Raw genomic sequence first — 115,343 nt, forward strand, 5'->3', positions numbered from 1 at the left:
TGCCGACCCTGCACTGCGACGACCCGCACCCGGCGCTCCGCGTCACCCGCTTCGCTCCGGCCCAGCAGGCCCGGACCTGGGACGGGGACGTCCGACGTGCCGCGGTCAGCGCCTTCGGCTTCGGCGGGATCAACGCCCACGTCGTCCTGGAGTCGGTACCGGAGCCCGTGCCTGCCCCCGCATGGGCGCCTGCCCCGGCGTCGGCTCCCGCACCGGCATCGGCCCCGGCCGTCGCGCCTGCGGCCCCGGCACCCGGCGGCCCGGGCGCGGGGCCTGCGGCCTGCGCGGACCGTGCCGAAGTGGCCGAGCCGCCCCGGCTGTTGCGGCTCGCCGCCGCGACCCCACAGGACCTCGCCGAACTGCTCGACGCCGACGACACCGAGCTGCGCGCGGCCGCCGCGGAGGGCGGAGCGAGGGGAGCCGGGGGCGCCCGTGTCGCCGTCCTGGACCCCACCGACCGCCGCCTCGCCCTGGCCCGCAAGGCAGTCGCCCGCGCCCGGGCATGGGGCGGCCGGAGCGACGTCTGGTGCGTGCCGCGGCCGGTGCTCGGCACGGGCGGCGGGAAGATCGCCTTCCTCTGCCCAGGGCTGGAGGCCGAGTTCGAGCCGCGGGCCGAGGACGTCGCCCGCCACTTCGGCCTGCCGGCGCCGCACTGGCCGGACGCCCGCGTGGGCGACGTCGCCCGGCACGGTGCGGCCGTCGTCGGCCTCGGCCGGCTGCTCGCCGGAGCGCTCGCCCGGATCGGCGTCCGGCCGGACGCGCTGGCCGGGCACAGCGTGGGGGAATGGACGGCGATGGCGGTCGGCGGGATGTACGCGGACGCCGAGGTCGACGCCTTCCTGCGGGACTTCGACCCGGCCACGCTGCGCGTCCCAGGGCTCGCCTTCGCCGCGTTCGGCACCGGTGCGGACCAGGTGGACGCCGAGCTCGCGGCGTACCCGGACGTCGTCGTCTCGCACGACAACGCGCCCCACCAGACCGTCGTCTGCGGGCCTCACGACCAGGTCGAGGCGCTCACCGGGCGGCTGCGCGGCGCGGGAGTGCTCGGTCGGCTGCTGCCCTTCGAGTCCGGCTTCCACACGCCGATGCTCGCCCCGTACCTCACCTCCATCGAGAAGGCCGCGCGCGGCTTCACGCTGCACCCGCCCCGGGTGCCCGTCTGGTCCGCCACGACCGCCGCGCCCTTCCCGGCCGACGAGGCCGCGGCGCGCGCGCTCTTCCTGCGCCACCTGCTCGAACCGGTCCGCTTCCGGCAGCTCACCACGGCCCTGTACGACGCCGGGTTCCGGGCCTTCGTCCAGCTGGGCCAGGGCCAGCTGCCGGCTCTCGTGGACGACACCCTCACCAGCCGCGCGTGCCTGACGCTCAGCGCCAACACGCCCCGGCACAGCGGACTTTCGCAGCTGTACCGGGTGGCGGCCGGACTCTGGTCGCACGGTGCCGAGCCGGACTTCGCGGCGCTGCGGGCGGGGGCCACGCCTCGGTCGACGGCGGCGCCCGCCCGTACGGCGGAGACCGACCCTACGGCGCAGACCGTCCGTACGGCCGCGGAGAGCCCGCGAGCCGTCCCCGCCCCCGCCCCCGCCCCCGTCACCGTCCCCCTCACCCTCGGCTCCGGGCTCGTCTCGCTCGACGCCGCCACCCGGGACCGGCTCCGCAGCACCCTGCGCGCGGCACCCGCACCCGGGATGGACCGGCTCGCCGCCGTGGCCGCGCGGAGCCCCGTGGCGGCCGAACTGCGCTCGCTGCTCGGCGAGACGGCGGACACGGCAGCGGAACTGGCGGAACTGTTCTCCGCGGCAGCGGCCCCGCGCCGCACCGCGCCCGCGGCGCCGCCCCCCGAGCCCTCGGCGACCGGGGAGGTGCCGCCGCCTGCCGCCACCCCCCGCGCCATCACCCTGCGCATCGCACTCGACACCATGCCGTACCTCGCCGACCACTGCTTCTTCCGACAGCCCGCGCACTGGCCCGAGATCGCCGACCGCTGGCCCGTGGTGCCCGCCACCACCCTGGTGCAGCACATGATCGACGCCGTGCCCGGCCCGGGGAGGGCCGTGGCCGTGCACGACGCCCGGTTCCTGCAGTGGACCGTCGCCGCCCCGCCCACCGAGGCCACGGTCACGGCCCGGCCCGAGGGAGAGGGTCGGTTCGCCGTGGAGTTCGGGCGCTTCGCCCGCGCCACGGTCGAGACCGCCCACGGGCACGGCACCGCGCCCCGCCCACGGCCGTGGCGGACGGACGCCCCGGAGAGCCGTCCGGCTGTGTCCGCGCGGCAGATGTACGACGACCGCTGGATGTTCCACGGGCCGCGGTTTCGCGGCGTCACCGAGATCTGCGCGCTCGGCGAGCGGCACGTCCGCGGGGTCCTGACCGCCCCGTCCGCGCCCGGCGCGCTCCTCGACAACGTCGGTCAGCTGCTCGGCTACTGGCTGATGGCCACGCATCCCGACCGCACCATCGTCTTCCCGACGGGCGTCGACGAGATCCGTTTCCACAGCCCGCCCCCGCAACAGGGCACCGCACTCGACTGCCACATCAGGGTCACCACCGTGACGGACACCGCCGTGGTGGCTGACGCGCAGCTCGCCCGCGACGGCGAGGTCTGGGCCGAGATCCGCGGCTGGCGGGACCGGCGCTTCGACTCGCCGCCCGAGGTCGATCCGGTCAAACGATGGCCCGAGCACAACACTCTGTCGGAAACCCAGGAGGGCGGCTGGCAGCTGGTCTTCGAACGCTGGCCCGACCCCGCATCCCGCGAGATCTACATGCGCAGCCAGCTCGCGGGCCCTGAGCGCGAGCAGTACGCCGGGCACCCCCCGCGCGGCCGACGCCCGTGGCTGCTCGGCCGTATCGCCGCCAAGGACGCCGTACGCCGCCACCTGTGGGCGCACGGCGCGGGCCCCGTCTTCCCCGCCGAGATACGGGTCGCCAACGACCCTGGCGGCAGACCGCGCCCCGAGGGCGTACACGGCAGAGAACTCCCGCCTCTGGAACTGTCGCTGGCGCACTGCCGGGAGGCCGCCGTCGCACTCGTCCGCCCCGCCGCCGACAGCCCTGGCACCGGCACCGGCATCGACATCGAGGAGATCGTCGAGCGCCCCGAAACGGCCTACGACGCCATCCTGGCCCCGGACGAGCGGACGCTCTTCACCGGGCTCGGCGGCGGCCCCGGCCCGCTGACCCGCTTCTGGGCCGCCAAGGAGGCCGCGGCCAAGGCCGAGGGCACCGGACTGGGCGGCCGGCCGCGGGACTTCACGGCGGTCGAGGCCGAAGTCGGCGCCCGTGCCCTCACGGTCCGGGCGCCCTCCGGCCGACTGCGGCGCATCCGGCTCGCCGATGTGACCAACCCGCCGGGGCTGCCCACCCGTACCTACGCCGTCGCCTGGACCGAGGAGAGCCCGTCATGACCAGCCCCGCCACCACCGGCCCCGCGTACGCCGCCGTCCTCGCCGAGATCACCGACGCGCTGCACACGGTCCTCGACGACCTCGAACTGGACGACACCCCGATCACCTCCGACACCCGCTTCGTGGAGGACCTCGACCTGGAGTCCATCGACCTGGTCACGCTCACCGCCGAGCTGGGCGGGCGCTACGACGACCGGGTCGACTTCCCCGCCTGGTTCGCCTCGCTCGAACTCTCCGACATCATCGGACTGACCGTCGGACAACTCGTCCAGTACATCGCGGGGTGCCTGCGGTGACCACGATCGAGGCGGGCGGGATCCGGCTGAACGTGGAGCGGCTGAGCGGCGCACCCACCCCTAAACCGGGCCCGCCCCAGACGGTCGTTCTCGTGCACGGCATCGCCACCGACAATCTGACCAGCTACTACTTCACCATCGCGCCCGCGCTCGCGGCGGCCGGACACGACGTCGTGATGTACGACCAGCGCGGCCACGGCCGCAGCTCCCGCCCGCCGCGCGGCTACGGCGTCGAGGACTTCAGCGGCGACCTGGACGCGCTCCTGGACGCCCTCGCCCTGGAAGGGCCCGTCCACCTGGTCGGCAACTCGTTCGGCGGCACCGTCGCCCTCGCCTACGCGCTGCGCCGCCCGGAGCGGGTCGCCGGCATCCTGATGCTCGAGTCCGAGCCGCCGACCGCCGCCTGGGCCAAGAAGATGAGCACCATCCTGGCCGGCTCCGCCCACCAGCTCCACGACAAGCGCACCCTGCCGTGGATCGAGGAGACCTACGGCCGCCACGAGGCCCGCCTGGTGCGCTGGGCCACCCGGCTGCTGCACGGCACCTCCATCGCCGAGGACATCGCATCCTGCCCCGTCCCCGCCGAGGCGTCCTGGCAGAGCCTGCACGTGCCGGTCTGCGCGGTGTACGGCGCCACCTCCGACCTGGCCGACACGGCGCCCTGGCTGGAATCGCTGCTGCCCCGCTGCCGCACCGTGACGGTGCCCGGGCACGGGCACTCCGTGCTCGTCGGCACCCCCGAGACGGTCGTCCCGCTGCTGCTCGACTGGCTACGGGACGGCCACCGGGAGCTGGTCGTGACGTGAGCCGCTTTCTGTTCGTCGTGCCGCCCCTGGTCGGGCACGTCAACCCGGCGGTCAGCGTGGCCGCCGAGCTGACCAGATGCGGGCACCGGGCCGCCTGGGCCGGACTGCCCGGGTTCGTCGGGGAACTGGCCGGGCCCGACGCCGAGGTGTACCCGTGCGACGTGCCCACGCTCCCGGAACGTCCGGCTGCCCTGCGCGGTGCCGCAGCCTTGCGCTTCCTGTGGGAGGAGTTCCTCGTGCCGCTCGCCGGGGCGATGGCCCCCGGTGTGCGCCGCGCGGTCGAGGGGTTCCGGCCCGATGTCGTCGTCGCCGACCAGCAGGCCCTCGCCGGTGCCCTCGTCGCCGAGCGCCTCGGGGTGCCGTACGCCACCGCGTCGACCACCCCGGCGGAGTTCAGCGACGCCCTGGACGGCATGCCGAAGGTGGCTCGGTGGACCGCCGGGCTCGTCGCGGAGCTGCGCGCCCGCCTCGGCGACCCGGGGCGCACCCACGATCCGCGCTTCTCCCCCGACCTGGTGCTCTCCTTCACCACCCCCGAACTCGCGGGCCCGGGCCCTCAGCTGCCGCAGCTGCGGTACGTCGGTCCGGCGTTCACCGGGCGCCCGGCCGCCGACTTCCCCTGGGAGTGGCTCGACGAGCACCGGGCCACCGTCCTGGTCTCACTCGGCACTGCCAACACCGGCCTGGGGGCGCGTTTCCTCGCCGAGTGCGCGGCCGCCGTGCGGGAGCGCGGGCGGCGGCTGCAGGCAGTAGTCGCCGACCCCGGAGGGGTGCTCGACCAAGAGTCCGACGCCGACCTCCTGGCGCTGCCCCGGATCCCCCAACTGCCGCTCCTGCGACGGGCGTCAGCGATGGTCAGCCACGCCGGGCAGAACACCGTCGCCGAGTGCCTGTGGCACGGCGTACCGCTGGTGGTCGCGCCCATCCGGGACGACCAGCCACTGATCGCCGGCCAGGTCACCGGCGCCGGCGCCGGGGTGCGGGTGCGCTTCGGGCGCGCCGACCGCCGACGGATCGGTGCCGCCCTCGACGCCGTACTCGACGGGCCCGCCTACCGCGCGGCGGCCCGGCGCGTCGGGGACTCCTTCCGTGCGGCGGGCGGGGCGGCTGCCGCGGCGGCGTACCTGGAGAAGTTCGCGGCACAGAAGCCACGGGAGCCGCAGGAGTCACGGGAGCGGTGAGCGACCGACCGGCAGGGCGACCGCCGTGCCGAAGAGTGGAACGAGAGGAGACCACGGACATGGCCACCACGAACCAGCCCCCCGACACACCCGCCCCACCGCCCCCTGCTTCCGACGCCGAACGCGTCGCCCGCCTGCGCCCCGCGTACCAGGCAGAGCTGGCCGACGGCATCGCCCGGTTCTTCGAGCCGCGCCGCGCCGACTGCCCCTGGTGCGGCGCGCGGCAGCTGCGTCGCCGCCTGCGCACCAAGGACCACCTGCAGCGAAAGCCCGGCACCTTCACCCTGGACCAGTGCCGCGACTGCGGACACACGTTCCAGAACCCGCAGCTCAGCGCGGCCGGACTGGACTTCTACTACCGGGACTTCTACGACGGCCTGTACGCCGAGAAGATCGGCGGCGCCCTGGACAGCGACGCCGCGAGGGAACGCAACCACGAGCGGGCCGCGGCCATGCGGCGGCACGCCCGGCCGAAGCGCTGGCTCGACGTCGGCACGGCGGGCGGTGACTTCTGCCTGGCGGCCAGGGAAGCGCTGCCCGGCACCACCTTCGACGGGCTCGACATCGGCGCCCATGTGCTCGGGGCGCAGCAGTCGGGGCGCATCGAGCGGGCGTACCAGGGCTTTCTGCCCGACCTCGCGGACGAACTCGCCGGCCAGTACGACGCGGTGAGCATGTTCCACTGCCTGGAGCACACCACGGACCCGCAGGCCCAACTGGCCGCGGTTCACACCGTGCTCCGCCCCGGCGGCCACCTGATCATCGAGGTACCCAACCCGGAGTCGCCCTTCGGCCGCCTCTTCGGCCGGTACTGGCTGCCGTGGTTCCAGCCTCAGCACCAGCACTTCGTGACCATGAGGAACCTGCGCCGGGCCCTCATCGAGCTGGGCTTCACGGTGGTGGCGACGGACCGCGAGGAGTCCCATATCCCCGTGGACTTCACCGCGCTCGTAGGGTTGTACGTGCTGCGGCTGCTGCCGTTCCGCGACGAGCCCTGGCTGCCCGAGCCCCCGGGCCGTCTCGGCGCCGCGGTCACCAAGACGGTCTTCTGGGCGGGCATACCGTTCTGCTTCCCGATGTACGCCCTGGACCGGCTCCTCGCCCCGCTGATCCGCCGCAGCCGCTTCTCCAACGCCTTCCGGGTGATCGCCCGCCGCGAGGAGTGACCAGCCCAGCACGAGCTGGGACTGGAGAAGATGAAAGTCCGCGACGGTCAGCCGGCGGGGCAGGGAGACCCCGAGCAACTTCTCACCGCCTCGACACTCGCCCAGATCTGGCAACCGATGTGAGGCGACGGCCCCACTGCCACAGGTCCGGCCCGGCCCATGGCTCTCGCACGTCGACGAGCCCCCGCCGACGAGAGCCAAGGCACCCTTCGAGCGCTCTCGCGCAGCCCCGCACGGAGTCGGTTCACCGAAGCAGTGGCTACCCGTAAATCCTGGTGGGCGCTAGCGGGCCGCCTGAACCGCGTGGCGTACTGGCAGGGAGATCCGCAGCAGGATCGTGGTGTACAAGGCCAGCGCGGCGGCGGTGAGGGCGACGGCGGTGAGGGCGACGGCGGCGAGCTTCGCCGTCAGCATCGGCAGCCGGGATACCCGGCGAGCAGCAGGACCTGCCTGCGGCCGTACGCCTTGGAGGACGGACTCCCCCTCGTCGTCAGCGCGGAAACCCATGCCGATGCCTCGCGCCTGTATTTCGCCGGCTACACCAATCCCCTCACCGGGGTTCTCCGCCAGGCGGGCATCGAGGCGCGCGCCATCGCCCACGCGGTCCGCCGTGAGAAGGCCCGACCGACCCTTCCCGCCCCTCGGGGGCATGCTCCGAGCTGACGGAGTTTCGGAAGTCCGACCCTTCAGCGCTTGTCCCCTGCAGGGCGATTGGACGCCGCGGTGACAAGCATGGATGTTACGGCGGAGAGCAGCGCAGGCGCATGGATGGGGTGACCGCGTTCGATCCAGGCCGTCCCGCGGCGGACCGACGGCCTGATCTGCACCAGCACCTCATGGGAAACTACTGGACGATGGCGTGATGGGCCAGGACGACCGACCCTGGTGCGCCGGTAGGCCAGCGCCGGAGGGCCCGAGCCAACCGGTGGAGGGCTGCGGCGGGCCGTGGATCCATGGGGCGAGAAATGCTCGACAGGCCCTTATGAAGACATGCTCGGTCAGGTCTGACCAGCGACGCACCGCCCCTCGCCAGCGGTCGACACAGTGTGATCAGGGCACAGCGGTCAGCACTCACAGAAGTCAGGCCAAAGCACCCGTGGGACTCCCACAGACACCGACCTGGCACATCGCACGGCAGACCGCGCCCGGGGGCCCGGCCGACGACGGCATTGGCGTTCGGGTGTGTGGTCGATTTAGGCTGCGTCGGTTCGTGCCGTTCACGGCGGCAGCCCATCGACGGAGAGGAAAGCCGATGATGCAGCATGCGTCGGCCACCGACCCGGCTCCCGGGCGCCGCCCCGAGCTGGTCTCCGACCCGGATGCGGAGGCGGCCCGGATTGCGGCGGTGCGCCGCTACGACATTCTCGACACACCGCCAGACGGGGCGTTCGACCGGGTGGCGGCGATGGCTGCCCGCCTCTTCGACGTGCCGGTGGCGACCGTCACGATCGTGGACACCGACCGTATCTGGTTCAAGGCCGCCCACGGCCTGGAGGGTGTCGCGGAGATCGGCCGTGATCCGGGCCTGTGCGGCTCGGCGATCCTCCGCGATGACACGATGGTCATCCCCGACACCCTCAAAGACCCCGTCGCGGTGGACAATCCGCTGGTCGCCGGAGAGATGGGCGTACGCTTCTACGCCGCCGCACCGATCACCACCCCCGACGGGCACCGGCTGGGCACGGTCAACGTCCTCGACACCCGGCCCCGCTCGATCACCGAGGAGGACACCGCCACTCTTGCCGATCTCGCCGCGATCGTGCTGGACGAGATGGAGCTGCGGCTGTCGGCGCTGCGTGCCCTGCGCGAGGAGCAGGCCCGCCGTGAGGCGGAGAGGCGGCATGCCGAGGCGGAACGGGCGCGGGCCGAGGCGGAGCGGGCGGCGCGGGAGAAGGCGGAGCAGGACAAGGCCGCCATCGCCGCGTTCGCCTCCACCCTCCAGCGCACCCTGCTGCCCCCGGCCCTTCCCGTGGTGCCGGGCCTGGAACTGGCCTGCCACTACCGCACCGCCTCCGCCCACGACGTGGGCGGCGACTTCTACGACGTCTTCCCCCTCGACGGCGGCCGGTGGGCGTTCGTCCTCGGTGACGTGTGCGGCAAAGGACCCGAGGCGGCGACCGTCACCGCCCTGGCCCGCCACACCCTGCGCACCGCGGCCCAGATCAACGCCGACCCCGTCACCGTGCTGAGCGCGCTCAACACCATGCTGCTCACCGACGTCACCGCCGGCCGCCGCTTCTGCACCGTCCTCTTCGGCCTCCTGGAGCCCCGGGAGGACGGCGGCTTCACCGTCACCGTCGCCACCGGCGGCCACCCGCCGGCCTACCACGTGCGCCCCGACGACAGCGGCGGAGTCTGGGTGCGGGCCGTACATCCCAAGGGCGGCATGCTCGTCGGCGCCTTTCCCCAGGCGCCCTTCGCCCAGACCACGTTCTCGCTGACGGCCGGGGAAAGCCTGTTCCTCTACACCGACGGGCTGATCGAAGCCCGCACCACCGAGGGTGCCATGCTCGGTGACGACGGACTGACCGGCTTCCTCCACCAGCGCACCGGGCCCGTCACCGCCACCTCCCTGGTCGAGGACAGCATCACCCTGCTGGCCTCGCTGCCCGACGGAGCCGGCGACGACGTGGCTCTGCTGGCCCTGTCCGTCCCCCACCCTCACACCACACCCGACGGCAGTGTCGCTGCCACCGCCCGCACCGCCGCCGCGCCCGAACACTTCGGCCAGGAGTGATGACCGACGTGACCGACACGCTGCAGCTGACCGTCCAGCACCCCCGTCCCGGCCTCGCGATCGCCACCGTCGCCGGAGACGTGGACACGCGCACCGCGGACACCCTGCGCCACGAAGCCTCGGGAATCATCGAGCAGGGCTCTCCGAATCTGGTTCTGGACCTGTCACAGGTCGGCTTTTGCGACTCCGCCGGTCTGAGCGCGCTCATCGGCCTCTGGCACGCCGCCCAGGCGGCGGGCGGTGCACTCCGACTCGCCGACGTCCCCGACCGCCTGATGCGGATGCTGGTCCTCACCGGTGTCGACGCAGTCCTGCCGGTCCATGCGACCACCGCCGAAGCAGTCACCACCATGGCCGACGTCCCGTCCACCAGTGCCGGCGAGCACGGCTCGATCATCCGCGTTTCCGCAGGTGGCGGGACCGGTGAGCCGACCGGGGTGGAGCCCATTGCCTGCGACAGCGCGTACGACCCCTCTGTCGACCTGAGCTGATCGCTCGCGATCTGTCGACGTGCTGCTGACGAAAGACGCGGGATGGCGAGTCATGGTGCCGCCTTATCCCGGCATCCGCTGCCTGCCGGGCCTATTCGGCGTGAGGGCGCTCGATGGCCAGGGCGGCCGTGTCGGGCGGGACTGCGCGTCCATCACGGCGCACCGATCAGTCCAGCGCCAGGTGCATCCGCACGATCAGGCCCTACGGCCGCCGCCTGCTGGCACCCGACGTCCTCGACGTGCTGACGGGCGCCTGGGGTGCCCGGCACATAACCGGTGCGGAGCGCCTGCTGGAGTACTCCACCCGCAGCTCCACGGGCGTGTGCCAGCGGGCCCCGCCCCGGTCCGTGACCAGGTGCCCCGAAGCACCAGGCCGTCAGCGGCAACTGCTCGAAGGCGAAGCCGAGAGCTGGGGGAGGTCGGCAATGTCCTGGAAGTAGACGGCCAACACCCTGTCCACGCCGGGGACGCGGCGTCCGGCGAGGTCGCGCGGCGGCGCGACGGTGCGCCGGAGCTCGACGAGTTCGCGTTTGAGCTGGTAGGTGCGGCCGACGGCATGGCCTGCGTCCAAGGAGAAAGCGTCGTTCGCGACCTCGTCGGCATCGGCCTCCAGCGCGGTGACGACATCGAGGTACTGATCGACGACCGTGTCGGCGATGGCGTGCAGGACGCCCATGCGCGAGACGTGCCATGACTCGCACCTCTCAAATGATCGAGTCCCTACCGAACCCGGAACGGTTCATCCACCGACTGGTGGAGTTGCTGACCGAGCCTGCACAGACCGCCACAGAGCCCGTACAGACAGCCACACAGCCTGCCGCACGACGACCCCCGCCCCGCCGAAATCCGCAGGCGCCACCCCCGCCCGCCAGGCAGAATCGCCCTCATGTCCCAGCGCGTCGAGCACCTGCTCGCAGCCGTCGACCTGCTCTCCTACCCGCACCGCATGCGTGAGCTGGCCTCCGCTGCCCGGTGCGCCGCGGCAGAGGGGGCGGTCGACGAGCTTGTGACGGGGCTCGCCGCCCGCCATCCCGCTCTGCTGCTCGCCGAGATGGAGCGGCAGCTCGACACCCTCCCCGCCGTCGTACGGGACGGCTGGCTGGCGTCCCACGCGGACGCACTCGCGCTCCTCGCCGAACGGGATCCGCTCGGCGTGCTGGCTGTGCTCGAGCGTTACGAGACGCTGCCGATGCCCGTGGACCGCAAGCTGCACCTCCTGGTCGAGGCGGATCCCGGCCGGACGGTGCGGCTGCTGCTACGCCCGAAGCTGCGGCCCCGGCTGAACAGCGGCCACCTCGAACCCGCCGTGTTGCGCCGCCTCGTCCGCCACGCCCCGGCGGAACTCACCGACTCGCCTGCGCCTGGAACGACAACGCAGCCGCTCTCGCCCGGCTGCTGGCCTGCCTGCCGCCCTCCCGCCGCGGCGCCCTGTTCGACGCGGCGATGGAGGGCAAAGGCCTCGCCCACGCGGACCCCAGCCCCGCCCTGCTCGACGTACTGCCGTACGAGCGGCGCACTGCCGAGGCTCGGCGGATGGCGACGCTGGCCCGCAGCAGGGGCGCGCACTGGACGCAGATACTGACGGCAGCCGCCTATCTGCCGCCGGACGAGGTCCGTGACGACCTGCTCACCGCCGTCCGCCGCTCCGCCGCGGACGACCGCGCCACGGCGTACCCACTGCTCGTCCGCAACGCAGCACGCTCCCGCGACCCACGGGAAGTGAGCCGGTTGCTGCGTGCGCTGCTGCGGCTGCGCAATGAACAGGACCCGGTCCGCAGCGCCGCCCTCTCCGCACTGGCGGAGGTGCGCCCTTCGCTGTTCGCGGAGGACGCCGCCGAGGACCTCGGACGAATCGCCATCGACGCCGTCGAAGCCCGCGACTCCTCCTGGAGCACCCGTCACGCGCTCAGCACGCTCGCCCTGTCCGTGCTGCGCGAGCACGCCGTCACCGGTGGCACGCGGCTCGTCGGCTGGGCCCTCGACACCCTCACCCGGCTGTCCGGCCACACCGGAGGCGCGAACGTCGGCCGCCTCGACATCGTGCTGCGGCGCGGCCAGGAGTACGAGGTGCTGGCGGCGCTACGGCCGTGGCTGGAAGCCGCCACCGACAAGGCCGACTACTCGCTCGTCTTCGCACTCGTACGGGCACTCGGGCGGCGCGCGTGGGGGATGGCCGAACTCCAGGAGTACCTGTGGCAGGCCGTCCAGTTCGGAGACGACGCGTCCGTCCGCACCGCCGTCGACCTCTGGCTGGAGCAGCCGACGGGGCGCGACGAGCGGGTGGAGCGGATCGTGCGGTTGGAGCCGTCCGCCGCCGTCCTGCCGTCCGTTCTGAGAGTCCTGACGGGGCAGCGTACGGACCTACTCGACCTGTTGCTGGCGGACACCCCACCGTACGGCCGCTTCCTGACCGCCCGCAGCCACTGGACGCCACCCACCTACCAGGCCCACCGCTGGGTGCCGCGCCAGCAGCGGGCGGCGGCGGAGCTGCTCGCGCGCACGGCGGGCGACGCGGGGCAACCGGTGCATGTGCGCGTCCAGGCCCTCTCGGCGGCGGCAGTGATCCCGGAGGCGGGCCTGGAAGTCGTCCGCCGCTACACGGGATCGTCGAACGTCCCGCTGGCGGAGGCGGCCCTCGGCGCACTGCCGTGGACCGACCGCCCCGACGAGGTGCTGCCGCTGCTGCTGGAGCACGCGGGCGGCGACCGCGCCCGGGTCGCGATCTACGCGGCGACGCGGGCCGCGCAGTACGTCGCGCCGCCGCGGCTCGCCACAGACCTCCGCAGGCTGCTCACGCCGAAGAACCCGCGGACGGTGAAGGTCACAGGCCGCAAGGAGGCGGTGCGCCTCGCGGCGACGATGCTGCCTCCGGCGCAGGCGGCGCCGCTGCTGCGGGAGGCGTTCGAGCTGCCGGGGCAGTACCACGACGTGCAGTCGGTGTGCGTCGCGTTTGCCCAGGGGATGCTGGCGGAGCCGGCCAGCTGGCCCGTGCTGGAGTCGGCCGCGCAGGGACGCACGGAGCTCCGCCAGACGCTGGCACGGGCGGCCGTGGCCGAGGTAGACGAGGAGCATCGGGCCAGGTACGCAGGGCTACTGCATCGCGCCTGCGAGCCGCTCGAACCGGGAACGGCTGCGGCGCTGTTCCCGGCATTGGCGGAATGGGCGCCGTGGCAGCCGGAGATCGCCGAGATGCTGGTGGCCGCCACCACGGCCCTTGCCGATCGGGCGGTGTGGGCGATGGCCGGGCAGGAGCTGGTGGAGCTCGCGGCGGACGACGACGGCCCGTACCTTCGGGCCCTGCGGGCGATGCTGGAAGCCACAGGAGGCCCGGACCAGCCCGACGCCGAGCCCGAACGCGACCAGCCGGCCCGGCAGCGGGTTACGACCCTGCTGCACCACCTCCTGCTCCACCACCGCTACCGGGGCGGGGGCCGGCCGACGGCGGACGTGCTGCTGCGCGCCGCCGACACCGCTGCAGGGCACGAGGATTTCGCGCGCTCCGTCGCCGAACTCCGGCTGTATGCCCTCGAACTGAACAAGGACGCCACCGCGCTGTCGTCGGGCCTGCGCCGATTGGCTGCCGACTGCGAAGGACGTCCGCTGCTCGCCCGGGACATCGCCGAAGGGATCAGCTCGCGGCTCAGCACGATCAGCGGCCCCCCGCCAGACGCCTGGTTGGAGACCGCCCGCACGCTGGGTGCGGAACCGGGCCTGGCCCAGGGCCTGTTCGCCATCAGGCTCACCGTCTCCGGCGGCAGCCGCTCTCGGTGGACGGAGCCGTGGCGCGGCCAGCTCCGCACCCTGCGCCAGCACGCACATCCCGACGTCCGCGCGTCGGCACGCGAGACGGTCACGGCACGGGAGGCGCCGCCGTCGGTCCCAGGGACGGTCCAGTGGTGACCCGGGGCAGAGAGTTGGTGAGGCGCCCTGACCTCAGAAGAAGTGCTTGCGTCCACCGACCGCGCGACCGGTCGCACCCAGGATCCACAGGATGGCGCCAACCAGAATGAGGATGCCACCGATCGTCGTCAGCAGACCCATGCCGACAAGCATGCCGATGATCAGCAGAATAAGCCCAAGAATGATCATTTTAAACCCCATCGTCCATTCCGGCTCAGGCGCGTGTGCGTATGAGCTTCACAAGGGCCTGAGTTCGTCCCTTGGTGGGTAGATCCCGACCAGCTCCGAATGCCAGGACCTCGGTGCGATAGCCCTTGTGCCCCGCGACACGGTGTTCACGCCCTCCTTCGAAGCTTCGTTCAGTACGCCATCCCCTCGACCGTCCTCTGCTCCGGAAGGTCCTTCTACCCAGGACCGGTTTGGACGTTGGTGACGGAGACACCGGGCAGCGGCGCCTGCGGACAGGTCCTCAGGTCCAAGGGCTTCTTCACCCTCACCAGCCGGCCCTGGGTGACGGGACTGTGACCGCAGGCCGGTTCGGTGGCTCGCTTCGAGCCTTCCTCTGCTCGTGACACCGCCAGCCCTTATGCGCAGGAACTCGTCTTCATCGGCACCCAGATGGACGCGGAGGTGCTGCGGGCCGACCAGAACGGCTGCCTCATAGAGGAAGTCGTAGCTCTGCCCGCTTCCGATCACTTCCCTGCCTGGGACACCTACGGCTCCTGCGAGAACTGCGCGCATGAGCACGACCCCCTCACCACGGTGACGAGGCACTGAAACTCCGGGTCGGTCGGTGGTCGCAACCATGGCGGAGCTTCAATGGTCACTGACACGAGACTTTTCTGGCGCCAACCCCGCCCTGCCTCCCCGCGGGGTTCCGTCGTCTCACGGCTGCAAATGCGCGGGGGCGCCGGGGCGTGTTCAGAATTCGCTCGGCAGACCGAGGCCGGTGAGGGCGCCGACCGGGTCCAGGTCGGGAGTGCCTCTCGGCCACCAGTCGTCGTGGCCCGGCTCGGACTCGTAGGCGTACCAGAGCCCGTCGCGGCCGAGGCGGAGCTGGAGGTGGCCCCGGGGATGGGTGAGGTGGTTGCGCCAGGGGCGGAAGGCGGGCAGGTCGGCGGCGAGCAGGAGGGGGCGGGCTCGGTCGAACCGCCCGGCCGGCGGGTCCCACGGCTCCTCCAGGACGGCGAGGCCCTCCAGCCCTCCCTGTCGCCAGGCGGCGACCGCCCGGGCCAGCTCGGACGGGGTGCGGCCCGCCGCCGAGGCGAGGGACGCGTAGAGCGACCGGGTGCCGGCGGTGAGTCCCGCCCCGGGGCGGGCCGCGGCCAGGCGCACCGCGTCCTGCCAGAAGGTCAGCTGCCCGACCGGGTCACGGCCGGTACCGAGCAGGGCGTGGGCACGGGCTGCGGCGTCCGTGGCGAGCTGGTCCAGCGCGAAGGGGTCCGGGCCCCCGGGGGCCGCCGGGTAGGCCGGGGGCTGCTCGGGGTGCGCGGGCGGAGGCAATGGTGCGGGCAGGGGCGGGAGGGCGCGCGAGGCGAGGACATCCGCGGCCCGCACGCCGGGCAGGGGCGCCGGGCCCTTGTCGCGCGCGGCGCGCGCCGCGCGGGTGGCGTTCAGCCGGGACAGCGCGTCGAGCAGTTCCCGCTCGCCCCGGCCGCGCAGCAGGAGCAGGACGAAGGGGTCGGCGTCGAGCAGCCGGGCGGTCTGGTAGCAGAGGGCGGCCGCGTGCTTGCAGGGGTGACCGCGGTCGGGGCAGCTGCACCGGGGCTCCAGGTCACCGGGGCCGGGCAGCAGCGGCACGCCGCACTCCGCGAGGGACTGGGGCATCTCCTTGTCGAGCAGGGCGGCGATGTGCCCCGGGCGGTCGGCGGCCGCCTCCAGGAAGCGGTCCCAGTCGGTGTCGTCGAGCGTGCGCAGGCGCACCTGGACGCGGTACGGGCGGGGGCGGCTGCCCTGGACGTAGGCCAGCACGAGCCCGGGCGTCACGGTGATGGCATCGACATGCCCCTGCCCCGCGTACCCCCGCCCCCGCTCCAGCCGCTTCACGTCCAGCGCGCCCTGCTCCAGCGCACCGACCCAGGCGTTCCCCCACCAGCTCTCGGCGAAGCGGTCGCCGTCCCGGGGCGGGAAGGGCGGGAAGGTGCGGCGCAGGTCGCCGTCGCGCCCCGGGGCCGCCATGGAGCCTGGAGCCGTGGGAGAGGCCGTGGGGCCGGGAGCGGTCATGACGCGGGGCGGGGACGCCGGGTGGGCTGGTCCGGAGGCGCGGGTCGGCGGGAGCGCAGCCGCCGGCGCTGTGAGGGCAGTGGGCTCAGAGGCGTCAGTCACGGCCACCGCCGGGCTCGCCGGGGCACTCGTCTCGGGGGTGGGAGCCACGGCCGATGTCGCCCGGCCGTTCCTCTCGTCGAGGCCGGAGGGCGTGCCCTCCGGTCCGGCCGACGCGTCCGGCAGTCCTGCCGGGTCCGGGGCATCCGGTACGACCGGCGTGTCGGACCCCCCAGGGGGGCCCGACACCTCCCGCGCGTCCGACAGATCCGGCATCCGGAACGCGTCCGACAGCAGCCGCCGTACGTCGGGTGCTCCCCCGCCGACGCCGTGGTCGCGCGCTCGCCGGGCGGCCGCCGCCCTCTCGTCCACGACTTTCTGCCGGGCCCTGCGCCTGCGCCGGGCGCCTTCCCGCTCGGTCTCCTCCCGGGCGCGCCGCGCTTCGTCCCGGGTCGCGCGCAGCGCCTCCCGCGCGATGTCCGCCGCGCGTGGCCCGGGCCGGTCGGGGGCACCTCCGCGGTGACCGGCCGCAGGCACCTCGGCCTCCTGCGCCCCGGTTCGATCCCCGGCCGGGGCGGGCCCGGCCGCATCTTCCCGCGAACGCTCCGGCGCCGAAGGCTCCGTCGCAGCCCCGGCTTCCCGGGTCTCCTCCTCCGAGTCGTGGCCTTCTCCCTGGCCGCTCCCCCGGGGTTCGGACACCGCCTTGCGCAGCGCCTCACGGGCGACGTCGCCGGGGCGCGGAACGTCCTGCCCCGCGGGCCCACCGCCCGGGGCCGAGGCCGGGTCCGGTCCGTGGGCCGCCCGTGCCCGGGCCTCCCGCAGGGCCCGGCGGGCCTCGTCGGCCGGGCCGGGTGTCATGACGACCTCCGCAGGGACACCAGGTCGGACAGCTCCCGGTCCGTCAGTTCCGTGAGGGAGGACTCGCCGGAGCCGAGAATCGCGTCGGCCAGGGCGCGCTTGGACCGGAGCATCTCGGCGATGCGGTCCTCGACGGTGCCCTCGGTGATGAGGCGGTGCACCTGCACCGGCTGGGTCTGGCCGATGCGGTAGGCGCGGTCGGTCGCCTGTTCCTCGACGGCCGGGTTCCACCAGCGGTCGAAGTGCACGACGTGTCCCGCCCGGGTGAGGTTGAGGCCGGTGCCCGCCGCCTTGAGCGACAGCACCAGGACGGGTGTCGAACCGGCCTGGAAGCGGTCCACCATGCGCTCCCGCTCCGGGACCGGCGTACCGCCGTGGAGGAGGTCGACCGGGACCGCTCGGGTGGCCAGGTGGGAGGTGATGAGGCGGGCCATCCCGACGTACTGCGTGAAGACGAGGGCGGATCCGTCCTCCGCCAGCAGCGTGTCCAGCAGTTCGTCGAGGAGGGCGAGTTTGCCGGAGCGGGCGGCGAGCCGGTCCCCGGCGGCACCGGTGTGCTCCTCCTTGAGGAACAGCGCGGGGTGGTTGCAGATCTGCTTCAGCGACGTCAGGAGCTTGAGCACCAGGCCGCGGCGGGGCATGCCCTCGGCGGTCTCGATGGCGAGCATCGACTCGCGGACCACCGCCTCGTACAGCGCGGCCTGTTCACGGGTGAGCGGGACGGGATGGTCGGTCTCCGTCTTGGGCGGCAGCTCGGGCACGATGCCCGGGTCGGACTTCTTGCGGCGCAGCAGGAAGGGCCTGACCAGCCGGGCGAGGCGCTCCACCGCCTCCTCGTCCTCGCCGTTCTCCACGGCACGCGCGTGCCGGGCGCGGAAGGACTTCAGCGGGCCGAGGAGGCCGGGGGTGGTCCAGTCGAGCAGGGCCCACAGCTCCGAAAGGTTGTTCTCGACGGGTGTGCCGGTCAGGGCCACGCGCGCGGGGGCCGGGATCGTGCGCAGCGCCTTGGCGGTGGCCGAGTAGGGGTTCTTGACGTGCTGCGCCTCGTCGGCGACGACCATGCCCCAGGCTCGCTCGGCCAGGGCGGGGGCCGCCGAGCGCATGGTGCCGTAGGTGGTGAGGACGAAGCCGCCGTCCAGGCCGTCGAGGCTGCGGTCCGGGCCGTGGAAGCGGCGGACCGGCACACCGGGGGCGAAGCGGTTGATCTCCCGCTGCCAGTTGCCCAGCAGGGAGGCCGGGCATACGACCAGGGTCGGTTCGCTGCGCGCCCGCTTCAGGTGCAGGGCGATGAGGGTGACGGTCTTGCCGAGTCCCATGTCGTCGGCGAGGCAGCCGCCGAGGCCGAGGGTGGTCATCAGGTCGAGCCAGGCCAGGCCCCGCAGTTGGTAGTCCCGGAGGGTGGCCTGAAGAGCCGGGGGCGGTTCGGCCGGGCGGATCCCCGCGGTCAGGCGGTCGCGCAGGGCGGCCAGCGCGCCCACGGGGACGGCCTCGACCGTCTCGCCGTCCACGTCGGCCGTGCCGGTGAGGGCGACGGACAGGGCGTCGACCGGGTCGAGCAGGCCCAGGTCCCGTTTGCGGGCCTTGCGCACGAGCGCCGGGTCGACCAGCACCCACCGGTCGCGCAGCCGGACGACCGGGCGGTGGGCCTCGGCGAGCGCGTCCATCTCGGTGTCGGTGAGCGGGTCGCCGCCGAGCGCCAGCTGCCAGCGGAACTGGAGGAGGTCCTCGCTCTCGAAGAAGCCGGTGCCGTCGGTCGCCGAGCCGGGGGCCGGGCGGACCACCGCGGCGGCGGACAGGTCCTGCGCGAGGTCCCGCGGCCAGTGCACGGCGACCCCGGTCGCGGCGAGCCGGGTCGCCGCGACCCCGAGCAGGTCGCTCAGCTCGTCCTCGGTCAGGGCCAGCACGTCGGGCACGTCCTGGTCGGCGAGCCGGTCGAGCGGGGGCCAGACACGGGCCGCGCGGCGGACGGCGAGGGCCGCGTCCACGCGCGCGCGGGGCCCGAAGGCGTCGTCGGCCTCCCCCGCCCACAGGGCTGCCGCGTCGGCCACGAGGGTGGGGTCGGCGAGGCTGTGCACCTGGACGATCGCCGCGCCGGCACTGCGGGCACGGCCGTCGGAGGCGTCGTCGAACAGGTCGTACGCCGACAGGTCCAGGCGGAGCGAGATCCGCACGCCGGCGTCCATGCCGGCGGCGACCTCGGCGGCCCAGTCGTGTGCGGCGGGCAGGTGCTGGGGCTCGCGGGCCGCGAACGGCCTGCCGGAGGTGTAGGGCGCGGCCGGGGTGCGGGGCAGGGTGTCGGCGACCGCGTCCAGGAAGGCGCGGACGAGCGCTTCCGGTTCGGGCAGCCGGACCGGGCCCGGGCCGGGCAGCGGGACGGCGTGTCCCTCGTAGGGCAGGGCGGCGGCAACGGCGCGCAGGTGCGCGATGTCGTCCGGGTCGAGGGGGCCGGCGCGCCAGGCGTCGTGGCCCGTGGGGGTGAGGCCGGGCAGCAGCCGGCCGCGGGCGGTCAGCCGCAGGGCATGGAGGGCGGCGGCGCCCCAGCAGGCGGTGGCGGGGTGGGCTCTTGGGTCGTGCCGGGCGCGCACGAGGAGCGGCAGGGCCGCGTCGAGCGGGAGGGCCAGCGCGGGGGTGGCGCGCCGCCGGACCCCGGCGGCGCCGTGCCGTCGTACGACGGTCAGTTCGGTGGCGGCGGTGTGCTCCGGGTCCCCGGCGGGCAAGGGCTCGCCCTCGGGGTCCCAGAAGGCGATGCGTCCCTCGCGCGGGAGGGGGGCCGGCAGGAAGACGGCCGGGAGCCGGACCGGGACCGCGGGCGCCTCGGCCCGCTCGGCCACCGCACTGGTGTCGCCCATACGTCCGGTCACCTCCCGCCCGCGTTTCGGATCAGCTGTCTCCGACTCTACGGGCGGGGTCTGACAATCGGCTCCGGCGGAAGCCCTCTAGGGCACGGTCCGGGCCACGACGTACACCCAGGGGTACGCCGGGTTGGACAGGTCCACGACCACGTCGTGGGTGGGGGCGGGGTTCTTCTGCCGGTGGACGAAGCCGTACCAGGAGTCGGTCGTGGCGAACTTCCAGCCGGTGACCTTCCGGTCGCGGGCGCCGATGGTGACGTGGCCCTGCTTCAGGTCCTTCCGGGTCACGCCCAGGCCGGTCAGATAGGCGTCGAGGCCGGCGGCGTTGGTCTCGAACTGGGTGTAGAGGCGGCTGGTCTTCCAGTTGTTGGTCTCGTAGTACGCCACGTGCCAGGCCGGGTGCGGGACGGGCACCTGGTAGATGCGGCGCTGGAGCTTGGAGGGCCAGCCCTCGGTCAGGCCGGTCGCCGAGTACTTCGCCTCCTTGTCCTTGCCGCTGTCGCGGCTCTGGTTCGCGGAGATCACGAGGTAGCCGGCCGGGATGCCGATGAGCAGCACGATGATCAGCAGGGTGAGGGCCCTGCGGCGGATCATGTGGCGGCGGTCCTCGACCGGGCGGTCCGGCTCGTCGGGCCAGGATCCCTGGTGGGGCAGGGAGGCGGTCACGGCGTCTCCTGGGTACTGCGGAGCGACTGCGTGTAGCGCTCGTACCGCTCGAAGCGCTCCACGCGGCGGCGCTTGGCGCGGCGGAAGCGGCGGGCGACCAGCCGGGCGAGGTCGGCGGCGCCGACCATGCCGGCCTCGGGGCCGAGCTGGGCCCGGACGATACGGGCCTCGGGGCGGTAGCCGCGGCCGGTGAGGTGCCGCTTGAAGGCGTCCCGGGCCGGGCCGATCAGCAGGTCGTCGGCGGCCGAGACGCCGCCGCCGATCACGAAGCAGGACGGGTCGAGGGCGGCGGCGAGGTTGGCGATGCCGACGCCGAGCCACTGGCCGATGTCCTGGAGCAGCTCGATGCACATGGCGTCGCCGTCACGGGCCAGCTCGGTGATCATCGGGCCGGTGATGTCGCCGATGCTGCCCTTGACGTGCTCGATGATCCCGTACGCGACGGGCGAGTCGGCGGCGGCCAGCTCGCGGGCCTCGCGGACCAGGGCGTTCCCGGAGCTGTACTGCTCCCAGCAGCCGCGGTTGCCGCACGGGCAGCGGTGGCCGCCGGGCACCACCTGCATGTGGCCGAACTCGCCGGCGACGCCGTACTTGCCGCGCTTGACCTGGCCGTCCTCCAGGATCGCGCCGCCGATGCCGGTGCCGAGGGTGATCATGACGAGGTGGTCCTCGCCCCGGCCGGCGCCGAAGCGCCATTCCGCCCAGGCGGCGGTGTTGGCGTCGTTGTCCACGAGGACGGGGACGGAGAGCCGGCCCGAGAGGCGGTCGCGGAGCGGTTCGTTGCGCCAGGACAGGTGCGGGGCGAACAGCACGCGGTTGCGGTCGGCGTCCACCCAGCCGGCCGCACCGATGCCGACGGCGTGCACGTCGTGCCGGTCGGAGAGGTCCAGGACCAGCTCGGCGATGGTGTCCTCGACGACCTTGGGGCTCTTGGACTTGTCCGGGGTCTCCGTGCGGAGCATCTCCAGGATGTTGCCGTCGGCGTCGACGACGCCCGCCATCACCTTCGTACCGCCGATGTCGATGCCGACCGTGGGCACGCGGGGCGCCGTCAGGTGCGAGCGGCGCTCCCGGGTGCCGACGGTGCGCAGGGCCGTGGCACGGCGGGAGCCGATGGGGGCGGTGAAGTCGCGGTAGGTGCTCATCGCCGCCGATTCTGCCTCACGGCGGGGTGGAGTGCGGAGCGGGGCAGGGGCGGGCGGTGCGGATCGTTGCCGGGTGCCGGTGAGTGGTCGGTTGCTCGCGCAGTTCCCCGCGCCTCCGAAAAATCAGGTGCGTACCAGCAACTGGAACTCGAAGGAATAGCGCGTCGGGCGGTACGTGTGTGTGCCGTACTCGACAGCCCGGCCCGTGTCGTCGAACGTGACGCGTTGCATGGTGAGCAGTGGCGCGCCCGTCTCCTCCGCCAGGCGCTCCGCCTCCTCCGTGGTCGCCGCGCGGGCGCCGATCGACTGGCGGGCGCTGTGCAGGGTGATGCCCGCCGCTCGCATCAGACGGTAGAGGCCGGTGGTCTCCAGCTGGTCGGTGTCGAGATCGATGAGGCCGGGGGGCAGGAAGTTGCAGAGGTAGGCCATGGGCTCGCCGTGGGCGAGGCGGAGGCGCTCCACGCGGTGGACGTCGCTGTCCTCGGCGACGCCGAGCGCGGCGGCGACCTCGGCGGAGGCGGGGACGAGCTTGTTGACGAGGACCCGGGTGGCCGGGCGCTGGCCCGCGGCCTCCAGGTCGTCGTAGAGGCTGCTGAGCTCCAGCGGGCGCTTCACCTGGCTGTGCACGACCTGGGTGCCCACGCCGCGGCGGCGGACGAGGAGGCCCTTGTCGACGAGCGACTGGATCGCCTGGCGGACGGTCGGCCGGGACAGGCCGAGCCGGGCGGCGAGTTCGATCTCGTTGCCCAGCAGGCTGCCTGGGGTCAGCGTGCCGTGCTCGATCGCGGCCTCCAGCTGCTGGGACAACTGGAAGTACAACGGCACGGGGGAGCTGCGGTCCACGCTCAGCTCTAGCTGCACGGTCGGGTCCACTTCTGGTTTCGGCACGGGGCGAGCGTAGCTCCGTGCGTTGTTGACGGGAAGTCGTGTAGTCAGATTGTCCGGACATACAGATTGACAGCGGCGCGTCGGGCACGCACTTTGTTTTCATGCGCATCGGCGTCATCGGTACGGGCCGCATCGGCACCATCCACGCGAACACGCTGAGCCGGCATCGCGACGTCGGCTCCCTGATCCTCACGGACGCGGACGCCGCCAGGGCCCAGGAACTGGCGCACCGGCTGGGTGAGACGGCGGCGCCCGGCGTGGAGGAGATCTTCCGCTGGGGGGTCGACGCGGTGGTGATCACGACGGCCACGTCGGCCCACGCCGAACTGATCGGTCGGGCAGCACGCTCGGGGCTGCCGGTGTTCTGCGAGAAGCCCATCGCGCTGGACCTGCCAGGGACTCTGAGCGCGATCTCCGAGGTCGAGACGGCCGGGACGGTCCTCCAGATGGGCTTCCAGCGCCGCTTCGACGCGGGCTACACGGGCGCGCGCGAGGCCGTGCGCTCCGGCCGGCTGGGGCGGCTGCACACCGTGCGGGCCCTGACCAGCGACCAGGCGCCGCCGGACGCCGCATGGCTGCCGCTGTCCGGCGGGCTGTACCGGGACACGCTGATCCACGACTTCGACGTGCTGCGCTGGGTGACCGGCCGGGAGGTGACGGACGTCTACGCCGCCGGGTCCGACGCCGGTCCCCGGATGTTCCGCGAGGCGGGCGACGTCGACACCGCCGCCGCGCTGCTCACCCTGGACGACGGCACGCTCGCCACCCTCACCGCGACCCGGATGAACGGGGCCGGCTACGACGTGCGCATGGAGCTCGCCGGTGAGCGCGACCAGATCGTGGTCGGTCTGGACGACCGCACGCCGATCGCGTCCACCGAGCCGACCGGGCCGCCGGCCGCGGACAAGCCCTGGACGGGCTTCCTGGAGCGCTTCGGCCCCGCCTACGAGGCCGAGCTGAACGCGTTCGTGGAGGTCGTCCGGGGCGAGCGGGCCAACCCCTGCGACGGGCGCGAGGCGCTACAGGCGCTGCGGATCGCCGAGGCGTGCGAGCTGTCACGGCGAGGGCGCCGGCCGGTGCACCTCGCGGAGATCGCCGGCACCTCTCCCGCGTTCGCCTGACGACGGGCCGCCTCGGTCATCGCTCTTCCTGCTCCTCCTCAAGGAGTCCCGCGTCGTAGGCGAGCAGCGCGATCTGCACCCGGTTGTTGAGGTCCAGCTTGGCCAGGATGCGCGAGACGTGCGTCTTCACGGTGGCGACGCTCATGAACAGGCCGGTGGCGATCGCGGCGTTGGCCAGGCCCCGGCCGACCGCGACGGCGACCTCGCGCTCGCGGTCGTTGAGGGCGGCCAGGCGTTCGCGCGCGCGGGTGCGGCGCGTGTCGGCCGCGGTGCCGACGGCGTGCCGCATCAGCTGGCGGGTGACCGTGGGCGACAGGACCGGGTCGCCGGCCGCGACCCGGCGTACCGCCGCGAGGATCTCGGCCGGCGGGGTGTCCTTGAGGACGAACCCGGCGGCACCCGCGCGCAGCGCGCGCAGCACCTGCTCGTCGGCGTGGAAGGTGGTGAGGACCACGACCTGCGGGGCGTCCTCGCGGGCGCGCAGCCGCTCCGTGGCCGTCAGACCGTCCACCGTCGGCATCCTGATGTCCATGAGGACGACGTCCGGGCGGGTGCGGTCGACGAGGGCCTCCGCCTCGGCGCCGTCGGCGGCCTCGCCGACGATCTCGATGTCGTCGGCGCCGCCCATCATGAAGGACAGCCCGGCCCGCACCAGCGGATCGTCGTCGACGAGGAGCAGTCTGATCGCAGTCATGGGCCTTACGTAATCACGGCCCGGCCGGGCTCGGGGCGGGAGCGGTCATCCCCACGGCAGCCACGCCCGCACCTCGAACCCGCCCTGCGCGGTGGGCCCGTGCTCCAGCCGGCCGCCGGCGAGGACCGCCCGCTCGGTGAGGCCGATCAGGCCCTGGCCGGAGCCGGGGACGGGCGGCACCTCGCCCTCGGGCGGCGGGTTGTGCACCCGGATGGTGAGGCCGGTGCCCGGGGCGCCGGTGACGGTCACCGTGACGTCCGTGCCGGGTGCGTGCTTGCGCGCGTTGGTCAGGCCCTCCTGGGCGATCCGGTAGGCGGTGCGGCCGACGGAGGACGGGACGGCGGCGGGGTCCTCGACGCGGTGGTCGAGGGAGACTTTCATTCCTGCTTCGCGGGACTCGGCGACCAGGGTGTCCAGCGCCGCGAGCGTCGGCTGCGGGCGGCCGGTGTCGTCCGGCTCGCCCGCCCGCAGCACGCCGATGATCTCCCGCAGGTCCTGGAGCGCGTCGTGCGCGCTCTCCCGGATCACGCCTGCCGCCCGCGCCGTCTCCGCCGAGGGCGCGTCGGGCCGGAACTCCAGGGCGCCGGCGTGCACGCTCAGCAGGGTCAGCCGGTGGGCGAGCACGTCGTGCATCTCGCGCGCGATGGCCTCGCGGGCGAGCCGCTGGGCCTGCTCGGCCCGCAGCCGCGCCTCCGTCTCGGCGCGCCGGGCACGGTCCCGGAGGCTCACCATGAGCTGGCGCTTGGCCCGTACGAACATGCCCCAGCCGACGACGGCCACGGTGAGCAGTCCGGCGAAGAGCACGGCAACCAGGTAGGGGATGTCCGCTTCGGGGCGCACCCAGTAATAGAGGGGCACCAGCGCCACGTTGACGCCGCCCACCCAGGCCACGTACCGGAAGGGGCGGTGCACGGCCAGGGTGAACAGGGCGATGAGGCCCGCACCGCCCGAGGTGTCCGAGAAGACGCTGAGGGGGGTCAGCGCCACGGCCAGGCCCAGGGGCCAGCGGCGCCGCAGCCACACCGCCGCGCAGGCCAGCGCACCGATCACCTGGTCGACGACGGCGAGTCCGTCCGGCACGTGGGGGTTGTCGGTGAGCGCCTCGACGGCCGTCGCGCCCACCACCACGGCCAGCAGGAAGCAGGAGAAGTCGACGACCCAGTCGCGGGCGGTGCGCCGGGGCCGCCGCCCGGCCGGCGCGGCGTCGGGGTCGAGTTCGTGCAGGAGGGCCGAGGGGAAGAACCATCTGCGCCCGGTCAGCAGCGCGGGCGTTTCTCCCCCCTGCTGCACCGCCGGGGCGTGCCCCACGTCGTCACCACTCACGAGGGGCAAATCTACGCAGCGCAGGCCCGTCGCACCCGCCCTCGCGCGCGATCGTCGACCAAAGTCGCCGCGGGGCAGACTTTCGATGCCGTCGTGGCGCCGGAACGGGGACTTCCGCTCCCGGCGGCCCGCCTCGCGGCCGATGTGCGTGGGGGGCCCGCGGGGCGAGGCTGACGGCATGAAGCAGGTACTGGAGATTCTCGGCTTCCTCGCCCTGGTCCAGGGCGTGGCGGGCCTGGTGCACGAGTTCACCGACTGGAACTGGGGCCTGGTGCAGCGGCTGGGGTTCCTCGACGGCTACGAGGTCTACGCGAGCGTCGCGCTGTTCGTGCTGGGTGTCGCCCTGTTCGCGGCGGCCGGGAGCCGGAAGTCCGTCTGAGCAGCCCGACGGACGTCCGGCCCGCGGCCCCGGCCGGGCTCAGCAGCCGTAGTCGACCAGGTCGAACGACTCGTAGTGGTCGGCCGTGTAGTAGTCCTCCCGGTTCTGCTCACCGGTGACGATGCGCCGCGCTCCGCGGGTGGAGGAGCCCGGGGTGATGACCGTGTACTCGTGGTAGTAGCCGGACGACTGGCTGGGCAGGATGCCTTCCCGGTTCTGGAAGACGGTGCCGTCCTGGTCGAACGGGTAGGGGCCGCCCTGTTCGATCAGGCCGAGCGTGTCGTGGGCCTGGGACGGCAGGGCGCTGTAGCAGATGTCGCCGACGGCGGTGGGGGCGGCGCCGGCCGTGGTGGCGGAGACGGTTCCGCCGACGAGGAGGGCGGACAGGAGGGCGGCTGCTGCGCCGAGCCGCGAGGCGCGTGGGGGGAAATTCATGGACCTCATGATGACGCGCGTAGACACTGGCATGTCAATGACAAGCGTGGAGAATTTCCTGTGAAGCCCCGTGCGTTCGCGGGGAGTTCATCCACGCACCGGCGCCCTCACGCGTCCTCCGGCAGTGCGAACTCGCCGTACTCCGGGCGGCCCTTCAGGGCGTACGTCTGGACCGACACGCCCGCGCCGGTGACGCTCCCGCCGGTGTGCTCGAACGCGGTCGGTACGGCGCCCTCCGTGAACAGCCGGAACCCGGAGCCGAGCACGACCGGGAAGGTCAGCAGGTGCAGGGTGTCGACGAGGTCGAGCGCCAGCAGGGACCGGACCAGGGCACCGCTGCCGTGTACCTGGACCTCGCCGTCGGTGCGTTCCTTCACGGCGGCGACCTCTTCGGCGAGATCGCCGGTCAGCACCGTGGTGCCCGCCCAGCCGGGGTCCTTCAGGGTCGAGGAAGGCACGTACTTGGGCAGGGAGTTCAGCTTGGAGGCGACCGGGTCGGCGGGGTCGGTCACCTTGGGCCAGTACGTGGCGAAGATGTCGTAGGTACGGCGGCCGAGCAGGAAGGCGCCCGGGCGGGCGAAGACCTCGTCGATGAACCGGCCGAAGTCCTCGTCGGCGTACGGGAAGCTCCAGCCGCCGTGGGTGAAACCGCCCCGGGTGTCCTCCTGCGGCCCGCCGGGGGCCTGGTAGACGCCGTCGAGGGTGACGAAGAGGGTGGAGACGAGCTTGCCCATGGCGGGTGCCTTCCTTCCGGTGGGCCGGGATCTGCTGCCATCGGTTCAGACCCCGCCGCCGCCCGCAACTCATCGCTGGGCCGTACGCACGCCGCCGGCGCCCCCACCTCGACGTCCGTTCGCCGCCAGCGCCAGTGCCGTGCGGCCGCTGGGATGGACTCATGACCATTCAGGGAACTCTGCACGGCAAGGTGGCTCTCGTGACCGGCGGGAGCCGTGGGATCGGCGCGGCGACGGCGGTACGGCTCGCGCGGGAGGGCGCGGACGTGGCCGTCGGCCATGTGAACGGCAAGGAGGCGGCCGAGGACGTCGTCCGGGAGGTGGAGGCGCTGGGGCGCCGGGCGGTGGCGCTGCGCGCGGACGTGGCCGAGCCAGCCGAGGCGGCCGCCGTGGTGGACGCGGCGGCCCAGGCACTGGGCGGGCTCGACATCCTGGTCAACAACGCCGGGGTGGGGGTGCTCGGACCGCTGGAGGCCCTGTCGCTCGCGGAGGTGGACCGGGTCCTCGACGTCAACGTCCGGGGTGTCTTCCTGGCCTCCCAGGCGGCCGCGGCGCGGATGCCCGAGGGCGGGCGGATCATCACGATCGGCAGTTGCATCGCCCAGCGGGTGCCGGGACCCGGCGGGACGCTCTACGCGACGAGCAAGGCGGCCCTGGCCGGTCTGACGAAGGCGCTGGCCAGGGAGCTGGGCGGACGCGGGATCACGGCCAACCTCGTCCTTCCCGGCCCGATCGACACGGACATGAACCCGGCGGACGGGCCGTACGCGGCCGGCCAGGCTGCGATGACGGCGCTGGGCCGGTTCGGGACGGCGGACGAGGTGGCGTCGATGGTCGCCTACCTGGCGGGGGCGACGTATGTGACCGGGGCGGAGTTCCCGGTGGACGGCGGCCACGCGGCGTGAGACACGCGGGAGCGCACCGATGCCGTCCGGCGGCCCCGACGCACACGACCCGGGCCGTGCTCTCGGAGGACTCCGGACACGCGGCCTGAGCCACGCCCGGCACACCGGCGGCGCCCGGCCCCGAGGCACGTGACCGGGGAGGAGGTCTCGGCGGTGTCAGGCACGCGGGGGCGCACCGATGCCGTCCGGCGGGTGCGCCCCACGGTCACGGGGTCGTTCAGCCGCCCAGCTCCTGGTGGCGTGCCGCCAGCCGGCTCGTGCCCTCGTGGGTCAGGGAGCCGAACAGGCGCAGCCGGGAGATGCCCCCGTCGGGGAAGATGTCCACCCGCGCGTGCGTGCCGACGGCCGGCTCCGGCAGGACGAAGCGGTGGTTGGTGTCGGGCTGGAGGCGGGTGCGGGGCAGGATCTCCTGCCAGTCGCCCTCCTCGCCGTCCCTGACCGACACCGACGCCCAGCCGGCGCTGTTGCCCTTGAGGTAGGCCGTGTCGATCTCCAGGGCGCGGATCTGCGCCTGGGCGGCCAGCCGGTAGCGGATCCAGTCGTGGCCCTGATCGCGGCGGCGCCGGGTCTCCCAGCCGTCGTCCATCTTGAGGGAGCGGCCCGGCGCGATGGTGTTGGAGGCGGGCGAGTAGAAGCGGTTGGAGGCGTCCTCGGCCCGGCCGCCGTTCTCCAGGGCAACGACGTCGAAGGTGCCGAGCGCCTCCAGCCAGGCCGGGTCGGGGACGACCTCACCGTGGACGCGCAGGCGCGCGATGCCGCCGTCGGGGTGCTGGTTGACCCGCAGGTGCGTGAAGCACTGCTCGACATCGACGGCGAACCCGTTCGCCGCGTGGCCGCCGACCGGGGTGCGCGGGACGAGGGTCGTCCACTTCACGTCGTCACCGAGGAGTTCCTCCGGCGACGGGGAGCCGATGACGCGGGTGCCCTCGACGGACACGGCCTGCGGGTAGTTGCCGCGGAAGTGGGCGGTGTCGACGACGATCCCGCGGATCACGCCCGGGGCGCCGAGGCGGACCAGCGCCCAGTCGTGGTCCTCCTCGGTCGGCCAGGGGTGATCGGCGGAGGCGCCCCGGCGGCGGCGCGTCTCCCAGCCGTCCATGATCTTGCCCTTGTGGCCGAAGTGCTCGGGGTCGAACTCGGCGGGCCCGGGCACCAGCAGGTTCTCGCGCTGGGCGAAGAACTCGTCGTTGGCGGCGATGACACCGGCACCGAGGCGCCGGTCGGCGAGGTCGGTGTACCGGGTGAAGGGGAAGTCGGCGGTGCGGTAGTCCGCGTACGGGTCGCCGCCTCCGTAGGGGTTCGCGTCGCCGGTGAAGCTGGGGATCGCCGTCACGATGATCAGGTCTGCCTTTCGGGTGTCCGGGATGGGAATCAGTTGGTCCGGGTGAGGAGCCGCCCCTTCGGTTCGGTGAACTCGCCGTCCACGACGATGCGCTGCCCGCGCAGCCAGGTGGACTTCACGACGCCGTGCAGGGTCTTGCCGGCGTAGGCCGTGACGCGGTTGCGGTGCTGGAGGGCGACCGGGTCGACGGTGAAGGTCTCGTCGGGGGCGAGGACGGCGAAGTCGGCGTCGCGGCCCACCGCGATGGCGCCCTTGCGGTCGTCGAGCCCGACCAGTTCGGAGGTGCGCGCGGACATCCAGCGCACCACGTCCTCCAGGCCGTGCCCGCGCCTGCGGGCCTCCGTCCACACCGCGGCCAGGCTCAGCTGGAGTCCGGAGATGCCGCCCCAGGCCGTCGCGAAGTCGTCGGTCTTGAGGTCGGCCGTGGACGGGGAATGGTCGGTGACGACACAGTCGATGGTGCCGTCGGCGAGCGCCTGCCAGAGCAGGTCCTGGTTGGCGGCCTCGCGGATGGGCGGGCAGCACTTGAACTCGCTGGCGCCGTCGGGGACCTCCTCGGCGGTGAGGGTCAGGTAGTGGGGGCAGGTCTCCACGGTGATGCGGACGCCCTCCGCCCGCGCCCGGGCGATCATCGGCAGGGCGTCGCTGGAGGAGAGGTGCAGGACGTGCACGCGCGCGTGGAGGGCCTTCGCCTCGCGGATGAGCTGGGCGATGGCGGTGTCCTCGGCGTCCCGGGGGCGGGAGGCGAGGAAGTCGGCGTACTTCGGGCCCGGCTGCTGCGGGGCGGAGGCGAGGAGCCGGGGGTCCTCGGCGTGCACGATGAGCAGGCCGTCGAAGGCGGCGATCTCGGCCATGGTGGCGGCGAGGGCGTCCCGCTCCAGGTGCGGGAACTCGTCGACGCCGGACGGTGACAGGAACGCCTTGAAGCCGAACACACCGGCCTCGTGCAGCGATCGGAGCTCTTTGACGTTGTCGGGCAGCGCGCCGCCCCAGAAGCCGACGTCGATGTGCGCCTTGTCGGCGGCGACCCGCTGCTTGGTGCGCAGGTGCGGGACGGTCGTGGTCGGAGGGAGGGAGTTCAGGGGCATGTCGACGAGCGTCGTGATGCCGCCGGCCGCGGCGGCGCGGGTGGCGGTCCAGAAGCCCTCCCACTCGGTGCGGCCCGGGTCGTTGACGTGCACGTGCGTGTCGACGAGGCCGGGCAGCAGGACGTGGTCGCCCAGGTCCTCCAGGCGGGCGCTCTCCGGTACGGGGGCCTCGTACGGGAGGACGGCCGTGATCCTGCCGGCGGCGACCGCGACCGATGCGGCGCGGGTCCCCTCGGGAGTGATGACACGCGTCGAGCGGAGCACCAGTTCAGCGTCGGACACCCGAACCCCTTTCTTCAACGTTCTGTTGAAGGAGTCTTCACTCCCACTTCGGCCCCGTCAAGGGCACACTGCTACAGAGCGCACACGGCACCCACCCCTGGACTTTTCCACGAAGCGGAATTAACATCCCGGGAAGCGAAATGCTACCCGAAAGGAACGCCCCGTGCCGACGTCCAGCGCCAGCACCACCGACTCCGCCAGGTCCTCCGCCAACGGCGGTGTCCAGTCCCTGGAGCGCGCCTTCGACCTGCTCGAACGGATGGCGGACGCGGGCGGGGAGGTGGGCCTGAGCGAGCTGTCGGCGAGCAGCGGACTGCCCCTGCCGACCATCCACCGCCTGATGCGCACACTCGTGGCCTGCGGCTACGTACGTCAGCAGCCCAACCGGCGGTACGCGCTCGGCCCGCGCCTGATCCGCCTCGGCGAATCGGCCTCCCGGCTGCTGGGGACCTGGGCGCGGCCCTACCTGGCACGGCTGGTCGAGGAGACCGGCGAGACGGCGAACATGGCCCTGCTGGACGGGGACGAGATCGTCTACGTGGCGCAGGTGCCGTCGAAGCACTCGATGCGGATGTTCACCGAGGTCGGCCGGCGGGTGCTGCCGCACTCGACGGGCGTGGGCAAGGCCCTGCTGGCCGGTTTCCCGCCGGAGGAGGTGCGGGCGCTGCTCTCGCGTACGGGCATGCCGGCGGCGACGGAGAAGACGATCACGACGCCCGACGGGTTCCTGGCCGCCCTGGAGGACGTGCGCCGGCAGGGTTACGCCATCGACGACAATGAGCAGGAGATCGGGGTCCGTTGCCTCGCGGTCCCGGTGCCCGACTCCCCCACCGCCGCGGCCATCTCCATCTCGGGCCCGGCGGGACGGGTCACGGAGGCGGCGACGGGCAAGATCGTGCCGGTGCTCCAGCAGGTCGCGGGGGAACTGTCCGAGGCGCTCGCGAGCCAGAGCCCCGCGTAACCGTACGGACCACAGGGCACGGCGCCCCACCGCCGGGCCCGACAGGGCCGGGGCAGCGCCCGCCACCTGCTGTGGCGTGCACACCGGCCCGGTGCCGCACTCAGCCGTGTCGAGCCGGGTCAGCCCGGCATCGGCACGCAACCCTGTCGCCGAGATCAGCCCGGCGTCGGCACAGAACCCGACACCCGGACCAGCCCGGCGTCTCGCGGCCCCCGGTGCGCCCGGCCGGGCCTAGCCCTGGCCCCTGCCCCGCACCGGCCCCCCGAAGAGATCCACCGCCCGCCGGACCTCCCTCAGTTCCGCGGACAGCGCGCTCACCGAACCGATCGCGCCCGCGATCAGCAGCAGGGAGCGGCGTAGGCCGGTGATCTCGGGGATGCCGTCGGCGGCCATGGCGGCCACGGCGGCCAGTTCCTCCTCGGCGACGGTCCGGTCGGCGAACTCGCCGGGATGGGCGGCCAGTCGGCGGCGCAACCGCGACACGGCGGAGCGCAGCTCCGTCACGCGCGGATCCTCGGCGCCGCCGGTCACAGGCCCCTGCCGCTTCTGCTCGACGCTCCGCAACACAGTCCTCCCCCTCGCACCTCGTCGTGCGCGTGCCCTTCCGACGCCAAGTCCCCCACACCAGGCAGCCGTCGGGCACTCGGCAGGTCGGTGCGGGCGACAGTAAACGACGCGGACCACCAGGCGCCAGTCCATTGCGTCATCGACTTGTTTCGCTGAGTGACTTTCTGGCCGGAGGCGTACGCCCGTCCGACGCGCACCCCGCGCTGTCGCACCCCTGTACGGGGCGTGCGGTATGCAGGAGCCATGACGACACGGGAGACGACGGACGGGGCACCGGCGGTTGCGGGAGTGCTGCTCGCGGCAGGTGGCGGACGGCGGCTCGGCGGGCGGCCCAAGGCGCTGCTCCCGCACCGGGGACGACCTCTGGTGGAGCACGCGGTGCGGGTGCTGCGGGAGGGCGGCTGCGCGACCGTCCATGTGATCCTCGGCGCGCAGGCCGACGAGGTGCGCGCCCGGGCCTCGCTCCCGGGGTGCGTCCTGGTCGGCAACCCCGACTGGGAGCAGGGGATGGGGAGTTCCCTGCGCGCCGGGCTCGACTCACTGACCGGAACAGGCGCGCGGGCCGCGCTGGTGTCGCTCGTCGACCAGCCCGGCATCGGCCCCGAGGCGGTGGCCCGGGTCCTTGCCGCGTACGAGGGCGAGGAGTCGCTCGTCTGCGCGGCGTACGACGGCGTGCGCGGCCATCCGGTGCTGTTCGGCGCCGCCCACTGGGCGGGCGTCGCCGCGACTGCGCACGGTGACAGGGGGGCACGCGCCTATCTGAAGGAGCACCGGCCGCAGGTCGCCCTCGTCGAGTGCGGGGACGTCGCCCGGCCCTTCGACATCGACACCGAAGCCGATCTGGCCCACCTGGAGTGAGCGGGGTGGCACGGAGCGCCACCTTGCCTCGACCCTGAGAATCTCGACATCAACAGACGATTGAACTTCCACCATGAGGAAACTAGTATCCACTGTTCAGAAGCGCCCGTCTTCCCCCAGCTCTCGGCTTCGCATGAGCCAGGGGCACCCCCATCGCGGGCGCCGAACGCCGTATCCGGGAAGACTGGCACCCGGTGCCAAGCACGCCGGCTCGTCTTCACAGCTCGCTGAAGGAAGTGACCGTTCATGTCCGCTCCAGCGCCGTCCCCGCTGGCCATCGTCGACGCCGAGCCCCTGCCCCGGCAGGAGGAGGTCCTCACCGAAGCGGCGCTCGCCTTCGTGGCCGAGCTGCACCGGCGGTTCACGCCCCGGCGTGACGAGCTCCTCGCCCGCCGCGCCGAGCGCCGCGCCGAGATCGCCCGCACCTCCACCCTCGACTTCCTCCCGGAGACCGCCGCGATCCGCGCCGACGACTCCTGGAAGGTCGCTCCGGCCCCGGACGCACTGAACGACCGCCGGGTCGAGATCACCGGTCCCACCGACCGCAAGATGACCATCAACGCCCTCAACTCGGGCGCCAAGGTATGGCTCGCGGACTTCGAGGACGCCTCCGCGCCCACGTGGGAGAACGTGGTCCTCGGCCAGGTCAACCTGATCGACGCCTACACCCGGAACATCGACTTCACGGACCCGAAGTCGGGCAAGTCCTACGCCCTGAAGGCGAACGAGGAGCTCGCCACGGTCGTCATGCGCCCGCGCGGCTGGCACCTGAACGAGCGTCACCTCGTCGACGCCGACGGCACCCCGGTGCCCGGCGCCCTCGTCGACTTCGGCCTGTACTTCTTCCACAACGCCCAGCGCCTGCTGGACCTCGGCAAGGGCCCGTACTTCTACCTCCCCAAGACGGAGTCCCACCTGGAGACGCGCCTGTGGAACGAGGTGTTCGTCTTCGCGCAGGAGTACTGCGGCATCCCGCAGGGCACGGTCCGCGCGACCGTCCTCATCGAGACGATCACCGCCGCATACGAGATGGAGGAGATCCTCTACGAACTGCGCGACCACGCCTCCGGGCTGAACGCGGGCCGCTGGGACTACCTGTTCTCCATCGTCAAGAACTTCCGTGACGGCGGCGCCAGGTTCGTCCTGCCGGACCGCAACGCGGTGACGATGACGGCCCCGTTCATGCGCGCCTACACCGAACTCCTCGTCCGCACCTGCCACAAGCGCGGCGCGCACGCCATCGGCGGCATGGCGGCCTTCATCCCCTCCCGCCGGGACGCGGAGGTCAACAAGGTCGCCTTCGAGAAGGTCCGCGCCGACAAGGACCGCGAGGCCGGCGACGGCTTCGACGGCTCCTGGGTCGCCCATCCCGACCTGGTGCCGATCGCCATGGAGTCCTTCGACAAGGTCCTCGGCGACAAGCCGAACCAGAAGGACCGGCTGCGGGAGGACGTCGACGTCAAGGCGGCCGACCTCATCGCCGTCGACTCGCTCGACGCCAAGCCCACCTACGCGGGTCTGGTCAACGCCGTGCAGGTCGGCATCCGTTACATCGAGGCCTGGCTGCGCGGCATGGGCGCAGTCGCCATCTTCAACCTGATGGAGGACGCGGCCACCGCCGAGATCTCCCGCTCCCAGATCTGGCAGTGGATCAACGCGGAGGTCGTCCTCGACAACGGCGAGCAGGTCACCGCCGATCTGGCCCGCAAGGTCGCCGCCGGGGAACTCGCGAACATCAAGGCCGAGATCGGCGACGAGGCCTTCGCGGCCGGCAACTGGCAGCAGGCCCACGACCTGCTGCTGACGGTCTCCCTCGACGAGGACTACGCCGACTTCCTGACCCTGCCGGCGTACGAGCAGCTCAAGGGCTGACTCAGCCGGCGGACGGCTTCTCCGAGTGGCCCAGGGACTTCCCCGGGGCCACTCGGTCGCGTACGGCCTGCTTCACGGCCGTCGGCTCCGGGAAGCCCTGCTCGCGCCGGTCCCAGACGACCTCGTCACCGACGCGGACCACGAACACCCCGCCCGTGCCGGGCTTGAGGGCCAGTTCCGTGAGTTCGGCCTCGAAGGTCGTGAGCAGTTCCTGCGCCAGCCAGGCGGCGCGGGGCAGCCAGCGGCACTGGGTGCAGTACTCGATCTCGATCCGCTGGACGTCCGTCATCCGAGGTGCACCGACCAATCCTGCTGAGCCGCGGGCTTGCCGTGCAGGTCGGGTACCTGCTTGAGCCACGCGGGGCGTCCTTGCTGGTTCTTCGCCGCCCGCAGGGCCTCCTCGGCGGCGAGTTCCTCCCGGGTGGGGAAGCCCGTGGGCAGCCACTCGCCCGACGCCTGCACGCGCGCGTGCAGGTACGTCACGTACGCCTCGCGCACCTCGTCCACGGTGGCGAAGCCCGGTTCGCCGGCGAGCCAGGCGTCCGGGACCTCGGCGAGGATGCGCCGCAGCAGTTCCTCGGTGACCCGGGGCGCCAGCTCGGCGTCGGCGGCCCGGACGTCGGGCCCGTAGTGGCCGAGGGCGTGGTGCCGGAAGTCGTAGGCCTTGCGGGGGTCGGCGGCGTCCCAGCGGTGGTGGAAGACCAGGGCGGCGCCGTGGTCGATCAGCCACAGGCGCGGGGGTGCGACCCCGAGGGTGGGCCAGACCATCAGGTTGGAGCTGTGGACCGTGCGGTCGACGTTCACGGTCAGGGCGTCCAGCCAGACGACCTTCCCCGCCTCCAGCGGACCGACGGGGAAGACCCGGGCGAGCTCCGGCGTGAAGTCCCGCGCGCCCGGCAGGTGATCCATGCCGAGGTTGACACCCGCGCTGGCCGCGTGCAGGCCCCGCACCTCCTGGTGCGGCTCGTGGTCCGCGATCGCCGGGTCGAAGTGCACCAGGACCAGCTCGGGGAAGCGCAGCCCGAGGGCACGGGCCAGCTCCCCCACGATCACCTCGGCGACGAGTGCCTTGCGGCCCTGCGCGGAGCCGGTGAACTTCACGACATACGTGCCCAGGTCGTCGGCCTCGACGATTCCGGGGACGGAGCCGCCGGACCGCAAGGGTGCGATGTAGCGGGTCGCGGTGACGTCTCTCAGCATTCCCTCAGGCCACCCCCTTCATTGACCTTGCGATCCACGGTCGTTCTCCAGAGGCTCCCAACAGCGGGAACTGCCTGTCATCAGTGCTTCCGGCCTCCGGCATGAAGTGAGCATAGTAACCGAGGGTGATCGCCGGCGAGGAGTCCCCGAGCCACCGCCTCTGCCCGGCGCCCAGTGACTTCGGCTTCTCCGCGCGGGGTCAGTCCACGTCAGTCCTCGGCGACCGTGATGGCCTGCACGGGGCAGGCCAGTTCGGCCTCACGGACCGATGGGTCCTCCGTACCGTCCGCGCCGTCCGGCAGCACGTAGACGATTCCCATGTCGTCCTGGGCGAACAGGGCGGGGGCGGTCAGCGTGCACTGGCCGCTGCCGATGCAGCCGTTTCGATCGATGCTGATGCGCACGTATGCGGCTCCTCTGATTCTCTGCGAGGGCGGGGTACGAATTCTGCCGTGTCATCAATATCGGCACCGTGCGGTCGACGCTAGTGCCGGAAGTTTCGATCGGGCAAGCTGGTCCGTAACTCACCTCGGGCTAATCCGGCTTGTCCCGCCAGCGGGACAAGCCGCCGATCATTCATGCCCGCCGACGCTGATTGAGAGGCTGCATTTCATGAGTTCCGGTGAAAGTGCCGTCAGTATTGACTCCACGCTCGCCGCCGTCGACTCGTGGCTGACCGAATACATTTCTGCCCGACATCCGGAGATCGGCCGCATCGGCCCCATCTGCCCGTTCGTGGCGCCCTCGCGCAAGAACCGGACGATGGAGATACGGGTGCGGTTCGTCGGTCACTCGCCCACGCTCGAACTCATCGAGGAGATCGCGCGCAGCAGTCTTCGCGAGTACGGGCTGGTCTCCTGGCAGGGGCGCAACCCCATGCTGCGGGCGATGGTCGTCGCCCTGCCCGACCTGGGCTCCGAGGACACGAAGCTGCTCGACGAGGCGCAGCTGCGCGTGAAGGACGAGTTCGTCGCGCAGGGCCTCATGGTGGGACAGTTCCACGAGAACTGTGAGGTCCCGGCGGCCCGCAATCCGGACTTCGCAGTGAGCAGGGCGCCGGTCCCGGTCCTGGCGATCCGCGCGATCGCCCTGCACGACATCTTCTTCCTGGCCGAGCACCGACACTGGTTCGAGAAGTACCGGGAGAAGTTCGGGCAGTTCTACACTCCGCAGGCGATGGAGAACGAGGACCGGTTCCTGGTGAAGCAGTACCGGCGGGCGGCCCAGGCGTACGGCTACCCGACGTAACGCGCGGCAACGCCGAGGCGGCGGGCCCGGTTCGGGGCCCGCCGCCTCGTGTTTCCGCGACCGCGGCGCCAAGGCCCGTCGCTGCCGGTGGAACCGGTCTGCGCCGATCAGGAGGGGGCGGCCCCGGCCGCGATGCGCTCCAGGGCGGTGCGGGCCAGCCGGTGGATCCCGGCCGGGTCGGGAAGGCGCACGTTGATGAACGAGAGGATGTCGCCGCTGACGGCGACCGCCCAGGAGCCCTCGATCCGGTAGCCGTCGGCGGTCGTCACCCACCGGGTGACGAAGGCCTCGCCGGCGCTGTTCTCGAGTGGTTCGACGGCGGCCTTGGTCACGTCGAACTGCATGCCGTCGTTCAGCTGCATGCGGTACCTGTCGCACTTGTGCAGGGCCTCAGCGAACTCCTGGAGGATCCGCTGGGCGCCGTCACCGCGGAACCGCGCGACGTGGTGGAAGACCACCGAGCCGACCACGTTGGTGTAGAGCCCGGCGGCGTGGTCCACCGCCTCCGGGTGGGTGCCGTGTGTGAGCGTGTTGATCAGATCGATGAGGACCCGGCCGGACTCGTCACCGGAGAGGAAGACGGGGTCGTACGCGGCGCTGGGCTCCTCGCCGAAGAACGACTCCTCGAGATCGTCCTCGGTCAGCAGGAACGGCTTCACCGTGTCGCCCATCACGCTTCTCCCATCTGGCGTACGAGGCTGAGCGGGCGCATATCCGTCCATTTCTCCTCGACGTAGTCCAGGCACGATTGCCGGTCGGTCTCCGTGAGGGCCACGGTCCAGCCCGCCGGCACCTCGGCGAAGGCCGGCCACAGCGAATGCTGGCCTTCCTCGTTGACGAGCACGAGAAACGTGCCATCGGGGTCGTCGAAAGGATTGGACATTCTCTGCTCCCTCAGTAGGGCGGCGGACACACGCTTTTCTCTCGCGCATTTCTCTCGCCGAATACTGCGGCGACGGAAATAACGTTGGCAGGACGCCGGTCATTCCTTGATCGGCGCGTGCTCGGAATTCACATTATCCGGCGCCGGGCCGGTGAGGAAGGTTTCTGATCCCTCACCTGTCCGTCCCGCCGGCGGGACAGCCGGGGCGATCTCCGGGGGCACCGGGCGTACGGGGTAGATGAGCTGGAGCAGGGGACCGGCCATCGCCGTGGTGACGAGGGCCATCACGACCATGATGGAGTACAGCTCGCCGTCGAGCGCGCCCAGTTGCAGGCCGACGGTGAGGATGATGAGTTCCGTCAGGCCCCGCGTGTTGATCAGCACGGCGAGCGCGGTCGCCGGGCGGTTCTGCATACCGGTGGCGCGTGCCGCGGCGAAGGCACCGACGAACTTGCCGCCCACAGCGACGGCCAGGATGAGGCCGAGTTCCAGCAGGTCCGTGCCGTTCATGCCGGACAGGTCCACCTTCAGGCCCGCGACGATGAAGAACATCGGCAGCAGCAGGTAGTCGTTGAGGGAGGAGATGCGCTCGCGCACCTGGCCGGTGACGTCCGACGGTCCGCCCCGCGTGGTGCGCCGCGGCATGACCGCGCCGAAGACGAAGGCGCCGAAGATGAAGTGCAGGCCGATCCACTCGGTGAAGGCGGCCGACAGCAGCAGTCCGCCGAGGGGGAGGACCATCGCGGCCGGGTTGCCGGGTCCGGTGAACCGCCGGTGCTCCAGGATGCGGCGCAGCACGGGCCGCACGACGGTGAACATCAGCACGACGTACGGCACGAACAGCAGCAGGAGCCACTGCGAGCCGGTGCCCGCCCCGCTCATCGCCACCACCACCGCCAGCAGGGTCCAGGCCAGGACGTCGTCGATCGCCGCACAGGCCAGCGCGACCGCGCCCAACCAGGTGCGCTGCATGCCGCGGTCGGTGAGGATCCGGGCCAGCACCGGGAACGCGGTCACGGACATCGCGGCACCCATGAACAGCACGAACCCCGTCCGGTCGTCGGTCGGGTGGCCGGCGAACAGGTACAGGGCGAGCAGGGCGCCGAGCAGGAACGGCAGGATGACGGAGCCGACGGCGACGGTGCCCGCCACGAACCGGCGTCCGCGCATCAGGCCCGCGTCCAGCTCCGCGCCGACGGCGAACATGAACAGGGCCACGCCGAGGTTGGCGAGGGCGGTGAGGAAGGGCCGGATGTCCTCGGGGAACAACGCGTCGGAGACGGCGCCGTTCAGCAGGGTCGGCCCCAGCAGGACGCCGAGGAGCACCTCGCCGATGACGGGAGGCTGCCGTAACCGCCGGGCCAGGGCGCCGGCGGCGAAGGCCAGGAGCGAGATCATGGCCAGGGCGAGGAGGAGCGTGGTCATCTGATGGGTACTCATAGCCGTACTGCTCCCGATGACGCGGTTCGTCGATCTGCGGTGGTCAGTCGTCACGCCGTGTGCTGGCGGACGGTGCGGCGTCAGGTGATACGTGCCTTCTCACGCGGCAGCCGGGTGTGCCGGGCGCTCTCCACCAGGCGCCTGGTGCGGTCCAGGGCGTCCCACACGTCGGTGAAACGGGTGTACGCGGGTGAGGGTCCGATGCGCAGGCGGTCCGGCTCCCGGTAGTCGCAGACGACGCCCGCGTCATCGGCGAGGGAACGGCAGATCCGCCAGGCGTCGGGGTGCCACAGGGTGACGTGCGAGCCGCGCCGGTCCGGGTCCTCGGGTGATGCCAGACGGAAGCCGAGCGGTGCGAGCCAGCGGGCCGCGAGATCCACGGCCAGGTCGCCGAGCAGCCGCCCCTTGGCCCGCAACCGGTCGACCCCCGCCTCCTCGACCAGGTCGAGCGCGGGCACGAGCGCGGCGGTGGAGAGCATCGGCGGCGTGCCTGTCAGGAAACGGTCGACCGTCTCGACGGGGTCGAAGTCGGCCGCCATGGCGAACTGGTCACGCTGTCCGAACCAGCCCTGGATCGGTTGCCGCAGCCGCCGCTGGAGCGAGCGGCGCACATAGAGGAAGGCGGGCGAGCCGGGGCCGCCGTTGAGGTACTTGTAGGTGCAGCCGACGGCGAGGTCCGCGCCGTCCTCGGTGAGCCGGACCGGGACCGCCCCGGCGGCGTGCGACAGGTCCCACAGCACCAGTGCCCCGGCCTCCTGGGCCAGGGCGTTGACCGCGGCCATGTCGGCCAGCGCCCCGCTGCGGTAGGCCACGTACGACAGGACGACCAGCGCCACCTGGTCGTCGAGTGCGGCCCGCAGTCGCTCCGGGTCCAGGCCCCGGTCCGGATCGGAGTGCACGAGGCGCAGGTCGAGGCCGCGCTGGCGGGCCAGTCCCTGGGCGACGTACCGGTTGGTGGGGAAGTCGTCGGCGTCCACCACGAGGGCGCGCCGGCCGGGGGCGTGGTCGAGCGCGGCCCAGGCCAGCTTGTACAGGTTGACGGTGGTCGAGTCGGAGAGCACTACCTCGCCCGGGTGGGCGCCGAGGACGTGCTCGGCGAGCCGGTCGCCGATCCGCCGGTTCCAGTCGATCCAGTCGTGCCAGGAGCGGATCAGGCCGCGGCCCCAGCCGTCCCGGATCACGTCGGCGACGAAGTCCGGGGTGTCTGCGGGCAGCCTCCCCAGCGAGTTGCCGTCCAGGTAGAGCAGGTCGGGCTCGGCGTGCACGAACCGGTCGCGCAGGAAGCCGAGCGGGTCCGCCCGGTCGTACCGTTCCGCTTCCTCGCGGGTGCCGTCGAAGCGGCTCACCGGCGAGGGGAGGATGTCGGTCGTCATGCGGTCACCTCCGCGGAGGGGTCGTCGCGGTCGTCCCGGCCGTCGGGGAGCCGCATCTGTGCCAGGACCGCACGGCCGAGCGGCGTCGCTCGGTCCGCGAGGTCGTACGGCAGGTCGAAGTGGTTGCGATGCGCTTCCACGACGTTCGCCGTGAGCGCGCCGCGGCGGCGCAGTGCCTCTGCCATCAGGTCGTGCTGGCGCACGTACTCCTCGGTCTCCACGCCGCCACGGGCCAGGACGACCGGGGGCAGCTCGTCCGGCAGCAGATCGGGCGGGCTGTTGCGGCGGACCGCGTCGGCGTCCAGCCGCAGCGCCTCGTTGACGTAGGAGCGGCTGACCGGTTCGAGGTCGTAGATCCCGCTGAGCAGGGTGACACCGGCGAGCAGCGCGGCCGGCGCGGGTCCGCCCGGCCCGGCCGGGACGAGGGCCATCGCGGCGAGGTGGGCGCCGGCCGAGGTGCCGCTGAGGTGTATGCGGCGCGGGTCGACGCCGAGGTCGTCGGCGTTCTGGTGGATCCAGCGGACACACCGGCGCACGGCGGCCACGATCTCGTCCAGCGGGGTGGCCGGGGCGAGCCCGTAGCCGACGGCGGCGAACGCGGCTCCGGCGCGGCGGAAGGCGAGCGCCGCGAACGCCGAGCTGCGCTCGGTGAGTTCCTGCCAGTTGCCGCCGTGCACGAAGATCTGGACCGGAGCGGGTGCCGGACGCGCGGGCCAGAAGTCGAGCTTCTCGGCGGATCCCGGGCCGTAGCGCAGTCCGGTGCGGACGCCGGAGGCGCGGCGGGCCCGCGCGCTGAGGTCGGCGTACTCGTCGAGGTAGTGCCACAGGCTCGGCACCAGGTGGCTCGGCGAGTACGCGCGGTCCAGCCGGGCCCCGGTCAGGGGTGCGGGCGCGATCATGAGACGCCCGTTCCGCGCAGGGCCGCGGAGAGGAGGGCGCCGACCTGGGTGAGCGAGCCGGGGCGCGACAGCAGGGTGCCGTGGTCGCCGGGGACGACGTGGGTGCGGACCTCTCCGGTGAGGTACGGGCGCCAGGCGGCGGCGGTGGCCTCGGGCTTCTGCTGGTCGGTGGCGGCGAGGAGCAGGATGTCCCCGTCGAACACGGCGGGCCGGTAGTCGATCATCAGGTGGTTGTTGTTGGCGGAGATCGCCGTGATCGCGCGCAGCCGTTCCTCGTCCAGGGCTCCCAGGGCGCTGCCGCGCTCGCGCAGCAGTTTCATGACTTCGTCGAAGACGAACACCTCCGCGTCGAACAGGTCGGGGTCGAGACCGACGAGCCGCATCAGGTACTCCAGGTGGGGGCGCATGTTCCGGTCGTCCAGCGGTGGCACGTCGTCGTGGGTCAGGCCCAGCCAGCCGGGATGGACGTCGACGACGGTCAGCGACTGCACCGTCCGCCCGCGCCGTTGCAGCTCGGTGGCGAGGGCGTGCGCCGCGAGTCCGCCGAACGACCAGCCCAGGACGCGGTACGGCCCCTCGGGGAAGGCGGCCTCCAGGTGGTCCGCGTAGTCGGCGGCCATCTCCTCCATGTCGGCCGGGAGTTCGGCCTCCGGCCGGGCCAGGCCCCGGGCCTGCACCGCGTAGACAGGGACGTCCGGATCGAGATGGCGGATCAGGCCCATGTACGACCAGCCGATGCCGCCGCCGGGGTGCACGCAGAACAGCGGCGGCTCGTTGCCGGTGGCGCGCAGCGGCAGGATGACGTCGTAGCCGCTGTCGGCGTCGTCCATGTCCATCCGGGCGGCGATCCCGGCCGGGGTCGGCGACTCGAACAGGGTGCGCAGGCCGACGTCCACGCCGAACGCCGACGTGATGCGGGCGATGAGCCGGGTGGCGAGCAGGGAGTGCCCGCCGAGTTCGAAGAAGTTGTCGTCGAGCCCGACAGAGGGGACGCCGAGCAGTTCGGCGAAGAGTTCGCACACCACCTGCTCGTGCGGGGTCCGCGGGGCGCGGGCGGCGGCGCCGATGCGCGGGTCGTGCCGGGGCAGGGCGGCCCGGTCGAGCTTCCCGTTCGGAGTCAGCGGCAGCGCCTCCAGGGGGACGAACATCGACGGGACCATGAAGACGGGCAGCCGCTCCCTCGCGAACTCGCGCAGTGACGCCACCAGGGCGGCGTCACCGCGGGCCGCGGTCGGGTCGTTGGTGAAGCGCGCCGCCGGCTCCGGTGCACCGGGCGCGGGCGGTGCGGAACCGAGCACGGCCGGCAGCGGATCCGGGGCGTCGGGCAGGGCGTCGGCGTCGGCGAAGACCACGTCGACCCGGTCTCGGGCGGTGTCCGACCAGGTGACGGCGACCCGGTACGACAGCCGCTCCCCCAGCTCGTACCAGTCGTCGACGCCGACGTCGGCGTCGGGGGCGGGTGACAGCTCGCCTGTGCGCAGGGCTCCCGCGAGGGCCACGTCAGCGGCGACCCGGGGGTTGGGCACGTCCTTGACGACCAGGGCCGCGGGCCGGGTGGACGCAAGCCGCTCCTCCACCGCGGACCGCCCGGTCCCAGCCGTCCACTCCACGGTCTGCGGGGCGAGGTCCGGGCCGGGGTGGCCGCCCCGCTTGCGCAGGACCACGTCGTAGCGGAAGCGGGTGAGTTCGGTGTCGTGCCGGCCGCGCTTGAGACGTACGGACACCGCGCCCAGGTCCGGGAGCCGGTCCCGCAGGGCCGTGAAGTAGTCCGGGTCGACGAGGAGTTCGTTCTCCAGCCGGGTGGTCTGGGTGACGGCGTCGCGCAGCGCGGGCAGGTCGTGGGTGCCCGTCCGGGCGGCCTGGACCCCGGCGGCGAATGCGTCGAGCAACCGCAGGTTGCGCACGTCACCGACGAAGACGGAGCCGCCGGGGGCGAGCAGCCGCAGGGCCGTGGCGAGGACGTCGGTCAGGTAGTCGGCGTTCGGGAAGTACTGCACCACCGAGTTGACGACGACGACGTCGAAGTGCTCCTCGGGCAGGCCGGCGAGTTCGTGCGCGGCCTGGGTCCGCAGGTGGACGCGGCCGGCCAGGGCGGGATCGGCCGCCACCCGGCGCCGCAACGCCTCCACGACCGTCGGCGAGAAGTCGGTGGCCACGTACTCCTGGGCGTCGGGGGCCAGGCGGGCGAGCAGCAGGCCCGTGCCGACACCGATCTCCAGGACCCGGCCGGGGTTCAGCTCGCGGATGCGTTCGACGGTGCGCTCGCGCCACTCGCGCATGGCGTGGCCGGCGATGGGCTGTCCGTCGTAGCTGCTGACCCAGCCGGTGAAGTCCTCGCCGAGGGCCATGTCTCGCTCATCCCGCTCAGATCCGTACAGGGAGTCGTGGACCTGAAGCCACTCGCCGACCTGTTCGGTCTCCGTCTGCCGGTTCCGTTCGGCGGTGCCTGGTACGACGTAGGCGACCAGCTGCGCCTCTTCGGCGAGGTCGCGGCGCAGCACCGCCGCGGCCTGCGTGACGCCGGGGTGGTCGAGCAGAACGGCCTCGACCTCGCCCGGCTCGATGCGGAAGCCGCGGAGCTTGACCTGCTGGTCGACGCGGCCGGCGTACTCCAAGACGTGGTCGGGGGTCCAGCGGGCGAGGTCGCCGGTGCGGTACATGCGCAGCCCGGGCGGCCCGAAGGGGCAGGCGACGAACCGTTCGGCGGTCGGCGCGGGGCGCTCCAAATAGCCGCGGGCGACGCCGGTCCCGGCCAGGTACAGCTCGCCGACCACGCCCGGCGGGACGGGCCGCAGCGCGGCGTCGAGCACATAGGTGCCCATGTTCGCCATCGGCCGTCCGATCGGCACCGAGGTGCCGAGTGCGGCGGCGTCGGCGGCGGGCACGGGGTGGTAGCTGGCGAAGGTGGTCGCCTCGGTGGGGCCGTAGCCGTCGACCACCAGCAGCCGCGGATGGGCCTGTAGCAGGCGCCGCACGGAGGCGACGGACACCGGTTCGCCGCCGGCCCACACCTGCTCGACGCCGGCGAAGCAGCCCGGCTCCAGGTCGGCCATCAGGTTGAACAGGGAGCTGGTCAGCCACAGCGAGGTGATCCGCCGCCGCGTGATGACGTCGGCGAGAGTGTGGGCGTCGAGTTCGCCGGGCGGCGCCAGCTCGATGCGGCCGCCGGTGAGCAGCGGCACCCACAGTTCGTAGGTCGACAGGTCGAAGGCGAGCGGTGAGTGCAGCAGCACCCGGCGCTGGGCGCCACCGTGCCAGCAGGGGTCGGCGACGAAGTCGGCGATGTTGCGGTGGGTGACGACCACGCCCTTGGGGCGGCCTGTCGATCCGGAGGTGTACATGATGTACGCCGCGTCGTCGCCGTCCGTCTCCGCCAGGGGCGGTGTGGGCGGCGTGCGGTGGTCCGGCCGCGGGTCGACCACGAGCAGCGGTGTCCCGAAGTCGTCCAGGCCCGCCTGGGAGGCGGGGTCCGTCAGGAGCAGCACGCTGCCGGTCTCCGCCAGGACGAGACGCTGGCGGGAGGCAGGGTAGCGGGAGTCGAGCGGGACGTAGGCCGCCCCCGCGCGCAGCACCGCGAGGATGGCGGCGACCAGGGCGGGCGAGCGCTGCATGAGCAGGGCGACCGCGCTGCCCCGGGTGACGCCCCGTGCGGCCAGGACCGCGGCCAGACGCGTGGACCAGGCGTCGAGTTCGGCGTAGGTGAGGGCGGTGTCGTCGTCGGCCACCGCGACGGCGTCCGGGGTGGCCGCGGCCTGGGCGGCGAAGAGGTCGGGGAGTCCGGCCGAGCGGGTGGGCAGGGCGGGCCCGGACGCGGCGGCGAGCATCTCGTGCCGTTCGTGCGCGGCCAGCAGGTCCAGCCCGCTGACCCGCCTGCCCGGCCCGGCCACCGCCGACTCCAGCAGCCGCACCCACCGGGCGAAGAGGTCGCGCACGGTCGCGGGGTCGTAGAGGTCGTCCGCGAATTCGACGACACCGGCGATGCCGTCGGCCACGCCCTGCGCACCGCGTTGCTCGGCGAGGCTGAAGAACAGGTCGAACTTGGCGGTGCCGGTGCGTCCGTGGGCGATCTCCACGTTGAGGCCGGGGAGCTGGAAGCTGCCCTCGGAGGCGTTCTGGAGGGCGAACATCACGCCGAAGAACGGGTGCCGGCCCAGTGAGCGCGGCGGGTTCAGCTTCTCCACCAGGTACTCGAACGGCACGTCCTGGTGCGCGTAGGCGGCCAGCGCGGTCTCCCGGACCCGGGCCACCAGCTCCTCGAAGGTGGGGTCGTCGGACAGGTCGGTGCGCAGCACCAGCGTGTTGACGAAGAAGCCGATCAGCTCGTCCAGGGTCTGGTCGGTGCGTCCGGCGATCGGGCTGCCGGTGACGATGTCGGTGCCCGCGCCGAGCCGGTGCAGCAGGGCGGACAGGCCCGCCTGGAGCACCATGAACAGGGTCGCGCCGGTCTGCCGGGCGAGGTCGGCCAGCCGCTCGTGGAGCGCGGCCGGGATCTGTACGGTGACGTAGTCGCCCCGGTAGGAGGCCACCGGCGGCCGGGGGCGGTCCGTGGGCAGCTCCAGTGCCGCCGGGGCACCGGCCAGCTGGCGTGTCCAGTAGGCGAGCTGGCGGGCGAGCAGGCTGTCGGCGTCGTCGTGGTCGCCGAGCAGCTCGTTCTGCCACAGCGTGTAGTCGGCGTACTGGACCGGCAGTTGCGCCCAGTCGGGTTCCGCCCCGGCGGTACGGGCGGCGTAGGCGCGGGCCAAGTCTCCGGCGAGGGGGCCGAGGGACCAGCCGTCCCCGGCGATGTGATGCAGCACCAGGAGCAGGACGTGCTCGTCGGGGGCGAGGCGGAACAGGTCGGCGCGCACCGGGGGCTCCGTGGCGAGGTCGAACGGGTAGCGCGCGGCCCGCTCCAGCGCGGTCGGCAGTTCCCGCTCGGTGACGGCCCGCTCGTGCAGCACCAGCTTCGCCGACTCGGGGGCGAGGATCATCTGACGGGGCACTCCCCCGTCGTCCGGGAAAACCGTGCGCAGGCTCTCATGGCGGGCGACGACGTCGGTCAGCGCGGTCTGGAGGGCCTGGTGGTCCAGCGTGCCGGTCAGCCTGAGACCGAGGGGGATGTTGTACATCCCGCCCAGTCCTTCCATCTGGTGCAGGAACCACAGGCGGCGCTGGGCGTACGACAGCGGCAGCACCGCCGGGCGTGGCCGGCGTTCGAGGGCGGGGCGGGCCGTGCCGCCCTCGTCGAGCCGGGCGGCCACCCCGGCTGGGGTGGAGGCCTCGAACAGCAATCGCAGCGGCAGTTCGACGCCGAACATGGCGCGCAGCCGGGCGATGAGCTGGGTGGCGAGCAGCGAGTGGCCCCCGAGGTCGAAGAAGCCGTCGTGCACCCCGACCCGCGCGAGGCCGAGTACCTGGGCGAACAGGTCGCACACGATGTGCTCCTGCGGGGTGCGCGCCTCGCGCGAGGAACCGCTGACGACGATGTCCGGTGCGGGCAGCGCCGTGCGGTCCAGCTTGCGGTTGGGGGTCAGCGGCAGGGCGTTCAGCGGGACGAACGCCGACGGCACCATGTAGTCGGGAAGCCGTTCGCGCAGGTGCTCGCGCAGCCGGGCGATGAGGGCACCGGTGTCGCGTGCGGTCAGCGGACTGTTGGTGAACGACGACAGGCCGGCCCGGGAGGACGGGGAGACGGCCGGCCGGTAGAGGCCGGCCGGCGGCCCGGAGTCCGGGTGCGCGGCGGGGACGGCCGCGGGATCGGCGAAGACGGCCTCCAGGGCGTACGGGTCGGATGCCGACCAGGTGACCCACGCCCGGTAGCCGTGGGCGGCCGCCAGGTCGTACAGGTCCTCCGGTTCGACGCCGTCGCCGGCCGGTGCGGCGGGCGGCCGGGTGCCGTCCCGCACCGCCTGCGCGAGGGCCGCCTCGGCGGCGATACGTCCGTTCGGGATGCCGGTGACGCGCACGGCCTCGGGATGTTCGCCGGTGAGCAGCGCGGCCAGCCCGGCCGTACCGTCGGCGGGCCAGGGCCGCTGTGCGGTCTCCGTGATCCGGTGGGCCGGGGCGCCCTGCTTGCGCAGGACGACGTCGTACCGGTAGCGCGTCATCTCGTTGTGCGCCCGGCCCCGCTTGACCTGGACGGTGTGCGCGGTCAGTGCGGGCATCCGGTGCTGGAGCACGGTGAAGAAGCCGGGGTCGACCAGGAGTTCCTTCTCCAGGATCACACCGTGCTCGACGGCCCGGCGCAGTTCGTCGGGGTTGTCGCCGGTGCGCCCGCGGGCGGCCTGCACACCGGTGACGAAGGTGCGTTGCAGGCGCAGGTCGCGTACGTCGCCGAGGAAGACGGCGCCGCCCGGTGCGAGCAGCCGCAGCGCGCCCCCGATCACCCGTTCGAGGTAGTCGGCGTGCGGGAAGTACTGGATCACCGAGTTGAGGACGACGACGTCGAAGTGCTCCTCGGGAAGGCAGTCGATGTCGTGCGCCGGGCGCACCAGCAGACGGACCCGCTCGGCGAGTTCCGGGTCGGCGGCCACATGGCCGCGCAGGGTCCCGATCACCGACGGGGAGATGTCCGTGCCCCAGTAGGTCTCGCAGTCGGCGGCGAGCCGGGACAGCAGCAGGCCGGTGCCGACGCCGATCTCCAGAACGCGCCGGGGCCGCAGTTCGCGGATGCGTTCCACCGTGCGGTCGCGCCACTCGCGCATCTCGTCGAGCGGCAGGGGCCGGCCGTCGTAGCTGCTGTTCCAGCTGGCGAAGTCCTCGCCGAAGGGGACCGGGTCGGAGGCGGCGTAGACCGTGTCGTAGAGGTCGCGCCAGGCGTCGAGCTGGTCGTGCTCCCGGTCACGGCCGGTGTCCGGCGAGGCGCCGCCGGCGTCCGGCACGACGTAGGCCACCAGGCGCCGGTCACCCGGCCGATCCTCGCGGACGACGGCCGCCGCCTGCGCAACCTCCGGGTGGGCGACGAGCATCGACTCGACCTCGCCCAGTTCGATGCGGAAGCCGCGGAGCTTGACCTGGTGGTCGACCCGGCCCGCGAACTCCAGGTGGCCGTCGGCGGTCCAGCGGACCAGGTCGCCGGTGCGGTACATGCGGGTTCCGGCGGGGCCGTGGGGGTCCGCGGTGAAGCGTCCGGCTGTCAGGGACGGCCTGCCGAGGTAGCCGCGGGCCAGTCCGTCGCCGGCGAGGTACAGCTCGCCGAGCGTGCCGGGGGGCACCGGGCGCAGTGACGCGTCCAGCACATAGACGCGGGTGTTGCGGATCGGCCGGCCGATGACGGTGTCGGTGCGGCCGGACAGGGCGGCGGCCGTGGACCAGATCGTCGTCTCGGTCGGGCCGTAGACGTTGAGCACCTCGCAGCCGGTCTCGCGCAGGCGGGCGGCGAGCGGCGGGGGCAGCGCCTCGCCGCCGACGAGCATGCGCAGTCCGCGCAGCGCCTCGAGGTCGTGCGCGGCGACCATCTGCCACCAGGACGGGGTCGCCTGGACGACGGTCACCCCGGTCCGCCGGATCAGTTCGAGGAGGGCGGCGGGCCGGGCGACCGTCTCCTCGGCCGCGAGCACCACTCGTGCCCCGCCGGTCAGCGGCAGGAAGATCTCCAGAGCGGCGATGTCGAAGGCGATCGTCGTCACCGCGAGCAGCGCGTCCTCGGGGCCCGTCGGCACCAGGTCGCGCATGCCGAGCAGGAGGTTGGTCAGCGCGCCGTGCTCCACGACAACGCCCTTGGGGCGGCCGGTGGACCCGGAGGTGAAGATGACGTACGCCGCGTCCCGGGGTCCGGGCCGTACGTCTGGGGTCTCGTCGGGCCCCTCGGCGACGGCGGCCCGCACCCGCGGGTCGTCGAGGGCCAGCGAGGTCCCGCCGTCGTCGGGCAGATCCGCCAGGGTCGCCTTGGTACCCACGACCAGCGCGGGGCGCGCCTCCCGCAGGATCAGCGCGGTCCGTGCGGCCGGGTGGGCCGGGTCGAGGGGGACGTGGGCGGCCCCGGTCCTGGCGATCGCCAGCAGCGCGACGACCAGGTCGGCCGAGCGCGGCAGCGCGACGGCGACCAGCCGGCCCGGCCCGGCGCCGTGCCGGGCGAGCACCCGGGCCAGCCGCTTCGACCGCTCGTGCAGCGCGCCGTAGGTCAGTTCCGCGTCGTCGGCGACGACCGCCACGGCGTGCGGCGTCCGTTCGGCCTGCCGGTCGAACAGCTGGGTGTACGGCGGTTGTTCGCCCTCGGCTCGGGTCGCGTTGCGGTCGTGGAGCAGCGTGCGCCGCTCGGCCGCGTCGAGCACGTCGATCTGGCCGAGCCGCTGCGAGGGGTCGGCGGTGGCCTGGGTGAGGAGTCGGGTCCACCGGCGGAACAGGCCGCGCACGGTGTCCGGGTCGTACAGGTCGGTGGCGTACTCGACGGCGCCCTCGATGCCGGACGGCGCACCGGTGGCGTCCCGGTGCTCGGCCATGCTGAAGAACAGGTCGAACTTGGCGGTGCCGGTCCGGCCCGACGACACCTCGACCTCCAGACCGGGCAGCCGGAAGCTGGCCTCGGGCGCGTTCTGGAGGGCGAACATCACCTGGAACAGGGGGTGGCGGCCCAGGGAGCGGGGCGGGTTCAGCACCTCCACCAGGTACTCGAACGGCACGTCCTGGTGGGCGTAGGCGTCCAGGGCGGTGTCGCGGACCCGGCGGACGAGTTCCTCGAAGGTCGGCTCGCCGGAGGTGTCGGTGCGCAGGACCAGGGTGTTGACGAAGAAGCCCGCCAGGTCGTCGAGCGCCTGGTCGGCGCGGCCGGCGATCGGGCTGCCGATCGGGATGTCGTGGCCCGCGCCGAGCCGGGAGAGCAGGGCCGCCAGGCCCGCCTGGAGCACCATGAAGACAGTGGCGCCGCAGCGCCGGGCCAGCGCGTCCAGCGCGCGGTGCAGGTCGGCGTCCCACTCCACCGTCAGGTAGTCGCCCCGGAAGGAGGCCACGTCGGGGCGCGGCCGGTCGGTGGGCAGCGCCAGCTCGTCGGGCAGCCCGGACAGCCGGCCGGTCCAGTGGGAAACCTGCTGGGCGAGGAGGCTCCCGGGGTCGCGCTGCTCGCCGAGGATCTCGTTCTGCCACAGCGTGTAGTCGGCGTACTGGACCGGCAGTTCGTCCCAGTCGGGCGCCGCACCGGCGGTGCGGGCGGCGTAGGCGCGGGCCAGGTCGGTGGCGACCGGGGCGAGCGACCAGCCGTCCCCGGCGATGTGGTGGACCACCAGCTGGAGCACGTGGTCGCGCGGTCCGGTCCGGAACAGGTGGGCCCGCAGCGGCGGTTCGGTCATCAGGTCGATGGCGCAGCGGGCGCCGCGGCGCAGCGCCTCGGGCAGTTCGTCATCGCCGACGGCCGTCGTGACCAGCCGGGGTGCCGCCTCGTGCGGCGGCAGAATCCGCTGGCAGGGGACGCCACCTGCCTCCGGGAACACGGTCCGCAGGCTCTCGTGCCGGGTCACCAGGTCGCCGAGCGCCTGCTCCAGGGCCGCCTGGTCGAGGTCCCCGGTCAGACGCAGCTGCATCGGGATGTTGTAGGTGGGGCTGGGTCCTTCCATCTTGTGCAGGAACCACAGCCGGCGCTGAGCGTAGGACAGCGGCAGCGCCTCGGGGCGCGGGCGGCGCGCGAGCGCGGGCCGGGCCGGGCCCGCCGTGCCGAGCAGGGCGGCGACCGCCTCGGGGGTGGACGACTCGAACAGGTCGCGCAGGCCCAGTTCCACATCGAAGGTGTGGCGCAGGCGGGCGGCCAGCCGGGTGGCGGTCAGCGAGTGCCCACCGAGGTCGAAGAAGCTCTCGGTCACGCCGACCCGGGGCAGTCCGAGGACCTGGGCGAACAGCTCGCAGACGATCTGCTCCTGCGGTGTGCGCCCGGACCGCGCCAGGGCGGCGGTCCGCTCGGGCGCGGGCAGGGCGGCGCGGTCGAGCTTGCCGTTGGGGGTCAGCGGCAGCGCGTCCAGCAGCACGAACGCCGACGGCACCATGAACTCCGGGAGCTGGTCCTGCGTGAGGCGGCGCAGCTCCTCCACCGGCACGGCGGCTCCGGGGGCCGGTACGACGTAACCGACGAGGCGCTGGTGGCCGCCGTCCGTGCGGGGCACGACGGCCACTCCGCCGACGCCAGGATGGCGGGCGAGGACCGCCTCGATCTCGCCCGGCTCGACCCGGAAGCCGCGGATCTTGACCTGGTGGTCCGCGCGGCCCAGATACTCCAGCTCGCCCTGCCCCGTCCACCGGGCGAGGTCACCCGTGCGGTACATGCGCGTCCCCGGCTCGCCGAACGGGTCGGCGACGAACCGCCCGGCCGTCATGCCCGGACGGCACAGATATCCGCGGGCCGGGGCCGCGCCGCCGAGGTACAGCTCGCCCGGTACGCCGGGCGGGGCCGGCAGCAGGTCGGCGGTCAGGACGTAGCACCGTGTGTGCGTGACCGGGCGGCCGAGCGGGGGTGCCGTCGGCCAGTCGGCGGGTTCGGCGGGCAGCGTCGTACCGGTGACGACGTGGGTCTCGGTGGGCCCGTAGTGGTTGTGCAGGCGGCGGCCGGGGACGCGGGCGAAGAACGCCCGCAGCGCGTCCGACGGGGTCAGCGCCTCTCCGGCCTGGGCCACGTGGCGCAGCTTCGGCAGGTCCAGGCGCTGCTCCAGGGCGGCTTGGGCGACCGCGTCGAGGACGAGGTTCGGCGCGTACAGCTCGGTGATCTCCATGGCGTCGAGCCAGGCGGCCAGGCGCGCGGCGTCCCGCCGCGTCTCGTCGTCCGGCACCACCAGCGTCTTCCCGGCGAGCAGGGCCGACAGGATCTCCTGGGCGGACACGTCGAAGCCGATCGCGGTGAACTGCGCGACCCGGGTGCCCACTCCTCCCCCGATACGGCGGTGGTGCCAGCGCATCAGGTTCATCAGGGGCGTCCCGGGCATGACGACGGCCTTCGGCGTCCCCGTGGAGCCCGAGGTGTACATGACGTAGACCGGGTGGTCCGCGGTCAGCGGGGCGGTGCGGTCGGCGGTGGACAGGTTGCCGGGCGCCCGGGCGGCGACGCGTGCGCGGATGTCCGGGGCGTCGAGGAGGAGCTGCGGCAAGCCCGTGGGCAGGTCGTCGGCGAGGCGGGTGTGGGTGAGCACCAGGTGTGGAACGGCGTCACTCAGGAGGAACTCCCTGCGTGAGGCCGGGAGTTCGGGGTCGACCGGCAGGTAGGCGGCGCCCGCCTTGAGCACGGCCAGCACCGCGGTCACCAGCTCCGGGGAGCGGGGCAGGACGAGCGCGACGACGGTCTCCGGGCCGACGCCGTGGGCGACGAGTTCGCGGGCCAGCCGGTTGGCCGAGGCGTTCAGCCCTGCGTAGCTGAGCTGGTGCCCGTCGCCGGTCACCGCGACGGCCTGCGGGTGGGCGGCTGCCTGCCGTTCGAACTGCTCGGGGAGCTGGCGCGCGAGGCCCTCCGGCCGGCCGGTACCGTCCGGTGCGCCCTCCTCCGCCTCGCCTGGAGCGTTCCACCGGTCGAGGACGAGCCGCCGCTCGGAGCCGAGCAGCCCGTCGACCGCGCGGACCGGGCGGTCGGGGTGGTCGGCGAGGGTGCGCAGCACCTGGTGCAGCCGGTCCATCAGCGTCTGTGCGGCCGTCCGGTCGACCGCGTCGGCGCGGTGGTCGAGGCGCAGGTACAGCCGTTCGCCCGGGGCGGCGAGGAGGGTGAGCGGGTAGTGGGTGGCGTCGCGGCTCGCGCCGAGGGCCAGCCGGAACCGGACGTCGCCCGCGTCGACGGCCCGGTCGGCGAAGGGGTAGTTCTCGAACACCACGGCGGTGTCGAAGAGGTCGGCGACCGGTGCCTCGCGCTGGATGCCGGTCAGTCCGAGGTGGTGGTGGTCGGCGAGCGCGGATTGCTCGGCCTGCAACCGGATCAGCAGGTCGCGCAGCGACTCGTCCGGCGCCCACCGCACCCGTACGGGGAGCATCGCGATGAACAGACCGACCATCGACTCGACCCCGGGCAGATGGGCGGGCCGGCCGGAGGCGATCGCGCCGAAGGCGACATCCTGACGGCCGGTCGCCCGGGCCAGCACCAGGCCCCAGGCGGCCTGCACGACGGTGTTGAGGGTGACGCCGAGGCCGCGGGCGGTGTCCTCCAGGGTGGCGGTGAGCCTGGGGTCGGCGGGCTGGACGATGCGGTCCGGGAGCAGCGGGGAGCGGGGGTCGGCCGCGGAGATCCGGGTCGCCGTCTCGATCCCGGCGAGCGCCGCCCGCCACGCCCGCTCGGCGGCTTTCCGGTCCTGGCGTCCCAGCCAGTCCAGGTACTCCTTGTACGGCGTGACGGGCGGCAGGGTGCGCGGGTCGCCGCCGTCGCCGTACAGCGTGAACAGCTCGCGCAGCAGAACCGGGGTGGACCAGCCGTCGAGAACGATGTGGTGGCTGGTGACGACGAGGCGGTGGTGCGCGGGGCCGTATCGCAGCAGGTGGAAGCGGATCAGCGGCGGCTTCGACAGGTCGAACCGCTCGGCGAGGTCCGCCGCCGCCAGACGCTCGCCCTCCGCCTCCGCTTGCGCAGCCGGCAGGCCGCCCAGGTCGGACTCGGTCCACGGCAGCGGCACGGTACGCGCCACGACCTGGAGCGAGCGGCCCGAGCGGGCCCGGCGGAAACCGGTGCGCAGGACGGCGTGCCGGTCGATCAGGGCCCCGGTGCAACCGCGCAGCAGCGAGGCGTCGAGGGGGCCCTCGACCTCGATCGTGTGCTGCACGGCGTACACGTCCGGTCCGGACCGGTCGTACTCGGTCTGGAACAGCAGCCCTTCCTGCATCGGGCTGAGCGGCAGGATGTCTTCCAGGCGGGACGGCTTCACCATGGTCACCACGCGGCTTCGACGTCGTCGATATCGTTCTGGGTCAGGTCGGCCAGCGGAAAGTCGGACGGGCTGTGGCCGCCCGCGTCCGGGGCGAGGGTGTGCCGGACGATGCCTTCGAGGGCCGCCGTCCACCGCCCGCCGAGGTCGGTGAGGTCGGCTTCGGACCACAGCCGCCGCGCTCCGGTCCAGGTGACGGTCAGCCGGGGCCCGGTGGCGGCGTCGTGCACGACGGCGTGCACCTCGAGGCCGTGTGCGACGGGCAGGCCGGGGTCGGTGGTCGTCACCATGACCGCCTCGGGGGCCATGCCCCAGCCCGGTTCGCCGCCCAGCGGGGCGCCCGGGGCGGCGAACCGCCCGAGGTAGTTGAAGCCGATCTGCGGGGCGCCGAGGCGGGCGAGCACCTCGCGGCAGCCGGGGGCGAGCTGGCGCAGCAGCCCGAATCCGATGCCGCCGTCCGGCGCCGCGCACGCCTGCTCCTTGACCCGCTTGACGGCGTCGCCCAGGCGCGGAGCGCCCGATGTCACGTCGGCCCAGGCGATCCGGCCGGGGTCGATCCTGACCGGGTGCAGGGTGGTGAACCAGCCGAGCGTCCGCGACACGTCGGCACCCGGGACCACGTCCTCGCGGCCGTGGCCCTCGACGTCGACGAGCACGCCGTCGGCGGTGTCGTCCCCCCGGTCGCTGCGCCAGGCGGCCACGGCCAGTCCGAGCGCCGTCAGCAGCACGTCCTCGACGCCGCAGTGGAAAGCGGCCGGGACGGTCGTCAGCAGAGGGCCGACGACGTCCTCCGGGAGCGTGGTGACGGTGTCGACGGTGTCGGCGGCGAGGTCGAGCCGGGGATCGGCAGGCTTCGGCGTCAGCAGCGGGTCGGGGGCGTCGAGGACGTCCATCCAGCGGGGCAGCTCGGCGAGCCGGTCGGGCTGGGTGGCCTGCGCGGTCAGGCGTCGCGCCCAGTGGCGCATCGAGGTGCCGACCGGCGGCAGGTCCGGCGTGCGACCGGCGGCCGCCTGGGTGTACGCCTGGATCAGGTCGTCGGTGAGGATGTGCCAGGAGACTCCGTCGACGGCCAGGTGGTGGACGACGAGGAGGAGCCGGCCGGGCGCGTCCGGACCGCGGTCGAACCAGACGAGCTGCGCGATCCGCCCGGCGTACGGGTCGAGTCGGTCGGCCGCGGCCGACACCTCGGCGCGGGCCTGGTCGGCGAGGCTGTCCTCGCCCAGGCCGGTGGCGTCGACGCGGCGCACGAGGCCGGCGACCGGAGTCCGTCCGGGCGGCTGGATATCAAGGGTCCAGGAGTCGTCCTGGTCGACCAGCTTCAGTCGGAGTGCCTCGTGGGTGTCGGTCACCGCGTGGACGGCGTCCCGGAGCGCCTCCTCGGAGAGGCCGGGCGGGCAGGACAGCAGCAGGGACTGGGCGAAGCGATGCACCGGAGCGCCGCGTTCGCGCAGCCAGTGGACGATGGGGGTGGCCGGGACCGGGCCGGTGTCGGTGTCGTCGGCCTCGCCCTCCGCGGTGGCGTCCGGTGCGCCGGCGCTCCGGCTCAGCTCCGCCGCGGTCCGGTGCGCGAACACGTCCCGCACGGTGAACGCGAGCCCTTCGGTACGGGCGGCGCTCACCAGCCGGATCGCGCCGATGCTGTCGCCGCCGAGACCGAAGAAGTCGTCGTCGGCACCGACCGCGTCGCGCCCGAGCACCCGGGCCATGAGCGTGCACAGCAGGTGCTCGGCCTGGCCGGCGGGGGTGCGTCCGCCGGGCCGGGCGACGGTCACGGGCAGGGCCGCGCGGTCCAGCTTGCCGTGCGCGGTCACCGGCAGGGCGTCGAGGACGACGATCTCCTGCGGCACCAGGTACTGCGGTACGCGGCGCCCGGCGAAGGCGCGCAGCTCGTCGCGGGTGGGCCGTCCGCCCTCCGCCGGTACGACGTAGGCGACCAGCCGGGGCTCCCCGTCGCCCTCGCGGCGCACCTCGGCCACGGCCTGGGCGACCGCGGGGTGCTCCCGCAGGATCGCCTCGGCGTGGCCGGGTTCGACGCGGAAGCCGCGGAGCTTGACCTGCCGGTCGGTGCGCCCCAGGTACTCCAGGACGCCGTCCGGGGTCCAGCGAGCGAGGTCGCCGGTGCGGTACATGCGCTCCCCGGCCGGACCGTACGGGTCGGCGACGAACCGCTCCGCGGTCTGCGCGGGCCGGCCGAGGTAGCCGCGGGCGACCCCGGCGCCGGCCAGGTACAGCTCGCCCGTGGCGCCCGGGGGCAGCGGTTGCAGACCGGCATCCAGGACGTAGGCGCGCATGCCGGCGAGCGGGCGGCCGATGGGCACGCTGCGGGCCTCGGGTGCGAGGTCGCGTACGGCGTGGCTGGTGGCGAAGGTGGTGGTCTCCGTCGGCCCATAGCCGTTGACGACGACGGTGTCCGGACAGGCGGCCAGCACGCGCCGCACCGTCGACGGGGCGATCTCCTCGCCGCCCGCCCACACCTGGCGGACGCCCGCGAAGCACTCGGGCCGGTACTCGGCGACGACGGCGAACAGCGCGGCGGTGAGCCACAGCGCGCTCGGCCGGTGACGGACGATCAGGTCGGCGTATTCCTCGGCGTCCAGTGCGTGCGCGGGGGCGAGGATCAGCCGGCCGCCCCGGAGCAGCGGGGCCCAGATCTCGAACGTCGACGCGTCGAAGGCGGCGGGCGAATGCACGAGGACGCCGGCGCAGACATCGTCGCCGAAGCTCGGGTCGGTGGCCAGGGCGGCGATGTCGCGGTGGGTCACCACGATGCCCTTCGGCTGGCCCGTAGAGCCAGAGGTGTACATGACGTAGGCGGCGGAGAGCGGGTGCGGCGGGGCCGCGTCCCGCGCCGCTGGTGCCGACGCCGCGTTCAGGTCGTCCAGCAGCAGGCGAGGCGCCGCGGTGTCCGGCAGGTGGCGGACGTCGGTGTCACGGGAGGTGAGCACGGCCTTCGGCCGGGTCTCGCCGAGCATCGAGGCGACCTGGGCGGCCGGATAGCGGGGGTCGACGGGTACGTAGGCGGCGCCGGCCTTCAGTACGGCGAGCAGCGCGACCACGAACTCCGGTGAGCGCGGCAGCGCCACGGCGACCGTGTCCCCGGCGCGGACGCCGTGCCCGGCCAGGGCGCGGGCCCACCGGTCGGCGCGCGCTTCCAGGTCGGCGTAGGTGAGGTCGCGGCCGTCCGCCGAGACCGCGATCGCGGCCGGGTTGGCGGCGGCCTGCCGGGCGAAGAGACCGGTGACGGTCGCCTCGGGCAGCTCCACCGAGCCGGGGGTCCCCGCGGTCAGCAGGCGGGCGCGCTCGTCGGCCGTGAGCAGGTCGATCCGGTCGACGGGGCTGCCGGGGTCGGCGGCGGCCCCGGCGAGCAGCCGCGCGAACCGGTCGAACAGGGTTCGCACGGTCTCCGGCTCGAACAGGTCGGAGGCGTACTCGAGGTAGCCGTCGAGGCCGGCTGGGGCGCCGTCGGCCGTGCGCCGTTCGACCAGGCTGAGGAAGAGGTCGAACTTGGCGGTCCCGGTGCGGCCCAGCTCGGTGGAGACGGTGAGGCCGGGCAGGGTGAACTCACCGGCGGGAGCGGTGTCCTGGAGACCCAGCATGACCTGGAACAGGGGGTGGCGGGCCAGCGACCGCTCGGGCGCGAGGGCGTCCGTGAGGTACTCGAAGGGCACGTCCTGGTGGGCGTAGGCGGCCAGGGCCGTCTCGCGGACCCGCTGGAGCAGATCGGTGAAGGCGGGGCGGCCGGACACGTCGGTGCGCAGCACGAGGGTGTTCACGAAGGCGCCGACCACGTCGTCCAGCGCCTGGTCGAGTCGGCCCGCGACGGGACTGCCGACGGCGATGTCGTCACCGGCGCCGAGGCGGGAGAGCACAGCCGCGAGGCCGGCGTGCAGCACCATGAACAGGCTGGCTCCCGAGGCCCGGCCCAGGTCGACGAGGCGGCGGTGCAGTCCGGCGTCGAGGGAGACGCTGATGTGGTCGCCGGTGTACGAGGCGACGGCGGGCCGTGGCCGGTCCGTGGGCAGCTCGATCTGCTCGGGCAGGCCGGCCAGCTGCTCGCGCCAGTACGCCACCTGCGTCTCCAGCAGGCCGCCGCCGGTGCCGTCCGCTGCGAGCAGCTCGTTCTGCCAGAGCGTGTAGTCGCTGTAGCGCACCGGTGCCGGATCGAGCCGCGGGGCGCGGCCGGCGGCGCGGGCGGCGTAGGCGCGGTCGAGGTCGCGGGCGATGAGCCGCATCGACAGCGCGTCACAGGCGCAGTGGTGCAGGACGAGCAGCAGGACGTGGGCTTCGGCGCCGGTGCTGAACAGCTCGGCGCGCAGCGGCGGTTCGACGGCGAGGTCGAAGGGGCGGCGGGCGCCCGCGGCGAGGCGTTCGTCGAGTTCGGCCTCGGTGACGGGGGTCGCGGCCAGGGCGGGCGCGGCGGGCGGCAGCACCTGCTGGAGGAGGCGGCCGTCGACATACGGGAGGACGGTGCGCAGGCTCTCGTGGCGGGCGAGGACGTCCCCGAGGGCAGCGCTGAGAGCGGCGATGTCCAGATGGCCGTCGATGCGCAGCACCGAGGGGATGTGGTACGCGCCGCCGGGGCCGTCCATCTGCTGGAGGAACCACATCCGGCGCTGCGCGTAGGAGGCCTCCAGCTCACCGGCCCGCTCCCGCCGCACCAGGGGCGGGCGGGCCAGGCCGGCCTCGTCCAGGGCGGCGGTCATCGCGCGCGGGGTGGGGTCGTCGAACAACACGCGCAGGTCCACCTCGACGGAGAACGTCGACCGGATTCGGGTGATGAGTGTGGTGGCAAGCACAGAGTGGCCGCCGAGGTCGAAGAAGTCGTCGTCGGGGCCGACCTCGGGTTCGTCGAGCACGAGCGCGAAGAGCGCGCACATGATGTCGAGCCGGGAGGCTGGCCCGCCGCCCGCCGGGGTGCGCGCGGGGTCCGTGGCCGTGGCCAGGGCGCCGCGGTCGAGCTTGCCGTTGGCGGTGAGCGGCAGCGCGTCGGTGCGGACGATCCGGCCGGGCACCATGTACTCGGGCAGCCGGGCGCGGACCGCCTCCTTGATCTCCTCGGGCGCGGGGTCGGCTCCGTCCTCGGCGACGACGAAGGCGACCAGGCGCCGGTCGTCCTCCCGCTCCTCGGTCAGGGCAACCGCGGCGAGCGCCACGCCGGGGCACTCGGCGAGCGCGGCCTCGACCTCGCCGGGCTCGATACGGAAGCCGCGGACCTTCAGCTGGTCGTCCGAGCGCCCGACGAAGGTGAGCCGGCCGGCCGGGTCGCGGCGGGCCAGGTCGCCGGTGCGGTACATGCGCTCGCCGGCCCGCCCGTGCGGGTCGGCGACGAACCGCTGCGCGGTGAGGCCCGGGCGGCCGAGATAGCCACGGGCCAGGCCGGGTCCGGAGACGTACATCTCGCCGATCGCGCCGACCGGCACCGGCCGCAGCCGTTCGTCCAGGAGATGGACCGTCAGGTCGGCGAGCGGGACGCCGATCAGGCTGTCCGGGCCCTGCTCGGGACCCAGCTCGACGTGGGTGACGTGGACCGTGGTCTCGGTGATGCCGTACATGTTCACCAGCGCCGGTCCGGTGCCGCCGTGGCGGCGGCGCCAGTCGGCGAGGCGGGCGGGCTGGAGCGCCTCGCCGCCGAAGACCACGGTGCGCAGCCGCAACCGGCGGCTCACCTCGGGCAGTTCCTGGTCGGCGGCCATGAGCTGGTAGAACGCCGAAGGCGTCTGGCTGAGGACGGTCACCCGCTCGTCGGCGAGCAGCCGCAGGAACCGCTGCGGCGCGCGGCTCACCTCGAAGGGGACGACGACCAGCCGTCCGCCGTGCAGCAGCGCGCCCCAGATCTCCCAGACCGAGAAGTCGAAGGCGGCCGAGTGGAACAGCGTCCACACGTCGCCGGGACCGTAGCCGAGCGGCTCGCGGGTGGTGGTGAAGAGGCGGACGGCGTTCTCGTGGGAGGTGATCACGCCTTTCGGGCGGCCCGTGGAGCCGGAGGTGTAGGTCAGGTAGGCGGGGCAGCCGGGCTCGAGGCGCGAGACCCGCTCGTCCGCGGCCACTGGCCCGGCGTCGCGGCCGTCGGCCTCGGCGCGGAACTCCGGGGCGTCGATGAGCAGGTGGTCCCGGTCGGTGGCGAGCCGGGCCGTCGAGGAGGTGATCAGCAGCTGGGGCGCCGCGTCCTGGAGCATGTACGCGATCCGGGCGGGCGGGTATCCGGGGTCGACGGCGACATAGGCCGCGCCGGACTTGAGGACACCGAGCAGCGCGAGGACGAGGTCCGCGGAGCGGGGCAGCGCGACGGCGACGACGTCCTCCGCGCCGATGCCGCGGGCGATGAGGGCGCGGGCCAGCCGGTTCGACCGCTCGTCGAGTTCCCGGTACGACCAGGTGGTGCCGTCCGCCGTGAGTGCGGGGGCGTCCGGGGTGGCGGCGGCCTGCGCGGCGAACAGCTCGGGGAGGGTGGCCGCGCCGGGGGCGGCGGTGGCCGCCGCGGTCCGGGGAGCCGTGTCCACGGGCGCCGGAGCCGGGCCGCCGACGCCGCTCACCGGCTGGGACGGGTCCGTGGCGGCGAGCGCCTCCAGCGTCGCGGTGAACGCGTCGCGGTGGTCGGCCAGTCCCAGGTCGTCACGGCCGTTGACGTCGACCTGGAGGCCCTGCCCGTCCTGGCGGTCCCAGATCATGAACAGCAGGTTGCCCACCAGACCGGAGGACAGGTTGCGCATCGTGCCGCGCGCCGCGCCGAACCGCAGGTCGTACGGGTGCGAGATGACGTTGACGACCGGCAGCAGGGACGTGGCATGTTTCATACCGAGGTCCCGCTGGAGGTCCACGCCCCGGTAACGCTGGTGTGCCACGGCCGCGGCCATCTGCTCGGCCACGTGCTCCAGCAGGGCGGTGACGGTCATGTCCGGGCGGACGGTGAGCGGCAGCGGCAGGACGTTGGCGAGGTTCGCCGGGGTCTGCCGGGCGAGCTGACTCGCGCGGGCGGAGAGCGGGAAGGCGAGGAGGACGTTCTCGTCCCCGGTTTGCCGCTGGACGTGCAGCGCCACGGCGGCCGTGACGACCACCGGCCAGGGCACCCGGACGCTGCGGGCGGTCCCGCGCACGGCGTCGAACCGCTCCTCGGACAGCCATCGCGTCACGCTGCGGAACGTGGCGGCCGCCCCCCGGGACCGGCTGACGAGCGGGGAGGGCGCCGGCCGGCCGCCCAGCTGCCCGAGCCAGAAATCCCGGTCCTGCCGGAAGTCCGGCGCGGAGCGGTACGCGGCGTCCTCGTCGGCGAGTTCGCGCAGCGAACCGAACGGGTTGGGGCCGGGGTCGCGCCCCTCGGTGAGCGCCGTGTAGACCTCGGCGACCCGGCGGGAGACCAGGGCGGAGCCGTAGGCGTCCATGGCGATGTGGTGGTAGTTCTGGTACCACAGATGCCGCTCGGGGCCGAGGCGGAGCACCGCGAAACGGAACAGCGGACCGTCCGTCAGATCGGTCGGCCGGGACAGCTCCCGGCGCATCCACGCGTCGGCCTCGGCCTGCGGATCGTCGGCACCGGACAGGTCGACGGCGCGCAGCTCCCACGGCCGGTCCGGGTCGATGCTCTGCGCCACCCGGCCGCGGTCCTGGTGGAAGCGGCTGTGCACGGTGTCCAGGCCGGCGACGACCGACCGCAACGCGCGCTCGAAGATCTCCGTGTCGAACTCGCCCTGCACATCGACGTACTCGCCGACCTGATACACCGAATTGCCGTCGCTCAGCCGCTGTTCGGCGAACCAGATCTCACGCTGCGCTGCCAGCAGGGGCAGCATAGTGTCGGCGTTCAACAAGATCGACGACCTCCGAGATTTCCTACTGGAAGCGCGGAACCACCCGGGAACCGAATCCGCCGGCGCATAGAGCCGGTTCGGGCGGGCCGGGGAATGAACAATCGATACAGCGAATTCGCTCCGGCCGAACGTAACGGCGCATCGGGCCCGGTACAAGCCCGGCGACCGCCCGCCAGGAATGGGGCGGCGGCCGACCGCTCCGGACCCCGACGGGCAGGTCATACGGGGTGGCCGAGGCGGACTGTGGTGTCCCGCCGGCGGGACACCGGGCCGCTCCTGCCGGTCGGCCGACGCGTCGACAATGACTCGGGTGCTCGGCTAGGTTCCGATCACGCCGAAACACCGAACGCACCCGGGACGTCGAAACTCCTGCTCCCTCCCCACGGTTTTGACCGACGCGTCCCGCAAATGGTCCGCCAGAAATTCGAGGACGCACCCGGAGAGAATCCAGCATGACACTTGACACCCACCAGTGGCGGCTCTCGGAAACCGAGCTCGACTTCTTCCGGGAGAACGGCTATATCGGGCCGCTGACGATTTACACCCCGGAGGAGATGGACGCGCTGTGGCGCCGGGCCCGTCGTGAGGTCCTGGACCGCTCGCACGCCGCCTACCCGGTGGACGAGGCGATGTCGGGCGCGACCAACATCGCGAACTACGACCGCCACCTCGACGTCGACCTGCTCATGCAGCACGTGTGCAACCGGAAGATCACCGAACGGGTCGCGTCCATCCTGGGGCCCAACGTCCTGTGCTGGCGCACGGAGTTCTTCCCGAAGTACCCGGGCGACGAGGGCACCGACTGGCATCAGGCGGACACCTTCGCCAACGCCAGCGGCAAACCGCAGATCCTGTGGCCCGGCGAGACCGAAACCGAGTTCGGCAAGGGCACCCTCACCGTGTGGACGGCGTTCACCGACGCCACCCGGGACAACGGCTGTCTGCAGGTCATCCCCGGCTCGCACCACCGGATGAACTACGACGAGACCAAGCGGATGACCTACGACACCTCGCAGATCAACTCCAAGGTCAAGGACGGCGTTCCGCGCGGCTTCTTCGGTTACGACTACCGCGATCTCCAGATCGACCCGGACTGGAAGCCGTCCGAGGAGGACGCCTTCGACCTGGTGATGCGGCGCGGCCAGTGCGTGATCTTCTGGTCCACCCTGATGCATGCGTCGCTGCCCAACATCACGACGAAGAGCCACCGGATGGGCTTCGCCACCCGCTACGTCCCGACCAGCGTGCGGGTCTACCCGGACACCGACCGGGTCGAGGAGTACGGCGGGAGCATTCCGCTCGACAAGTGGGGCGCGGTCCTCGTCAGCGGTGAGGACGACACCGGCCACAACAAGATCCTGCGCGAGTCGCTGCGCGGCACACCGATCTCCGAGTTCCTGGGCTGAGTCGGACCCCCGCACCCCGGCCGACTGAAGGAGTGCCCTCGCGGGTGCGCCTCCAGCCGGCCTGTGCCGCGCACCCCTGCCTGGAGGAGGGCACCCGCATGACCGTCACCCCAAGCTCCGTCACCCTGCCGATCGTCATGGGGGGTGCGGAGTTCGCCGCCGATCCGCCCGCCCACTACACCTGGCTGCGGGAGAACTCTCCGCTGGGGCAGATCCGGCTGGACTTCGGCGCGTTCGCCCAGGACGTCTGGGTGGTCTCCCGCTACGCGGACTGCAAGGCGATGCTCACCGACCCCCGCCTGCTGCGGTCCCCGTACGGGCCTCCGCCGGGCGTCGAGATCCCCGAGCACATCCGCCTGGTCAGCTCGACCCTGGACATGAAGGACAAGGACGAGCACCGCAGGCTGCGCTCCCTGGTGGCGGCTCCCTTCACGCCGAAGCGCATCGAGCACCTCGGCGCGCAGGTCCGGGTGCTCGCCGAACGCCGTCTGGACGCGCTCGGCGGCGGCAGCGGCCCGATCGACCTGCGCCAGGACTTCGCGCTCCCCGTGACCTACACCGTCATCGCCGACCTCGTCGGCGTCGGTGAGCAGGACCGCGTCCGCTTCCAGCAGGGCGTCACGGCGCTGATGAGCGGGTTCAGCGGCTCCCAGGAGGACTGGGAGGCGCACGTGCGCGACCTCGTCGACGTCACTCGTGACCTGGTCGCCCGCAAGCGGGCCGAGCCCGGGGACGACCTCGTCACTGGCCTGATCGAGGCCGAGGAGGCGGGCGACCGGCTGGCCGACACCGAGCTGGTGGCCATGGTGTTCAGCCTGGTGACGGCGGGCTACGAGACGACGTACAACCTGATCACGAATGCGGTGGCCGCCCTCCTGGACCACCCGGACCAGCTGGACCTGCTGCGTGCGGCGCCGGACGACGAGGCGCTGTGGCGGTCGGCGGTCGACGAGGTGGCGCGCTATCTGCCGCCGATCACCGGAACCCGGCCGGCCACCGCGGTCGAGGACATCGAATGGCACGGGCAGACCGTGCCCGCGGGGGCGTCGGTGCTGCCGCTGCTCGCGGCTGCCAACCGGGACCCGGAGGTTTTCGAGGAGCCGGAGCGCTTCGACATCACCCGCTCCCCCAACCCGCACCTCGGTTTCGGCCACGGTGTGCACTTCTGTCTCGGCGCCAACCTGGCCCGGATGGAGGCCCGGATGGCGCTCCAGGTTCTGTTCGAGCGGCACCCCGGCCTGTCGCTCGCCGTCGGCCGTGACGAACTGGTCCTGGAGCCGATGCCGCTGTGGACCCGCTTCCGCGAACTTCCGGTCGTCCTCGGATGACCGGAACGCGGCCCCCGTATGCCCGACTGTCCGCCGACGCGCCGATGACACCTGAGAGGACCATGCCGAACCGCACCGCTGTCGTCACCGGAGGAACCAAGGGGATCGGGGTCGCGCTCAGCCGCCGGCTGGCCCGGCTCGGCTATCACGTCGTCGCGGTGTACCGCGCCGACAAGGCCGCCGCGGACCTGTTGAGCGAGGAACTCGGCGACCGGGTCGAGACGGTCCGGCTGGACGTCGCCGACCCGGAGGCGGTGACCGCCTTCGCCGAGCGGGTGCTCTCCGCGCACGGCGCGCCCCGGGTGCTGGTCAACAACGCCGGCCGCAACATCGACGGGCCCTTCCTGGAGATGGCGGACGACGACTGGCGGCAGGTACTGGACGCCAACCTGTCCGGGCCGTTCTACCTGACCAAGGCGTTCGCCCCGGCCATGCTCGGCCTGGAGGGCGGCGCCAGTGTCGTCAACGTCGGGGCGACGACCGCGATCCGGCCCCGGCTGAACGGCGTCAACTACTGCGCGAGCAAGGCGGGACTGCTGCATCTGACCAAGTGCCTCGCGCTGGAGCTGGCCCCGGCCGTCCGGGTCAACTGCCTGATCCCCGGAATGATCGACACCGAGGAGATGCGCACCCGGTACCGGGTCGCCGATCCGACGGCGCGCGCCGAACTGCTCGCCGAGATTCCGCAGGGGCGGATCGGCTCGCCCGAGGAGATGGCGAACGCCCTGGAGTTCCTGGTCGGCGACGGGGCCCGCTACATCACCGGCCAGAAACTCATCGTCGACGGTGGCCAGTTCATGTGGTAGCGGTCACCGCCCGCTCCGAGAGAGAAGAGCCTTTCATGTTCGCACGCCTCGACCGGTATGCCGACTTCCTCAAGATCAGGTATCGCTCCGACTTCCTCAAGTCCGGCGAGTACTCCCTCACCGAGGTCACTCCCGAACTGCGCGAGCGCATGGAGAGCGGACAGTTCCACCGCATCGTCTTCTCCGGGATGGGCTGCTCCGCCATCGTCTCCGATGTGATCGGGACGTTCCTCAACGCCTCGGGTGCGGGAGTGGAGGTCCTCGTCTTCAACGACTACGACTTCCCCTACCTCGTCCCGCGGTCGGTGGTCGACGACGAGGGGACGCTGTTCGTCATCAGCTCCTACAGCGGCCACTCCGAGGAACCGGTCCGGGTCTTCCACCAGCTCGCGGGCCGCTACCACCGCACGCTGCTGCTGACCTCCGGCGGCAGGCTGGCCGAACTGGGCCGGCAGGCCGGGGTGTCGGTGGCCCGGTGGGAACTGAGCGAGCCGGACCGGGAGTACCCGCTCTTCCACGTCGGCCAGTACTTCGCGATCCTGCTCGACATGTTCCCGCGGCTGGGACTGATCAAGGAGGACCACCGCGCGGAGGTCGCCGCGCTGGCGGGCCATCTCGCCACGGACTTCACTCCGGAGCTGGAGGAGCTGGCCCGCGCGACCGCGCTGCGCTCGAAGGACGCGAACATCATCATGCTCGCGTCGCCGAAGTGGTACATGAGCCTGCTGAAGCTGGCCAAGATGCACTTCAACGAGATGGCGATGGCACCGGCGACCCGGAACTTCTTCCACGAGTTCTGCCACAGCGAGGTCGCCACGCTCTCCGACCCGGACCGCCCGCACAGCGTCCTGCTGTTCCGGGACAGCGACGACGATGCCTACACGCAGCAGAAGATGGACAACCTCGTCCGCCTGCTCACCCGCGACGTCCCGCAGAACCGGAACATCACGGTGACCGAGTTCGCGCTCGACCAGCCGACGTTCATGCGCAAGTACTTCACCGCGCTGGAGTTCGTCCAGCACACAGCGCTGTACCTGGGCCGCCTCTACGACACCAAGTCCCGCGACCTGATCTCCGAGTCCGCCGGCAACCCGTGGTACCACACGACCTCCATCCTGGCCGAGGCCGGAATGGCGAAGACATCCGGCTGACCCCTGGAAGGAACCGGGGACACCCCGTGTCAGGGCCCGCTGCACCGGCGCGATCCGGACGGCGGGCCCTACGCGTCCTCCGGCACCCGCGTACCCCGGGCGTCCGGCATGTCCGGCGCATCCTGCGCGCTGCGGCGGACGATGGCCTCGATCCCGTCCAGCAGGACCGCCAGTCCGGCATCGAAGGTCTCGGTCGCCTCCCGTTCCAGATACGGCAGTTCCGGTTCGGGGGGAGCCGTGGCGGCCTCCTCGGCGAGCCGGACGACCGTCGGGAAGCGCTCGGCGAAGTCGGGTACGACCTCCTCGAAGGCCGCGGAGCGGGCGGCCCACCAGTCCTCGTCGGAGACACCCGTCGCGGCGGCGGCCTGCCGGGAGTCGACCACCGTCTGTGCGGCGCCCCGGACATGGTTGATCAGCGTGCCGACGATCCGCCGCAGCACCTGCGCGCTGAGCCCGGTCGCGAAGAGGATGCGCAGGACGGTCTCCAGCAGGGCGTTCTCGTTCGGCCCGAGCACGGGACGCGCCTGGGAGACGTGGAGGGTCCAGGGGTGGCGCAGGCAGAACGCCCAGTAGTCGTGCGTCCAGGCCGAGAGCGCCGCGCGCCAGCCGTCCGTGAGGTCGTAGTCGGTGGGCAGTTCGGCGAGGGCGCGGTCGTACATGAGGTCGACCAGCTCGTCCTTGCTGGGCACGTAGGTGTACAGCGCCATTCCGGTCCGCCCGACGCGCTTGCCCACCTCGCGCATGGAGACTGCGGAGATCCCGGAGGCGTCGGCGATGGCGATCCCGGCGTCCACGATCGCGTCCACGGTCAGTCCGGGCCGGGGTCCCGGAGCGCTCCGGGTGACCGCCTCACCGGGGGTGCGCCACAGCAGGGCCAAGGAACGACGGAAATCCCCTTGACCGGCGAAAACCACCACCACATCCCCTTGACTGGTGCCGGACTGGACGGTCATTACCTTACCGCACGGCCACTCGGCGGCCGCCCTTCGTACGGGGCCGCCGAAAAGGCGTGACGGCCCCGTGACTGCTTTCACTGCATCGCCGCTTTCCGGCGCTCTTCGACGGCCGAGCCGGATTCCTTGCGCGCCATTCGCCGCAGTACCACGGGCGCCAGCAAAAGCCCGAGAGCGGCCCACGCACCGAGTGCGCAGAACGTTTCGACATATCGCCAGGAATCACCGATCTCCACGGCGGCGAACTCGTCCGGCAGCAAGGCGGAACGCATTCCGAGACCGAGCCAGTAGACGGGGAATACCTGGGCGATCCACTGGAGCCATTCCGGCGCCTCGGTGACCGGGAAGAAAATGCCCGATACGCCGAAGAGCGCCAGCAGCGGGAACATGACGATGCCGATGTTGCGCGGGCTGGTGAGCAACGACCCCAGGACGGCGCCGATCGGCATCGTCGCGAGCATCCCGAGCACGAGCACCCAGGCGAGCGTGAACCAGGCGCCGACACTGTCCAGGCGCACCCCGTCGAAGAGGAGGACGCCGGGCACCAGCAGCAGGGCGGTGGTGATCAGGGTCGTCGCCGCCGAGTGGATGATTTTGCCGATCAGATAGGCGACCATGCCGTTCGGGGCGGCCTTCGCCCGCAGCAGCGTGCCGTCCTCCCGTTCCATCAGCAGGTTGAAGGCCACGGCCTGGAAGCCGTTGAAGGCGAGTGTCAGCCCCAGCAGGCCGGCCAGTGTGGTGGAACCGAGCGAGAAGCCGGTGCCGCCGATGTCGGAGCCGCGCCGCAGCAGGGCGACAACGAGCAGGACGACCGGGATGAACAGCATGCCGAGGACGTCCTGGACGCTGGAGAGCGACTGGCGGGTCTCGATCCGGCCCGCCGCCAGTCCGCTGCGGACGGCGGTCGCGGTCGCGGTCACGCTCATGACGACACCTCCGCCACCCGCTCCACGGCCGCCCGGGGTGCGCCCAGCTCCGGGAGTCCGGCGCCGTCCCGGCCGGACTCGGCGGCGTGCACCATGGCCAGGTAGGTGTCCTCCAGGGTGGCCCGGCGGACCTCGAGCTTGTCGACGTCGGCGCCGTGCGCGGCGAACAGCTCACGCACGAACCGGGTCGGGGTCCGGGTCGAGGTGGTGAACCGTTCGCCGTCGCGGACCCAGCGCACCTCGGCGCCCGCCTCCACCTGCCGGGCCAGTTCCTCGGGGGTGGAATCGGCCACGATCCGCCCTCTGGCCAGGATCACGATGCGGTCGGCCAGCCTCTCGGCCTCGTCCAGGTCGTGGGTGGTCAGCAGGATCGTGGTGTCCTCGACCTCGGCGAGCCGGCGCACCAGCGCGTGAAACTCCTGGCGGGCCTCCGGGTCGAAGCCCACGGTCGGCTCGTCGAGGAAGAGCACCTCGGGGCTGCCGACGATGCCGATCGCCACGTCCAGCCGCCGCCGCTGGCCGCCGGAGAGCTGTCCGACGCGCCGGCCGGCCTGCTCGGTGAGCCCGACGGCCTCCAGGAGTTCGTCCACGTCACGCGGGCGGGTGATCCGCTCGGTGGAGTAGGGCGCGTACAGGGAGCCGTAGTGCGCCAGGAACTCGCGGACGGGCCACTTGGCGTGGTCCCGCCAGGACTGGAGGACCACGCCGAGGCGGGCCCGCCAGCTCTCGTCGCCGTGCGCCGGATCGGTGCCCAGCACCCGCACCTCGCCGGCGGAGCGCATCCGGAAGCCCTCGAGGATCTCGATCGTGGTCGTCTTCCCCGCGCCGTTGGGGCCGAGCAGTGCGACGACCTCGCCCCTCGCGACCCGGAAGTTCACTCCGTGCAGGACCGTCGTGGATCCGTAGCTCATGCGCAGGTCGGTGACCTCAATAGCGAGCTCTGCCGCCGTGTCCGCACTCACGTCACTCCCCTCCTTCGCTATCTCATTACAGCGTAAAACGTTAGCACGCGCTCCTCCCCGGTCCCGGCGCGGCGCCGGGACCGGGGAGGGGAAGAGGGGCGCGGCCGGCCGCCTCAGCCGGCCACCTGCTCGGGGAAGCGGTCGAGCAGGTATGCATGGATCTCGTTGACCGAGTTCAGCGTCTGGAGCTCTTCGAACCGGGGATCGAGACGGATGCCGTACCGGTCCTCCAGACAGGCCTGGAGGGTGACCATGGTGAAGGAGTCCATGACGAACTCCGCGTCGTCGCCCACGTCGGCGGACAGTGCCAACGAGCGGCTCTGGGAGAGGATCTCCCTGATCTCATCCTTGCTGATCACTGGCGTTTTCCCTCCAGGTGGGGTCACAGGCCGGCGCGGATCGCGTTCCGGTCGCGGACGAGCTTTCCGGTCTTGTTGCGGGGCAGGGCGCGGGCGGCGAAGAACCGCTTGGGGACCTTGACGGCGCTCAGCCGTTCCCGGCACCAGGCGATCAGCTCGCCCGCCTCCGGTGCCGCCTCGCCCCCGACGTACGCCTCGATCACCTCGTGGTGGAGGACCACCGCCTCGGCGACCGCGGGGTGCGCCCGCAGCACGGCCTCCACCTCGGCGAGGTCGACCTTGAGGCCGCCGATGGTGACGAGCGAGTCCAGCCGGCCGAGGATGCTCAGCTCGCCGGTGGCGTCGTCCGCGGCGAAACGGTCGAAGGTGCGCAGCCACCCGTCCACGTAGCGGTCCGGCTGGTCGTCGAGCGGATACGGCGACCGGTCCAGGCGTACGTACAGCTCCTGGCCGACGATCTTCGTCTCGACCCCGGGCACCGTGCTGCCCAGCACCGGCGGCCGCGGCCCGTGCAGCCCGGCCGCGAGCAGGCCGGTCTCGGTCACGCCGTACACCTGGCTCACACGGACCCCGTACTTGCGGTGGAACTCCTCGTACACCTCGACGGGCAGCCGTTCGCCGCCGGTGACGGCGAGCCGGAGCGCGGGCAGCGGGGGCACCTGCGGGGTTTTGGACAGCAGTTCGAAGTGGGCCGGCACCCCGTAAATCGCCATCGCCCCGGTCTCCCGGGCCGTCCGCAGCACCTCGGCCGGCGTCGGCAGGGGCGGCAGCACCACCGTCGCGCCCTGCCGCAGGGCGTGCAGCACACCGGTGACCAGGCCCATCGTGTGCACGAGGGAGTTGAGCAGCACCAGGCGGTCGCCGGCGCCGGGCAGTTCCGGCAGGGCGGCGTGACGGTCGAGTTCGGCGAGGAGCGACGCGGGGGTGCGGCCGATCACCTTGGGCCGGCCGGTCGAGCCGGAGCTGAACTGGACGAGGCAGGCGTCGGACGCGGCGGGGCGCCCGGAAGGCCTGGGGCCGACGCTGAAGGCGACCTCCTCCTCGAACCCGGTCGCCGGCCCCGGGTGCGCGTCGGAGTCGATCACGTACTGGGGCCGGAGCAGTTCGGCCAGTGGCTCGTACTCGGCGGGTGTCGCCCGGAAGTCGACCAGGAGGACCTGCGCGCCCCGGCTCCACAGGGCGAGCAGCACCCGCAGATAGGTGAGGCTCGGCCTCATGCGGAGCAGAACGGTACTGTTCTCACCTATTCCCTGTTCGCGGAAGACGCGACCGAGTTCGGCCACCGCGGAACGCAGTTCGGATCTGGATTCCGCAGTGCGTGAAATTGCCCAGGGCTGCCGGTCCGCACCGGCGTCCAGCAATGATTCACCCCACCAGGACGCGATTGCCATGCCTCTCCCTCACCGGCTGGAAGAATCGGGAAGTCAACAGGGTGATTATGGGTGCACCAGACGGAAATTCACTGTCCCGCCGGCGGGACAACCGACGCTGCCCGCGGGCCTGCTCACGACATTGACTCCGCGAACCGCCGTGTTAGGTTCGGGCGGTGCCCGGACACCGGGAAACCGGCTCGCACAACAACCGCTTGCATTCTTCCCGCCGACATATCGAAATCAGGCGGCGCTACGCAACCGGAGGCTGAAGATTGTCTGGTCGTGAGCCCGAGGGTGCGATTCTGCCCCTGTCGGCCGCACAGCGTGAGATCTGGTTCGCGGAACAGCGCCTGGAATCGGCGAACAGCGTCTACCGGGTCGGGGAGTACGTGCGCATCGACGGCCCGCTCGACACTGCGCTGTTCGAACGGGCGCTGCGGCAGACGGTCGGTGAAGCCGACGCCCTGCACGTCCGGTTCGCCGAGTCCGGCGACGACGCCCGGCAGTCCGTACGGCAGGTGGCCGACTGGCCGCTGCCGTACGTGGACGCCGGCGACCGGCCGGACCCGGCTGCGGCGGCGACCGCGTGGATGGAGCGCGACCTCCGCAGGCCGATGGACCTCGCCCGCGGGCCGCTGTTCCGGCACGCGCTGATCGGCCTCGGGGACGACTGCCACATCTGGTACCACAGTTATCACCACATCGTCATGGACGCGTTCGGCGCCCAGCTCATCGCCCGGCGGGTGGCGGCGGTGTACACCGCTCTCGCCGCGGGACGGCCGTGCGAGGCGTCGCCGTTCGGGTCCCTGCGCCGGCTGATCCACAGCGACACCGCCTACCGCTCCTCCGAACAGTTCGCCCGGGACCGGGCGTTCTGGACCGGCCTGTTCGCCGACCGGCCGCCGACGCCCCGGCTCGTGGTGCCGTCACGGAGCACGCCGGCGGAACTGCTGCGCAGCACCACCCGACTCGGCCAGGACCGTCTGGAGCGCATCCGCGAGATCACCCGCCGTGCCCGGGTGCCCTGGTCGCAGTTGGCGATCACGGCGGCCGCGGCGTACGTGCACCGGATGACGGGCGCCGATGACGTGGTGGTCGGCCTGCCCGTCGCGGCGCGCACGGACGTCGTGGTGCGCCAGACCCCGGGCATGACCTCCAACGTGCTGCCGCTGCGGGTGCCGGTGCGGCCGGACCTGAGCATCGCCGGGCTGCTGCGTGAGGTGAGCGACCGGGTCCGTGACGTGGTGGCCCACCAGCGGTACCGGGGTGAGGACCTGCACCGGGACATCGCGCTGCCGGACACGGCCGCCGCCCGGTACGCGCCGCTGGTCAACGTCATGTCGTTCGACTACGACCTGCGGTTCGGCGAGCACCCCGCGACCGTGCACAACCTCTCCTCCGGCCTGGTCGGCGACCTGGCGATCGCCGTGTGGGACCGGCGGGACGGCTCCGGCCTCCAGATCGACCTCACCGCCCACCCCGAGGTCTGCGACCGACAGACACTGACGAACCATCAGAACCGGTTCGTTGCCCTGCTGAACGCGGTCACCGAGGCCGACCCGGACTCCCCGATCGGCCGGATCGACCTGCTGACCGCGGCGGAACGCCGCCGGCTCCTGCCGCCCCCGGCCGCTGCGGCCCCCGCGCGCCGCGCCACCCTGCCGGGGCTGTTCCAGGCGCGGGCGCAGGCCTCCCCCGACGCGCCCGCCGTCTCCCTCGGCGGCACGCGACTGACCTACGCGGAGCTGAACTCCCGGGCCAACCGGCTCGCGCGCCTGCTGATCGCCCACGGCGCCGGGCCGGAGAAGATCGTCGCGGTGGCCCTGCCCCGGAGCGTCGAACTGATCGCCGCCCTGCTCGCCGTCACCAAGACGGGCGCGGCCTATCTGCCGCTGGACCCGGCCTATCCGCACGCCCGGCTGGAGCTCATGCTGGCGGACGCCGCCCCGGTGCTGGTCGTCACCGACCGGGACACCGCGCCGGCGCTGCCGTCCGGCGCGCCCACGCTCGTCCTGGACGAGGGCACCACCCCCGGCCTGCTCGACGCGCAGCCGACGACCGACCCCGCCGATGGCGACCGGACCCGCCCGCTGACGCCGGAGCATCCCGCGTACGTCATCTACACCTCCGGCTCCACCGGCCGGCCCAAGGGCGTCCTCGTCACCCACCACAACGTGGTCCGCCTGTTCGACGCCACCCGGGAGCGGTTCGCCTTCGGCGAGCGGGACGTGTGGACCCTGTTCCACTCCGCCGCGTTCGACTTCTCCACGTGGGAGATCTGGGGTGCGCTGCTGCACGGGGGCCGCCTGGTCGTCGTGCCGTACGACGTGAGCCGTACCCCCGCGCGCCTGCTGCGGCTGCTGGCCGACGAGGGCGTGACGGTGCTCAACCAGACGCCGTCCGCCTTCTACCAGCTGCTGCAGGCCGACCGCGAGGAGCCCGCGCACGGCGACCGCCTCGCGCTGCGCACCGTGGTCTTCGGCGGTGAGGCGCTGCGCCCGGACCGGCTGCGCCCCTGGTACGAGCGCCACCCCGACACCGCGCCGGCCCTGGTCAACATGTACGGCATCACCGAGACCACCGTGCACGTCACCCGGCTCGACCTGGACCGCGACCAGGTGGCCGCCGCCGAGACGAGCGTGATCGGCACGGGCCTGAGCGACCTGCGCACCTACGTCCTCGGCCCCGGCCTGCGCCCCGTACCGCCCGGCGTCCCGGGCGAACTCCACGTCGCCGGTGCCGGACTGGCCCGCGGCTATCTGGGCCGTCCGGGGCTGACCGCGCAGCGGTTCGTCGCCGATCCCTACGGGCCGCCCGGCACGCGGATGTACCGCACCGGGGACATGGCCCGCTGGACCGCCGACGGGCAGTTGGAGTATCTGGGCCGGTCCGACGACCAGGTGAAAATCCGTGGGTTCCGCATCGAACCCGGTGAGATCGAGGCGGCCTTCGCCGAGCACGAGGGCGTCGCCCAGGTCGCCGTCCTGGTCCGGCGGGACCGGCTCGACGACGACCGGCTGGTCGCCTACGTGGTGCCCGCCGCCGGAGCCGCGGTGCGGCCGGAGGAGCTGCGCGCGGTCGCCCGTGACCGGTTGCCGGAGCACATGGTGCCGGCCGCGGTGGTCCTCCTCGGCCGGCTTCCCCTCACGCCCAACGGCAAGTTGGACCGAGCCGCGCTGCCCGCCCCGGACCGGGCGTCGGCGGGTGGCCCGCACCAGCCCGCCCGGACCCCGCGCGAGCAGGCCGTGTGCGATCTGTTCGCCGAGGTCCTCGGCGTGGACCGGGTCGGGGCCGGCGACAACTTCTTCGACCTCGGCGGTCACTCGGTGCTGGCGACCCGGCTGACCTCGCGGCTGCGCACGGCGTACGGCGTCGAGCTGAGCCTGCGCTCCCTGTTCGAGGCGGCGACGCCGGCCGCGCTGGCCCGGCTGCTGGACGACGCGGCACCGGCCCGCCCGGCGCTGACCCGGCGGGACCGCCCCGAGGTGCTGCCGCTGTCGTTCGCGCAGAAGCGGCTGTGGTTCCTGCACCGGCTGGACGGGCCGGACGCCACCTACAACACCCCGTTCGTGCTGCGGCTGTCCGGCCGGGTGGACCGGGCCGCGCTGCGCGCCGCCCTCGGTGACGTCGTGGCCCGGCACGAGAGCCTGCGCACCGTGATCCGCGAGCGGGACGGCGTCCCGTACCAGGTCGTGCTGCCGGAGGTGGAGACGCCGTTCACCGCGCGGGACGGCGACCCGGCGGAGCCGCCCGGCCGGGTGGCGGAGGCGGCGCGGCGCCGGTTCGACCTCGCCGCCGAGCCGCCGCTGCGGGCCGAGCTGATCAGCCTCTCGGCCGACGAGCACGTCCTGCTGCTCGTCCTGCACCACATCGCCGCGGACGGCTGGTCGATCGGGCCGCTCTCCCGCGACCTGGCGACCGCCTACGGCGCCCGCAGCCGGGGTGAGCGGCCCGAGCTGCCCGACCTGCCTGCGCAGTACGCCGACTACACCCTGTGGCAGCGCGACCTGCTCGGCGACCCGGACGACGCCGACAGCGTGTTCGCCGCTCAGGTCGCCTACTGGCGACGGCAGTTGGCGGGACTGCCGGAGTGCCTGGAACTGCCCACCGACCGACCGCGGCCTGCCGTCGCCTCGCACCGCGGGGACTACCTCGCCGCCGAGATCGACGCGGACCTGCACCAGCGGCTGCTGGAGATGGCGAGGACCGCGAACGCCAGCCTGTTCATGGTGCTCATGGCGGGCCTCGCGGCCTTGCTGACCCGGCTCGGCGCCGGCACCGACATCCCCGTCGGCACACCGATCGCCGGACGGACCGACCAGGCGCTCGACGACCTGGTGGGCCTCTTCGTCAACACCCAGGTGATCCGCACCGACACCTCCGGCGCCCCGTCGTTCACCGAGCTGGTGGCCAGGGTGCGGGAGACGACGCTGGCCGCCCACGCCCACCAGGACGTGCCGTTCGAGCATCTGGTCGACGTTCTGAGCCCGTCGCGCTCCCTGGCGCACCATCCGCTCTTCCAGGTCGTGCTGGCCCTCCAGAACGCCGCAGACGCCTCCTTCGACCTGCCCGGACTCCAGGTGCGCTCGGAGCTGGGCCGCACCGGCACCGCCAAGTTCGACCTCTTCCTCAGCCTCAGCGAGGAGTACGACGACGGGCGGCCCGCAGGGATCCACGCGCTCGTCGAGTACGCCGACGACCTGTTCGACCCTGAGTCGGTGCTGAGGCTGTGGGACCGCTGGATACGGCTGCTCGACGCCGCGGTCACCGACCCCGGCGCCCCCGTCACCGGTATCGGCCTGCTCACCCCGGGGCAGCGGGAGCGCATCCTCCGCCAGGGCACCGGCCCCGAGCAGCCGGCCCCGGACCGCCCCCTGCCCGCGCTGTTCGAGGCGCGCGCCGCGGCCGATCCGGACGCGGTGGCGCTGGTCGCCGGGGACACCCGGCTGACCCGCTCCGATGTGAACGCCCGGGCCAACCGGCTCGCCCGCGCGCTGCGGGCCCGCGGTGTCCGGCGGGGCGACGCGGTTCTCCTGCGCCTGGACCGGTCCGTCGACGCGGTCGTGGCGATCCTGGCGGTACTGAAGGCGGGCGGCACCTACGTGCCCCTCGACCCCCGGCAGCCCGCAGCGCGGACCGAGCCGATCCTGCGCGACACCCGGCCCGCCCTGCTGCTCACCCATCGGGGCGCGCCCCCGCTCGACGGCGTCCCCCGCCTCGAGCTCGACGACCCGGCCACGGCCGCCGAGTTGGCGGCCGGACCGGCGGCGGACCTCCGCCTCCCGGCGTCACCCGCCGACGCCGCATACGTCATGTACACCTCGGGTTCGACGGGCCGGCCCAAGGGGATCACCGTCACCCACGCGAACGTCGCCGCGCTCGCCTCCGACCCCTGCTGGTCGGACGCCGCGCACGACCGGGTGCTGCTCCACTCGCCGCTTGCGTTCGACGCATCCACCTACGAACTGTGGGTACCGCTGCTGCGTGGCGGCCAGGTGGTGGTGGCACCGCCCGGCGACCTGGACGTGCCCACGCTGGCCGGGCTGATCACGGGGTCGGGGGTCACCGGTCTGTGGCTGACCGCCGCGCTGTTCGACGTGATGGCCGAGCACGACCCCGGCTGCTTCGCCGCTGTCCGGCAGGTATGGGCGGGCGGCGAGGCGCTGTCCCCGGCCGCGGTCGGCCGGGTGCTGGCCGCCTGCCCCGGGACGGTGGTGGTCAACGGCTACGGCCCCACGGAGACCACCACCTTCGCCACCAGCCACGCCGTGCGCGACCTCGCGCCCGACGCCCCGGCCGTGCCGATCGGCCGGCCGCTCGCCGGGACCCGGACCTACGTCCTGGACGCCGGTCTGCACCCGGTGCCCGAGGGAGTCGTCGGCGAGCTGTACATCGCCGGTTCGGGGCCGGCCCGCGGCTACCTCGGGCAGCCTGCGTTGACCGCCCAGCGGTTCGTCGCCGACCCGTTCGGCCCGCCCGGCGCCCGCATGTACCGCACCGGCGACCTGGTGCGCTGGAGCGGCGCGGGGGTGCTGGAGTTCGCAGGGCGCTCGGACGACCAGGTCAAGATCCGCGGTTTCCGCATCGAGCCGGGCGAGATCGAGGCGGTGCTCACCGGGCATCCGGACGTGGTCCGCGCCGCCGTGCTCGCCCGCCCCGACCACACCGGCGGTACGCGGCTGGTCGCCTACCTGGACTCGGCGGCCGACCCCGCCGCGCTGCGGGCGTACGCCGCCGAGCGGCTGCCCGACTACATGGTCCCGGCCGCCTTCGTCCCGCTGCCCGCTCTCCCCCTGACTCCCAACGGCAAGGTCGACCGGGCCGCCCTGCCGGAACCGGCCCTGCCCGTGACGGACCACCGGGAGCCCGGAACGCCCCGGGAGAAGCTGCTGTGCGGGCTGTTCTCCCAGGTGCTCGGCCAGGACCGGATCGGTGCCGACGACGACTTCTTCTCCCTCGGCGGCGACAGCATCCTCTCGATCCGACTGGTCTCCCAGGCCCGCGCCGCCGGCCTGGACGCCGGCGTGCAGGACGTCTTCGAGCACCGTACGGCCGCCCGTCTGGCGGAGGCCCTCGGCGACCTGACGGCGCCGGTGCCGGCCGAGGACTCCGGGTCCGGCGACGGACTCGTCCCGCCCAGCCCGATCATGTGCTGGCTCCAGGACCGCGGCGGCCCGATTGACCGGTTCTCCCAGTCCCTGTTGCTGCGGGCACCCCACCGGTTGGACCGGGACCGGCTCACCGCCGCCGTGGCTGCCCTGACCGACCGTCACGCCGTCCTGCGCGCCCGCCTGACGCGGGAGCCGGACGGGGACCGCTGGGCCCTGGAGATCCGCCCCGCGGGCGCCGTCGACCCGGCCGGTCTGGTCCACGTGGCGGAGCTGCCGTCCACCGGACCGGGCCACGCGGACGTCGTGCGGACGGCCGTCGAGCGGGAGGCCGAGGCGGCGACGGCCCGGCTCTCCCCCCGGGACGGGCGGATGGCCCAGTTCGTCTGGCTGGACGCCGGGCCCGGCCGGGAGGGCAGGCTGCTGATGGTGATCCACCACCTCGCGGTCGACGGGGTCTCCTGGCGCGTCCTGGTGCCCGACCTGCTGGCCTCGCTGGACGGGACCCCGCCGCCCCCGGTCGGTGCCTCCGTGCGCACCTGGTCGCGCACCCTGCACGCCAGGGCCCGGCAGCCCGAGACGGTCGGCGAACTGGCGTGGTGGACACGGGTGGTACGGGAGCCGGACCCCCTGCTGACCGCACGGGCCCTGGACCGAGCACGGGACCTCACCGGCACCGCCGCCCAGTTCACCGCCACCCTGCCGCCCGACGTCACCGAACCCCTGCTCACCAGCGTGCCGGCCGCGTTCCACGCCGGGGTCCAGGACGTGCTGCTGGCCGCATTATCCCTGGCGCTCGGCCACTTCCGCCGCGAGCAGGGACGCGGCGAGGGCAGCGCCGTCCTGATCGACGTGGAGGGGCACGGCCGCGACGAGGACGGCAGCGGGATCGATCTCTCCCGCACCGTGGGCTGGTTCACCAGCCTGTACCCGGTCCGGCTGGACCCTGGCGCACACGCGTGGGAGGGCGTGACCGCCGGTGCGCCCGGAACCGCGGCCGCGGTCAAACGGGTCAAGGAGCAGATGCGCGCCGTCCCCGCGCACGGCCGGGGCTTCGGCCTGCTGCGCTATCTGAATCCCGGCACCGCGGCCGAGCTGGCCGCGGCAGCCGTCCCGCAGATCGGCTTCAACTACGTGGGGCGGTTCCCGGCGCCCGGCACCGCGATCGTCCGGGAGCACCCCGAATGGCGGGTGGCGAACGAGATCGGGCTGGTCGGCGGCAGCGACGCCGCCCTCCCCCTGGCGCACGGCCTGGAGGTCGACGCGGCGGTGCGCGACCACCCGGACGGGCCGCGCCTGACGGCCACGTGGCGGTGGGCGTCCGGGATGTGGCCCGAGCCGGACGCACGGACCGTCGCGGAGTACTGGTTCCAGGCCCTGCGCGGCCTGGCGCGCCATGGCTCCGCACCGGGGGGCGGCGGTTTCACCCCGTCCGACTTCCCGCTCGTCGGACTCGCTCAGCACGATGTCGAACAGCTCGAGGACATGTGGAGGGCTCGGTAATGACCCGCGGCAATCTGGTCGACATCCTCCCGCTGACACCGATGCAGGAGGGCATGCTCTTCCACGCGCTGTACGACGTGGACGGCCCCGATGTGTACATGGTGCAGCAGGTCTTCGACCTCACGGGTCCGCTGGACCCCGGGCGGCTGCGCGCCGCTGCGCAGGCGCTGGTGACCCGGCATCCCAATCTGCGTGCGGCGTTTCCCCAGGTGACGGACGGTCAGCCGGTACAGGTGATCCCGGCCGAGGTGGCCGTGCCGTGGACCGAGGAGGACCTGAGCGGGCTGCCGGAGGCGGAAGCGCGCGAGGAGCTGGACCGGCTGGGCCGGGAGGACCACCGGCGCCGCTTCGACCTGGCGCGGCCCCCGCTGCTGCGGTTCACGCTGGTCCGGCTCGCGGCGGAGCGGCACTGCCTGCTTCTGACCAGCCATCACATCCTGCTGGACGGCTGGTCGACACCGATTGTGGTCCGGGAACTGTTCACCCTGTACGCCCGTGACGGAGACGCCGGCGCCCTGCCGAGGGTGACGCCGTTCCGGGACTTTCTGGCCTGGCTGGGCCGGCAGGACCGGGCGGCGGCCGAGGAGGCATGGCGCCGTGAGCTGGCCGAGGTGGACCAGGCGACCCGCCTGGCCCCGGCCGATACAGCGCGCGTTCCCCGGCTCCCCGAGCGGGTGGTGACCGAGGCGCCGGAGGAGCTGACCGCGGCGCTGCGAGCGCGGGCGCAGGGGCTCGGCGTGACGGTGAACACCCTGCTCCAGGCCGCGTGGGGGCTGGTGCTGAGCCGTACGACCGGGCGCCGGGACGTGGTGTTCGGCGCCATCGTCTCCGGCCGTACCCCGCAGTTGCCCGGCGTGGAGTCGATGGTGGGCCTGTTCATCAACATCGTCCCTGTGCGGGTGCGGGTCGCGCCGGAGCGGTCGCTGTCGGAGCTGATCGGCGAGGTGCAGCGCGGCCAGTCCGCACTGACCGCGCACCACCATCTGGGGCTGTCGGACATCCAGCGGGCGGCGGGTGTACCGGAGCTGTTCGACACGATGATGGTGTTCGAGAACTACCCGTGGGACGGGCCCGCACAGGACGTCGCCGCCGGTCTGGGCACCGAGGTGCGGGTGGCTCCGGCCCTGGAGCGTGGCCGGGACGCCACCCACTTTCCGCTGACCCTCGTCGCCGCGCCGGGCCGGCGGTTGTACCTGCGGCTGGACCACCGCGACGACCTCTTCGACCGGGCGACCGCGCAGGCTCTGCTTGACCGGCTCCTGCTGGTCCTCACCGCCGTGGCCGAGGATCCCGGCACGCTCACCGGGCGGGTCGACGTGACCAGCGCCGAGGAGCGCCGTCTGCTGTTGGAGACCTGGAACGACACCCGGCGCGACGGGGAACTGCCGCTGCTGCCCGACTGGTTCCAGGCGCAGGTCGCCGCCACCCCGGACGCTCCCGCCGTCCGCTTCGGCGACGAGACCCTGTCGTACGCGGAGCTGAACCGGCGCGCCAACCGGCTCGCGCACGCCCTGATCCGGCGCGGGGTCGGACCGGAGAGCATCGTCGCGCTCGCCCTGCCCCGCTCGTCCGCGCACATCGTCGCCCTGCTGGCCGTCGTCAAGGCCGGCGCCGCGCACCTGCCGCTCGACCCGGAGCATCCGGCCGCGCGCATCCGGTACATGCTCGCGGACGCCCGCCCGGCCGTCCTGCTCACCGGCGTCGGGACCCGGGCCGCGATACCGGACGACGACCCGACTCCCGTGCTGGTCGTGGACGATCCGCGCACCGCCGCCCGGATCGGCGGCTGCCCGGACACCGACCCCTCCCCCGCCGAGCGGCCGCGGCCGCTGACGCTCGCGAGCCCGGCGTACGTCATCTACACCTCGGGGTCGACGGGCCGGCCGAAGGCGGTGCAGATGACCGGGCTGGGCGTGGCGAACATGCTGCGCTGGCACCACGACCAGCTCGGTGGCGGCCCCGGCACCCGCACCGCGCAGTTCACCGCGATCAGCTTCGACGTGTCCGTGCAGGAGGTGCTCTCCGCGCTGCTGTTCGGCAAGACGCTGGTGGTGCCCGACGAGGACACCCGCCGCGATCCGCGGCGCTTCGCCGCCTGGCTCACCGAGCACCAGGTGGACGAGATCTTCGCCCCCAGCACTGTCCTGGAATCCCTCGCCGAGGCGGCCACCGAGGCGGGCCTGCGCGTCCCGTCACTGGGACAGATCGCCCAGGCCGGTGAGGCGCTCACGCTCAGCCGGCAGCTGCGGGCCTTCCACGAGCACACCCCGCGCCACCTGCACAACCACTACGGGCCCACCGAGGCCCAGGTCCTCACCGCCCACACCCTGCCCGCAGACCCCGCCGAATGGCCCGCTGTCGCGCCCCTGGGCCGGCCCATCGACAACGTGCGCGTCTACCTCCTGGACGACGCCCTGCGCCCGGTGCCGCCCGGCGCGACCGGCGAGCTGTACACCAACACGGTCGGCCTGGCCCGCGGCTACCTCGGCCGGCCCGCGCTGACGGCCCAGCGGTTCGTCGCCGACCCCTACGGCCGGCCCGGCGACCGCATGTACCGCACCGGCGACCTCGCCCGCTGGACGCCGGACGGGCACCTGGAGTTCCTGGGCCGCGCCGACGACCAGCTCAAGGTCCGCGGCTTCCGCATCGAGCCCGGCGAGATCGAGGCGGCGCTGACCGAGCACTCCGACGTGGCGCAGGCCGCCGTCCTCGTGCGCCAGGACCAGCCCGGCGACCAGCGGCTGGTCGCCTATGTGGTGCCCGTCGCGGACCGCGCGCCGGACCCGCACGTCCTGCGCGGCTTCCTGCGGGACCGGCTGCCCGACTACATGGTCCCCGCGGCCGTCGTGCCCCTCCCCGCGCTCCCCCTCACTCCCAACGGCAAGCTCGACCGCGCCGCCCTGCCCGCACCCGACCTCACCCGGGGCGGCACCGGCCGGGACCCGCACACCCCGCAGGAGCAGATCCTGTGCGATCTGTTCGCGCAGGTCCTGGGCCTGCCCCGGGTCGGTTCCGACGACGACTTCTTCGACCTGGGCGGCCACTCCCTGCTCGCCACCCGGCTCGCCGCCCGGATCCGGGCCACCTTCGGCGCCGAGACCGGGGTGCGCGCCGTCTTCGAGGCTCGCACCCCGGCCGCGCTGGCGCAGCGGCTGGACGACAGCGGCCCGGCCCGCCCGGCGCTGACCCGGCGGGCGCGCCCGGAGGTGCTGCCGCTGTCGTTCGCCCAGCGGCGGCTGTGGTTCCTGCACCAGCTGGAGGGGCCGAGCGCGACGTACAACATCCCGCTCGCGCTGCGCTTCACCGGCGTTCTCGACCATGCCGCGCTCCGGGCCGCCCTCGGTGACGTCGTCGCCCGCCACGAGAGCCTGCGCACCGTCTTCCCGCAGACCGGCGGCGTCCCCACCCAGCGCGTCCTCGACCCCGAGGGGGCCGTCCCGCCGCTGCCCGTCACCCGGGCCACCGCGAAGACCCTGCCGGAGCTGCTCACCGCGGCGGCCCGGCACGCGTTCCTGCTGGACTCCGAATGCCCGGTGCGGGCCGAGCTGTTCGCCCTCGCGCCCGACGAGCATGTCCTGCTGCTGGTCCTGCACCACATCGCCGGCGACGGCTGGTCGCTGAGCCCGCTCGCGGCCGACCTCACCCGCGCCTACGCCGCGCGCGCCGAGGGGACCGAACCCGCCTGGCCGCCGTTGCCCGTCCAGTACGCCGACTACACGCTGTGGCAGAACGACCTGCTCGGCGAGCACGACAACGACGACAGCCTGCTCGCCCGGCAGGTCGCCTACTGGCGGGCCACGCTGGACGGCCTGCCCGAGCAGGTGACGCTGCCGGGCGACCGGCCGCGCCCGTCGGCCGCCTCGTACGCCGGCGACTATGTCGAGGTGGGGCTGGACGCGGACCTGCACCGCGCCCTCGCCGGCCTGGCCCGGCGCAACGGCACCACGGTGTTCATGGTGCTCCAGGCCGGTCTGGCCGCGCTGATGACGCGGATGGGCTGCGGCACGGACATCCCGATCGGCAGCCCGATCGCCGGGCGCACCGACCAGGCCATGGACGACCTGATCGGGTTCTTCGTCAACACCCTGGTGCTGCGCGCCGACACCTCCGGCAATCCGACGTTCACCCAGCTGCTGCGGCGGGTGCGGGACACGGCGCTGAACGCGTACGCCCATCAGGACGTGCCGTTCGAGTATCTGGTGGAGGTGCTCAATCCGGCCCGCTCACTGGCCCATCACCCGCTGTTCCAGGTGATGCTGGCGTTGCAGAACGCGCCGGAGGGCCGGTTCGAGCTGCCCGGGGTGGAGGTCGCGGTCTCCCAGGCGCGCACCGGCACCGCCAAGTTCGACCTGTTCTTCAGCCTGATGGAACGCACGACGGACGACGGGGCGCCGGACGGCATCGAGGGCGCAGTGGAGTACTCCGGTGACCTGTACGAACCGGCCACGGTCCGTGCCCTGTTCACCCGCTGGAAGCTACTGCTGGCCGCCGTCGCGGACGCCCCGGACCGTCCGATCGCGGACATCGACGTGCTGACGGCCGCCGAGCGCGAGCAGGTCCTGCGCGCGTGGAACGACACCTCGGTGCCGGTCGCGCCGCAGCCGCTGCCGGCGCTGCTGGCGGAGCGGGTGGCGGCGACGCCCGACGCCGTCGCCGTGGTGGCCGACGGCGCCACGCTGACGTACCGCGAGCTGGACGATCGGGCGAACCGGCTGGCCGGGGAGATCCTGGCGCACGGCGGCGGGCCGGGCATGGTGGTCGCCCTGGCGCTGCCGCGCACGGAGGTGCTGCCCGTCGCGCTGCTGGCGGTGCTGCGGGCCGGCGCGGCCTATCTGCCGCTCGACACCGAGTACCCGGCGTCCCGGCTGGACTTCATGCTGCGCGACGCCCGGCCGGCAGTGCTGCTGACCACCCAGGCCACCGGCAAGCTGGTGCCCGACGTCGAGGGCCTGGCGCGGATCACGCTGGACGACCCGGGGACGGTGGAGGCCGTGCGGGCCCGCCCGGCTGCCCCGCCGCGGGTCCGGATCGCGCCGGGGCAGCCGGCGTACGTCCTCTACACCTCGGGGTCGACCGGCACCCCCAAGGGTGTGGTCGTACCGCACGAGGCGCTGGCGAACTTCCTGCACGCGATGGGGCGGCTGGTGCCGCTCACCCCGGAGGACCGGCTGCTGGCCGTCACCACGGTCTCGTTCGACATCGCCGCCCTGGAGATCTGGCTGCCGCTGCTGCGGGGCGCCCGGGTCGTCCTCGCTCCCCGGGACGTGGTGCGGCAGCCGTCGGCGCTGCTGGAGTGGGTGTCCACGCAGGGCATCACCGTCATGCAGGCGACCCCGTCTCTGTGGCGGACGCTGGTGGCGCACGACCCGGCGCCGCTGCGCGGGCTGCGCGTACTGACCGGCGGCGAGGCGCTGCCCGAGCGGCTGGCGGCGGACCTGGCCGGGCTGGGCGAGGTGCTGAACCTGTACGGGCCGACCGAGACGACGATCTGGTCGACCGCGAGCCGGGAGACGGGGACGCTGCCCCCGCTGATCGGCACGCCGATCGACAACACCCGGGCGTACGTGCTCGACGCGCGCCTGCGGCCGGTGCCGCCGGGTGTCGTCGGGGACCTGTATCTCGCCGGGACCGGACTGGCCCAGGGCTATCTGCGCCGGGCGGGCCTGACGGCCTGCCGCTTCGTGGCCTGCCGCCACGGGGCACCCGGTGAGCGGATGTACCGCACCGGGGACCTGGCCCGCTGGACCGGCGACGGGCAGCTGGAGTTCGCCGGCCGCGCCGACGACCAAGTCAAGCTGCGCGGCTTCCGGATCGAGCCCGGCGAGATCGAGCGGGTCCTCGACGGACAGCCCGGGGTGCGGCAGGCCGCCGTCACCATGCGCGAGGACCGGCCCGGCGACCTGCGGCTGGTGGCGTACGTCGTGCCCGGTACCACGCCGGAGGCGCGGGAAGAGGGCGCGGAGCGGCACCAGCTGGAGGACTGGCGGGTGCTGTACGACTCGGTGTACGCGGGAGCCGCGAAGGCACCGTTCGGCGAGGACTTCGCCAGCTGGAACAGCAGTTACACCGGCGAGCCCATCCCGCTCCACGAGATGCGGGAGTGGCGGGCGCACACGGTGCGGCGGATCCTGGACCTGCGGCCTCGCCGCGTCCTGGAGCTCGGCGTGGGCACGGGCCTGCTGCTGTCCCGGATCGCGCCGCACTGCGCGGAGTACTGGGGCACCGACTTCTCCGAGCACGTCATCGGGGAACTGGGCCGGCACGTGGCGGCCGACGCGGCGCTGCGCAAGCGGGTCACGCTGCGGGTGCAGGCGGCGCACGACCCGAGCGGGCTGCCGGCCGGGCACTTCGACACGATCGTGCTGAACTCCGTCGTCCAGTACTTCCCCAGCGCCGACTACCTGACCGAGGTCCTCGCCGCCGCGACCCGCCTGCTGGCGCCCGGCGGCACGCTGTTCGTCGGAGACGTGCGCAACGCGCGGCTGCTGCGGGCTCTGAAGACCGGTGTCCACGCGCACCGGATGTCCGGGCCGCCGGACCTCGCAGCGCTGCGCCGAGAGGTCGAGCACGACCTGATGACGGAGAAGGAACTCCTCGTCGACCCGGACTTCTTCGCCGCGCTCGCCGAGAGACTGCCGGACATCGGCGCGGTAGGCGTGTCGCTGAAGGAGGGGTCCTACGACAACGAGCTGAGCCGTTACCGCTACGACGTGACGTTGCACCACCGGGGCGCGCGCACGACCGACGTCCGGGACGCCCCCGCGGTGCCCTGGGACGATCTCGGCGGCCTGGCGGCCGTCCGCGCACATCTGGCCGAGCGGCGCCCGGAGCGGCTGCGGCTGACCGGTGTCCCCAACGACCGGGTCGCGGCCGAACTGGCGCTGGCCGAGGCCATCCGCACCGGGGACAGCCCGGTGGTGCCCGCGCCCACCGTGGACCTGGCGGACCTGCACCGGCTGGGTGCGGAGCTGGGCTACCGCACGGCGGCGGCCTGGTCGCCGCAGCCCCGCCTGGTCGACTTCGTGCTGGCCCGCGGGGACGCCCCGCTCACCGGCACCTGCCCGTCGGCGTCCGGGCCGCGCGCCGCGCTGTCGGCCCTCACCAGCGACCCGATGGTGCCGCGCGCCAACGGCACGCTGATGGCGCGGCTGCGCCGACACGTGGAGCGGACCCTGCCGGCCTCCATGGTGCCCAGCGCGTTCGTGCCGATCAGCGCGCTGCCGCTGACCGCCAACGGCAAGCTGAACCGGGCCGCGCTGCCCGCGCCGATGGTGACCGCCGACGGCACCGGACGCGAACCGCGCACCCCCCAGGAGCAGATCGTGTGCGATCTGTTCGCACAGGTCCTGGGCCTGCCCCGGGTCGGTGCCGACGACAGCTTCTTCGAGCTGGGCGGGCACTCACTGCTCGCCACCCGGCTGATCGCCGCGATCCGCGCCACGTTCGGCGTCGAGCTGGCCCTGCGGGCGCTGTTCGAGGACGCCACCCCGGCGGCGGTGGCGGCGAGACTCGACAGCGCCGCGCCGAGCCGGCTGCGGCTCGTCCGCCGGGACCGGCCCGAGCGGCTGCCATTGTCGTTCGCCCAGCGCAGGCTGTGGTTCATCCACAAGCTGGAGGGGCCCAGCCCGACGTACAACATCCCGCTCGCGCTGCGCCTGACCGGGTCCTTGGACCAGGAGGCGCTGCGGGCGGCACTCGCCGACGTCGTGACGCGCCACGAGAGCCTGCGCACGGTCTTCCCGGAGAGCGGCGGAGTGCCGTGGCAGCGGGTGCTGGATCCCGCGGAGGCGACCCCGGCGGTGGGGGTGGTGGCCACCGACCAGGAGGCCCTTTCCGCGCGGCTGGACGCCGCCGCCCGCCAGGGCTTCGACCTGGCCGCCGAACCGCCCCTACGGGTGCGTCTGTTCGCGCTGTCCGCCGAGGAGCACGTGCTCCTGCTGGTGGTGCACCACATCGCCGGTGACGGCTGGTCGCTGAGCCCGCTGGCCCGTGACCTGGCCCGGGCGTACGAGGCACGGTGCCGGGGCGAGGCCCCGTCCTGGGCGGCGCTGCCGGTGCAGTACGCCGACTACACGCTGTGGCAGAACGACCTGCTCGGCGACCAGGGCGACGCGGACAGCCTCTTCGCCACGCAGCTCGACTACTGGGTGCGGCGGCTGCGCGCCCTGCCGGAGGAACTGCGGCTGCCCACCGACCGTCCGCGGCCGGCCGTGGCCTCCTACCGGGGCGACTACGTCAGGGTCGGCATCGACGCGGAGCTGCACCGGCGGATCGCGGAGCTGGCCCGTGAGTCCGGCGCGACGGTGTTCATGGTGCTCCAGGCCGGACTGGCGGCGCTGCTGTCCCGGCTGAGCGGCAGCTCGGACATCCCCGTCGGCAGCCCGATCGCCGGGCGCACCGACCAGGAACTCGACGACCTGGTGGGCTTCTTCGTCAACACGCTGGTGCTGCGCACCGACACCTCTGGGCGGCCCAGCTTCCGCGAGCTGATCGCCCGGGTGCGCGACACCGCGCTGGGCGCGTACGCCCATCAGGATGTGCCGTTCGAGTACCTGGTGGAGAGGCTCAACCCTCCGCGTTCGCTCGGCCGGCACCCGCTGTTCCAGACGATGCTGGCGCTCCAGAACGCGCCGGCAGGCTCCTTCCAGCTGCCCGGGCTGCGCGTCGACATCGAGCCGGGGCGCACCGGCTCGGCCAAGTTCGACCTGTTCTTCAGCCTGTCGGAGCACCTCGACGACACGGGCGGCGCGCAGGGCATCACCGGCGTGGTCGAGTACGCGAGCGACCTGTACGACGCCGGCACGATCACCGACCTGTTCGACCGCTGGGTGCGGCTGCTGGCGTCCCTGGTGGCTGCGCCGCACCGGACCATCGGCTCGGCCGATCTGCTCACCGCGCGGGAGAGCCTGCTGCTGGAGCGGCACAACGACACCGACCGGCCCGCGGTCGAGGCCGGTCTGCCGGAGCTGTTCGACGCCCAAGTGGTTGAGCGCCCCGACGCACCGGCCCTGGTGCACGGTGACCGCGAGATCGGCTACCGGGCGCTGAGCGAGGCCGCCGAGCACGTCGCGGCGGTGCTGGCGCGGCACGGTGTGCGCCGGGCGGACACGGTGGCGCTGCTCATGCCGCGCTCTCCCGGCCTGGTCGCCGCGGTCCTCGGCATCCTCAAGGCGGGCGCCGCCTATGTGCCGCTTGACCCGCGCTACCCGGCGGCCCGGACGCGGACGGTACTGGCCGAGACGGGGGCCCGGGTGCTGATCACCGACCGGCCACCGGCGCCGGAGTCGCTCCCGGAGGGCACCACGGTCGTCCTCATCGGCACCGACCTCGGTGACGGCTTCCTCCCTGGGGATGGCACTCCCGTCGCCGCCCCGGCCGAGCGGCCGGGTCCGGACGACCTGGCGTACATCATGTACACCTCCGGCTCCACAGGCAGCCCCAAGGGCATCGGGGTCACCCACCGCAACGTGGCCGAGCTGGCGACCGACCCGCGCTGGCGCACCGACGCCCAGCGGCGGGTGCTGCTGCACTCGTCACCGGCGTTCGACGCGTCGACGTACGAGCTGTGGGTGCCGCTGCTCACCGGTGGCACCGTGGTGATCGGCCCGGACGGGGATCTCGACCTGCACGCGCTCGCCGACACGATCGTGCGGCAGCGGGTCACCGGTCTGTGGCTGACCAGTTCGCTGTTCACGCTGGTGGCCGAGAGCATGCCCGCGTGCCTCGCCGCGGTCCTGCAGGTGTGGACCGGCGGTGAGGCGGTGTCACCGCACGCGGTGCGCGCCGTGCTGGCGGCCTGCCCCGGCCTGGTCGTCGTCAACGGGTACGGGCCGACCGAGACGACCACCTTCGCCGCGAGCTGGCCGGTCGAAGCGCTGCCCGCCGACGCCACGTCGGTGCCGATCGGGCGCCCGATGGCCAACACCCGGCTGTACGTACTGGATCCGGACCTGCGCCCGGTTCCGCCCGGGGTGGTCGGTGAGCTGTACATCGCCGGCACCGGTCTCGCCCGGGGCTATGAAGGCCAGGCGGGCCTGACCGCCCGGCGGTTCGTCGCCGACCCTTTCGGCAAGCCGGGTACACGCATGTACCGGACCGGGGACCTGGTGCGGTGGACGGCGGATGGCGCCCTGGACTACGTCGGGCGCGGCGACGACCAGATCAAGCTGCGCGGCTTCCGCATCGAGCCGGGAGAGGTGGAGAGCGTGCTGCTGCGCCACCCGGCCGTGGGGCAGGCGGCGGTGCTGGTCCGCGAGGACCGGCCGGGCGATCCGCGCCTGGTGGCGTACGTGGTCCCCGACCCGGAGGCCGCGGAGCACGACGAGACGGCCGAGCAGGACCAGGTGCAGGACTGGCAGGGGATCTACGAGTCCTTGTACGCCACGCCGACGGCCGCGTTCGGCGAGGACTTCTCCGGCTGGAACAGCAGCTACGACTCCGCGCCCATCCCCTTGGAGGAGATGCGCGAGTGGCGCCGTGAGACAGTGGCCCGCATCCGGCGGCTGCGGCCGAGCCGGGTGCTGGAGATCGGCGCCGGTACGGGCCTGCTGCTGTCGCGGCTCGCCCGGGACGCGCGGGAGTACTGGGCCACGGACTTCTCCCCGGCGGTCGTCGAGACGCTGCGCGGTCACGTGGCCTGCGAGCCCCAGCTGCGCGAGCGGGTGCGGCTGCGGGTCCTGGCCGCCCACGAGACCGGGGATCTGCCGGAGGGCCACTTCGACACCGTGGTGCTCAACTCGATCGTGCAGTACTTCCCGAGCGCCGAGTATCTGCTGCGGGTGATCGAGTCGGCCATGCGGCTGCTGGTTCCGGGCGGCGCCCTGTTCCTCGGCGACGTACGCGATCTGCGTCTGCACCGCATGCTCACCTCCGCGGCACTGGCCCGCAAGGTGCACGACCGGCACGACCGCGCGAGCCTGCGGCGGGCCGTCGAGCGCGCCCTGGTGATGGAGAAGGAACTGCTGGTCGCACCCGAGCTGTTCACCGTGCTGGGCGAGCACGTCGACGGCCTCGCGGGTGCCCGGGTCGAGGTGAAGCGGGGCACCTTCGCCAACGAGCTGACGCGGTACCGCTACGACGTCACGCTCTTCAAGGACGGCGGTACGCCGCTCACCTCGGCGCGCGAGATGCCCGTCGTCGCGTGGGACGACGCGACCGGGCTGGCCGGGCTGGACGAGGCGCTCCGCCGAGTGCGGTCGCCGCTGCGGGTCACGGGGGTGCCGAACGAGCGCCTGGCCGAGGACGCGGCCGTCGAGGCGGCGATCCACGAACACGACCAGGAGGTGCCGGGGGACGCTCCGCCGCTCGCGGCGATGGACGAGCTGGCCGCCCGGCTCGGCCTCGCCGCGCACGTGACGTGGTCGGCCGATCCCTGCCGCCTGGACGTGGTGTTCACCGAGCGGGATCCCGCGTGTCCGGTGGTCGACCTGTACCGGCCGCGGTCCCCGCTGGCCACCGGCACGCCGCTGACCCGCTGGGTGCGGGCGCCGCTGACCGCGCGGGCGGCGGGCGCGCTGGTGGGCAGTGTGCTCGAACACGTACACCGGCAGCTGCCGGAGTACATGGTGCCCGGCGCGGTGGTGCCGCTCAGCCGGCTGCCGCTGACCCGCAACGGCAAGCTCGACCGGTCGGCGCTGCCCGCCCCCGATCTCGACTCCGGCCTCGACGGCCGCGCTCCGCGGCTGCCGCAGGAAGAGCTGATGTGCGAGCTGTTCGCCGAGGTGCTCGGCCTGCCCCGGGTCCAGGTCGACGACGACTTCTTCCAGTTGGGCGGCCACTCGCTGCTGGCAGCCCGGCTCAAGGCCCGGATCCGCGCGGCCTTCGGCGTGGACGTGGGACTGCGCGCGCTGTTCGAGACGCCGACCCCGTCCGGCATGGCCGGACGCCTCCGGACCGCCGCTACCGGCGACGGCTACGAGGTGATGCTGCCGCTGCGCCCGCGGGGTGAGCGCGAGGCACTGTTCTGTGTGCATCCCGGCGGCGGCATCAGCTGGTCGTACGCCGGTCTGCTGAAGCATCTCGCCCCAGAGCGGCCGGTCTACGGGATCCAGGCGCGCGGTCTGGGCAAGCCCGGACCCCGCCCGGACACGCTGGAGGCGATGGCGGCCGACTACGCCGACGAGATCCAGCAGGTCCAGCCCGCGGGCCCCTACCACCTGCTCGGCTGGTCGTTCGGCGGGGTGGCGGCCTACGCGGTGGCCGTGGAGCTGCGGCGCCGCGGGGAGCGCGTGGGGGTGCTCGCCGTCGTGGACGCCTGCCCCGGCTGGAAGGGGCTGACCCATGACGACGTCCCCGAACTGGACGAGGAGGATCTGCACGACCATCTGACCTACCTCGTGGGGCTGGTCGACGAATCGTTCGCACTGGGCGAGGGGGAACGGCTGACGTTCGAGCGCACCAAGGAGATCCTGCGGCAGCGGGGCAGTGCGCTGGCGAACCTCGGGGAGGAGCAGCTGCGGGCGATCATGGAGATCTCCGCCAACAACACCCGGCTGCTCATCGACTACCGCCCCGAACGTCTGGCCGCCGACCTGCTGCTGCTGACCGCCGACGACCAGCAGGAGCCGTCGCGGACCCACCGCGCGTGGACGCCGTACGTGGAGGGGCGCATCGAGCGGCACGCCCTGCCGGGCGAGCACGGCACCCTGCTGAACCGGGAGGCCTCGCTGGAGGCGATCGGCCGGCTGGTCGGGGAGAAACTCGCCGCTTACACCGACGGCCAGGGGTGACCGGTGCCGCCTCGCAACCCTGCGCCGACAGCTCCTTATGCCGTAAAGTGTTGTGGGCAAGAGGGTTGCGGGAGATGTCATGGCCGGGGCGGCCGCACCGGCCGGGCGACACCCGCTCGCCATCCGCCCCTATCGCGCGAAGGAATCCATGAACAGCTTGCCGATCTGGCTCCTGCAGGTCAGCCGGACAGAGCAGATCACCCCACATATGGCACGCATCACTCTCACCGGCGACGATGTCGGGGGCTTTTCCCTCACAGAACCCGACCAACAGGTCAAGCTCTACTTCCCGCGCCCCGGCCAGCCGCGACCGGTCCTGCCGGAGGTCACCGAGACCACCGACCTCACGACGTGGTACCAGGCGTTCAGCGCCCTCCCGGAGGACGAGCGGCCGTGGATGCGCAGCTATACGATCCGCGCGCACGATCCGGCCACGAACTCCCTCACCTTCGACTTCGTCCTGCACCGGCACGCCGGACCGGCCACACGGTGGGCGATGGACGCCACGGAGGGCGACTGCCTCGGCGTGTTCGGGCCCAGCGACTACTTCGCGCGCCCCAAGCCGCTGTCCGCATCGCTTGCGGAGGCCGACTGGGTGCTGCTGGCCGGTGACGACGCCGCCATCCCCGGGATGGCGACGATCGTCGAGAGCCTGCCGCCCGGCAAGCGTGCGCTGGCATTCGTCGAGGTCCAGGACTCGGCCGACGAGCAGCCGCTGCGCACCGAGGCCGATCTGACCACGACGTGGCTGCACCGCGGCACGACCGCGCCGGGACACAGCGAGGCGCTGGCCGACGCGCTGCGGGGGGCCGCGCTGCCCGACGGCGACGGGTTCGCCTGGATCGCCGGCGAAGCCGGTCTGGTGCGCCGGATGCGGCGGCACCTGGTGGACGACCGCGGCATGCCCAAGAGCCGGATCGAGTTCTCCGGCTACTGGCGCCTGAAGCTCACCCAGGACGACGCCCCTACCGCGGAGGACCTCGCCGAGGCGCAGGAGCGCCTCGCGGAGGCGCAGGCCCAGGCCTCCTGACCCGCCGTGTTCCCCGACCGGGACGCCGCCGCCGGCGCGTCCCGGTCGTTCCTTTTCCGGCGCGGTCAAGACCGTGAATCACTATCAAGCCAACCGATCAACGCCCCCTGCGGGAGAGCGGAATCTCTTGCTACACTCAACCTCGTCATCGGCATTGATCCGATAATATGCATATGGCGAATCCAGTTGGCTGTGCCGACCGGGCGGCGACACGGTTTCTCGACTCGTCGCCATTTCAACGGGGGTGTTTCCTTTGATGTTGATCATCGCAGGCGATCAGACCCATCCAAGATATCGCGCCCTTTAGCGCGCATTTCGCAGCGAGCGGGCTTCGACTTCTGCATACACGGCCCCCCTGACAGCTGCCATCGCGAAGACCCACCCAACAACGCCGACCGCTGTTCAGCGCTTGGCGACTCAGCGCATGGCCGCGGTCGGCATCCGGCGCCCACCAGCGCTTCGCCGCGTCCGTCGCCGAATCACCTCAACCATGCGGCCTCTGCACGCCCAGAGGCATCACCGACGCCGGAAGAGAGGTTCGTATGCAGCACTCCGTGGACCGCGCTCAGCGAAACCGCCCGCGTACCAGCGCGCCCCTTCGGAGGAACGGAACCGACAGAGGACAGCAAGGCATGGACGTCCTCACGACACGCGTCGGACTGAGAATCCCCGCCGCCCTCACATTCGAACGATGGCAGCATGCCGGTTCGCAGATCTCCCGCATCGTCGACTCCTCGTCCTGGTGCCTCGGCGACTGGCTGGTGTACGGACAGGAGGAGTTCTCCGACCGGTATCTACGGGCGATCGAGGCCTGCGGCCTCGACTACCAGACGCTGCGCAACTACGCATGGGTCGCCCGCAAGTTCGAACTGAGCCGCCGGCGTGAGACGCTGAGCTTCCAGCACCACGCCGAAGTGAGTTCGCTGCCGCCCTGCGAACAGGACAAGTGGCTGGACCTGGCCGACGAGTTCAACTGGTCACGCAACGAACTGCGCCGCAACATCCGCTCCCACCGGCAGAGAGAAGGCAAGGGCGAACCGCCGAAGGACTACCTGCCCAAGCTCAGCGCCCCGGCCGAGCGGGTGCAGCGGTGGCGGAAGGCCGCCGAACTCTCCGGTGACAAGTTCGAGCAGTGGGTGCTCCGGGCTCTCGACGAGGCGGCGCTGGCCAGCCTTCCCGGGTGACAGCCGCCAGGGCGGGGGAGGCAGGCGCCCACCTGCCTCCCCCGCCCTCGTCTGCCCTACTTCCAGGCGCGCAGTACTCCGTGCGGCGTCCACGTCTCGCCCGGCAGCCGTTCGACCCGCTGGAACCCGGCTCCGCGCAGCCACTCCTCGTACTGCCCCCAGTGGTAAAGGGTGCTGTCCGGCGCCGGCAACGTGGCGAAGTAGACGTTGTCGAGCGCGGCGTACAGCGGCCCGTCCCCTGTGTCGTCGGAGAACGCGTTGAAGATGAGTACCTGCCCGCCCGGCGGCAGGCAGTCGAACGCCTTGCGCAGCAGGGCCGCGTTCTGCTCGGGCGACCAGATGACGAGCTGGTTGGCGAACAACACACAGTCGTGTCCCGACGGGAACTCGTCGGCGAAGATGTCCCCCGCCCGTACGGAGATTCGGCCGTCCAGATCGTGCTCGGCGATTTTCCGGCTCGCGATGTCGAGCGCGCCGGGCATGTCGACCACCGTGAAGGACGTCTTCGGGTACGCCTCCGCCAGCGCGATCGCGTTCACCCCGTCGCCGCCGCCGACGTCCAGCACCCGGGACACCCCGCTCAGATCCGCCCGGTCCACCAGGACCGGGTTGGACAGGCGCGACCACGAGCGCATGCAGCGGTAGAACAGCGCCTCCAGTTCCGGCTGAGACGCCAGGCGGTGATACAGGTCGCCGCCCTCGCCCGGGATGCGGCGCAGTCCGACGTTGGTGTTCTCCCGCAGCGCCTCCACCAGGTCGGTGGCGGCCGGCATCGCGATCCGGTCCTCGAATTGCACGATGTCCTCGATGATGCTCCAGGTGCCGTCGGAGAGCATCGAGTCGATCAGCTCGGCGTTGTGATAGCGGCGACTGCTACGGGCGGTCAGACCGAGCGAGGTCGTGCCCAGCAGCAGGATCTGCGCCGCCCGCGGTTCCAGCTTCAACCTGGCGCACACCTGCTCCGCGGTCAGCGGCCCGTCGTGGTAAAGCCGGGTGAACAGGCCGAGTTCGCAGCCGGCGTGCAGCAGGTGGAAGGCGGAGGCGCCGAAGAGGATCCGGGTCAGGTCTTCGTGGTCGACGGGACCGGCCTTGGCCATAGGGGCTCCCTCGTGGGGTCGGTGATGATGGAGTGACAGCGGGACCGGCGGGCAGCCCGCCCTACAGGAGCGACCGCACGGACCACAGCTCCGGGAAGAACCGGTGCCCACTGATCCGCTCCAGCCACGACACGCCGTCCGTGCCGCCGGTGCCGGGTTTGCCCCCGAGCACGCGCTGCACCACCGTCAGATGGGTGTAGCGCCATCGGGCGAAGGATTCGGCGACATCGGTCAGCGCCTCTGCGAGGAGGAACAGCTGGCGGTTGGCGGCGCTGTTCTCGTACACCTCGCGCCAGGCCCGCTCGACACTGTCGTGGGGTTCGTACGGCGTCTCGCACGGGCGCGCCAGCACGGTGTCCGCGACCGGAAGGCCACGGCGGTGCAGCAGGGCCAGCACGGTGTCATAGAGGCTCGGCTCGTGCAGCTGCCGGGACACCTGCTCATGGGTCGACGCGTCTCGGTGCGGCAGCACCATGCTCGGATTCTTGTTCCCCAGCAGGAATTCCAGCCGCCGGTACGAGGCGGACTGGAAACCCGAGGCGGTGCCCAGCACCTCGCGGAACTCGGCGAACTCCCCGGGCGTCATCGCGCTGAAGAAGTCCCACGACGACAACGCCACCTGCTGCACCCGAGCGGCCCGGCGCAGCGCCCACAACGCGGCGTCCACGTCGTCGTCGGCCAGCCGGTCGCGGGCTGTCGTGAATTCGATGTGCAGCAGCTTGAAGAGGAGTTCCATCACTTGGCTCATGATGATGAAGCCGGGCTCCGTGGCCGCCGCCGTGCGGGGATGCTGCAACGCCAGAAGGGCGTCCATCTCCGCGTACTCGGCATACGCCGTCGGGGGCGCGTCCGCCGCCCCGCCGTAGGGGCAGCGCGTCACCACGGCGTCCTCCTGCCCGTCACCCGGTCGCACGGCGACCACCCGGCGTCCCTCCGGGCCCGTGCAGGGTCAGGGCCTTGTGGTACAGCGTCGTCAGCAGGTCGGTGATGCCGTGCGGCCGGGCCCGGTACCGCTCGCCGAAACGGCGGTGGTACTCGGCGAACCAGTCCGCCCGCTCACCGAGGAAGAGGATGTCGTGCACCGCCATCGCCCGCACCGCGACCAGCGGGACCGGTGACCGGCTGACCTTGAAGGCCGGGTTGCGGGCCGCTGGTTCGTCACAGTCCGGATGGAACTGGCCGATCATCAGGCCGCGTTCCACGCTCTCGGTCTTGACCTGCGCATGCGCCTCGTCGAGCAGCACGAACGCATCGGGCGGCAGATCCGGCAGCACGATGAGCAGCGACCGCAGGGTCGGGTTCGACGTCCGCCAGTCGAGCTGCTCGAACTCGTCCAGACCGCAGCGGATGACCTCTTTGATCAACGACAGACTGGCGACGGGACCCACCAGCCGCACCGCCGTCTCGACCGCGTGCACCCGCCGGGCGGGCGCCACGAACGGACACACCGCGCCGGACCGGCCGAGTTGCTCATGGGGCTGGGTGATATAGGAATTCAGCCATTCGTCGACGCTGTCGAGGGCTTTCCCCACGTCGACTGCCAACACATCGATTGACATTATTGTCGATTCCCCTCCGACGACACCATCAAGAAATGGGCGCAGGCGTTCACCGACGTGTCCCGCACCGACTTATTGGCTCGCGAAACCATATCGGCGGCCGGAAAGACGCATCAAGGGAAGCACGGCCGGGCACGCCCCGGCCTGGCGTGCGGAAATGCAGTTGGGTGTCCCGCCGGCGGGACACGGAATGCGCTGGGCGCAATCATGAAAATGCGATGCCCACCATGCCCCGAAACACCTCGGAGAACACGTGCTCTTCCCGGTCGATTCCTGGATCCGCGGCTTCGGCCTCGCGCCTGCCGCGCCCGTGCGGCTCCTGTGCTTCCCCCACGCCGGCGGCACCGCGGCCTACTACCGTCCGTGGGCGGCGGCGCTCGCTCCGGACACCGACATCCTCGCCGTGCAGTACCCGGGCCGACAAGAACGCTTCCAGGAGCGGCTCGTCGACACTGTCGGCGAGCTGGCCGACAGTGTGGCCGACGCGGTGGGTCCGCTCCTGCACCAGCCCCTGTCCTTCTTCGGGCACAGCATGGGAGCCGCCGTGGCCTACGAGGTGGCGCTCCGGCTCCAGGCCCGCGGCCACCGGCTGCGGACCCTCTTCGTCTCCGGCCAGAGCACTCCCTCGGCCCGCCGCGACCGCGGAGTCCACTCCCTGCCCGACGGCCTGCTGGCCGCGGAACTGGAGCGCCTGGGCGCGACGGACCCGGCCATCCTCGCCGACCGTGAACTGCTCGGCGTCCTGCTGCCCGTCATCCGGGCCGACTACCGGGCCATCGAGACGTACCGCCGGAGCGACGAGCCCGCCCTCGACTGCCCGATCGTGACCCTCACCGGTACCGCCGACCCGTACGTGCGACCCTCGGAGGCGGCCGCCTGGGCCGGCCTCACACGCCACGACTTCGCGTTCCACGAACTGCCCGGCGACCACTTCTTCCTGGAGGCGCAGCGCGACCGCGTGTGCGAGATCCTGCGCAGGCACCTCGTCCCCTCCCCCACGGCGGACCGCCGCTGAGGCCGGCGGCGGCACGCACGGGGGCGGGCGGATCAGGCGCCGACGTAGGCGGCCAGGTGTTCGCCGGTGAGGGTGGGGCGGGCGGCGACGAGGTCGGCCGGGGTGCCCTCGAAGACGATCCGGCCGCCGTCGTGTCCGGCGCCGGGGCCAAGGTCGATGATCCAGTCCGCGTGCGCCATCACCGCCTGGTGGTGCTCAATGACGATGACCGACTTGCCGGAGTCGACCAGCCGGTCCAGCAGCCCGAGCAACTGCTCGACGTCGGCGAGGTGCAGACCTGTGGTCGGCTCGTCCAGGACGTAGATCCCGCCCTTGTCCGCCATGTGCGTGGCCAGCTTCAGCCGCTGCCGCTCACCGCCGGAGAGCGTCGTCAACGGCTGCCCCAGGGTCAGGTAGCCGAGCCCGACGTCAGCGAGCCGGCCGAGGATGGCATGGGCGGCGGGGACGCGCGCCTCACCTGCACGGAAGAACTCCTCCGCCTCTGTCACCGGCATCGCCAGCACCTCGCTGATGTCCCGCCCGCCGAGCCGGTACTCCAGCACCGCGGCCTGGAACCGCTTGCCCCCGCACTCCTCGCAGGTGGTGGCGACTCCGGCCATCATCGCCAGGTCGGTGTAGATCACCCCGGCGCCGTTGCAGGTGGGGCAGGCGCCCTCGGAGTTGGCGCTGAACAGGGCGGGCTTGACGCCGTTGGCCTTGGCGAAGGCCTTGCGGATCGGCTCCAGCAGACCGGTGTAGGTGGCCGGATTGCTGCGCCGTGAGCCGCGGATGGGCGCCTGGTCGACCGACACCACACCCGCGCCGGCCGGGATCGACCCGTGCAGCAGCGAACTCTTGCCGGACCCGGCTACCCCGGTCACCACGGTCAGCACCCCGAGCGGGACGTCGACGTCGACACCGCGGAGGTTGTTCGCCCGCGCCCCGCGGATCTCCAGCGCACCGTCCGGCTTGCGCACCGACTCCTTCAGCGACGCCCGGTCGTCGACGTGACGGCCGGTCAGCGTGCCGCTGGCCCGCAGCCCTTCGACGCTGCCCTCGAAGCAGACGGTGCCACCGGCCGTCCCGGCGCCGGGCCCCAGATCTATCACATGGTCCGCGATGGCGATGACTTCGGGCTTGTGCTCCACCACGAGCACGGTGTTGCCCTTGTCCCGCAGCCGCAGCAGCAGGCCGTTCATCCGCTGGATGTCATGGGGGTGCAGACCTGTGCTGGGCTCGTCGAAGACATAGGTGACGTCGGTGAGCGAGGAGCCGAGATGGCGCACCATCTTCACGCGCTGCGCCTCACCGCCCGACAGCGTGCCCGCGGGCCGCTCCAGCGACAGATAGCCGAGCCCGATCTCGACGAACGAGTCGAGGGTCTGCCGCAGTGTCGCCAGCAGAGGTGCCACCGACGGCTCGTCCAGTCCGCGCACCCACTCGGCCAGGTCCCGGACCTCCATTGCGCACGCGTCGGCGATGTTGATCCCCTTGATCCTGGACGCCCGGGCCGCCTCGCCCAGCCGGGTCCCGTCGCAGCCGGGGCAGGTGACGAAGGTGACCGCCCGGTCCACGAACGCCCGGACGTGCGGCTGCAACCCGTCCTTGTCCTTGGCGAGCATCGACCTGCGCACCTTGGGGATCAGTCCCTCGTAGGTGACGTTGATGGCGTCGACCTTCACCTTGGTCGGCTCGCGGTGCAGGAAGTCGTGCAGTTCCGTCTCGGTGTAGTCGCGGACCGGCTTGTCGGGGTCGACGAAACCCGACCCGGCGAAGATCCGCACGAACCAGCTGCCCGCCTTGTAGCCGGGGACGGTGATCGCGCCCTCGTTGAGCGACTTGGTCTCGTCGTAGAACTGCGTCAGATCGAGGTCGGTCACATGGCCCGTGCCCTCGCACCGGGGACACGCGCCGGCAGGCTGGTTGAAGCTGTAGTGGAACGGAGGCCCGGCGCTCGGCTCGCCGAGCCGGCTGAAGACGATCCGCAGCATGGCGTTGGCGTCGGTCGCGGTGCCGACGGTGGAGCGTGCGTTGGCGCCCATCCGCTCCTGGTCGACGATGATCGCCGTGGTCAGCCCCTCCAGCACGTCTACCTCAGGCCGCGCCAGCGTCGGCATGAAGGTCTGTAAGAAGGCGCTGTATGTCTCGTTGATCAGCCGCTGCGACTCCGCGGCGATCGTGTCGAACACCAGTGAACTCTTGCCGGATCCGGAGACGCCGGTCAGCACCGTCAGCCGCCGCTTCGGGATCTCGACGCTGACGTCCTTGAGGTTGTTCACCCGCGCGCCCTGCACGCGGATCGTGTCGTGACTGTCGGCGATACGACGCGGCGCGCCCGGCGTCGTGTCCGTCCTCGCGACCATGCTCATTCCTGTCTCCCTCTGTCCCGGCCGGGCCGCCGTCACGGCCTCATCCCCCGTTCGCTCGAAACGATCTAACCAGTTCTCAGAAGAGCGCGCCGAAAGGGAAGTTGCGATGCGCTGGGCTCGCTGGTGGCAGGTGGAAACACAACGGCCAAGTGGATCGTGTCCCGCCGAGTGGAGCGGGTCGAGCGCCTCAAACGCGCGGGTGTCTGCCCGGGGCATGCATCCGCTGTCGTTGAATGCTCCCCGAACAAGGACAGGTCATCGCGAGTCTTTCTGGTGAAAAGGCAGTTCGACCGGATGAGCGCTGGATGACCGTGTCTCAGTCTGACTTGATGCGGCTGCTGGAGTCACTGCGTACGGCCGACGGTGTTGCGGCGGGCGCGGGCCCGTGAGCGGGTGCCGGTGCCCGGACGGCGTCCAGGACGAAGCCGCTGCGGACCCGGGCCGGCATGCGGTTCAGCGGGATCCGCAGGTCCTGGTCGGGCACGTCGTACGTGAGCAGGGCCAGCCGTGGCCCGAGGGTGCGCAGCAGGGCGATCGTGACGTCCTCGCCGGGGCAGCGGTGCCCGGTGTCGCGGTCGCCGCCGCCCTGGGGGATCAGTTCGTCGGCCCGGGGCGGCCGCTGGAGGAAGCGCTGCGGTTCGAAGGTGTACGGGTCGTCCCAGAGGGCGGGATCGTGGTTCTGCCCGTAGAGGTCGAGCAGGATCAGCGTGCCGGACCGGATCGGTTCGCCCTGCCACTCCAGATCGGTGGCGGCCCGGCCGCCGACGAAGGGCGCGAAGGGGTAGAAGCGCCGCAGCTCGTGGGCGAACGCCACGGCGTAGGCGGGATCGTCGCCGGTCAGGCGGTCCCGCAGATCGGGCCTGAGGCGCAGCGCGTGAGCTGCGTAGGTGACGAACCAGCACACCGCGGCCGTCGGGCGGATGACGTTGAGCAGTTCGACCGCGGTCGTGTGCGGATCGAGGAGCCGGCCGTCGGCGTCCCGGTGCCGGACGATCCCCTCCAGCGCCGACCCGGCCGGCGCGGTCGCGGCCCCGGCCCGTACGTCCTCGACCAGGCGTCCCAGCCAGGCCTCGCAGCGGGCCCGTGCCCGGCGGGCCCGCCAGTGGCGCGGGCCGGGGCTGGCGAAACCGTCGACCATGGCGACGAGGTCCCGGGCCAGGGGGCCGGCGTCCTCGACGGCGATTCCGGCCCACTGGCACACGCCCCGGGCCAGGACGCGGCTCGTCTCGTCGAACAGCACGACCCGGCGGCCGGACCACGACTCCACCGCCTCGTCCCACTCCGCGGCGACGCGGTCCACCAGACCGGCGACCGCCTCCGCCCCGGTGAGCAGGGAGACGAACATCCCCTTGCGTACGCGGTGCTCCGGCCCGTCCAGGGTGTGCACGGCTCCGTGCCCGAAGAGCGTGCTCAGTACCGGCCCGGGCAGTGCCGCCCGGCGCTCCACGTGCCGCTCGTCGTAGAAGAACCGCACGGCGTCGGGGCCGTGCAGGACGACCACCGGCTGCCCCATGAGCCGGGTGCGTACGAGCGGAGCGGCGGTGCGGCGCCTCCGGTCGGGCAGCCATGCGTATCCCTTGGCCAGGAGGGCGAGTGAGCTGTCGGCGACAGGTGCACGGAGACGGGGATCCATGGCGCGGCGAGTGCCCACCGGACCCGCCGGGAAACCGGGGGCACGCACGGGCACCCCTGCGGCCCGCGGCGGGGCGGCTGAGCAGGGCAGCCGCCGGACAGTGCCCGGTTTGCCCCCGGTGGCGACGGGGACCCGGCGGAGCATGAGCGCACCCCCACGCCGCCGCCTGCTGCGGCAGAACCGGATCCTGTGGCTGCTGGACCGCCTGGAGCGGGAGCCCAGGGCCGACGCGCTGATCGACACGCTCCGCAAGGGCGTGCGGGCCCTTCCCCTGGGGCGTGGCCGGGATTTGCTGCACGGCAGGTGGCTGGGGCACCCGGTGCATCCGCTGATGGTGCAGGTGCCCATCGGATCCTGGCTGTCGGCGGCCGTGCTGGACCTGCGCCCCGGCCGCTCGCGCGAGTCGGGGCTGCTGGTCGGGGTCGGGCTGGGCGCCGCGGCCCCCGCGGCCGTGGCCGGCTGGGTGGACTGGGCGGAGCTGCACCACCCCCAGCAGCGGGTCGGGCTGGTGCACGCCCTGTCGAACACTGCGGCCGTCGGCCTGTACGCCGCCTCGCTCGTCAGCCGCGTCAAGGGACGCGAGGGGGCGGGCCGGGCCTACGGCTTCCTGGGGCTGACGGCCGTCGGGGTCGGGGGCATGCTGGGCGGCCACCTGGCCTACCGGCAGGCCTCCGGCGCCAATCACGCCGAGGAGGTCACGCACGTCGTCTCCGCGGGCTGGCACCCGGTCGGAAGCGTCGACGAGTTCCCCGCCGGTGAGCCGGTGCGGCGCAGCGTGGACGACGTGCCCGTGCTGGTGGTGCGCGAGTCCGGCGGGGCGGTCCACGCGCTGGCCGAGCGGTGCAGCCATCTCGCGGGGCCGCTGTCCGAGGGCACCGTCGAGGACGGGTGTGTGCGGTGCCCGTGGCACGGCAGCGTGTTCCGGCTGTCCGACGGCTGGAACGTACGCGGACCGGCCACCGCCCCCCAGCCCTCCTTCGAGACGCGGATCACCGGCGGGCACGTCGAGGTGCGGCTGCGCCACCAGAACGGCGGAGAGCCGGCCCCACAGGGCACGACGACACGATCGGGGGCTGCCCATGGGCACGGCGACCATGACTGACAGCCGCCTCGCGCACCGGCTGCACGGAGCGCTCCGGCGCACCCGCCGGGACTACGCGGCGGGGCACGACCGCCCGCTGGGCGGCTATCTCGCGGCCATGGCCGGATTCGCGGCCTGCACGGCGGCCTGGACCACGGCCGTACGGCGCAGCGGGCGCCCGCTGCCCGACCGGCCCGAGCCGTGGGACGTGGTCCTGATGTCGGTGGCCACGTTCCGGCTGAGCCGGCTGCTGAGCAAGGCCTCGGTGACCAGCCCGCTGCGGGCTCCCTTCACCCGGTACGTCGGGCCGCAGGGCCCCGCCGAACTGCACGAGGAGGCGCAGTCCGAGCAGGGGAAGCACACCGTCGGCGAACTCGCGACCTGCCCGTTCTGCGTGAGCGTCTGGGTGGCGTCGGGCCTGACCGCCGGCCGGCTGCTCTGGCCGCGCGCCACCCGGACGGCCATGGGCACGCTCACCGCCCTGGCCGGGGCGGACGCGCTGCAACTGGCGTACGGCGCCCTGGTGGACAAGGCGACGGGCGACTGACCGCGCACCGGAGACCCCCTGGGCGCCTTCACCCTCACACACCCCGAGGACCGGATGAATCCGGACGCGGCACCCCCCTGTCAAGGCAGTATTAGGTTAGGCTAACCTTCGCCGCGTGAGATCTGGTGAAGAAACGGCCGGCGGACTGCGTCTGCGCGGGCATCAGCTGTCGGCCACGGGCGTGACCGTGTCGTACGACGGCACGGACGTCGTACACGACGCGGCGATCGTGCTGCGGCCCGGCGAGGTGACCGTCCTGGTCGGTCCCAACGGCAGCGGGAAGTCGACGCTGCTGCGGACCATCGCCCGGCTCCAGCGGGCCCGCCGGGCCGAGATCGGTATCGACGGCGACACCGACGGCCTCGCCCTGTCCGCCCGGGAGTTCGCCCGGTACGTGGCCCTGCTGACCCAGGGGCGTCCCACACCGAGCGGGCTGACCGTGCGGGATCTCGTCGAGTTCGGCCGCTACCCGTACCGGGGCCGCTTCGGCCGGCCGGATCCGGACGCGCCCGCCGCCGTCGAACGGGCGCTGGCGCTGACCGGGGTGACGGACCTGGCCGAGCGCGGCGCCGACCACCTCTCCGGGGGGCAGTTGCAGCGCGTGTGGCTCGCGAGCTGCCTCGCCCAGGAGACCGGCGTCCTGCTGCTGGACGAGCCGACGACCTATCTCGACCTGCGCTACCAGATCGAACTCCTCGACCTCGTCCGCGACCTGGCGGACGACCACGGGATCGCCGTCGGGGTCGTGCTGCACGACCTCGACCAGGCAGCGGCCATCGCCGACCGGATCACGCTGCTCGAAGCGGGCCGCATCGTCGCCGACGGCCGGCCCGAGGAGATCCTGACCCCGGAGCGGCTGACCGCCGTCTACGGCATCCGGATCGACGTCGACACAGACCCCCACACCGGCCGGATTCGGACCCGTCCGATCGGCCGGCACCACACCCGCTCCAACCGAAGCGAAAGGCTCGGCACCACCTCATGAGACGTCTCCTGCTCACCGCGGCCACCACCACCGCCGCGGCGCTCACCCTCGCCGCCTGCGGCACCACCGAGCCGGCCGCCGACAGCGCGAAGAAGAAGACCTCCGAGGCCATCAGCCTCACCGACTCCACCGGCGCCAAGGTGAAGCTGGACGGCCCCGCCAAGAAGGTCGTCGCCACCGAGTGGAACGAGGTCGAGAGCCTCATCACCCTCGGCGTCGACCCGGTCGGCGTCGCCGACGTCAAGGGCTACAAGACCTGGGACACCGCCGTCCCGCTGAAGAACGAGCCGAAGGACATCGGCACCCGCGGCGAGCCCAGCATGGACACCATCGCCTCGCTCGGCCCCGACCTGATCGTGGCCAGCTCCGACCTGCCGGACGCGGCCGTGAAGCAGCTGCGGAAGATAGCCCCGGTCCTGGAGATCAAGTCGGCGGACGCCTCCGACCAGATCGGGCAGATGTTCACCAACCTCGACCTCATCGCCAAGGCCACCGGCACCACCGACAAGGCCGAGGCCGCGCGCAAGAGCTTCGAGGCCAAGGTCGCCGAGGGCAAGAAGACCCTCGCCGACGCGAAGCTCGCCGGCACCGACGTCGCCTTCGCCGACGGCTACGTGACGTCGAACCAGGTCTCCCTGCGCCCCTACACCAGCGGCTCCCTCATCGGCGCCGTCAACGAGCAGCTCGGCCTGAAGAACGCCTGGAAGGTCAAGGGCGACCCGGCCTACGGCCTCGGCACCACCGACGTGGAGGGCCTCACCGCCCTGCCGAAGGACGTGCAGTTCGCCTACATCGGCAACGACGGCGACAAGTCCAGCAACCCGTTCTCCGGCCAGCTCAAGAAGAACGCGGTGTGGACCTCCCTGCCGTTCGTGAAGGCGGACCGGGTGCACCGGCTGCCCGACGGCATCTGGATGTTCGGCGGTCCCGAGTCGATGGAGGCGTACATCGACGCCCTCGTCGGCGCGCTGAAGAAGTAGCGGGGCCATGGCCGTCACCGAAGCACCCCCCGTCGCCCGTCCGCAGGCGGCCGCGTCCCGGACGGGTGCGGCCGCGGTGACGGCCGGGCTCGTCCTCCTGGTCGCGGCCCTCGCGGTCGTCGACATCACCCAGGGCACGGCCTCCGTCGGGCCGGGCCAGGTCTTCAAGGCCCTGACCGGGCAGGCCGATCCGGGCGACGCGTCCGTCGTGATCGCCTCCCGGCTGCCGCGGATGACCGCCGGCATCCTGGTCGGCGTCGTCCTCGGCATCGCGGGCGCGGTCCTCCAGGCCGTCAGCCGCAATGTGCTCGCCTCGCCCGACACCCTCGCCGTGAACGCCGGTTCGTACCTGGCCCTCGGGCTGGTCGGCGCGACCGGCGTCTCGCTGCCCCTGCTCGCCTCCTCCGGCGTGGCCTTCGCGGGCGGTCTTGCGGCGGCCGCCGTCGTCCTCGCGCTGTCCGGCCCCGGCACGGGCACCGTGCGGCTGGTCCTCGCCGGCACCGCGCTCGCGCTGGGCCTGAACTCCGTCACCGAGGGGCTGCTCCTGCTGTTCCCGCAGCAGACGGAGGGCCTGTACCAGTGGAACCAGGGCAGCATCGGCCAGAACGGCTTCGACGGCGTCCTGCAGATGCTGCCCATCGCCCTGATCGGGCTCATCGGGCTGCTGCTGGTCGCCCGCCGGGTCGACGCGCTCGCCCTCGGGGACGACGCGGCGCGCGGTCTCGGCGTCCCCGTGCGGGCCACCCGGGTCACGGTGGTGGTCCTGGCCGCGCTGCTGTCCGCCGCGGCCGTCACGCTCGCCGGTCCCATCGGCTTCGTCGGCCTGTGCGCCCCCGCGCTGGTCCGTCCGCTCGCCCGGCGGTTCCGGGGGTTCGTCCGGGCCCGGGCGGTCCTGCCGGTCGCCGGTCTGGCCGGTGCGGCGCTGGTGCTCGGGTCGGACGTGCTGCTGCGGGCCCTCATCCCCGCGGACACGGCGGTCGCCGTCCCGACGGGCATCGTGACCAGCCTGGTCGGTGCCGTCTTCCTGGTGGTGACGGCCCTGCGCCTCAAGGACTCCGCGGGGGCCGACGCGCCGGACCGGCTGCGCATCCCGAGCCGGACGGCGTTCCTCGTCACCGTGGCCGCACTCGGCGCGGCGGTCGTCGGCGTCACGGTGGCCGGGGTTCTGCTGGGCGACAGCAAACTCCTGCTCGGTGATGTCGCCAACTGGATGCAGGGGCGCGCCGGGCAGACCGTCTCCTTCGTCCTGGACACCCGCGTGCCGCGGGTGCTCGCGGCGCTGTGCGCGGGCGCCGCGCTCGCCCTGGCCGGCACGCTGGTGCAGGCCGTGACCCGCAACCCCCTGGCGGAGCCCGGCGTACTGGGCGTCTCCGGCGGTGCCGCGCTGGGGGCCGTCCTGCTCGTCACCACCGTGCCCGCGGCCGGTTCCTGGGGCGTCGCCGGTGCGGCCTTCGGGGGTGCGGCGCTGGCCTCGGCCATCGTCTTCGGCCTTTCCGCCCGGGGCGGTTACCGGCAGAACAGGCTGGTCCTCGTCGGCATCGGCATGGCCGCCGGTTCCACGGCCCTGATCAGCCTGCTCATCGTGCTCACCGACCCGTTCAACGCCGTCAAGGCGCTGACCTGGCTGTCCGGTTCGACGTACGGGCGGACCATGCCGGACGTGCTGCCCGTCGCGCTGGTGCTGGCGCTGGGCCTGGCCGTAGCGGTCGCCCGCCGCACCGAGCTCGATCTCGTCTCCCTGGACGAGGACACCCCGCGGCTGCTCGGCCTCGGACTGCCGCGGGCCAGGCTGGGTTTCCTGGTGGTGGGCGTGCTGCTCGCGGCGACCGCCGTCGCCTCGGCCGGCACGATCGGCTTCGTCGGCCTGGTGGCTCCGCACGCGGCCCGTGCCCTGGCCGGCCGGCGGCATGTCCGGGTCGTACCCGTCGCCGTCCTGCTCGGCGCCGCGCTGGTCTGCACAGCCGATCTGATCGGCCGCACCGTCATCGCCCCCGCCCAGCTGGGCGCCGGACTGATGACGGCGGTGATCGGCACGCCGTACTTCCTGCACCTGCTGGTCCGCGGCCGGAAAGCAGCATGACGCCCGAAAGGGGCATCAATAGTTAAAGTGCTCCGAAAGTGCCTGTTGTATGGCTGTACACACAACGGGAGCGAGGGAGCATGGCCAAGGACATCACGGACCCGGGCCCGCCCCCGGAGGCGAGCCTGAAGCCCAATGCGATCGGGTTCCTCGACGCCCTGGTCATCGGGCTCAACGCGACCTCCCCCGCGTACTCCGTGGCGGCGGTCATCGGGCCGATCGTGGCGCTGGTGGGCATCTACGCCCCCGGCGTGATGCTCGCGTCGTTCGTGCCCATGCTGCTGATCGCGTCGGCTTTCTACTACCTCAACAAGGTCGACCAGGACTGCGGCACGACGTTCTCCTGGGTCACCCGGGCCATGGGACCGTGGGCGGGCTGGCTGGGCGGCTGGGCCATCGCCATGACGGGTGTCCTCGTCGTCGGGTCGCTCGCGGACGTCGCCGTGACGTTCTTCCTGCTCGCCGTGGGCCTGGACGGCTGGGCCGACAACGACGCGGTGCGCCAGGTGCTGACGGTGCTGCTCATCCTGGTGATGACGGCCGTCTGTGTGATCGGCACCGAGATCTCGGCCAAGGTTCAGAACGTCCTGATCCTGGCCCAGGTCGCCTGCCTGCTCGCCTTCGCCGTGGTGGCGCTCTACCGCGTCTACGCCGACACCGGCACCCTCGACGCCGTCGATCCGGAGTTCGGCTGGCTCGACCCGTTCGGAGCCGGCGGGGCGTCACTGACCGCGTCCCTGCTGCTGGGTGTATTCATCTACTGGGGGTGGGAGTCGGCGGTCAACCTCACCGAGGAGGTCGAGAACTCGGCCACCGCCCCCGGCAGGGCGGCCGTCTGGTCGACCGTGCTGCTGCTGGTGACCTACCTCGCGGTCGCCTTCGCGGTCGTGGCCTACGCGGGGACGGACTTCCTCGCCGAGAACGCGGCGGAGGAGGAGTTCATCTTCGCCCTGCTCGCCGAGGAGGCCATGGGCGACTGGGACTGGGTCGTGCTGCTCGCCGTCTCGACGTCGGCGCTCGCCTCCACGCAGACCACGATCATCCCGGCGTCGCGCACGGGTCTGTCCATGGCACGCCGGCACGCGCTGCCCGCGCGCTTCGGCCGCATCCACCCGCGGTTCCGCACCCCCGACGTGAGCACCTGGTGGGTCGCGGGCATCGCCATCGCCTGGTACCTCGTCCTGTACCACGTCAGCGAGAACGCCCTCTTCGACTCCCTCACCGCCCTGTCCCTGCTGATCGCCTTCTACTACGCGCTCACGGGCCTGGCCTGCGCGGTCTACTACCGCCGCCAGCTGACCCGCAGCGCCCGCAACTTCTTCCTGATCGGCCTCGGACCGCTGATCGGCGCGGGGCTGCTGGCATGGCTGCTGGTGGAATCCGTGGCGGACATGTCCGACCCCGAGAACTCCTACAGCGGCGTCTCGTGGTTCGGGCTCGGTCCGCCGCTCGTCATCGGCATCGGCATCGTGGTGACGGGCGTCGTCCTCATGGTCGTGTGGCGGCTGCTGGCGCCCGCCTTCTGGTCGGAACACCCGAGCGTGGTCGACCCGGATCTCGTCGACGGCAAGGAGTCCTGAACATGTCGGTGGTCCTCGGCTACGACGAGTCCCCGGGCGCCCTGAGCGCGCTGCGCGTCGCCATCGAGGTGGCGACCGCGTACGACGAACCCCTGGTGATCGTCCACGGCGTCGCCGCCCCGGGCGTCACGGGCGAGGAGTACGCCGCTCATCACGAGGCCGTCCGCGAGGCCGGCAGCACCGCGCTCTCCCACGCCGTCCGGGTGGCCGACGAGGCCGGTGTGCGGACCTCCGTCGAACTCATCGACGAGCGGCCCGCGCAGGCGCTGATCGAGGCGGCGGCCCGGCACGGCGCCAGGGTCATCGTGGTGGGCACGTGGGGCGAGAGCCCGGTGCGGGGCGCGCTGCTGGGCTCCACACCGCACAAGCTGCTGCACCTGTCGACCGTGCCCGTGCTGTGCGTGCCGGCCCGGTCATGAGCCGCCCGGGCGGCGTCGCCCGGACGGCTTGAACACGTACAGGCCGAGGATGTCGGGCAGCGGCGCGACGCCGGGGCCGCCCTCGCGCACCCAGGAGACGACGTCCTCGGTGGCGGCCGGGTCGTTGACCAGTCCGAGCCACACCGGCCGGGCTCCGGCGGCCCGGCCCGCCGCCGACGGCTGGACCACGACGACGTTGGCCTGGTCGCACACGTCGAGGCAGCCGGAGACCCGCACCGGTGCCGCCTCGCGAAGGCGTTCGGTCTGGGCGGCGTGATCGACGCCTCTGATCTTGCGGGTGCCGCAGCAGCAGTCCCGGCAGACGACGATGCGGCAGGGGACCCCTGCGTCCGGCGTCGCGGACATGCCGCCCCCTCCTTCTCTGCGTCTGGCGATGATCATGTCATGCGGGCACCGGGCCCGGTGGTTCAGGTCCCTTCCCTGAGCGGGTTGGGCAGGGGCCGGTAGCGGGCGTCGGCGCCGTCCGCGCCCGTCCATCGCAGCAGCAGGTTGGTCTTCGCGGGGAGGGTCGGAGAGCTGAGCAGGGCGTGGATCTCCGGTAGGTCGTGGCGGGCCAGTTCGCGGCGGGCGGCGGGCCAGGGGTCGAACCCGGGGTGGCCTTCGGCGAGGGCGCCGGCGATCTCCATGAGGTGGTTGACGACCAGGCAGTACACGAGCCGCTCCCAGCCGGCCTCCCGCGACACGTCCGGCAGCAGTTTCACGCCCTCGGCGTCCCGGTACAGCGCCTGCACCGGCAGGCCGTCGCCGTCCACGGCGACCAGGGTGTTCTGGAGGTGGGCCTCGATGACGACGCCGTGCTCGCCGAACGCCGTCAGCGCTGGGGGGACGACCTGCGCCAGGTAAGCCGCCCACCACGCAGCGGGATCGGGGGTCCGGTCGAGCGGGCTGCCGTCGAAGCCCTCGGCCAGGCCGGCGGCGAGCAGGGGGGTCGCGCCGGGCAGGAGGCGGTCGCCGAAGCCGTCGCGCACGAGGACGGCGAGGGCCTCGAAGGCGAAGTCGGCGGTGCGGTACCCGCGGTCGCCGAGCCAGGCCGGGGGCCCGTCGAACGTCGCGAAGGCGGCGCACACGGCCGCGTCCGTCCTGCGCAGGGCGAGCAGGTCGTGGCGCCACAGCCGGCGGATGTCGTTGGTGATGCGCACGTCCAGGCTGAACTTGAGGAAGAGGTCGGGCCCGGGCGCGTAGAGCGTGCGGATCGCGGCCGTGGGCCAGGTGTCGAAGGCGGTCGCGCCGAGCCGGATCAGCCTGCCGTCGGCGAAGGCGTCGGCGAGTTCCCCGCTCGCCAGGTCCAGCTGCCAGGGGTGGGCCGGGAGCAGGCGGTAGCCGGGCGGAGCCGTGCCGAGGGCGTCGAGGGCGGTGGTGTCGCCCTCCTCGACGACGGTGTCCTCGCGCAGCCCGAGCAGGGCCATCGGGAAGCGGGCGTACGCCTCGGGCGCGTACGGCAGCCAGCCGGCGGCGGGGCCGCCCCCGCGCGCCTTGGGGGCGGGGTGGTGGGTGTGGCCCGTGAGGAGGGACTGCTCGGAACGCAGGTAGAGATCGCCGGGCGGGGTGGCCCGGGCCCGGGCGGCGAGCAGGGCGGCCACGGCGTCCCGGCTGTCGAGCATCTCGGCGGGCAGTTCGCGGTTGGGCAGACCGGTGTGCCGGCGCAGCTCCTCGGCGACGACTTTGACCAGCTCGGTGTGGCCGAGGCGGTGCCAGGCGCCCGCGGACTCGACCTCCGGTTCGGCGGGCCGCCGCGTTCCGCGCACCCGCAGCAGGCGGTCCCCGCCGGGCAGCCGGTGGACGCGACGGTCGCCCTCCCGGCGCACCGGCCGGGCCACCTCCCGCAGCAGGCAGTTCAGCAGGGGCACGGCGGCATATGCGTCGGCGAGGGCACCGGTGGCCGGGTCGTCACCGTGGGCCGAGTCGTCGTCGGCGGGCGGGGGCATGAGGTCCACGCGTTCCACTCGTCCCTACGGTCCTTCCAGCGTTCCGGGCGGAGATGATCAGTATGTCGGTCGTCGCCATTCCGCCGTGACGCCCCTATGCGTACCCGAGGAGCCCGCCCGTGCACCGTCCCCCCTCCGCCGAGACCGAGGTCGCCGGCGAGCTGTCCGCCGTACGGCCCGGGCTGCTGCCGCGGTACGAGGCCGAACTGCCCGGCGCCCGGGCGGCCGTGCTGTCCCGCCTGTGGCGCGGTCTCGCCCACGATCCGCTGCCCTGGGTCACCCGCGGCGAGCTGGACGGGGACGGTCTGACGCTGTTCCTGTCCGACGGCCGCCGGCTGCACGGCCCCCGGCCGGATCCGTACGCCACCGGCGCGTACGTCGCCGCCGTACGGCTCGACGGGACGGATTACGCGGATCCGGCGCGGCTGATGACCGGCCTCGCCGTACCGCACTCCGCCTCCTTCGCCGCCGAACTCGGGCACAGCGTCGCCTCGTTGGCGCTGTCGAGGGCGGGGCAGGAGGGTGCGGACCGGGACGACTGGCCGGAGAGCGACTGGGCGTGGGAGCAGCGGATCGCGGACGGGCACCCCTTCCATCCGACGTGCCGGTCCCGGCCCGGCTTCTCGGTGGCCGAGCAGCTGGCCTACGGGCCGGAGCACCGGCCGGTCGTGGAGCTCGGCATGGTGCCGGTGCGGGCCGAGGAGTGCCTGGTCACGGGCGTGTGGCCACGGGAGCTGCGGGACGGGGAGCGGGTGGTGCTGCCGGTGCACCCGTGGCAGTCGGCGCATGTGCTGAAGCGGGTGTGCGAGGAGCGGCGCCCCGCGCATCCGCTGATGTCCCTGCGGACGCTGGCCCTGCCGGGCGGGCCGCATGTGAAGACCTCGCTGAGCGCCCGGCTGACGTCCTCGGTGCGGGACATCTCCCTGCCCTCGGTGGCCGCGTCGGCGGTGCTGTCGGATTTCGCCGTGCCTTTGGCGGCGCGCACGGACGGCCTGCTGCACGTCACCCGGACCCTGGGCGCGGCGGCGGCCGGCTCCCCCGACTTCGCGGCCGTCCTGCGGGAGTCGCCGCAGACGTATGCGGGCAGCGGTGAGCGGGTGCTGCCGGTGGCGGCGCTCGCCACCACCGGCCTGCCCGAGTCCCCCGCCTGGCTGGCCGGTTTCACCCGGCTGGCGCTGAGTGTCGGACTGCGGCTGCTCGAAATGGGCGTGGCCCTGGAGGCGCACGGCCAGAACCTCCTCGTGGTCCTGTCGCCGGCGGGCGATCCGCTGCGGCTGGTCTACCGCGACCTGGCCGACATCCGCGTCAGTCCGGCCCGCCTCGCCCGGCACGGCATCACGGTGCCCGAGCTGCCCGCCCGGATGGTCACGGACGACGAACGCGCGCTGCGCCGCAAGCTGTTCGGCTCGCTCGTGGCGGGCGCGCTGGCCGGCACGGCCGGGTCGGGCCCGGCGCTCGGAGCGGCGCTGGAGACGGCCGTACGGGACCTGCCGCGCACCGCGGACCTCGCGGCCCTGTGTGCGGATCCGCTGCCCACGAAGGCGCTGACCCTGATGCGGCTCTCGCCGCGGACACCCGGGGACCAGTGGGCGGAACTGCCCAATCCCCTTCGGTGAGACCCGCTGTGGAAGCGGATCCGGATGATCAATAGGATCCGGCGATGATCACAAGAACACGGCTGGCGGCAGGGGTCTGTGCCCTGCTCGCCGCGCTGACGGCCGGGCTCGCCTTCCCGGCCGGAGCGGCCGCCGGCGAACCCACGGGCCAGGACGCCCCCAAGGTCGACCTCGTCCTCGATGTGAGCGGCTCGATGCGGGCGCGGGACATCGACGGCCAGTCGCGGATGGCCGCCGCGAAGCAGGCGTTCGACGAGGTGCTCGACGCGACGCCCGAGGAGGTCGAGCTCGGCATCCGCACCCTGGGCGCGAACTACCCGGGGGACGACCGGAAGACGGGCTGCAAGGACACCGCGCGGCTGTACCCCGTCGGCCCGCTCGACCGCACCGAGGCCAAGACGGCCGTCGCCACCCTCACCCCGACGGGCTGGACGCCGATCGGCCCGGCCCTGCTGAAGGCGGCCGGCGACCTGGACGGCGGCGACGGCTCCAAGCGCATCGTGCTGATCAGCGACGGCGAGGACACCTGCGCCCCGCTCGACCCGTGCGAGGTGGCCCGCGAGATAGCGGCCAAGGGCATCGGACTGACCATCGACACCCTGGGCCTGGTGCCCACCGCCAAGCTGAGCAGGCAGCTGAGCTGCATCGCCGAGGCCACCGGCGGCACGTACACCTCGGTCGAGCACCAGGACGAACTGACCGGCCGCGTCAACCAGTTGGTGGACCGGGCGGCCGACCCGGTGGTGACGCCGGTGCCGGCCGAGGGCGCCGACCGGTGCGCCGGGGCGCCGACGCTGAAGCCGGGCCTGTACAGCGACCGCGAGGAGTTCGGACAGCAGCGCTTCTACCGGGTGGACGTACGGCCGGGGCAGGAGCTGCGCGCCTCGGTGAGCGTCGCGGCGGACCGGGCCGTGAACCCCGGCTACGGCGTGCTGCTGCGGGCGGTGACGTCCAAGGGCCGCGAGATCGTGCGCGGCGAGGCGGCGGGTACCGGCCGTACGGACGTGATCTCGACGGGCCTGCGCCATCCGAAGGCGGAGAGCGACGACGAGGACGCCCCCGCCGAGGCGGTCTGCCTCGCCGTCTCGCACTCCTTCTCGGCGGCCCCCGGCGTGAAGACCACGCCCGGTCTGCCGCTGGAGCTGACGGTGGACGTCGTGGACGCCCCGAGCCCGGCGGGCGACGTGGCCGCCTTCGGCCTCGGCCGCGGCTGGTGGCTGCTCGGTGTGCTGGTCCTCACCGGCTTCCTCGCCGGTCTCGTCTGGGGCTGGCTGTCGCGCTGGCG

Annotated in this window: 72 protein-coding genes (2 of these 72 cut by a window edge); 35 read left to right on the forward strand and 37 right to left on the reverse strand. The window is 72.9% G+C overall.

Annotation, left to right across the window (positions count from 1 at the left end):
• The 5 genes in view from OO68_RS03245 to OO68_RS03265 are tightly spaced (at most 59 nt apart) and all read left to right on the forward strand, a layout consistent with a single transcriptional unit that may run on beyond the window.
• Window positions 1-3,407, forward strand: the 3' portion of a protein-coding gene (locus OO68_RS03245; protein ID WP_063739291.1) for a type I polyketide synthase. 1,264 nt of this gene lie to the left of the window's left edge; the window shows 3,407 of its 4,671 coding nt (coding positions 1,265-4,671); the start codon falls outside the window, past its left edge; the stop codon is at window positions 3,405-3,407.
• Window positions 3,404-3,703, forward strand: coding sequence for an acyl carrier protein (locus OO68_RS03250; protein ID WP_033306563.1), 300 nt, complete (start codon window positions 3,404-3,406; stop codon window positions 3,701-3,703). Before OO68_RS03245 ends, OO68_RS03250 begins: the two co-directional genes overlap by 4 nt.
• Window positions 3,700-4,509 (forward strand): alpha/beta fold hydrolase, encoded by an 810-nt coding sequence (locus OO68_RS03255; protein WP_033306564.1) that lies wholly within the window; start codon window positions 3,700-3,702, stop codon window positions 4,507-4,509. The genes OO68_RS03250 and OO68_RS03255 overlap by 4 nt, the downstream gene beginning before the upstream one ends.
• Window positions 4,506-5,690: a glycosyltransferase gene (locus OO68_RS03260; RefSeq protein WP_033306565.1), complete on the forward strand. Its 1,185-nt coding sequence runs from the start codon at window positions 4,506-4,508 to the stop codon at window positions 5,688-5,690. Before OO68_RS03255 ends, OO68_RS03260 begins: the two co-directional genes overlap by 4 nt.
• Window positions 5,691-5,749: 59 nt before the next feature.
• A complete protein-coding gene (locus OO68_RS03265) occupies window positions 5,750-6,856 on the forward strand; it encodes a class I SAM-dependent methyltransferase (RefSeq protein WP_051814342.1) in 1,107 nt (368 codons plus the stop codon).
• Window positions 6,857-7,138: 282 nt separating this feature from the next.
• Here the strand turns inward: OO68_RS03265 and OO68_RS46130 are convergent, their stop codons facing one another.
• Window positions 7,139-7,363 (reverse strand): hypothetical protein, encoded by a 225-nt coding sequence (locus tag OO68_RS46130; protein WP_157852668.1) that lies wholly within the window; start codon window positions 7,361-7,363, stop codon window positions 7,139-7,141.
• Window positions 7,364-8,108: 745 nt separating this feature from the next.
• On the opposite strand from OO68_RS46130, the gene OO68_RS03270 reads away from it, so the two are divergent.
• Together OO68_RS03270 and OO68_RS03275 are read left to right on the forward strand one after the other, a co-directional pair.
• Complete coding sequence (locus OO68_RS03270; RefSeq protein WP_051814344.1) at window positions 8,109-9,593, forward strand: PP2C family protein-serine/threonine phosphatase; 1,485 nt, start codon at window positions 8,109-8,111, stop codon at window positions 9,591-9,593.
• Entirely contained in the window at window positions 9,593-10,084 is a 492-nt protein-coding gene (locus OO68_RS03275; protein ID WP_051814346.1) for an STAS domain-containing protein, read from the forward strand. The genes OO68_RS03270 and OO68_RS03275 overlap by 1 nt, the downstream gene beginning before the upstream one ends.
• 376 nt (window positions 10,085-10,460) lie before the next feature.
• Here OO68_RS03275 and OO68_RS03280 read toward each other — a convergent pair whose 3' ends face one another.
• Window positions 10,461-10,760, reverse strand: a complete 300-nt coding sequence (locus OO68_RS03280) for a CorA family divalent cation transporter (RefSeq protein ID WP_033306566.1) — start codon at window positions 10,758-10,760, stop codon at window positions 10,461-10,463.
• A gap of 210 nt (window positions 10,761-10,970) precedes the next feature.
• Between OO68_RS03280 and OO68_RS42945 the strand changes: the two genes are divergently transcribed.
• A complete protein-coding gene (locus OO68_RS42945) occupies window positions 10,971-11,666 on the forward strand; it encodes a hypothetical protein (RefSeq protein WP_051814347.1) in 696 nt (231 codons plus the stop codon).
• Window positions 11,618-13,984, forward strand: a complete 2,367-nt coding sequence (locus OO68_RS42075; RefSeq protein ID WP_051814348.1) for a hypothetical protein — start codon at window positions 11,618-11,620, stop codon at window positions 13,982-13,984. Before OO68_RS42945 ends, OO68_RS42075 begins: the two co-directional genes overlap by 49 nt.
• 33 nt (window positions 13,985-14,017) lie before the next feature.
• Here the strand turns inward: OO68_RS42075 and OO68_RS45240 are convergent, their stop codons facing one another.
• Entirely contained in the window at window positions 14,018-14,173 is a 156-nt protein-coding gene (locus OO68_RS45240) for a hypothetical protein (RefSeq protein ID WP_093436216.1), read from the reverse strand.
• 351 nt (window positions 14,174-14,524) lie between these two features.
• Between OO68_RS45240 and OO68_RS48415 the strand changes: the two genes are divergently transcribed.
• Complete coding sequence (locus OO68_RS48415; RefSeq protein WP_329503649.1) at window positions 14,525-14,761, forward strand: CobW C-terminal domain-containing protein; 237 nt, start codon at window positions 14,525-14,527, stop codon at window positions 14,759-14,761.
• A gap of 144 nt (window positions 14,762-14,905) precedes the next feature.
• On the opposite strand, the gene OO68_RS03290 is transcribed toward OO68_RS48415, so the two are convergent.
• The 5 genes from OO68_RS03290 to OO68_RS03310 all read right to left on the reverse strand — a co-directional run bounded on the left by OO68_RS03290 (window position 14,906) and on the right by OO68_RS03310 (window position 22,628).
• Entirely contained in the window at window positions 14,906-17,104 is a 2,199-nt protein-coding gene (locus OO68_RS03290) for an SWIM zinc finger family protein (protein ID WP_033306567.1), read from the reverse strand.
• Window positions 17,101-19,953 (reverse strand): SCO1167/SCO6262 family helicase, encoded by a 2,853-nt coding sequence (locus OO68_RS03295; protein WP_033306568.1) that lies wholly within the window; start codon window positions 19,951-19,953, stop codon window positions 17,101-17,103. Before OO68_RS03295 ends, OO68_RS03290 begins: the two co-directional genes overlap by 4 nt.
• Before the next feature lie 87 nt (window positions 19,954-20,040).
• Window positions 20,041-20,622 carry a hypothetical protein gene (locus tag OO68_RS03300; RefSeq protein ID WP_033306569.1) on the reverse strand — a complete coding sequence of 194 codons (582 nt, stop codon included), beginning with the start codon at window positions 20,620-20,622 and terminating at the stop codon, window positions 20,041-20,043.
• A complete protein-coding gene (locus OO68_RS03305; protein WP_033306570.1) occupies window positions 20,619-21,767 on the reverse strand; it encodes an ROK family glucokinase in 1,149 nt (382 codons plus the stop codon). The genes OO68_RS03300 and OO68_RS03305 overlap by 4 nt, the downstream gene beginning before the upstream one ends.
• A gap of 123 nt (window positions 21,768-21,890) precedes the next feature.
• Window positions 21,891-22,628: a GntR family transcriptional regulator gene (locus OO68_RS03310; RefSeq protein WP_209442542.1), complete on the reverse strand. Its 738-nt coding sequence runs from the start codon at window positions 22,626-22,628 to the stop codon at window positions 21,891-21,893.
• Between the two features lie 128 nt (window positions 22,629-22,756).
• On the opposite strand from OO68_RS03310, the gene OO68_RS03315 reads away from it, so the two are divergent.
• Window positions 22,757-23,776, forward strand: coding sequence for a Gfo/Idh/MocA family protein (locus OO68_RS03315; RefSeq protein ID WP_033306572.1), 1,020 nt, complete (start codon window positions 22,757-22,759; stop codon window positions 23,774-23,776).
• 16 nt (window positions 23,777-23,792) lie between these two features.
• Here the strand turns inward: OO68_RS03315 and OO68_RS03320 are convergent, their stop codons facing one another.
• Entirely contained in the window at window positions 23,793-24,470 is a 678-nt protein-coding gene (locus OO68_RS03320; RefSeq protein WP_033306573.1) for a response regulator, read from the reverse strand.
• 45 nt (window positions 24,471-24,515) lie between these two features.
• Window positions 24,516-25,733 (reverse strand): sensor histidine kinase, encoded by a 1,218-nt coding sequence (locus OO68_RS03325; protein WP_209442543.1) that lies wholly within the window; start codon window positions 25,731-25,733, stop codon window positions 24,516-24,518.
• A 238-nt stretch (window positions 25,734-25,971) separates the two neighbouring features.
• On the opposite strand from OO68_RS03325, the gene OO68_RS03330 reads away from it, so the two are divergent.
• The gene (locus OO68_RS03330; RefSeq protein ID WP_033306574.1) at window positions 25,972-26,172 is read left to right on the forward strand and encodes a hypothetical protein; all 201 of its coding nucleotides are present in this window, start codon (window positions 25,972-25,974) and stop codon (window positions 26,170-26,172) included.
• A gap of 39 nt (window positions 26,173-26,211) precedes the next feature.
• Here the strand turns inward: OO68_RS03330 and OO68_RS03335 are convergent, their stop codons facing one another.
• Both OO68_RS03335 and OO68_RS03340 read right to left on the reverse strand, forming a co-directional pair.
• Window positions 26,212-26,607, reverse strand: a complete 396-nt coding sequence (locus OO68_RS03335) for a guanyl-specific ribonuclease (RefSeq protein ID WP_033306575.1) — start codon at window positions 26,605-26,607, stop codon at window positions 26,212-26,214.
• A 107-nt stretch (window positions 26,608-26,714) separates the two neighbouring features.
• On the reverse strand, window positions 26,715-27,341 hold the full coding sequence (locus OO68_RS03340) for a dihydrofolate reductase family protein (RefSeq protein WP_033306576.1): 627 nt from the start codon (window positions 27,339-27,341) through the stop codon (window positions 26,715-26,717).
• A gap of 161 nt (window positions 27,342-27,502) precedes the next feature.
• On the opposite strand from OO68_RS03340, the gene OO68_RS03345 reads away from it, so the two are divergent.
• The gene (locus OO68_RS03345) at window positions 27,503-28,246 is read left to right on the forward strand and encodes an SDR family oxidoreductase (RefSeq protein ID WP_033306577.1); all 744 of its coding nucleotides are present in this window, start codon (window positions 27,503-27,505) and stop codon (window positions 28,244-28,246) included.
• A 217-nt stretch (window positions 28,247-28,463) separates the two neighbouring features.
• Here the strand turns inward: OO68_RS03345 and alc are convergent, their stop codons facing one another.
• Window positions 28,464-29,579 (reverse strand): allantoicase, encoded by a 1,116-nt coding sequence (gene alc / locus OO68_RS03350; protein ID WP_033306578.1) that lies wholly within the window; start codon window positions 29,577-29,579, stop codon window positions 28,464-28,466.
• 38 nt (window positions 29,580-29,617) lie between these two features.
• Window positions 29,618-30,958 carry an allantoinase AllB gene (allB, locus tag OO68_RS03355; RefSeq protein ID WP_033306579.1) on the reverse strand — a complete coding sequence of 447 codons (1,341 nt, stop codon included), beginning with the start codon at window positions 30,956-30,958 and terminating at the stop codon, window positions 29,618-29,620.
• A 163-nt stretch (window positions 30,959-31,121) separates the two neighbouring features.
• On the opposite strand from allB, the gene OO68_RS03360 reads away from it, so the two are divergent.
• Entirely contained in the window at window positions 31,122-31,919 is a 798-nt protein-coding gene (locus tag OO68_RS03360; RefSeq protein ID WP_033306580.1) for an IclR family transcriptional regulator, read from the forward strand.
• A gap of 231 nt (window positions 31,920-32,150) precedes the next feature.
• On the opposite strand, the gene OO68_RS03365 is transcribed toward OO68_RS03360, so the two are convergent.
• Window positions 32,151-32,486: a DUF5955 family protein gene (locus OO68_RS03365; RefSeq protein WP_033306581.1), complete on the reverse strand. Its 336-nt coding sequence runs from the start codon at window positions 32,484-32,486 to the stop codon at window positions 32,151-32,153.
• A 243-nt stretch (window positions 32,487-32,729) separates the two neighbouring features.
• Here OO68_RS03365 and OO68_RS03370 point away from each other — a divergent pair, with 243 nt between their 5' ends.
• Together OO68_RS03370 and aceB are read left to right on the forward strand one after the other, a co-directional pair.
• Window positions 32,730-33,344 carry a nucleotidyltransferase family protein gene (locus tag OO68_RS03370; protein ID WP_051814351.1) on the forward strand — a complete coding sequence of 205 codons (615 nt, stop codon included), beginning with the start codon at window positions 32,730-32,732 and terminating at the stop codon, window positions 33,342-33,344.
• 246 nt (window positions 33,345-33,590) lie between these two features.
• Window positions 33,591-35,216, forward strand: a complete 1,626-nt coding sequence (gene aceB, locus OO68_RS03375) for a malate synthase A (protein ID WP_033306582.1) — start codon at window positions 33,591-33,593, stop codon at window positions 35,214-35,216.
• Between the two features lies 1 nt (window position 35,217).
• Here the strand turns inward: aceB and OO68_RS03380 are convergent, their stop codons facing one another.
• The 3 genes from OO68_RS03380 to OO68_RS03390 all read right to left on the reverse strand — a co-directional run bounded on the left by OO68_RS03380 (window position 35,218) and on the right by OO68_RS03390 (window position 36,820).
• Window positions 35,218-35,505: an Rdx family protein gene (locus tag OO68_RS03380; protein ID WP_033306583.1), complete on the reverse strand. Its 288-nt coding sequence runs from the start codon at window positions 35,503-35,505 to the stop codon at window positions 35,218-35,220.
• Window positions 35,502-36,416, reverse strand: a complete 915-nt coding sequence (locus OO68_RS03385; RefSeq protein WP_033306584.1) for a HipA family kinase — start codon at window positions 36,414-36,416, stop codon at window positions 35,502-35,504. Before OO68_RS03385 ends, OO68_RS03380 begins: the two co-directional genes overlap by 4 nt.
• 209 nt (window positions 36,417-36,625) lie before the next feature.
• A complete protein-coding gene (locus tag OO68_RS03390; protein WP_033306585.1) occupies window positions 36,626-36,820 on the reverse strand; it encodes a ferredoxin in 195 nt (64 codons plus the stop codon).
• Between the two features lie 208 nt (window positions 36,821-37,028).
• On the opposite strand from OO68_RS03390, the gene OO68_RS03395 reads away from it, so the two are divergent.
• Window positions 37,029-37,664, forward strand: coding sequence for a DUF6875 domain-containing protein (locus OO68_RS03395; RefSeq protein ID WP_033306586.1), 636 nt, complete (start codon window positions 37,029-37,031; stop codon window positions 37,662-37,664).
• Between the two features lie 107 nt (window positions 37,665-37,771).
• Here OO68_RS03395 and OO68_RS03400 read toward each other — a convergent pair whose 3' ends face one another.
• The 7 genes from OO68_RS03400 to OO68_RS03430 form a co-directional block, all read right to left on the reverse strand.
• Window positions 37,772-38,335, reverse strand: a complete 564-nt coding sequence (locus tag OO68_RS03400) for a hypothetical protein (protein ID WP_033306587.1) — start codon at window positions 38,333-38,335, stop codon at window positions 37,772-37,774.
• The gene (locus OO68_RS03405) at window positions 38,335-38,547 is read right to left on the reverse strand and encodes an MbtH family protein (RefSeq protein ID WP_033306588.1); all 213 of its coding nucleotides are present in this window, start codon (window positions 38,545-38,547) and stop codon (window positions 38,335-38,337) included. Before OO68_RS03405 ends, OO68_RS03400 begins: the two co-directional genes overlap by 1 nt.
• Before the next feature lie 99 nt (window positions 38,548-38,646).
• Window positions 38,647-39,987 carry a cation:proton antiporter gene (locus tag OO68_RS03410; protein ID WP_078625155.1) on the reverse strand — a complete coding sequence of 447 codons (1,341 nt, stop codon included), beginning with the start codon at window positions 39,985-39,987 and terminating at the stop codon, window positions 38,647-38,649.
• Between the two features lie 80 nt (window positions 39,988-40,067).
• Window positions 40,068-41,360 carry a kynureninase gene (gene kynU / locus OO68_RS03415; RefSeq protein ID WP_051814352.1) on the reverse strand — a complete coding sequence of 431 codons (1,293 nt, stop codon included), beginning with the start codon at window positions 41,358-41,360 and terminating at the stop codon, window positions 40,068-40,070.
• Window positions 41,357-42,259, reverse strand: coding sequence for an alpha/beta hydrolase (locus tag OO68_RS03420; protein ID WP_051814354.1), 903 nt, complete (start codon window positions 42,257-42,259; stop codon window positions 41,357-41,359). The genes kynU and OO68_RS03420 overlap by 4 nt, the downstream gene beginning before the upstream one ends.
• Complete coding sequence (locus OO68_RS03425) at window positions 42,256-55,053, reverse strand: non-ribosomal peptide synthetase (protein WP_051814359.1); 12,798 nt, start codon at window positions 55,051-55,053, stop codon at window positions 42,256-42,258. The genes OO68_RS03420 and OO68_RS03425 overlap by 4 nt, the downstream gene beginning before the upstream one ends.
• 2 nt (window positions 55,054-55,055) lie before the next feature.
• The gene (locus tag OO68_RS03430) at window positions 55,056-62,852 is read right to left on the reverse strand and encodes a non-ribosomal peptide synthetase (RefSeq protein ID WP_245236893.1); all 7,797 of its coding nucleotides are present in this window, start codon (window positions 62,850-62,852) and stop codon (window positions 55,056-55,058) included.
• A 455-nt stretch (window positions 62,853-63,307) separates the two neighbouring features.
• Here OO68_RS03430 and OO68_RS03435 point away from each other — a divergent pair, with 455 nt between their 5' ends.
• The 4 genes from OO68_RS03435 (at window position 63,308) to OO68_RS03450 (ending at window position 67,546) form a co-directional block, all read left to right on the forward strand.
• The gene (locus tag OO68_RS03435) at window positions 63,308-64,261 is read left to right on the forward strand and encodes a chlorinating enzyme (RefSeq protein WP_033306590.1); all 954 of its coding nucleotides are present in this window, start codon (window positions 63,308-63,310) and stop codon (window positions 64,259-64,261) included.
• 98 nt (window positions 64,262-64,359) lie between these two features.
• Window positions 64,360-65,589, forward strand: coding sequence for a cytochrome P450 family protein (locus OO68_RS03440; protein WP_157852669.1), 1,230 nt, complete (start codon window positions 64,360-64,362; stop codon window positions 65,587-65,589).
• 62 nt (window positions 65,590-65,651) lie between these two features.
• Entirely contained in the window at window positions 65,652-66,395 is a 744-nt protein-coding gene (locus tag OO68_RS03445) for an SDR family NAD(P)-dependent oxidoreductase (RefSeq protein ID WP_033306591.1), read from the forward strand.
• Between the two features lie 35 nt (window positions 66,396-66,430).
• A complete protein-coding gene (locus OO68_RS03450) occupies window positions 66,431-67,546 on the forward strand; it encodes an SIS domain-containing protein (protein ID WP_033306592.1) in 1,116 nt (371 codons plus the stop codon).
• Window positions 67,547-67,614: 68 nt separating this feature from the next.
• On the opposite strand, the gene OO68_RS03455 is transcribed toward OO68_RS03450, so the two are convergent.
• From OO68_RS03455 to OO68_RS03475, 5 genes are all read right to left on the reverse strand, one after another.
• Window positions 67,615-68,499: a TetR/AcrR family transcriptional regulator gene (locus tag OO68_RS03455; protein ID WP_439332892.1), complete on the reverse strand. Its 885-nt coding sequence runs from the start codon at window positions 68,497-68,499 to the stop codon at window positions 67,615-67,617.
• A gap of 77 nt (window positions 68,500-68,576) precedes the next feature.
• Window positions 68,577-69,425 carry an ABC transporter permease gene (locus tag OO68_RS03460; protein ID WP_033306593.1) on the reverse strand — a complete coding sequence of 283 codons (849 nt, stop codon included), beginning with the start codon at window positions 69,423-69,425 and terminating at the stop codon, window positions 68,577-68,579.
• Entirely contained in the window at window positions 69,422-70,336 is a 915-nt protein-coding gene (locus OO68_RS03465; RefSeq protein WP_063739293.1) for an ABC transporter ATP-binding protein, read from the reverse strand. Before OO68_RS03465 ends, OO68_RS03460 begins: the two co-directional genes overlap by 4 nt.
• Window positions 70,337-70,500: 164 nt before the next feature.
• A complete protein-coding gene (locus tag OO68_RS03470) occupies window positions 70,501-70,746 on the reverse strand; it encodes an acyl carrier protein (RefSeq protein ID WP_033306594.1) in 246 nt (81 codons plus the stop codon).
• 23 nt (window positions 70,747-70,769) lie between these two features.
• Window positions 70,770-72,137 (reverse strand): class I adenylate-forming enzyme family protein, encoded by a 1,368-nt coding sequence (locus OO68_RS03475; protein ID WP_033306595.1) that lies wholly within the window; start codon window positions 72,135-72,137, stop codon window positions 70,770-70,772.
• 254 nt (window positions 72,138-72,391) lie between these two features.
• Here OO68_RS03475 and OO68_RS03480 point away from each other — a divergent pair, with 254 nt between their 5' ends.
• The 4 genes from OO68_RS03480 (at window position 72,392) to OO68_RS03495 (ending at window position 95,172) form a co-directional block, all read left to right on the forward strand.
• Entirely contained in the window at window positions 72,392-80,230 is a 7,839-nt protein-coding gene (locus OO68_RS03480; RefSeq protein ID WP_051814367.1) for a non-ribosomal peptide synthetase, read from the forward strand.
• Window positions 80,230-92,958 carry a non-ribosomal peptide synthetase gene (locus OO68_RS03485; RefSeq protein WP_051814369.1) on the forward strand — a complete coding sequence of 4,243 codons (12,729 nt, stop codon included), beginning with the start codon at window positions 80,230-80,232 and terminating at the stop codon, window positions 92,956-92,958. The genes OO68_RS03480 and OO68_RS03485 overlap by 1 nt, the downstream gene beginning before the upstream one ends.
• A gap of 148 nt (window positions 92,959-93,106) precedes the next feature.
• A complete protein-coding gene (locus OO68_RS03490) occupies window positions 93,107-93,988 on the forward strand; it encodes a siderophore-interacting protein (RefSeq protein ID WP_033306596.1) in 882 nt (293 codons plus the stop codon).
• A gap of 632 nt (window positions 93,989-94,620) precedes the next feature.
• Window positions 94,621-95,172, forward strand: coding sequence for an LmbU family transcriptional regulator (locus tag OO68_RS03495; RefSeq protein WP_051814374.1), 552 nt, complete (start codon window positions 94,621-94,623; stop codon window positions 95,170-95,172).
• Window positions 95,173-95,228: 56 nt separating this feature from the next.
• Here the strand turns inward: OO68_RS03495 and OO68_RS03500 are convergent, their stop codons facing one another.
• From OO68_RS03500 to OO68_RS03510, 3 genes are all read right to left on the reverse strand, one after another.
• Window positions 95,229-96,269: a methyltransferase gene (locus OO68_RS03500; protein WP_033306597.1), complete on the reverse strand. Its 1,041-nt coding sequence runs from the start codon at window positions 96,267-96,269 to the stop codon at window positions 95,229-95,231.
• Window positions 96,270-96,330: 61 nt separating this feature from the next.
• Window positions 96,331-97,182, reverse strand: a complete 852-nt coding sequence (locus OO68_RS03505) for a tryptophan 2,3-dioxygenase (RefSeq protein ID WP_063739294.1) — start codon at window positions 97,180-97,182, stop codon at window positions 96,331-96,333.
• On the reverse strand, window positions 97,169-97,813 hold the full coding sequence (locus OO68_RS03510) for a DUF6875 domain-containing protein (protein ID WP_157852670.1): 645 nt from the start codon (window positions 97,811-97,813) through the stop codon (window positions 97,169-97,171). Before OO68_RS03510 ends, OO68_RS03505 begins: the two co-directional genes overlap by 14 nt.
• A gap of 268 nt (window positions 97,814-98,081) precedes the next feature.
• Here OO68_RS03510 and OO68_RS03515 point away from each other — a divergent pair, with 268 nt between their 5' ends.
• On the forward strand, window positions 98,082-98,843 hold the full coding sequence (locus OO68_RS03515) for a thioesterase II family protein (protein WP_033306598.1): 762 nt from the start codon (window positions 98,082-98,084) through the stop codon (window positions 98,841-98,843).
• A 32-nt stretch (window positions 98,844-98,875) separates the two neighbouring features.
• Here the strand turns inward: OO68_RS03515 and OO68_RS03520 are convergent, their stop codons facing one another.
• Complete coding sequence (locus OO68_RS03520; protein WP_033306599.1) at window positions 98,876-101,191, reverse strand: ATP-binding cassette domain-containing protein; 2,316 nt, start codon at window positions 101,189-101,191, stop codon at window positions 98,876-98,878.
• A gap of 316 nt (window positions 101,192-101,507) precedes the next feature.
• The gene (locus OO68_RS03525) at window positions 101,508-102,824 is read right to left on the reverse strand and encodes a cytochrome P450 (RefSeq protein ID WP_078625159.1); all 1,317 of its coding nucleotides are present in this window, start codon (window positions 102,822-102,824) and stop codon (window positions 101,508-101,510) included.
• A gap of 142 nt (window positions 102,825-102,966) precedes the next feature.
• On the opposite strand from OO68_RS03525, the gene OO68_RS03530 reads away from it, so the two are divergent.
• The 7 genes from OO68_RS03530 (at window position 102,967) to OO68_RS03560 (ending at window position 110,496) form a co-directional block, all read left to right on the forward strand.
• Window positions 102,967-103,926: a Rieske (2Fe-2S) protein gene (locus tag OO68_RS03530; RefSeq protein ID WP_209442537.1), complete on the forward strand. Its 960-nt coding sequence runs from the start codon at window positions 102,967-102,969 to the stop codon at window positions 103,924-103,926.
• On the forward strand, window positions 103,919-104,452 hold the full coding sequence (locus tag OO68_RS03535; RefSeq protein ID WP_033306600.1) for a DUF1360 domain-containing protein: 534 nt from the start codon (window positions 103,919-103,921) through the stop codon (window positions 104,450-104,452). Before OO68_RS03530 ends, OO68_RS03535 begins: the two co-directional genes overlap by 8 nt.
• Window positions 104,453-104,567: 115 nt before the next feature.
• Window positions 104,568-105,437, forward strand: a complete 870-nt coding sequence (locus tag OO68_RS03540; RefSeq protein WP_033306601.1) for an ABC transporter ATP-binding protein — start codon at window positions 104,568-104,570, stop codon at window positions 105,435-105,437.
• The gene (locus OO68_RS03545; protein ID WP_033306602.1) at window positions 105,434-106,417 is read left to right on the forward strand and encodes an ABC transporter substrate-binding protein; all 984 of its coding nucleotides are present in this window, start codon (window positions 105,434-105,436) and stop codon (window positions 106,415-106,417) included. The genes OO68_RS03540 and OO68_RS03545 overlap by 4 nt, the downstream gene beginning before the upstream one ends.
• A gap of 7 nt (window positions 106,418-106,424) precedes the next feature.
• Window positions 106,425-108,497, forward strand: a complete 2,073-nt coding sequence (locus OO68_RS03550) for an iron ABC transporter permease (RefSeq protein WP_033306603.1) — start codon at window positions 106,425-106,427, stop codon at window positions 108,495-108,497.
• Window positions 108,498-108,577: 80 nt separating this feature from the next.
• Window positions 108,578-110,077 carry an APC family permease gene (locus tag OO68_RS03555; protein WP_033306604.1) on the forward strand — a complete coding sequence of 500 codons (1,500 nt, stop codon included), beginning with the start codon at window positions 108,578-108,580 and terminating at the stop codon, window positions 110,075-110,077.
• A gap of 2 nt (window positions 110,078-110,079) precedes the next feature.
• Entirely contained in the window at window positions 110,080-110,496 is a 417-nt protein-coding gene (locus tag OO68_RS03560; protein ID WP_033306605.1) for a universal stress protein, read from the forward strand.
• Here OO68_RS03560 and OO68_RS03565 read toward each other — a convergent pair.
• Both OO68_RS03565 and OO68_RS03570 read right to left on the reverse strand, forming a co-directional pair.
• Entirely contained in the window at window positions 110,491-110,862 is a 372-nt protein-coding gene (locus OO68_RS03565; protein WP_051814377.1) for a hypothetical protein, read from the reverse strand. The genes OO68_RS03560 and OO68_RS03565 overlap by 6 nt on opposite strands.
• Before the next feature lie 62 nt (window positions 110,863-110,924).
• On the reverse strand, window positions 110,925-112,460 hold the full coding sequence (locus tag OO68_RS03570) for an IucA/IucC family protein (protein ID WP_033306606.1): 1,536 nt from the start codon (window positions 112,458-112,460) through the stop codon (window positions 110,925-110,927).
• A 101-nt stretch (window positions 112,461-112,561) separates the two neighbouring features.
• Between OO68_RS03570 and OO68_RS03575 the strand changes: the two genes are divergently transcribed.
• The gene (locus OO68_RS03575) at window positions 112,562-114,058 is read left to right on the forward strand and encodes an IucA/IucC family protein (protein WP_033306607.1); all 1,497 of its coding nucleotides are present in this window, start codon (window positions 112,562-112,564) and stop codon (window positions 114,056-114,058) included.
• A 44-nt stretch (window positions 114,059-114,102) separates the two neighbouring features.
• Window positions 114,103-115,343, forward strand: the 5' portion of a protein-coding gene (locus OO68_RS03580; protein ID WP_033306608.1) for a VWA domain-containing protein. The gene runs 25 nt beyond the window's last position; 1,241 of the gene's 1,266 nt are visible here — the first part of the coding sequence; it begins with the start codon at window positions 114,103-114,105; its stop codon lies off the right edge, out of view.

It is taken from the genome of Streptomyces iakyrus (assembly GCF_000717055.1).
Taxonomy (GTDB): Bacteria; Actinomycetota; Actinomycetes; order Streptomycetales; family Streptomycetaceae; genus Streptomyces; species Streptomyces iakyrus.

Coding starts and splice junctions, on each gene's coding strand:
- OO68_RS03250 (WP_033306563.1), top strand. CDS start 3,404: ATGACCAGCCCCGCCACCACCGGCCCCGCGTACGCCGCCGTCCTCGCC.
- OO68_RS03265 (WP_051814342.1), top strand. CDS start 5,750: ATGGCCACCACGAACCAGCCCCCCGACACACCCGCCCCACCGCCCCCT.
- OO68_RS46130 (WP_157852668.1), bottom strand. CDS start 7,363: ATGGGTTTCCGCGCTGACGACGAGGGGGAGTCCGTCCTCCAAGGCGTA.
- OO68_RS03270 (WP_051814344.1), top strand. CDS start 8,109: ATGATGCAGCATGCGTCGGCCACCGACCCGGCTCCCGGGCGCCGCCCC.
- OO68_RS03275 (WP_051814346.1), top strand. CDS start 9,593: ATGACCGACGTGACCGACACGCTGCAGCTGACCGTCCAGCACCCCCGT.
- OO68_RS03280 (WP_033306566.1), bottom strand. CDS start 10,760: ATGGGCGTCCTGCACGCCATCGCCGACACGGTCGTCGATCAGTACCTC.
- OO68_RS42945 (WP_051814347.1), top strand. CDS start 10,971: ATGTCCCAGCGCGTCGAGCACCTGCTCGCAGCCGTCGACCTGCTCTCC.
- OO68_RS42075 (WP_051814348.1), top strand. CDS start 11,618: ATGGCGACGCTGGCCCGCAGCAGGGGCGCGCACTGGACGCAGATACTG.
- OO68_RS45240 (WP_093436216.1), bottom strand. CDS start 14,173: ATGATCATTCTTGGGCTTATTCTGCTGATCATCGGCATGCTTGTCGGC.
- OO68_RS03290 (WP_033306567.1), bottom strand. CDS start 17,104: ATGACACCCGGCCCGGCCGACGAGGCCCGCCGGGCCCTGCGGGAGGCC.
- OO68_RS03295 (WP_033306568.1), bottom strand. CDS start 19,953: ATGGGCGACACCAGTGCGGTGGCCGAGCGGGCCGAGGCGCCCGCGGTC.
- OO68_RS03305 (WP_033306570.1), bottom strand. CDS start 21,767: ATGAGCACCTACCGCGACTTCACCGCCCCCATCGGCTCCCGCCGTGCC.
- OO68_RS03315 (WP_033306572.1), top strand. CDS start 22,757: ATGCGCATCGGCGTCATCGGTACGGGCCGCATCGGCACCATCCACGCG.
- OO68_RS03320 (WP_033306573.1), bottom strand. CDS start 24,470: ATGACTGCGATCAGACTGCTCCTCGTCGACGACGATCCGCTGGTGCGG.
- OO68_RS03330 (WP_033306574.1), top strand. CDS start 25,972: ATGAAGCAGGTACTGGAGATTCTCGGCTTCCTCGCCCTGGTCCAGGGC.
- OO68_RS03335 (WP_033306575.1), bottom strand. CDS start 26,607: ATGAATTTCCCCCCACGCGCCTCGCGGCTCGGCGCAGCAGCCGCCCTC.
- OO68_RS03340 (WP_033306576.1), bottom strand. CDS start 27,341: ATGGGCAAGCTCGTCTCCACCCTCTTCGTCACCCTCGACGGCGTCTAC.
- OO68_RS03345 (WP_033306577.1), top strand. CDS start 27,503: ATGACCATTCAGGGAACTCTGCACGGCAAGGTGGCTCTCGTGACCGGC.
- OO68_RS03370 (WP_051814351.1), top strand. CDS start 32,730: ATGACGACACGGGAGACGACGGACGGGGCACCGGCGGTTGCGGGAGTG.
- aceB (WP_033306582.1), top strand. CDS start 33,591: ATGTCCGCTCCAGCGCCGTCCCCGCTGGCCATCGTCGACGCCGAGCCC.
- OO68_RS03380 (WP_033306583.1), bottom strand. CDS start 35,505: ATGACGGACGTCCAGCGGATCGAGATCGAGTACTGCACCCAGTGCCGC.
- OO68_RS03385 (WP_033306584.1), bottom strand. CDS start 36,416: ATGCTGAGAGACGTCACCGCGACCCGCTACATCGCACCCTTGCGGTCC.
- OO68_RS03395 (WP_033306586.1), top strand. CDS start 37,029: ATGAGTTCCGGTGAAAGTGCCGTCAGTATTGACTCCACGCTCGCCGCC.
- OO68_RS03400 (WP_033306587.1), bottom strand. CDS start 38,335: ATGGGCGACACGGTGAAGCCGTTCCTGCTGACCGAGGACGATCTCGAG.
- OO68_RS03405 (WP_033306588.1), bottom strand. CDS start 38,547: ATGTCCAATCCTTTCGACGACCCCGATGGCACGTTTCTCGTGCTCGTC.
- OO68_RS03410 (WP_078625155.1), bottom strand. CDS start 39,987: ATGAGTACCCATCAGATGACCACGCTCCTCCTCGCCCTGGCCATGATC.
- kynU (WP_051814352.1), bottom strand. CDS start 41,360: ATGACGACCGACATCCTCCCCTCGCCGGTGAGCCGCTTCGACGGCACC.
- OO68_RS03420 (WP_051814354.1), bottom strand. CDS start 42,259: ATGATCGCGCCCGCACCCCTGACCGGGGCCCGGCTGGACCGCGCGTAC.
- OO68_RS03425 (WP_051814359.1), bottom strand. CDS start 55,053: ATGGTGAAGCCGTCCCGCCTGGAAGACATCCTGCCGCTCAGCCCGATG.
- OO68_RS03435 (WP_033306590.1), top strand. CDS start 63,308: ATGACACTTGACACCCACCAGTGGCGGCTCTCGGAAACCGAGCTCGAC.
- OO68_RS03440 (WP_157852669.1), top strand. CDS start 64,360: ATGACCGTCACCCCAAGCTCCGTCACCCTGCCGATCGTCATGGGGGGT.
- OO68_RS03445 (WP_033306591.1), top strand. CDS start 65,652: ATGCCGAACCGCACCGCTGTCGTCACCGGAGGAACCAAGGGGATCGGG.
- OO68_RS03450 (WP_033306592.1), top strand. CDS start 66,431: ATGTTCGCACGCCTCGACCGGTATGCCGACTTCCTCAAGATCAGGTAT.
- OO68_RS03455 (WP_439332892.1), bottom strand. CDS start 68,499: ATGACCGTCCAGTCCGGCACCAGTCAAGGGGATGTGGTGGTGGTTTTC.
- OO68_RS03460 (WP_033306593.1), bottom strand. CDS start 69,425: ATGAGCGTGACCGCGACCGCGACCGCCGTCCGCAGCGGACTGGCGGCG.
- OO68_RS03465 (WP_063739293.1), bottom strand. CDS start 70,336: ATGAGCTACGGATCCACGACGGTCCTGCACGGAGTGAACTTCCGGGTC.
- OO68_RS03475 (WP_033306595.1), bottom strand. CDS start 72,137: ATGGCAATCGCGTCCTGGTGGGGTGAATCATTGCTGGACGCCGGTGCG.
- OO68_RS03485 (WP_051814369.1), top strand. CDS start 80,230: ATGACCCGCGGCAATCTGGTCGACATCCTCCCGCTGACACCGATGCAG.
- OO68_RS03490 (WP_033306596.1), top strand. CDS start 93,107: ATGAACAGCTTGCCGATCTGGCTCCTGCAGGTCAGCCGGACAGAGCAG.
- OO68_RS03495 (WP_051814374.1), top strand. CDS start 94,621: ATGGACGTCCTCACGACACGCGTCGGACTGAGAATCCCCGCCGCCCTC.
- OO68_RS03500 (WP_033306597.1), bottom strand. CDS start 96,269: ATGGCCAAGGCCGGTCCCGTCGACCACGAAGACCTGACCCGGATCCTC.
- OO68_RS03520 (WP_033306599.1), bottom strand. CDS start 101,191: ATGAGCATGGTCGCGAGGACGGACACGACGCCGGGCGCGCCGCGTCGT.
- OO68_RS03525 (WP_078625159.1), bottom strand. CDS start 102,824: ATGGATCCCCGTCTCCGTGCACCTGTCGCCGACAGCTCACTCGCCCTC.
- OO68_RS03530 (WP_209442537.1), top strand. CDS start 102,967: ATGAGCGCACCCCCACGCCGCCGCCTGCTGCGGCAGAACCGGATCCTG.
- OO68_RS03535 (WP_033306600.1), top strand. CDS start 103,919: ATGACTGACAGCCGCCTCGCGCACCGGCTGCACGGAGCGCTCCGGCGC.
- OO68_RS03545 (WP_033306602.1), top strand. CDS start 105,434: ATGAGACGTCTCCTGCTCACCGCGGCCACCACCACCGCCGCGGCGCTC.
- OO68_RS03550 (WP_033306603.1), top strand. CDS start 106,425: ATGGCCGTCACCGAAGCACCCCCCGTCGCCCGTCCGCAGGCGGCCGCG.
- OO68_RS03555 (WP_033306604.1), top strand. CDS start 108,578: ATGGCCAAGGACATCACGGACCCGGGCCCGCCCCCGGAGGCGAGCCTG.
- OO68_RS03560 (WP_033306605.1), top strand. CDS start 110,080: ATGTCGGTGGTCCTCGGCTACGACGAGTCCCCGGGCGCCCTGAGCGCG.
- OO68_RS03565 (WP_051814377.1), bottom strand. CDS start 110,862: ATGTCCGCGACGCCGGACGCAGGGGTCCCCTGCCGCATCGTCGTCTGC.